The 113,955-nt window shown below is 61.7% G+C and carries 113 protein-coding genes, 4 pseudogenes and 1 riboswitch (1 of these 118 only partly in view); of the genes and pseudogenes, 55 read left to right on the top strand and 62 right to left on the bottom strand.

Annotated elements, in window-relative coordinates; all coding sequences use genetic code 11:
* On the top strand, positions 1–357 hold the 3' portion of the coding sequence (gene rpe, locus N554_RS0112620) for a ribulose-phosphate 3-epimerase (protein WP_029583793.1). It extends 345 nt beyond the left edge of the window; the window shows 357 of its 702 coding nt (coding positions 346–702); its start codon lies off the left edge, out of view; it ends in the stop codon at positions 355–357.
* 316 nt (positions 358–673) lie between these two features.
* Positions 674–1,429 carry an outer membrane protein gene (locus N554_RS0112615; RefSeq protein ID WP_197033564.1) on the top strand — a complete coding sequence of 252 codons (756 nt, stop codon included), beginning with the start codon at positions 674–676 and terminating at the stop codon, positions 1,427–1,429.
* Positions 1,430–1,630: 201 nt separating this feature from the next.
* Here the strand turns inward: N554_RS0112615 and N554_RS0112610 are convergent, their stop codons facing one another.
* The gene (locus tag N554_RS0112610) at positions 1,631–2,371 is read right to left on the bottom strand and encodes a metallophosphoesterase family protein (protein WP_029583791.1); all 741 of its coding nucleotides are present in this window, start codon (positions 2,369–2,371) and stop codon (positions 1,631–1,633) included.
* Between the two features lie 193 nt (positions 2,372–2,564).
* On the bottom strand, positions 2,565–3,161 hold the full coding sequence (locus N554_RS0112605) for a TetR/AcrR family transcriptional regulator (protein ID WP_029583790.1): 597 nt from the start codon (positions 3,159–3,161) through the stop codon (positions 2,565–2,567).
* Between the two features lie 407 nt (positions 3,162–3,568).
* On the opposite strand from N554_RS0112605, the gene purB reads away from it, so the two are divergent.
* The 7 genes from purB (at position 3,569) to N554_RS0112565 (ending at position 10,357) form a co-directional block, all read left to right on the top strand.
* Positions 3,569–4,876, top strand: a complete 1,308-nt coding sequence (gene purB, locus N554_RS0112595) for an adenylosuccinate lyase (protein WP_029583789.1) — start codon at positions 3,569–3,571, stop codon at positions 4,874–4,876.
* A gap of 13 nt (positions 4,877–4,889) precedes the next feature.
* Positions 4,890–5,429 carry an MOSC domain-containing protein gene (locus tag N554_RS0112590; RefSeq protein WP_029583788.1) on the top strand — a complete coding sequence of 180 codons (540 nt, stop codon included), beginning with the start codon at positions 4,890–4,892 and terminating at the stop codon, positions 5,427–5,429.
* A 127-nt stretch (positions 5,430–5,556) separates the two neighbouring features.
* Positions 5,557–6,354, top strand: coding sequence for a glutamate racemase (gene murI / locus N554_RS0112585; protein ID WP_029583787.1), 798 nt, complete (start codon positions 5,557–5,559; stop codon positions 6,352–6,354).
* A 90-nt stretch (positions 6,355–6,444) separates the two neighbouring features.
* Positions 6,445–7,224, top strand: coding sequence for an HpcH/HpaI aldolase family protein (locus N554_RS0112580; RefSeq protein WP_029583786.1), 780 nt, complete (start codon positions 6,445–6,447; stop codon positions 7,222–7,224).
* Positions 7,225–7,419: 195 nt separating this feature from the next.
* Positions 7,420–8,199 carry a hypothetical protein gene (locus N554_RS0112575; RefSeq protein WP_029583785.1) on the top strand — a complete coding sequence of 260 codons (780 nt, stop codon included), beginning with the start codon at positions 7,420–7,422 and terminating at the stop codon, positions 8,197–8,199.
* Between the two features lie 293 nt (positions 8,200–8,492).
* On the top strand, positions 8,493–9,110 hold the full coding sequence (rpsD, locus tag N554_RS0112570; RefSeq protein WP_029583784.1) for a 30S ribosomal protein S4: 618 nt from the start codon (positions 8,493–8,495) through the stop codon (positions 9,108–9,110).
* Positions 9,111–9,289: 179 nt separating this feature from the next.
* Positions 9,290–10,357, top strand: coding sequence for a threonine aldolase family protein (locus tag N554_RS0112565; RefSeq protein WP_029583783.1), 1,068 nt, complete (start codon positions 9,290–9,292; stop codon positions 10,355–10,357).
* A 6-nt stretch (positions 10,358–10,363) separates the two neighbouring features.
* On the opposite strand, the gene N554_RS0112560 is transcribed toward N554_RS0112565, so the two are convergent.
* The 3 genes from N554_RS0112560 to grxD all read right to left on the bottom strand — a co-directional run bounded on the left by N554_RS0112560 (position 10,364) and on the right by grxD (position 12,634).
* The gene (locus tag N554_RS0112560) at positions 10,364–11,665 is read right to left on the bottom strand and encodes a serine hydrolase domain-containing protein (RefSeq protein WP_029583782.1); all 1,302 of its coding nucleotides are present in this window, start codon (positions 11,663–11,665) and stop codon (positions 10,364–10,366) included.
* 79 nt (positions 11,666–11,744) lie between these two features.
* Positions 11,745–12,299 (bottom strand): O-acetyl-ADP-ribose deacetylase, encoded by a 555-nt coding sequence (locus N554_RS0112555; RefSeq protein ID WP_029583781.1) that lies wholly within the window; start codon positions 12,297–12,299, stop codon positions 11,745–11,747.
* Positions 12,296–12,634, bottom strand: coding sequence for a Grx4 family monothiol glutaredoxin (gene grxD, locus N554_RS0112550; protein WP_029583780.1), 339 nt, complete (start codon positions 12,632–12,634; stop codon positions 12,296–12,298). The genes N554_RS0112555 and grxD overlap by 4 nt, the downstream gene beginning before the upstream one ends.
* Positions 12,635–12,902: 268 nt before the next feature.
* On the opposite strand from grxD, the gene egtB reads away from it, so the two are divergent.
* Positions 12,903–14,156 carry an ergothioneine biosynthesis protein EgtB gene (gene egtB, locus N554_RS0112545; RefSeq protein WP_029583779.1) on the top strand — a complete coding sequence of 418 codons (1,254 nt, stop codon included), beginning with the start codon at positions 12,903–12,905 and terminating at the stop codon, positions 14,154–14,156.
* 49 nt (positions 14,157–14,205) lie between these two features.
* A complete protein-coding gene (gene egtD, locus N554_RS0112540; protein WP_029583778.1) occupies positions 14,206–15,177 on the top strand; it encodes an L-histidine N(alpha)-methyltransferase in 972 nt (323 codons plus the stop codon).
* Here egtD and N554_RS0112535 read toward each other — a convergent pair.
* Positions 15,153–16,358, bottom strand: a complete 1,206-nt coding sequence (locus N554_RS0112535; RefSeq protein WP_029583777.1) for a low temperature requirement protein A — start codon at positions 16,356–16,358, stop codon at positions 15,153–15,155. The two genes, egtD and N554_RS0112535, sit on opposite strands and share 25 nt — an antisense overlap.
* Positions 16,359–16,394: 36 nt before the next feature.
* Positions 16,395–16,631, bottom strand: a complete 237-nt coding sequence (locus tag N554_RS0112530) for a BolA family protein (protein ID WP_024518049.1) — start codon at positions 16,629–16,631, stop codon at positions 16,395–16,397.
* Between the two features lie 184 nt (positions 16,632–16,815).
* On the opposite strand from N554_RS0112530, the gene N554_RS0112525 reads away from it, so the two are divergent.
* On the top strand, positions 16,816–17,175 hold the full coding sequence (locus N554_RS0112525) for a DUF427 domain-containing protein (protein ID WP_029583776.1): 360 nt from the start codon (positions 16,816–16,818) through the stop codon (positions 17,173–17,175).
* Positions 17,176–17,304: 129 nt separating this feature from the next.
* Here the strand turns inward: N554_RS0112525 and N554_RS38255 are convergent, their stop codons facing one another.
* Positions 17,305–17,478: a DUF1328 domain-containing protein gene (locus N554_RS38255; RefSeq protein ID WP_029583775.1), complete on the bottom strand. Its 174-nt coding sequence runs from the start codon at positions 17,476–17,478 to the stop codon at positions 17,305–17,307.
* 151 nt (positions 17,479–17,629) lie between these two features.
* On the bottom strand, positions 17,630–17,995 hold the full coding sequence (locus tag N554_RS0112515) for a hypothetical protein (RefSeq protein WP_029583774.1): 366 nt from the start codon (positions 17,993–17,995) through the stop codon (positions 17,630–17,632).
* A 177-nt stretch (positions 17,996–18,172) separates the two neighbouring features.
* Between N554_RS0112515 and N554_RS0112510 the strand changes: the two genes are divergently transcribed.
* Entirely contained in the window at positions 18,173–19,357 is a 1,185-nt protein-coding gene (locus tag N554_RS0112510; protein WP_029583773.1) for an acyltransferase family protein, read from the top strand.
* Positions 19,358–19,469: 112 nt separating this feature from the next.
* On the opposite strand, the gene purL is transcribed toward N554_RS0112510, so the two are convergent.
* Positions 19,470–21,674, bottom strand: a complete 2,205-nt coding sequence (gene purL, locus N554_RS0112505; protein ID WP_029583772.1) for a phosphoribosylformylglycinamidine synthase subunit PurL — start codon at positions 21,672–21,674, stop codon at positions 19,470–19,472.
* 178 nt (positions 21,675–21,852) lie between these two features.
* Here purL and N554_RS38250 point away from each other — a divergent pair, with 178 nt between their 5' ends.
* Entirely contained in the window at positions 21,853–22,014 is a 162-nt protein-coding gene (locus N554_RS38250) for a hypothetical protein (RefSeq protein WP_371259483.1), read from the top strand.
* A 3-nt stretch (positions 22,015–22,017) separates the two neighbouring features.
* Here N554_RS38250 and purQ read toward each other — a convergent pair whose 3' ends face one another.
* The 3 genes from purQ to purC are packed head-to-tail and all read right to left on the bottom strand — an operon-like array spanning position 22,018 to position 23,751.
* Positions 22,018–22,719 (bottom strand): phosphoribosylformylglycinamidine synthase subunit PurQ, encoded by a 702-nt coding sequence (purQ, locus tag N554_RS0112495; RefSeq protein WP_029583771.1) that lies wholly within the window; start codon positions 22,717–22,719, stop codon positions 22,018–22,020.
* Between the two features lie 13 nt (positions 22,720–22,732).
* Complete coding sequence (purS, locus tag N554_RS0112490) at positions 22,733–22,975, bottom strand: phosphoribosylformylglycinamidine synthase subunit PurS (protein ID WP_029583770.1); 243 nt, start codon at positions 22,973–22,975, stop codon at positions 22,733–22,735.
* 8 nt (positions 22,976–22,983) lie between these two features.
* Complete coding sequence (gene purC / locus N554_RS0112485; protein ID WP_011502167.1) at positions 22,984–23,751, bottom strand: phosphoribosylaminoimidazolesuccinocarboxamide synthase; 768 nt, start codon at positions 23,749–23,751, stop codon at positions 22,984–22,986.
* 334 nt (positions 23,752–24,085) lie between these two features.
* Between purC and N554_RS0112480 the strand changes: the two genes are divergently transcribed.
* A complete protein-coding gene (locus N554_RS0112480) occupies positions 24,086–24,409 on the top strand; it encodes a DUF1476 domain-containing protein (protein ID WP_029583768.1) in 324 nt (107 codons plus the stop codon).
* A 40-nt stretch (positions 24,410–24,449) separates the two neighbouring features.
* On the opposite strand, the gene N554_RS41955 is transcribed toward N554_RS0112480, so the two are convergent.
* Both N554_RS41955 and N554_RS41950 read right to left on the bottom strand, forming a co-directional pair.
* Positions 24,450–25,019: a substrate-binding domain-containing protein gene (locus tag N554_RS41955; protein WP_245283585.1), complete on the bottom strand. Its 570-nt coding sequence runs from the start codon at positions 25,017–25,019 to the stop codon at positions 24,450–24,452.
* A complete protein-coding gene (locus N554_RS41950) occupies positions 25,016–25,471 on the bottom strand; it encodes a LysR family transcriptional regulator (RefSeq protein WP_245283584.1) in 456 nt (151 codons plus the stop codon). Before N554_RS41950 ends, N554_RS41955 begins: the two co-directional genes overlap by 4 nt.
* Before the next feature lie 24 nt (positions 25,472–25,495).
* Between N554_RS41950 and N554_RS0112470 the strand changes: the two genes are divergently transcribed.
* Positions 25,496–26,332, top strand: a complete 837-nt coding sequence (locus tag N554_RS0112470) for an isocitrate lyase/PEP mutase family protein (protein ID WP_029583767.1) — start codon at positions 25,496–25,498, stop codon at positions 26,330–26,332.
* Between the two features lie 21 nt (positions 26,333–26,353).
* Here N554_RS0112470 and N554_RS0112465 read toward each other — a convergent pair whose 3' ends face one another.
* From N554_RS0112465 to N554_RS0112435, 6 genes are all read right to left on the bottom strand, one after another.
* Positions 26,354–26,722, bottom strand: coding sequence for a hypothetical protein (locus N554_RS0112465; RefSeq protein WP_029583766.1), 369 nt, complete (start codon positions 26,720–26,722; stop codon positions 26,354–26,356).
* 124 nt (positions 26,723–26,846) lie between these two features.
* On the bottom strand, positions 26,847–27,335 hold the full coding sequence (gene cynS, locus N554_RS0112455; RefSeq protein ID WP_051677467.1) for a cyanase: 489 nt from the start codon (positions 27,333–27,335) through the stop codon (positions 26,847–26,849).
* 21 nt (positions 27,336–27,356) lie between these two features.
* Positions 27,357–28,265, bottom strand: a complete 909-nt coding sequence (locus N554_RS0112450; RefSeq protein ID WP_029583764.1) for an ABC transporter ATP-binding protein — start codon at positions 28,263–28,265, stop codon at positions 27,357–27,359.
* A gap of 98 nt (positions 28,266–28,363) precedes the next feature.
* Positions 28,364–29,203 (bottom strand): nitrate ABC transporter permease, encoded by an 840-nt coding sequence (gene ntrB / locus N554_RS0112445; protein ID WP_029583763.1) that lies wholly within the window; start codon positions 29,201–29,203, stop codon positions 28,364–28,366.
* A 162-nt stretch (positions 29,204–29,365) separates the two neighbouring features.
* Positions 29,366–30,751, bottom strand: coding sequence for a CmpA/NrtA family ABC transporter substrate-binding protein (locus tag N554_RS0112440; protein ID WP_029583762.1), 1,386 nt, complete (start codon positions 30,749–30,751; stop codon positions 29,366–29,368).
* Positions 30,752–30,987: 236 nt separating this feature from the next.
* Positions 30,988–32,190 (bottom strand): TrmJ/YjtD family RNA methyltransferase, encoded by a 1,203-nt coding sequence (locus N554_RS0112435; RefSeq protein ID WP_029583761.1) that lies wholly within the window; start codon positions 32,188–32,190, stop codon positions 30,988–30,990.
* Positions 32,191–32,450: 260 nt separating this feature from the next.
* On the opposite strand from N554_RS0112435, the gene N554_RS0112430 reads away from it, so the two are divergent.
* From N554_RS0112430 to N554_RS0112415, 4 genes are all read left to right on the top strand, one after another.
* Positions 32,451–34,178 carry an alpha/beta hydrolase family protein gene (locus N554_RS0112430; protein WP_029583760.1) on the top strand — a complete coding sequence of 576 codons (1,728 nt, stop codon included), beginning with the start codon at positions 32,451–32,453 and terminating at the stop codon, positions 34,176–34,178.
* 127 nt (positions 34,179–34,305) lie between these two features.
* Positions 34,306–35,517, top strand: coding sequence for an NADP-dependent isocitrate dehydrogenase (locus N554_RS0112425; protein WP_029583759.1), 1,212 nt, complete (start codon positions 34,306–34,308; stop codon positions 35,515–35,517).
* A 141-nt stretch (positions 35,518–35,658) separates the two neighbouring features.
* Complete coding sequence (locus N554_RS0112420) at positions 35,659–36,168, top strand: DUF3455 domain-containing protein (RefSeq protein WP_029583758.1); 510 nt, start codon at positions 35,659–35,661, stop codon at positions 36,166–36,168.
* Positions 36,169–36,432: 264 nt separating this feature from the next.
* Entirely contained in the window at positions 36,433–37,404 is a 972-nt protein-coding gene (locus N554_RS0112415; RefSeq protein ID WP_029583757.1) for a glycerophosphodiester phosphodiesterase family protein, read from the top strand.
* A gap of 27 nt (positions 37,405–37,431) precedes the next feature.
* Here the strand turns inward: N554_RS0112415 and alaS are convergent, their stop codons facing one another.
* Positions 37,432–40,116 carry an alanine--tRNA ligase gene (gene alaS, locus N554_RS0112410; RefSeq protein WP_029583756.1) on the bottom strand — a complete coding sequence of 895 codons (2,685 nt, stop codon included), beginning with the start codon at positions 40,114–40,116 and terminating at the stop codon, positions 37,432–37,434.
* Positions 40,117–40,456: 340 nt separating this feature from the next.
* A riboswitch (glycine riboswitch) is annotated at positions 40,457–40,545 on the top strand.
* 139 nt (positions 40,546–40,684) lie between these two features.
* On the opposite strand from alaS, the gene gcvT reads away from it, so the two are divergent.
* The 3 genes from gcvT (at position 40,685) to gcvP (ending at position 45,234) form a co-directional block, all read left to right on the top strand.
* On the top strand, positions 40,685–41,833 hold the full coding sequence (gene gcvT, locus N554_RS0112405; protein WP_029583755.1) for a glycine cleavage system aminomethyltransferase GcvT: 1,149 nt from the start codon (positions 40,685–40,687) through the stop codon (positions 41,831–41,833).
* Between the two features lie 10 nt (positions 41,834–41,843).
* The gene (gene gcvH, locus N554_RS0112400; RefSeq protein WP_029583754.1) at positions 41,844–42,209 is read left to right on the top strand and encodes a glycine cleavage system protein GcvH; all 366 of its coding nucleotides are present in this window, start codon (positions 41,844–41,846) and stop codon (positions 42,207–42,209) included.
* A 151-nt stretch (positions 42,210–42,360) separates the two neighbouring features.
* Positions 42,361–45,234, top strand: a complete 2,874-nt coding sequence (gene gcvP / locus N554_RS0112395) for an aminomethyl-transferring glycine dehydrogenase (protein ID WP_029583753.1) — start codon at positions 42,361–42,363, stop codon at positions 45,232–45,234.
* 346 nt (positions 45,235–45,580) lie between these two features.
* On the opposite strand, the gene recA is transcribed toward gcvP, so the two are convergent.
* Positions 45,581–46,669, bottom strand: a complete 1,089-nt coding sequence (recA, locus tag N554_RS0112390) for a recombinase RecA (RefSeq protein ID WP_029583752.1) — start codon at positions 46,667–46,669, stop codon at positions 45,581–45,583.
* Positions 46,670–49,461: 2,792 nt separating this feature from the next.
* Between recA and N554_RS0112375 the strand changes: the two genes are divergently transcribed.
* Positions 49,462–49,695, top strand: coding sequence for a PilZ domain-containing protein (locus N554_RS0112375; RefSeq protein ID WP_029583749.1), 234 nt, complete (start codon positions 49,462–49,464; stop codon positions 49,693–49,695).
* A gap of 77 nt (positions 49,696–49,772) precedes the next feature.
* Here the strand turns inward: N554_RS0112375 and N554_RS0112370 are convergent, their stop codons facing one another.
* Positions 49,773–50,003 carry a hypothetical protein gene (locus tag N554_RS0112370; RefSeq protein WP_029583748.1) on the bottom strand — a complete coding sequence of 77 codons (231 nt, stop codon included), beginning with the start codon at positions 50,001–50,003 and terminating at the stop codon, positions 49,773–49,775.
* A 217-nt stretch (positions 50,004–50,220) separates the two neighbouring features.
* Here N554_RS0112370 and N554_RS0112365 point away from each other — a divergent pair, with 217 nt between their 5' ends.
* A complete protein-coding gene (locus N554_RS0112365) occupies positions 50,221–50,979 on the top strand; it encodes a Crp/Fnr family transcriptional regulator (protein ID WP_029583747.1) in 759 nt (252 codons plus the stop codon).
* Positions 50,980–51,183: 204 nt separating this feature from the next.
* A complete protein-coding gene (locus tag N554_RS0112360; protein ID WP_197033563.1) occupies positions 51,184–51,891 on the top strand; it encodes a Crp/Fnr family transcriptional regulator in 708 nt (235 codons plus the stop codon).
* 10 nt (positions 51,892–51,901) lie between these two features.
* Here N554_RS0112360 and N554_RS0112355 read toward each other — a convergent pair whose 3' ends face one another.
* On the bottom strand, positions 51,902–52,183 hold the full coding sequence (locus N554_RS0112355) for a hypothetical protein (RefSeq protein WP_029583745.1): 282 nt from the start codon (positions 52,181–52,183) through the stop codon (positions 51,902–51,904).
* A 344-nt stretch (positions 52,184–52,527) separates the two neighbouring features.
* Here N554_RS0112355 and N554_RS0112345 point away from each other — a divergent pair, with 344 nt between their 5' ends.
* Complete coding sequence (locus N554_RS0112345) at positions 52,528–52,992, top strand: PaaI family thioesterase (protein ID WP_029583743.1); 465 nt, start codon at positions 52,528–52,530, stop codon at positions 52,990–52,992.
* Positions 52,993–53,314: 322 nt separating this feature from the next.
* Entirely contained in the window at positions 53,315–53,809 is a 495-nt protein-coding gene (locus N554_RS0112340; protein ID WP_029583742.1) for a hypothetical protein, read from the top strand.
* Positions 53,810–53,990: 181 nt separating this feature from the next.
* On the opposite strand, the gene glnA is transcribed toward N554_RS0112340, so the two are convergent.
* The 4 genes from glnA to N554_RS0112320 all read right to left on the bottom strand — a co-directional run bounded on the left by glnA (position 53,991) and on the right by N554_RS0112320 (position 58,181).
* Entirely contained in the window at positions 53,991–55,421 is a 1,431-nt protein-coding gene (glnA, locus tag N554_RS0112335; protein WP_029583741.1) for a type I glutamate--ammonia ligase, read from the bottom strand.
* Between the two features lie 179 nt (positions 55,422–55,600).
* On the bottom strand, positions 55,601–55,783 hold the full coding sequence (locus N554_RS38245; protein ID WP_081851249.1) for a hypothetical protein: 183 nt from the start codon (positions 55,781–55,783) through the stop codon (positions 55,601–55,603).
* Positions 55,784–56,019: 236 nt separating this feature from the next.
* Positions 56,020–56,784 (bottom strand): slipin family protein, encoded by a 765-nt coding sequence (locus N554_RS0112325; RefSeq protein WP_029583739.1) that lies wholly within the window; start codon positions 56,782–56,784, stop codon positions 56,020–56,022.
* Positions 56,784–58,181: an NfeD family protein gene (locus tag N554_RS0112320; protein ID WP_029583738.1), complete on the bottom strand. Its 1,398-nt coding sequence runs from the start codon at positions 58,179–58,181 to the stop codon at positions 56,784–56,786. The genes N554_RS0112325 and N554_RS0112320 overlap by 1 nt, the downstream gene beginning before the upstream one ends.
* A 68-nt stretch (positions 58,182–58,249) precedes the next feature.
* Between N554_RS0112320 and N554_RS42990 the strand changes: the two are divergent.
* Positions 58,250–58,354: pseudogene (locus tag N554_RS42990) on the top strand (thioesterase); the annotation flags it as partial.
* A 121-nt stretch (positions 58,355–58,475) separates the two neighbouring features.
* Here the strand turns inward: N554_RS42990 and N554_RS0112310 are convergent.
* The 8 genes and pseudogenes from N554_RS0112310 to N554_RS0112275 form a co-directional block, all read right to left on the bottom strand.
* Positions 58,476–60,020 (bottom strand): SpoVR family protein, encoded by a 1,545-nt coding sequence (locus tag N554_RS0112310; RefSeq protein ID WP_029583737.1) that lies wholly within the window; start codon positions 60,018–60,020, stop codon positions 58,476–58,478.
* The gene (locus N554_RS0112305) at positions 60,017–61,288 is read right to left on the bottom strand and encodes a YeaH/YhbH family protein (protein ID WP_029583736.1); all 1,272 of its coding nucleotides are present in this window, start codon (positions 61,286–61,288) and stop codon (positions 60,017–60,019) included. Before N554_RS0112305 ends, N554_RS0112310 begins: the two co-directional genes overlap by 4 nt.
* Before the next feature lie 19 nt (positions 61,289–61,307).
* Positions 61,308–63,251 carry a PrkA family serine protein kinase gene (locus N554_RS0112300; RefSeq protein WP_029583735.1) on the bottom strand — a complete coding sequence of 648 codons (1,944 nt, stop codon included), beginning with the start codon at positions 63,249–63,251 and terminating at the stop codon, positions 61,308–61,310.
* A 437-nt stretch (positions 63,252–63,688) separates the two neighbouring features.
* Positions 63,689–65,730: pseudogene (locus N554_RS35750) on the bottom strand (pyrroloquinoline quinone-dependent dehydrogenase).
* Between the two features lie 70 nt (positions 65,731–65,800).
* Positions 65,801–67,276, bottom strand: a complete 1,476-nt coding sequence (locus N554_RS0112290; RefSeq protein WP_029583734.1) for a caspase family protein — start codon at positions 67,274–67,276, stop codon at positions 65,801–65,803.
* Between the two features lie 72 nt (positions 67,277–67,348).
* Entirely contained in the window at positions 67,349–67,579 is a 231-nt protein-coding gene (locus tag N554_RS0112285; protein WP_029583733.1) for a hypothetical protein, read from the bottom strand.
* A gap of 177 nt (positions 67,580–67,756) precedes the next feature.
* Complete coding sequence (locus N554_RS0112280) at positions 67,757–68,218, bottom strand: YeeE/YedE family protein (protein ID WP_029583732.1); 462 nt, start codon at positions 68,216–68,218, stop codon at positions 67,757–67,759.
* Positions 68,219–68,223: 5 nt separating this feature from the next.
* The gene (locus N554_RS0112275; protein ID WP_029583731.1) at positions 68,224–68,652 is read right to left on the bottom strand and encodes a YeeE/YedE family protein; all 429 of its coding nucleotides are present in this window, start codon (positions 68,650–68,652) and stop codon (positions 68,224–68,226) included.
* Between the two features lie 226 nt (positions 68,653–68,878).
* Between N554_RS0112275 and N554_RS0112270 the strand changes: the two genes are divergently transcribed.
* Positions 68,879–70,117, top strand: coding sequence for a GNAT family N-acetyltransferase (locus N554_RS0112270; protein ID WP_029583730.1), 1,239 nt, complete (start codon positions 68,879–68,881; stop codon positions 70,115–70,117).
* Positions 70,114–71,058 (top strand): cupin-like domain-containing protein, encoded by a 945-nt coding sequence (locus N554_RS0112265; protein WP_029583729.1) that lies wholly within the window; start codon positions 70,114–70,116, stop codon positions 71,056–71,058. Before N554_RS0112270 ends, N554_RS0112265 begins: the two co-directional genes overlap by 4 nt.
* Before the next feature lie 135 nt (positions 71,059–71,193).
* On the opposite strand, the gene N554_RS0112260 is transcribed toward N554_RS0112265, so the two are convergent.
* Both N554_RS0112260 and N554_RS0112255 read right to left on the bottom strand, forming a co-directional pair.
* Entirely contained in the window at positions 71,194–71,859 is a 666-nt protein-coding gene (locus N554_RS0112260; RefSeq protein ID WP_029583728.1) for a DsbA family oxidoreductase, read from the bottom strand.
* An 84-nt stretch (positions 71,860–71,943) separates the two neighbouring features.
* The gene (locus tag N554_RS0112255) at positions 71,944–72,765 is read right to left on the bottom strand and encodes a helix-turn-helix domain-containing protein (RefSeq protein ID WP_029583727.1); all 822 of its coding nucleotides are present in this window, start codon (positions 72,763–72,765) and stop codon (positions 71,944–71,946) included.
* Positions 72,766–72,909: 144 nt separating this feature from the next.
* On the opposite strand from N554_RS0112255, the gene N554_RS0112250 reads away from it, so the two are divergent.
* Together N554_RS0112250 and N554_RS0112245 are read left to right on the top strand one after the other, a co-directional pair.
* The gene (locus N554_RS0112250; protein WP_371259485.1) at positions 72,910–73,113 is read left to right on the top strand and encodes a hypothetical protein; all 204 of its coding nucleotides are present in this window, start codon (positions 72,910–72,912) and stop codon (positions 73,111–73,113) included.
* 43 nt (positions 73,114–73,156) lie between these two features.
* Positions 73,157–73,552 carry a membrane protein gene (locus tag N554_RS0112245; RefSeq protein WP_029583725.1) on the top strand — a complete coding sequence of 132 codons (396 nt, stop codon included), beginning with the start codon at positions 73,157–73,159 and terminating at the stop codon, positions 73,550–73,552.
* A gap of 72 nt (positions 73,553–73,624) precedes the next feature.
* Here N554_RS0112245 and N554_RS42695 read toward each other — a convergent pair whose 3' ends face one another.
* The 3 genes from N554_RS42695 to N554_RS42980 are packed head-to-tail and all read right to left on the bottom strand — an operon-like array spanning position 73,625 to position 74,302.
* The gene (locus N554_RS42695) at positions 73,625–73,759 is read right to left on the bottom strand and encodes a hypothetical protein (RefSeq protein WP_256378737.1); all 135 of its coding nucleotides are present in this window, start codon (positions 73,757–73,759) and stop codon (positions 73,625–73,627) included.
* The gene (locus N554_RS42985; protein WP_371259482.1) at positions 73,756–74,049 is read right to left on the bottom strand and encodes a group III truncated hemoglobin; all 294 of its coding nucleotides are present in this window, start codon (positions 74,047–74,049) and stop codon (positions 73,756–73,758) included. Before N554_RS42985 ends, N554_RS42695 begins: the two co-directional genes overlap by 4 nt.
* Positions 74,050–74,077: 28 nt before the next feature.
* Positions 74,078–74,302: a hypothetical protein gene (locus N554_RS42980; protein ID WP_371259481.1), complete on the bottom strand. Its 225-nt coding sequence runs from the start codon at positions 74,300–74,302 to the stop codon at positions 74,078–74,080.
* Between N554_RS42980 and N554_RS0112230 the strand changes: the two genes are divergently transcribed.
* From N554_RS0112230 to N554_RS0112220, 3 genes are read left to right on the top strand one after another with little or no spacing between them, the layout of a single operon-like run.
* The gene (locus N554_RS0112230; RefSeq protein WP_029583724.1) at positions 74,301–74,738 is read left to right on the top strand and encodes an RrF2 family transcriptional regulator; all 438 of its coding nucleotides are present in this window, start codon (positions 74,301–74,303) and stop codon (positions 74,736–74,738) included. The two genes, N554_RS42980 and N554_RS0112230, sit on opposite strands and share 2 nt — an antisense overlap.
* Entirely contained in the window at positions 74,735–75,025 is a 291-nt protein-coding gene (locus tag N554_RS0112225) for a DUF6522 family protein (RefSeq protein ID WP_029583723.1), read from the top strand. The genes N554_RS0112230 and N554_RS0112225 overlap by 4 nt, the downstream gene beginning before the upstream one ends.
* Positions 74,979–75,704 carry a class I SAM-dependent methyltransferase gene (locus N554_RS0112220; protein ID WP_371259480.1) on the top strand — a complete coding sequence of 242 codons (726 nt, stop codon included), beginning with the start codon at positions 74,979–74,981 and terminating at the stop codon, positions 75,702–75,704. The genes N554_RS0112225 and N554_RS0112220 overlap by 47 nt, the downstream gene beginning before the upstream one ends.
* Here N554_RS0112220 and N554_RS0112215 read toward each other — a convergent pair.
* Positions 75,688–76,371, bottom strand: coding sequence for an SET domain-containing protein (locus N554_RS0112215; protein WP_029583721.1), 684 nt, complete (start codon positions 76,369–76,371; stop codon positions 75,688–75,690). The genes N554_RS0112220 and N554_RS0112215 overlap by 17 nt on opposite strands.
* Positions 76,372–76,732: 361 nt before the next feature.
* The gene (locus N554_RS0112210) at positions 76,733–77,464 is read right to left on the bottom strand and encodes a TetR/AcrR family transcriptional regulator (protein WP_029583720.1); all 732 of its coding nucleotides are present in this window, start codon (positions 77,462–77,464) and stop codon (positions 76,733–76,735) included.
* Between the two features lie 110 nt (positions 77,465–77,574).
* Between N554_RS0112210 and N554_RS0112205 the strand changes: the two genes are divergently transcribed.
* The 4 genes from N554_RS0112205 to N554_RS0112190 all read left to right on the top strand — a co-directional run bounded on the left by N554_RS0112205 (position 77,575) and on the right by N554_RS0112190 (position 80,764).
* Positions 77,575–78,978, top strand: a complete 1,404-nt coding sequence (locus tag N554_RS0112205; protein WP_029583719.1) for a carotenoid oxygenase family protein — start codon at positions 77,575–77,577, stop codon at positions 78,976–78,978.
* Positions 78,979–79,156: 178 nt separating this feature from the next.
* Positions 79,157–79,729: a DUF3159 domain-containing protein gene (locus N554_RS0112200; RefSeq protein ID WP_029583718.1), complete on the top strand. Its 573-nt coding sequence runs from the start codon at positions 79,157–79,159 to the stop codon at positions 79,727–79,729.
* A 75-nt stretch (positions 79,730–79,804) separates the two neighbouring features.
* On the top strand, positions 79,805–80,356 hold the full coding sequence (locus N554_RS0112195) for an inner membrane-spanning protein YciB (RefSeq protein ID WP_029583717.1): 552 nt from the start codon (positions 79,805–79,807) through the stop codon (positions 80,354–80,356).
* Between the two features lie 111 nt (positions 80,357–80,467).
* A complete protein-coding gene (locus N554_RS0112190) occupies positions 80,468–80,764 on the top strand; it encodes a hypothetical protein (RefSeq protein WP_029583716.1) in 297 nt (98 codons plus the stop codon).
* 62 nt (positions 80,765–80,826) lie between these two features.
* Here the strand turns inward: N554_RS0112190 and N554_RS40965 are convergent.
* Positions 80,827–80,972: pseudogene (locus N554_RS40965) on the bottom strand (fumarate hydratase C-terminal domain-containing protein); the annotation flags it as partial.
* 81 nt (positions 80,973–81,053) lie between these two features.
* Between N554_RS40965 and N554_RS40960 the strand changes: the two are divergent.
* Positions 81,054–81,203: a hypothetical protein gene (locus N554_RS40960; RefSeq protein ID WP_197033562.1), complete on the top strand. Its 150-nt coding sequence runs from the start codon at positions 81,054–81,056 to the stop codon at positions 81,201–81,203.
* Positions 81,200–81,826: a M15 family metallopeptidase domain-containing protein gene (locus tag N554_RS0112175; protein WP_029583714.1), complete on the top strand. Its 627-nt coding sequence runs from the start codon at positions 81,200–81,202 to the stop codon at positions 81,824–81,826. The genes N554_RS40960 and N554_RS0112175 overlap by 4 nt, the downstream gene beginning before the upstream one ends.
* A 46-nt stretch (positions 81,827–81,872) precedes the next feature.
* Here the strand turns inward: N554_RS0112175 and N554_RS0112170 are convergent, their stop codons facing one another.
* On the bottom strand, positions 81,873–83,525 hold the full coding sequence (locus N554_RS0112170) for a fumarate hydratase (RefSeq protein ID WP_029583713.1): 1,653 nt from the start codon (positions 83,523–83,525) through the stop codon (positions 81,873–81,875).
* A 119-nt stretch (positions 83,526–83,644) separates the two neighbouring features.
* On the opposite strand from N554_RS0112170, the gene N554_RS0112165 reads away from it, so the two are divergent.
* The 4 genes from N554_RS0112165 to N554_RS0112150 all read left to right on the top strand — a co-directional run bounded on the left by N554_RS0112165 (position 83,645) and on the right by N554_RS0112150 (position 86,063).
* Complete coding sequence (locus N554_RS0112165; RefSeq protein ID WP_029583712.1) at positions 83,645–84,325, top strand: alpha/beta fold hydrolase; 681 nt, start codon at positions 83,645–83,647, stop codon at positions 84,323–84,325.
* Positions 84,326–84,567: 242 nt separating this feature from the next.
* Positions 84,568–85,044 carry a hypothetical protein gene (locus tag N554_RS0112160; protein ID WP_029583711.1) on the top strand — a complete coding sequence of 159 codons (477 nt, stop codon included), beginning with the start codon at positions 84,568–84,570 and terminating at the stop codon, positions 85,042–85,044.
* Between the two features lie 187 nt (positions 85,045–85,231).
* On the top strand, positions 85,232–85,405 hold the full coding sequence (locus N554_RS39865; protein WP_156041912.1) for a hypothetical protein: 174 nt from the start codon (positions 85,232–85,234) through the stop codon (positions 85,403–85,405).
* 298 nt (positions 85,406–85,703) lie between these two features.
* Positions 85,704–86,063 carry a GFA family protein gene (locus tag N554_RS0112150; RefSeq protein WP_029583710.1) on the top strand — a complete coding sequence of 120 codons (360 nt, stop codon included), beginning with the start codon at positions 85,704–85,706 and terminating at the stop codon, positions 86,061–86,063.
* A 112-nt stretch (positions 86,064–86,175) separates the two neighbouring features.
* On the opposite strand, the gene N554_RS0112145 is transcribed toward N554_RS0112150, so the two are convergent.
* The 10 genes from N554_RS0112145 to flgB all read right to left on the bottom strand — a co-directional run bounded on the left by N554_RS0112145 (position 86,176) and on the right by flgB (position 95,270).
* A complete protein-coding gene (locus N554_RS0112145) occupies positions 86,176–86,883 on the bottom strand; it encodes a glutathione S-transferase (protein ID WP_029583709.1) in 708 nt (235 codons plus the stop codon).
* Between the two features lie 78 nt (positions 86,884–86,961).
* Entirely contained in the window at positions 86,962–87,648 is a 687-nt protein-coding gene (locus N554_RS0112140) for a hypothetical protein (RefSeq protein WP_029583708.1), read from the bottom strand.
* Between the two features lie 208 nt (positions 87,649–87,856).
* Positions 87,857–88,834, bottom strand: coding sequence for a Tim44 domain-containing protein (locus tag N554_RS0112135; protein WP_029583707.1), 978 nt, complete (start codon positions 88,832–88,834; stop codon positions 87,857–87,859).
* Positions 88,835–89,102: 268 nt separating this feature from the next.
* Positions 89,103–91,664, bottom strand: coding sequence for a cell cycle histidine kinase CckA (gene cckA / locus N554_RS0112130; RefSeq protein ID WP_029583706.1), 2,562 nt, complete (start codon positions 91,662–91,664; stop codon positions 89,103–89,105).
* Positions 91,665–91,808: 144 nt separating this feature from the next.
* Positions 91,809–92,888, bottom strand: coding sequence for a flagellar biosynthesis protein FlhB (gene flhB / locus N554_RS0112125; protein WP_029583705.1), 1,080 nt, complete (start codon positions 92,886–92,888; stop codon positions 91,809–91,811).
* A gap of 11 nt (positions 92,889–92,899) precedes the next feature.
* The gene (gene fliR / locus N554_RS0112120; RefSeq protein WP_029583704.1) at positions 92,900–93,670 is read right to left on the bottom strand and encodes a flagellar biosynthetic protein FliR; all 771 of its coding nucleotides are present in this window, start codon (positions 93,668–93,670) and stop codon (positions 92,900–92,902) included.
* Between the two features lie 17 nt (positions 93,671–93,687).
* Entirely contained in the window at positions 93,688–93,951 is a 264-nt protein-coding gene (gene fliQ, locus N554_RS0112115; RefSeq protein WP_029583703.1) for a flagellar biosynthesis protein FliQ, read from the bottom strand.
* Between the two features lie 127 nt (positions 93,952–94,078).
* Positions 94,079–94,387, bottom strand: a complete 309-nt coding sequence (gene fliE / locus N554_RS0112105) for a flagellar hook-basal body complex protein FliE (protein ID WP_029583702.1) — start codon at positions 94,385–94,387, stop codon at positions 94,079–94,081.
* Between the two features lie 17 nt (positions 94,388–94,404).
* Positions 94,405–94,830 carry a flagellar basal body rod protein FlgC gene (gene flgC, locus N554_RS0112100; protein WP_029583701.1) on the bottom strand — a complete coding sequence of 142 codons (426 nt, stop codon included), beginning with the start codon at positions 94,828–94,830 and terminating at the stop codon, positions 94,405–94,407.
* Between the two features lie 29 nt (positions 94,831–94,859).
* A complete protein-coding gene (gene flgB, locus N554_RS0112095; protein WP_029583700.1) occupies positions 94,860–95,270 on the bottom strand; it encodes a flagellar basal body rod protein FlgB in 411 nt (136 codons plus the stop codon).
* Positions 95,271–95,645: 375 nt separating this feature from the next.
* On the opposite strand from flgB, the gene N554_RS0112090 reads away from it, so the two are divergent.
* Entirely contained in the window at positions 95,646–96,566 is a 921-nt protein-coding gene (locus N554_RS0112090; RefSeq protein ID WP_029583699.1) for a flagellar biosynthetic protein FliO, read from the top strand.
* A complete protein-coding gene (gene fliP / locus N554_RS0112085; protein WP_029583698.1) occupies positions 96,563–97,315 on the top strand; it encodes a flagellar type III secretion system pore protein FliP in 753 nt (250 codons plus the stop codon). The genes N554_RS0112090 and fliP overlap by 4 nt, the downstream gene beginning before the upstream one ends.
* A gap of 69 nt (positions 97,316–97,384) precedes the next feature.
* Here the strand turns inward: fliP and N554_RS0112080 are convergent, their stop codons facing one another.
* From N554_RS0112080 to N554_RS41480, 4 genes are all read right to left on the bottom strand, one after another.
* The gene (locus N554_RS0112080) at positions 97,385–97,702 is read right to left on the bottom strand and encodes a hypothetical protein (protein ID WP_029583697.1); all 318 of its coding nucleotides are present in this window, start codon (positions 97,700–97,702) and stop codon (positions 97,385–97,387) included.
* On the bottom strand, positions 97,702–98,520 hold the full coding sequence (locus N554_RS0112075) for a YiiX/YebB-like N1pC/P60 family cysteine hydrolase (RefSeq protein ID WP_051677466.1): 819 nt from the start codon (positions 98,518–98,520) through the stop codon (positions 97,702–97,704). Before N554_RS0112075 ends, N554_RS0112080 begins: the two co-directional genes overlap by 1 nt.
* Positions 98,521–98,939: 419 nt before the next feature.
* Positions 98,940–104,432, bottom strand: coding sequence for a trifunctional serine/threonine-protein kinase/ATP-binding protein/sensor histidine kinase (locus tag N554_RS0112070; protein WP_029583695.1), 5,493 nt, complete (start codon positions 104,430–104,432; stop codon positions 98,940–98,942).
* A gap of 115 nt (positions 104,433–104,547) precedes the next feature.
* Positions 104,548–104,730, bottom strand: coding sequence for a hypothetical protein (locus tag N554_RS41480; protein WP_210165375.1), 183 nt, complete (start codon positions 104,728–104,730; stop codon positions 104,548–104,550).
* A 56-nt stretch (positions 104,731–104,786) separates the two neighbouring features.
* On the opposite strand from N554_RS41480, the pseudogene N554_RS40955 reads away from it, so the two are divergent.
* From N554_RS40955 to N554_RS0112030, 6 genes and pseudogenes are all read left to right on the top strand, one after another.
* Positions 104,787–104,927 (top strand): annotated as a pseudogene (locus tag N554_RS40955) (ABC transporter ATP-binding protein); the annotation flags it as partial.
* A 466-nt stretch (positions 104,928–105,393) separates the two neighbouring features.
* The gene (locus N554_RS0112055; protein ID WP_197033560.1) at positions 105,394–106,422 is read left to right on the top strand and encodes a TRAP transporter substrate-binding protein; all 1,029 of its coding nucleotides are present in this window, start codon (positions 105,394–105,396) and stop codon (positions 106,420–106,422) included.
* 89 nt (positions 106,423–106,511) lie between these two features.
* Entirely contained in the window at positions 106,512–107,138 is a 627-nt protein-coding gene (locus tag N554_RS0112050; RefSeq protein WP_051677465.1) for a TRAP transporter small permease subunit, read from the top strand.
* Between the two features lie 20 nt (positions 107,139–107,158).
* Complete coding sequence (locus N554_RS0112045; RefSeq protein WP_197033558.1) at positions 107,159–108,541, top strand: TRAP transporter large permease; 1,383 nt, start codon at positions 107,159–107,161, stop codon at positions 108,539–108,541.
* A gap of 279 nt (positions 108,542–108,820) precedes the next feature.
* Positions 108,821–109,483 (top strand): L,D-transpeptidase, encoded by a 663-nt coding sequence (locus N554_RS0112040; RefSeq protein ID WP_029583690.1) that lies wholly within the window; start codon positions 108,821–108,823, stop codon positions 109,481–109,483.
* A gap of 437 nt (positions 109,484–109,920) precedes the next feature.
* The gene (locus N554_RS0112030; protein WP_029583689.1) at positions 109,921–110,487 is read left to right on the top strand and encodes a hypothetical protein; all 567 of its coding nucleotides are present in this window, start codon (positions 109,921–109,923) and stop codon (positions 110,485–110,487) included.
* A 165-nt stretch (positions 110,488–110,652) separates the two neighbouring features.
* Here N554_RS0112030 and N554_RS0112025 read toward each other — a convergent pair whose 3' ends face one another.
* The gene (locus N554_RS0112025; RefSeq protein WP_051677464.1) at positions 110,653–112,647 is read right to left on the bottom strand and encodes a methyl-accepting chemotaxis protein; all 1,995 of its coding nucleotides are present in this window, start codon (positions 112,645–112,647) and stop codon (positions 110,653–110,655) included.
* 466 nt (positions 112,648–113,113) lie between these two features.
* Here N554_RS0112025 and N554_RS41935 point away from each other — a divergent pair, with 466 nt between their 5' ends.
* A complete protein-coding gene (locus N554_RS41935; RefSeq protein WP_081851246.1) occupies positions 113,114–113,548 on the top strand; it encodes a hypothetical protein in 435 nt (144 codons plus the stop codon).
* A gap of 77 nt (positions 113,549–113,625) precedes the next feature.
* Here the strand turns inward: N554_RS41935 and N554_RS0112020 are convergent.
* Positions 113,626–113,955, bottom strand: a 330-nt coding sequence (locus tag N554_RS0112020) for a response regulator (RefSeq protein ID WP_029583687.1), incomplete at its 5' end; no start/stop codon positions are given.

The following is a 113,955-nucleotide window of genomic DNA, read 5'->3' as shown; positions in this document are numbered from 1 at the left end:
AAGAAGGCCGGCGTCTCGCTCAATCCCGCCACGCCGATCACGGCCATCGAATATGTCATCGACATGATCGATCTGGTGCTGGTGATGTCGGTCAACCCCGGCTTCGGTGGCCAGGCTTTTATTCCGTCCGCGCTTGGCAAGATCCAAGACCTGCGCGCCATGACCGCCGGACGCCCGATCGATATCGAGGTCGACGGCGGCGTCGGTCCGGATGTTTCCGGCCCCCTGGCCGCCGCCGGCGCCAATGCCTTTGTCGCGGGCTCCGCCGTGTTCAAGGGTGGCACCATGGAATCGTACAAGGCCAATATCTCCGCGATCCGTGGTGCGGCGGCGATGGCGCGGGGCGAAGCGATCTAGTGTGGCGGTTTCGACGATTCTCTTCGTCACTGCAGCGAGCCCACTAAGAGAAGCTTGATCAGCGAAATCACCTTAGCGATCTTGCGGATGAGTTCGTCAGTTTGCTAGTGCAATGCCATATTCGCTGTCGGTCCATATGCAATCAGGTTTGCGCACATTGAGCCCGAGCGGACGCCTAAAGCCGCCTGAAATCTATGACTTTTCGACTGTTGCGGAATCATTACACAGGCTGGGATTCTGTCACAAATTGCCGATTTGATGCGAGGAAAGTAGTCCTGCGGTGTAAGGGGTACTGCATTTCAAAGCTGCAAGCTTATTGGCTGTTTCATTAAGCCTTGGTGTTGTGTCGGGCGCTTCGGCCGCCGACCTGCCGGCGAAGAGCCGTCCTTACGTCGAAGCGCAGGTATTCTCATGGTCCGGTTTCTATTTGGGTCTGCATGCGGGTTATGGCTGGGGCTCAAACAACTGGAACTTGGTCGGGGTTCTTGAAAGTCCAACAATTATTGGCAACCCGCTAAAGCCTAAGACCGATGGCGTCCTAGGCGGCGTCCAAGCGGGCGCCAACTACCAGCTCGCAAGCTGGGTCTTCGGCATCGAGGCGGACCTGGCAGTCATGCACGGCAAAGGCAGCAGCGACGGCACGTTGTTACAGGCTGGTGGTGCACCAATCGGGATCACCTCAACGGCAACCTCTCAAATTGAGTGGCTCGCCCTGTTCACCGGCCGGGCGGGCTATGCTTTCGACCGCACACTGTTTTACGCCAAGGGCGGCGTCGCTGCGGCTGAGACCAAAGACAGCTTCAACCTGTTGCAAATGGCGCCGACACCCCAATTCATTGACTTCGGGTCGAAAAATAACACCCAGGTCGGCTGGACCATCGGCGGGGGTATCGAACATGCCTTCGCGCCCAACTGGTCGGCCAAGATCGAGTACAACTATATCGACCTCGGAACATCGTCAGAAAATTTCAACGTCCTCATTGCCGGTGCTCCCAGTACAACCCTCACGTTTCGGCAGGATATCGAACACACACTTCAGATCGTGAAGGTCGGCGCGAACTACCGGTTCTAAGTATCTCTGATACTTGTCACTTTCTGCCCGCCGCCGTGAGGCCGCGGGCAGATGGGCCGCGATCGGAACAACAACAGCGGCGCCGTGATGCCGGGATGGGTCACGCTCCACAGCGTCGCCATGCCGGCGCTATGGATACGCTCCCCGATCGTGAATCCAGCTGATGACCGCGCCGGGCTGAACCGAAGGCTTGGCCATCGCTCACCTCCCGGTCCGCAGGCGATCGGCTAACCAGAGCGGCAGGCCATTTTCGCGAATCCGCTTCGCCGCCGCTTCGACGTCGTAGGGCACGCGGCAATAACTGATTTCCCGGGAGCGGGTATCGAACATCGCAAACGAGGCCGCCGGATCGCCATCGCGCGGCTGCCCCACCGAGCCGAGCACGGCGACCCAGCGTCGATCGCGCAACAATTTCACTGGGACACCTGACGTCGGGACAAGGCTCGTCATCTTGGCGGCTGAAGACATTGAATAGAGCGCCGGCCTGTGGATGTGACCGCAGAATGTGATGTGCGCGGGTGTCGCAACGATGCTGCGCGCCGCGTCCGAGGTATCCTGGACATAGCGCCATCTCGCAGGTTGGCTGGCTTCGGAATGAACGTAGAGGCGATCGTCCTCCTGCAGCGTAAGCGGCAGCTCCGCCAGAAAACGCCGCTGTGTCGCGCTGAGCCTGTCGCGCGTCCATTCGATTGCGATCTGAGCCTCGACATTCATTGAATCCGTCGTGGTGGCGACGGCGTTGTCGTGGTTGCCGCGCACGGCCACGGCTCCGCGATCGACGAGCCCCATTACCGCTTCGACCGTCCATTCCGGATCGCCGCCATATCCGACGTAATCGCCGAGGCAAATGATCCGTTCCGCGCCGCGCGCCCGCGCGGCATCGAGACACGCACCAAAAGCCTGGCGGTTGGCATGGATATCCGCGAAGACGGCCAGCAGCACGCTTTCCTCCGCAGCAATCTTATCGGTTAGGCTTGGGCCGAATTTGACGGATATCAAACAACACGGCACCGCAGGGCGCGCAACTGGGCTGAAGATAGGGATAGGGATCGCGCAGAGGAGTTCGAACAGATCCGCGATCGCGCGGTTACGACGGCAACGGGGTTACGGCGGCACCTGCGCGCGGAGAGAGGAACTAGCGCTTACGCGGCGCTTCCAGACCTCTGAGCAGGAGCGCCAGCAAGGCGTCGATGCGGGCAGCGAGCGCCGGGTCGCTCCAATCCTCGGAATGAGCCGGATGATGAAAGCGGATGGTGGCGTCGAACAGCGCGCGCGCCGAGGTTTTGACGTCGGCGACCTGGAACGCGCCCTGCTTCACGCCATCGGACAAGATGTGCGCGATCTGATCGACGAGACCGTCCTTGTGCGCCTTCACCACTTTACAGGCCTCGTGCGCCAGCGCCAGATAGGTCGCGAACATCTCGGGATCGTCGCAAACCTTCTTGTGCTTGATCGCAAACATCGTGCGCAACCAGCGCTCCAGCCGAGCGGACGCCGGCCCCGAACCTTCCGCAATCTTCGCCAGGGGCGCATTGACACGCTCGAGCCAGCGCTTTGCCACCGCTTCGCGCAGCGAGACCTTGCTTGGAAAATGCCGGTAGACGCTGCCGTGGCTGACGTCGAGCGCGCGCGCCACATCCACCACGGTCGCCTTCGCCAGCCCGAAGCGGCGCAGCACGTCCTCGGCGACCTCGAGAATTCGCTCCGGGGTCAGAACTACTGTTTCGTTCATGCGCGCGCCATCCGCTGGTCGCTGTCCAGATCTACTTAACGGGTTAATTTTGCTGCCTGCGCCGCAAGGTGGCGGGCCACGCGTTCGTTTAGCCAGCGCTGGATTTCGGCGGAAAAATAAAAGATTTCGATAGCCATGGGGTAGTCCTCTGCACGTCCGGGGCTCGCGACCGATCGGCCAACGAGCCAAGGTGACGCCTTAAGCAACAGCGCCAAATTGTATATAGCGCATCTTGCTGACAGATTTCAATATCTGTCATTCAATGTTTCGTGAGTTGAGAACGGGCGCGGGCGGCCTGGCCGTCAGATGCCCCCCGCTGGCGCAAGGCGGGTGTTTCCGGCGGGCGTTTGTCTCACCGGGGCTGCTCTGCTAAAGCGCGGGCGTACCCCTAACAGTCAGAGTCGTCGATGCTATCGCGCTACGCCCGTCCCGAAATGACCGCCATTTGGGAGGCCCAAACCCGCTTCAGGATCTGGTTTGAGATCGAGGCGCATGCTGCGGATGCGCTTGCAGAACTTGGCGTGGTTCCGAAAGAGGCCGCGAAGGCGGTCTGGGACAAGGCGCGCGACGTCATTTTCGACGTTGCGCGGATCGACGAGATCGAACGCGAAACCAAGCACGACGTCATCGCCTTCCTGACGCATCTGGCGGAAATCGTCGGCCCGGAGGCGCGTTTCGTTCACCAGGGCATGACCTCGTCCGACGTGCTCGACACCTGCCTCAATGTGCAGCTGACCCGCGCCGCGGACCTGCTTGTCGACGACATCGACAAGGTTCTGGCGGCGCTGAAGAAGCGCGCCTTCGAGCACAAGATGACGCCGACCATTGGCCGCTCCCATGGCATTCACGCCGAACCGGTGACCTTCGGGCTGAAGCTCGCCTACGCTTACGCTGAATTCAGCCGCGCCCGCGCCCGCCTCGTGACTGCCCGCACGGAGGTCGCCACCTGCGCGATTTCGGGCGCCGTCGGCACCTTCGCGCAAATCGATCCGCGCGTCGAAGCCCATGTCGCAAAAGCAATGGGGCTGGTACCGGAACCGATCTCGACCCAAGTGATTCCGCGCGACCGCCACGCGATGTATTTTGCGACGCTTGGCGTGATCGCATCATCCGTCGAGCGGCTTGCCACCGAAATCCGGCATTTGCAGCGCACGGAAGTACTGGAGGCGGAGGAATTTTTCTCCGAGGGCCAGAAGGGCTCGTCTGCGATGCCGCACAAGCGCAATCCGGTGCTGTCGGAAAATCTTGGCGGCCTTTCCCGCATGGTGCGCGCCTATGTGACCCCGGCCATGGAGAATGTCGTGCTCTGGCATGAGCGCGATATCTCGCACTCTTCGGCCGAGCGCATGATCGCCCCCGATGCGACGGTGACGCTGGATTTTGCGCTCAACCGGCTGGCGGGCCTGATCGACAAGCTGCTGATCTACCCCGAGAACATGCAGAAGAATCTCGACCGCCTCGGCGGCCTCGTTCACTCGCAGCGGATTCTGATCGCGCTGACGCAAAAAGGCGCCAGCCGCGAGGACGCCTACAAACTCGTGCAGCGCAATGCGATGTCGGTGTGGCGCGGCCAAGGCGACTTCCAGACGCTCTTGAAGAAGGACGCCGACGTGAAAAAATATCTCAGCGACGCCGAGATATCCGAGCAGTTCGATCTCGGCTACCATTTCAAGCACGTCGATACGATTTTCAAGCGGGTGTTCGGCGCAAGCTGATCGAAGCGGGACCATGGGCAGCGTTGTCGCCGTCAGCCTTCGTGCCGGCCATCACTTCAGCAAGACGCCAAGCCTGAGCATTCGCCTGCTCCAGGGATTGGGTGTCGCCGGCGACGCCCATATGGGCGAGACGGTCAAGCATCGCTCCCGCGTCCGTAAGGACCCGACGCAGCCCAATCTGCGTCAGGTGCATCTTATTCATGTCGAGCTGTTCAGCGAACTGCGCGCCAGGGGTTTTACGATAGAGCCGGGCGACCTTGGCGAGAACATCACCACGTCAGGGATCGACCTGCTGGCCTTGCCGACCGGCGCACGGCTGCATCTTGGCGCAGGCGCCTTGGTCGAGATCACCGGCCTGCGCAATCCCTGCATCCAGATCGACAAATTCCGGAAAGGCTTGATGGCCGCAACGCTGGACAGGGATTCGGACGGCAGTCTGATCCGCAAGGCCGGCATCATGGGCATCGTGATCGCCGATGGCGACGTCCGGCCCGGAGATGCCATTCGCGTTGAAGTACCGACAGCGCCGCACCGGCCGCTGCAGCCGGTCTGATCCATCAGCGCGGCGAGGTTTTTTCCAATGTGACCTCGGCGGTTCCGTGGTTATTCCACCGATAGAACGAGCCGTCCGGCACGCATTAACAACTGAATGGTAACCCCGGATCGGCTAAGATCGCACCGTGGCATCACCTCCGACGATTCTCGTATTCGATTCCGGCCTCGGCGGGCTCACGGTGCTGCGTGAGGTCGTCAGGGGGCGGCCTGACGCGCACTATGTTTATGTCGCGGACGATGCGTTCTTTCCCTACGGCCACCATAGCGAGGACCAGATCATCGCGCGGGTGGTGCCGCTGATCGGCGAATTGATCGCCGCGCATGCGCCCGATCTTGTCGTGATCGCCTGCAACACCGCTTCGACACTGGTGATGTCGCATCTGCGCAGCGAATACCAAGTGCCCTTTGTCGGGACGGTGCCGGCCATCAAGCCGGCCTGCGCGAATTCGAAAACAAAACGCGTGTCGGTGCTCGGCACCAAGGGCACCGTCAAACGCGAATACACCAAGGCGTTGATCCGCGATTTCGCGCAAGGCTGCGAAGTGACGCTGGTGGGTTCGCCGGAACTGGCCTCGCTCGCCGAAGCGGCATTGAGCGGCATCGAGGTGAGCGATCGGGATATATCGGCCGAAGTCGCACCGTGTTTTGTCGGGGATGGCGAAGCCGATTTGGCACGCACCGACACCGTCGTGCTCGCCTGTACCCATTACCCGCTGCTGATGGAGCGGCTGGTCAGGCTCGCACCATGGCCAGTGGACTGGATCGATCCGGCGCCGGCGATTGCCAGGCGGGTTGCGGATCTGCTTAGGCCGCCCGGCAGCGAAGTCGATCATGCCGGCGCCGAAATGATCTTCACTTCCAGGCGGCCGCACACGCTGAGCGGGGCGTTGATGCCGTTTTTCGGCGGCCGCGTCCCGGCATAAGTGCATGTTGATCTTCTCGATATCTTGCCGCGCTGCTAGCGTTTCAAACAACCGCCGTTCCCGATAGCCTGCCCAAAGGGAGCTTCCGATTTGACGTCCGCGACGCCTGCACCCCTCAATCGTCTTCGCAAACTGTGGCGAGAGGGGCGTCCCACGTTTGGAGCGATTGCCACAATCCCGAGCATTCAGACGGTCCAGATCATGGCCCGCTCAGGGTTCGACTGGATCATCGTCGACCTCGAGCACGGCCCGATTGATCTTGGCTCCGCGCACGCGATGATCGTGGCGACATCGGGCACGCCCTGCGTTCCGCTGGCGCGGATTGCCGCCAACGAGCCCTGGCTCGCCAAGGCGCCGATGGATATCGGCGCACTTGGAATCAATTTTCCGATGATCTGCAGCCGTGAGGATGCCGAAAAGGCCGTGCGCAGCGTGCGCTATCCGCCGCGCGGCGACCGGCTCTGGGGACCGTTCCATGCCCCGTTTCGCTGGGGCGTCTCGATGCCCGACTATATGGCGACCGCGGACGATGACATGATCTGCATGGTGACCATCGAGCATATCGAGGCGGTCGATCGTATCGACGAGATCATGGCAACGCCCGGCATCGACATCGCGGTGATCGGACCTGGCGACCTCGCCACCAGCATCAACAAGCGCGGCCGCCCCGACGATCCCGAAGTGCTCGCGCTGCTGGCGCGCGCCGAGGCCGGCATCCTCAAGAGCGGCGTCCCGATCGGCGGCGTGGCGCGCACACCCGAACAAGCCAATCAGATGATCGAGCGCGGCTATGTCGGGCTCGCACTGGGCTTCGACTGGTCGCTGTTTCAGCGCGGCATCGCCGCGAGTTTCGACGGGATCAAGCGCTGAAACCGCTCGTTCCCTCGAAGCAAGTTATTGAAAATATTTGAGATTCAGGTAGCGGCGATGACCAGGCCGCCTGCCCCGCCTGCGCCATCAACCAGAACCATCTGGCGTCCGGTCCGCCAGTTCGTGCTAGATCAGGGCTGGCGGGCGGGGCCATCCTGTTCCCCGGTGGCTATTTGCTGGAACCCGAGTGGAACGATGCGCGGTACGGTTCGAAAAATCTCGTTGCCGCGCCGGCTCGTCGCTGACCTCATGCATGCATCGGCCGGCGTGCCCTTTGTTTCGCTCACGCGATCTCTCAACGTCCGTCATCTGTTGGAGGCCCGCGCGCTTGCCGCGCAGCCGCCTGGCTGGGCTGCGATCTTCGTCAAGGCGTTCTCCCTGGTGGCGAGAGACCAGCCTGTGTTGCGCACGCTGTACACCAAGTGGCCATTGCCAAGTTTCTATGAACTGCCGCGCAGCGTCGCAATGGTTGCGATCGCGCGCGTCGAGGACGGCCAGGATTCCGTCCTGCCGCAAAAAATCACCGCGGCGGATACGTTGCCCGTGACCGAGGTCGACGCGCTAATCCGGCATGCCAAGCACGCACCGATTGACGAGGTGCCGGCTTTTAGGAAAATCCTTCGGGCGACGCGGCTGCCGTTGCCACTGCGCCGCCTGATCTGGCTGATTGGGCTCAATTTCGGCCGCCAGCGCGCCAATTATTTCGGCAGTTTTGGAGTGACCTCGGTCGCCGCTTACGGGGCCGGCGAGCTTCATGCGCTGAGCCCCGGGCCGTTTATCCTCAGTTACGGCGTGCTGGCGCCGGATGAGACCATCGACGTCGTGATCCGCTGGGATCATCGGATTACCGACGCGGCCTTGATCGCAAAGACCCTGATCCGGCTGGAACAGGTACTGAACACCGAAATCGCGGCCGAATTGCGTGGCCAAAGGCAGCAGGCGGAGCCCAAGCCGGTTCGGGCGGTCGCGACCTGATCGACGGGCCGGAACCGGCTTCTCAGCCGTCATTCCGGGACGATGCGAAGCATCGAACCCGGAATGATTATGTTAGGTCGATTTTGGCCGCCAAATCGGCGCCTTTTGTTTGACAGAACGGCAGTTTCTCCCTAGAAACCGCCTGCTCGCGGGCCGGTTTCGGCCCGCGATGCGTTTCGCGACCCGTGGTCGGTCCCTTCAAGCTTAAGGGGTTGGCCTGTCGGCTCCGGGAAATTCCCGGCGCACAGGAGGGCGCGTTTCCTCAAAACTCAAACCTTAGAAACGAGGACGCGATGACAAAGCGCAGTGAGGCGAAATACAAGATCGATCGCCGCATGGGCCAGAATATCTGGGGCCGCCCGAAGAGCCCCGTGAACCGCAGAGAATACGGCCCCGGCCAGCACGGCCAGCGCCGCAAGGGTAAGCTCTCCGACTTCGGCGTGCAGCTGCGCGCCAAGCAGAAGCTCAAGGGTTATTACGCCAACATTTCCGAGCGCCAGTTTCACGGCATCTACGTCGAAGCCGGCCGGATGAAGGGCGATACCGGTGAAAACCTGATCGGCCTGCTCGAGCGCCGGCTCGACACCGTGGTCTATCGCGCCAAGTTCGTGGCCACCATGTTCGCCGCGCGCCAGTTCATCAATCACGGCCATGTCAAGGTGAACGGCCGCCGCGTCAACATCTCGAGCTTCAAGGTGAAGGTCGGCGACGTGGTCGAGGTCAAGGAATCCTCAAAGCAGCTCATCCCGGTACTGGAAGCGGTCCAGCTCGCCGAGCGCGACGTGCCCGACTTCCTCGAAGTCGATCATTCCAAAATGACGGCGAAGTTCGCCCGCATTCCTGCTCTCTCCGACGTGCCGTTCGCGGTGCAGATGGAGCCGCATCTGATCGTCGAATTCTATTCGCGCTGATCGCTGATCATTGGCGTTCTTCGAGATCGAAGGCCCCGGTTTTGCCGGGGCCTTTTTTCTTTCGTCATGCCCGGCCTTGTGCCGGGCATCCACGTCTTTATGGTCGCAAATCAGCACCCAACACGTGGACGGCCGGGACGAGCCCGGCCATGACGTGGCTAGCGAAAAGAGAACTCGCCATGACCTACACCCCTGCCCCGCGCGATCCGAAACAGCTGCCGGTCCGCATCAACTTGTTGTCGGATACCCAAACCCGCCCCACCCCGGCCATGCGCGAGGCGATCGCGCGCGCTGAAGTGGGCGACGAACAGATCGGCGACGATCCGACCGTCAATCTGCTGTGCGAGCGCGTGGCCGATCTGCTTGGCAAGGAAGCCGCCGTGTTCATGCCCTCCGGCACCATGTGCAACGTCGCGGCGACGCTGGTCCATTGCCGGCCCGGCGACGAGATTCTGGCACATGAGACCGCGCATATCATCGCCCGTGAAGGCGGCGCCCACGCCGCGCTCGGCGGATTCCAGATCACGCCGCTGCCGGGCGCCGACGGACAATTTTCGCCCGCCACTTTTCGGGCAGCACTTCACCCGCGCAGCCGCTACCAGCCGCCGCAGACGGTCGTCAGCGTCGAGCAAACCGCCAACATCGGTGGCGGCACGATCTGGAAGAAAGCCGCTCTCGATGAGATCGTGCAAATCGCAAACTCCAACGGTCTCGCCACCCACATGGACGGCGCGCGGCTCATGAACGCCTGCGTCGCCACCGGCATCGGCGCACGCGAGATGGCGAAGGGGTGGGATTCGGCCTGGATCGATTTCTCAAAAGGGCTGGGCGCACCGGTCGGTGCTGCGATTGCCGGCTCGCGCGAATTCATCGACGAGGTCTGGCGCTGGAAGCAACGCCTTGGCGGCTCGATGCGTCAAGCCGGCATTTGCGCCGCGGCTTGCGTCCATGCGCTCGACCACCACGTCGACCGGCTGGCGGAGGATCACGCCAATGCCCGCGCGCTGGCGCGGGGGTTATCGCAAATCAGGGGTATCGAGGTGCAGCAGCCCGAAACCAACCTTGTCTTCTTCAGTCCCGACGGCGCCGGTGTGACCGGCGATGACATGGTCGCGCGCCTGCGTCAGCACGGCGTGCTGCTTGCCATGATGGACGGCCGTATCAGAGCCTGCACGCATCTGGATGTCACCGCTGCGATGATCGAGGAGACCGTCGGACTGGTGCGGGAAATTGCGCGGAGCGCGTAGAAGAGACTATCTGCCGAGCGCCTCATAGATCAGCGTCTTTAACTCCAGTTGAATCCGTCCGCGCTGCGACGGCGTCTGCGCCATGAAGACCGCGAACATGTCGTCCTTGGGATCGATAAAGAAGAAGGTGCCGGCGACGCCGTCCCAGCGATATTCGCCCAGCGGCCAGGAGGTCTTGGCCGGCTGCGCGGTGCGCACCGCAAAGCCGAGACCGAACCCGCTGGTATCGCCGGGAAAATAGAACTGGTCGCGCGCGATCTTTGTCTCCGGCCCGATATGGTCCGACGTCATCAAGGCGATCGTCTCAGGTTTGAGGTAACGCCTGCCGTCCAGTGTACCGCCGTTCAGCAGCATCTGCGCGAAGCGCGCGTAGTCGCCGATCGTGCCGATCATGCCCGCCCCGCCGGATTCCCAAGCCCGCGCCAGCATCGGGTCTCTGATTCCAGCCACCGGAGTGACAAAGCGATCATCAGGCATCGGCTCGGCGATGCGCGGCCGCTTCGCAGGATCCGCCACATAGAAGGCGGTTTCGGTCATGCCAAGCGGATCGAGCAGCCGCTGCTTCTCGAACTGAAATAGCGACAGTCCCGACACCACCTCGATGACGCGGCCGAGCACGTCGGTCGAATGGCCGTAGTCCCAGCGCGTCGCCGGCTGTTCAGCGAGCGGCAGCTTGGCGATGCGCGCAGCGAACTCGGCGTTGTCGAAATCGCCCTCGAACAAGCCGGAGTTCGCATAGAGTCTTCTCACGGCGCTGTCGCCATAGAATCCGTAAGTGAGACCCGAGGTGTGGCGCAGCAGGTCTTCGATCGTGATCGGCCGTTGGAGCGGCTCGAGCGCAAGTGCCGGTTTTCCGTTTTGATCGCGCGTCTCGACGCCGACTTTTACCTCACTGAAGGCCGGGATGTATTTTGAGACGGGGTCGTCCAGCCTGAGCTTGCCGTCCTCGACCAGCATCATGGCGGCGACGCTGGTAATCGGCTTCGACATCGAGTACAGGCGAAAGATCGTGTCCGCGGTCATCGGACGCTTGCTGTCGACGTCACGCACGCCGAAATTCTCGAAATAGACGGGATGACCGTGCTGCTGGATCAGAATGATGGCGCCGGGGATCTTGCCGGTCGCAATCTCGTTGCGGATATAGTCGCCGACGCGCTGCAATTTCGCGCGCGAGAAACTGCCGGCGGTGATAAGTGGCGAATCTGCACAGCCGGCGCTCGGTCGTCCGACAGCGATCGCGGCAATCAGGAGTGCTAGCGCCGCGACGCTGCGGCGGCGCGTGACGCCGTCAATTCTCCATCGCTTCATAGATCAACTTCTTCACCGCCGGCCGCATACGCTGGCGCTCCGAAGGCCAAATTCCTGGCTGGAGAATGTAACGGGCGGCTCAATCGGTACAAGGGCTGCCTAACTGAGCCATCGACTGTGCATGCAGCCGCGCACTCTCGTTCGAAAAGCAGCAGAAGATTACTCGACTGACCGCCGGCGCCGCGGGCAACACCCCGACGACCGTCGAGACCGCGATCCGTGCCGCACGATCGGCGGGGAACCGATAGACGCCGGTGGAAATGGCGGGAAAAGCAACCGAAGCAAGGCCATGGGTCCGGCACAGTTCGATCGCGCGGCGATAGCACGATGCCAGCACTTCATCTTCGCCCTGGCTTCCGCCATGCCACACCGGGCCGACGGCATGAATCACGTGCCGTGCAAGCAGCCGATGTCCTTTGGTGATTTTGGCATCGCCGGTGGCGCAGCCCTGAAGCTTGCGACATTCGGCCAGAAGCTCAGGTCCTGCCCCGCGGTGGATTGCACCATCCACGCCGCCGCCGCCGAGCAGCGATGTATTCGCGGCGTTGACGATGGCGTCAACGCTCAAGCTCGTGATGTCGGCGACGATGACTTCGAGCCGCGCAGAGCCGATCCGGCGCGCGGCCAGGCTCAGGCGGAGGCCGCCGCCGCGACGGTGACGCCCTTGTCGGCCAAGAGCTGCTGCAGCTCGCCGGCCTGGAACATCTCGCGGATGATGTCGCAGCCGCCGACGAACTCGCCCTTGACGTAAAGCTGCGGAATGGTCGGCCAGTTGGAATAGGTCTTGATGCCGTCACGTAGTTCGGCCGATTCCAGGACATTGAGGCCTTTATAGCCGACACCGATGTGATCGAGAATCTGCACTACCTGCCCGGAAAACCCGCACTGCGGAAATTGCGGCGTGCCCTTCATGAACAGCACGACGTCGTTCGATTTCACCTCGTTGTCGATAAATTGTTCGATGCTCATATTTGCGTCCTTTTGCGGCACAGCCCTTGGAGCGGCCGTCAGCCCCGTTTACCCTATACTGATCATATATGTATCCCAAACAGTTGTGCATCCAAAGTAAAATGGCGGGGAGCCGCGATGTGAAGGGGCCAGCCATAGCCGGCGAGCGCCGGCATCACGGCCCGGGGAGAGGCTTTTTTCCCGCATCGGAGCCCCTATCTAGGACAGGCTATTCCCGGGGAACCCATCTGCCAAAGCAACGTTTCTCTCCCCCTGACCGGAGATCATCGTGACGAAACCAGCATCCGCTGTGGCCACGCTTGCCGCCCCTTGCCCGTCATTATTCTCCGAGTCCGGCGACCTCGCCCAGGATTTGGTGGAAGCCTTCATCGCGGTCCGAAACGAGACCGAGCGGCGGGCCGCCCCGCTGACACCGGAGGATCAGCTGATCCAGTCGATGCCGGACGCCAGCCCGGCGAAATGGCACCGCGCCCATACCACCTGGTTCTTCGAGCAATTCCTGCTCGGCGAACACTGCGTGGGATACAAGGCGTTTCATCCCGATTATGCGTTTCTGTTCAATTCCTACTACGTCAGCGCCGGACCGCGGCATGCCCGTCATCAGCGCGGCCACCTGACCCGTCCCGGCGCCGACGAAATCACCGCCTATCGTCGACATGTCGATGCCGCCGTGGTGAAGTTCTTTCATGAGGCGGGGGAAGACACGCTGGCGGCGATCGCGCCGCTGGTGGAAGTCGGTCTCAATCACGAACAGCAGCATCAGGAATTGATGCTGACCGACATCCTGCACGCCTTTGCGCAAAACCCGATACCGCCGGCTTACGACCCTGCGTGGAAGTTTCCCGCTTCAACACATGCCGGCGACGATTGGCTCACGCTCAACGAGGGCATCCACAGCATCGGGCATGCGGGGGAAACTTTCCATTTCGACAATGAGAAGCCCGCGCATCGCGCGCTGGTCGGCCCGGTCAAGCTAGCGCGCAATCTCGTCACCAATGCCGAGTGGCTCGCTTTCATGAAAGACGGCGGCTACTCCACGCCGACGCTCTGGCTGATGGACGGCTTCGCGGTCGTGAGCAATGAGCAATGGCAGGCGCCGGGCTACTGGCGCGAGATCGACGGCGAATGGCAGGTCATGACGCTCGGCGGCTTGAAGCCGGTCGATCCGGCCGCGCCGGTCTGTCACGTCAGCTATTACGAGGCGGAGGCGTTCGCGCGCTGGAGCGGCAAACATTTGCCGACCGAAATGGAGTGGGAGGTCGCCGGGCGGGCCGGCCATCTTAATGACGCGTTCGGGATCGTGTGGCAATGGACCCGCAGCGCCTACGCCCCCTATCCCGGTTACCGGGCCATCGAGGGCGCGCTCGGCGAATACAACGGCAAGTTCATGGTCAACCAGCTGGTGCTGCGCGGCTCTTCGCTTGCAACCCCTGCCGGACATAGCCGTATCACCTATCGCAACTTCTTTTATCCCTATCATCGCTGGCAATTCACGGGACTGCGCCTGGCCAACTACGCCTGATTTCCATCCGATGACGGCGCGCCGGAAAGCGTGCTTTGGAGAGTATCATATGAACGTGCATGCCACCGCTTTGGCCGACGCGCATCTTCCTGATGAACAGACCTCGGCATTCGCCCGCGATGCGATCGACGACCTGTCGCAGCATCCCAAGCGCCTGTCGCCGAAGTATTTTTATGACGCGACGGGCTCGGAATTGTTCGAAGCCATCACACGGCTACCGGAATATTACCCGACGCGCACCGAACTCTCGATCCTGCGCGACCGGGGCACCGAGATCGCTTCGATCATCGCGAAGGGCGCGGCGCTGGTGGAGTTCGGCGCCGGCGCGACCACCAAGGTCCGCTTGTTGTTGAAGAACTGCGATTTCGGCGCGTATGTGCCCGTGGATATTTCCGGCGATTTCCTCAATGCCCAGGCCGATGGCCTGGGCAAGGATTTCCCTTCGCTCCACATCTATCCGGTAGCGGCGGACTTCACCGCGCCGTTCGCTTTGCCGGGCGCCATCGCCGATATGCCGAAGGTCGGGTTCTTCCCGGGCTCGACGCTCGGCAATTTCGAACCGCATGAGGCTTGCGCCTTCCTGCGCAGCGCCCGCAGCATTCTGGGCCGCGGCGCACAGATGATCATTGGCGTCGATCTGGAGAAGGATGAGCGCGTGCTGCACGACGCCTATAACGACTCAGCGGGCGTTACCGCGCGCTTCAATCTCAATGTGCTGGCGCGAATCAATCGCGAACTCGGCGGCAATTTCGAGCTCTCCGCCTTCACGCATCGCGCGATCTATAACCGCGAGCGCCATCGCATCGAAATGCACCTGATCAGCAAGAAGACGCAGACCGTGCGCATGCTGGGCACGAGCTTCTCATTCCGCGCCGGCGAAACCATCCACACCGAGAACAGCTACAAATACAGCCTCGAGCGTTTTGCGGCGCTGGCGCGCGTCTCGGGCTGGAAGCCGCGCACGTCGTGGACCGATCCAGCCGGTATGTTCTCGGTTCATGCGCTGGTGACCTCGGGTTGAGTGCGGCCAGCACCCGTCTTCAGCGAGATCGATTCCCAGGCTGCGACAATGATCATGATCGCATTGGTCAGGATCGAGAGCATCAACGGCGATAGCCCGCCGGCGAACCAGGCCAATATGCCGAGTGCGACGATGCCGGTTAGGTGCGAAAGTTGAAGCCAGCCGCGAATGATGTGCTTGAAGAGGATCGTTCCGAGCAGGAACAGCAAGGGTCCGCCAATCGCGCTCAGCACCGTCTTCAGGTCGGAATGGCCTGTCGGATGTTTCAGCACGAGTTCATCGGCGACCGCCGAGAGAATGATGCCCGCTACGATCGGCAGATGCAGATAGGTATAGGCCAGCCTCGCTAATCGCCCCGGCTCGCTCGATCTTGAAATCTGTTCGGAGCCCGCTTCCGCGCCGACATGGAAATAGATCCACCACATCACAAGGCTGCCGATAAAGACCGACACAAAGGCGCTCACGGTTTCTCCGGTCCAGACCAGATCCGAAAATGTCGCACCTGTCACGACAATGGATTCGCCGAGTGCGATGATGACGAACAGCGCAGCGCGTTCCGCCATATGACCGCCTTCGACGGTCCAGTCCTCGATCGAGGACGCGCCGTATTTCGGGATCCAGAACCGCACCGCCGCCGACAGGTATTCAATTCCCAGCGCCACAGCCCACAGCAGCAACCGCGACTGTCCTTCCGCAAAGCCCCCCAAGATCCAGAACACCGCCGATACGGACAGCCATGCCAGGGTACGGATCGCATTCATACGGGTCGAAGGCCGCGTGCGCGGAACCGATGCCAGGAGGAAGGCCGTCCGGCCGACCTGCATCGCGGCGTAGGCAAGGGCGAACCAAAGCCCCCTCGTTTCGAAGGCTTTTGGAATCGAGGTAGAGAGCACGAGCCCGCCGAGCATCAGCAGAAACAGCAGAACCCGGACCGGCGTCAGCTCGGGATTGAGCCAGTTGGTAATCCAGGAGGTGTAAACCCACACCCACCAGACCGCCAGGAACAGCAGCGTGGTCTGCAACGCGCCGAGCGGGGTAAAGTTGTGGAGCAGCGTGTGCGATATCTGCGTGACCGCGAAAACGAACACCAGATCGAAGAACAGTTCGGCGTAGGTGACGCGGCTTTGCTGATGCGGCCCAAATTGACGAAACAGTGCGCCGCGTTTTTTGTCGCCCGCCATGGCGCCCTACCCCGCTGAAACCTGGCTAAAACCTGGCTAGCCCTCCGGCACCCCGGTTTGCAGCGCCAGCGCGTGCAGCACGCCGCCCATTTGGCCTCGCAGCGATTGATAGACGATCTGGTGCTGCTGGACGCGGGACTTGCCGCGGAACGACTCCGAGATCACGGTCGCCGCATAGTGGTCGCCGTCGCCGGCCAGATCGCGGATCGTCACCTCCGCGTCGGGTATAGCCGCCTTGATCATCGACTCGATATCGCGGGCGTCCATCGGCATCCCAGCATTTCTCCCATTCCGGCGTCTCGAATCGCGGCCGGGGACGGCCGCGGGTACACCCGAACCTAGCGTGGAGACCCTTCTACGTCACGTCTTTCGCACTATATTCTCCATCCGATCCTTGCCAAGCCGCTGGGGTCGCGTCGCGCGATCACAACGGCCTGACCGAAAGAGGCTGACGACCATGAAACTCCCCGGTCCCGACCACCCGATCACCATTACCGCGAACCCGAAGCGCGTCCGCGTCTCCGCTGGCGGCGTCGTCATCGCCGACACCACAGATGCTCTGACGCTAAAGGAAGCGACCTATCCGGCCGTGCAATACGTGCCGCGCAAGGACGCCAATATGGCGCTGCTGGCGCGCACCGACCGGGTGACGCATTGCCCCTACAAGGGAGACGCGAGTTATTTCAGTATCGTTGCCGATGGCAAAACCATCGAAAATTCGATCTGGACCTATGAGACGCCGTTCCCGGCGATGACGGAAATCACCGGCTATCTGGCATTCTACCCGGACCAGGTCACCATCGAGCAGGTGGCTTAAGAGTTTGACGCGGACCTACTCATTTAGCCATTTAGAACGTCATGCGGGCCCAACCGACGCAATCCGGAGCCACAAAGCAAGGCTGGGTTGCTCGTCGCTGCGCAATGACGAAAAGGCCTGTTTACCGCCTCACGCTCTAAAGATGGTGAGACCGAGGATCAGCAGGACCAAAAAGATCACGACAAAGACGTAGAACAGGAAGCGGGCGACGTCCGCCGATGCGGCCGAGATGTCGGTGAAGCCAAGGACGCCGGCGACGATCGATACCAGAAAGAAGACCAGCGCCCATTTCAGAATTGTCATCGCCCGCTCCTCAAAGCTTCAACTCATAAGCTTTGGGCCGCGGAATCCGCGGCCCGTGCGAAATCGCTGATCTAACTTCAAGCGTTGGCACTAGTTCCCGTAACCGTTCAGAGACAACGGTGTATCGCCCGTACATATCGCGTGAGTTGGACTACTGCCCGACTTTGCCCGGGAAATCCGGATGCGCCGGATCGTCGCCCGGCAGGCCGCTTGGAGAGGCCCCGGTGCCGGTTATATCCGGCGTAGAAGTCTTGGGAACGCCCGGCTGATTGACGCCGGTGTTCAGGTTCGTGCTCGTACCTGTGCCCATGCCGGTGGTGGTGGTCGATGGACCGCCGGGAGCGGACGATATGCCGGCCGAGCCGGGATTTGTCGGAGTGGCGCCGACCGGAGGCATGCCGCCGGTGCCGGGTACGGTCCCGACTGGCGCACCCGTGGTACCTTGCGCGAATACGGATGTGGTTGCGCCGATCAAGGAGATCGCAACGAGCGCCGAAAGATGCAGTTTGTGTCGCATAGTAGAACTCCGGTTTCTGGAAGCGTCCCGTCAACGATCCCCGACTCCCGCCGTTCCCGCGGTGCACCGCGGGCCCGGATCACATTGATGTTTCATCGCGTGAGATTGGTCCTTGCTGAATCGGGTTCCCGGCGGCAACATCGGACAGAAAAATGACTACCCTGCCGGGGCGCGCTCATGACGACGATTTCCACCACATTGACGTCGGCCGAGACGAGAGCGGCACCAAAGGCCAAGACGCGCAATCCTTCGCTCGACCGCGCCCGCACCTTCCTGACGCTGGTGGTGCTGCTGCACCACGCCGTCATCCCCTATACATATTACGGTCACACCGATCCGACGTCATTCTTCGGCTTCGACATGATCGTGCTGGCCACCGACAGTTTCTTCATGGCGATGTTCTTTTTCCTGTCGGGCCTGTTCGTCTGGCCGGGCATCGCCCGGAAGGGGCCGCTCAACTATTTGTCGGACCGCCTGCTTCGGCTTGGCCTGCCATTCGTGATCTGCGCGTTCACGGTCATTCCGCTCGCCTATTACGCCATCTCCCTGCGGCACCATCCCGAGATCGGCTTTTCGGAATACTGGTGGAAAACCATCACTGTCGGGCCCTGGCCGAGCGGACCGATCTGGTTCCTTTGGGTCTTGCTCGCCTTCGATATGGTTGCCTGCCTGCTGTATCGGCTGTCACCCAACATGCTCGATCCGATCAATCGCCTCTCGCTGTACGGTCGCCGTCGGCCGGCAGTGTTCTTCGCGGTCATGCTTGCCGTCACCGCTGCGTTCTACATTCCCGGGCGGATTCACTTCGGAGCCGGCAGTTGGTTCGAGTTCGGGCCGTTCTCGGTCCAGCACGGGCGCGTGATGCTCTACGCCACCTACTTCTTTTTCGGCGCCGGTATTGGCGTCCAGTATCTGGATCGCGGGCTGTTGGCGGCGGACGGCCGGATGGCGAAGGTCAGCTGGGATTGGTTGGTGCTGGCGCTCGTTCCGTATTACCTCATGTGGGTGCTGATCTCGATCAAGCGCGAAATACTGGGCAATCCGGCGGACTTGCCGGATTGGTATGAGGGGCTCTACGCCGTCTGCTTCACGGTCTTCAGCGTGGCCGTCATGTTTCTGATCCTGGCCTACTTCCTGCGGTTCGCCTACTCAGGCAGGAGTGTACTCGATCCGATGCAGGCTGATGCCTACGGCATGTTCTTGGTGCACTACCCAATCGCGCTGTGGCTGCAGTACTGGCTGTTCGACTTCAATCTGCCGGCGACCGTGAAAGCACCCATCGTATTCGTGCTGACGGTCGCGTTCAGCTGGGGGCTGACGCGCGCGCTGCGGCAGATTCCGGGGGCGAAGCGGGTGCTGTGAGAGGACAGAGGTAGCTCTCTCATCGTCATTGCGAGCGAAGCGAAGCAATCCAGCTTCCTTGTGCAAAGAAAGCTGGATTGCTTCGCCGCAAGCGCTCCTCGCAATGACGTTGTTAGACCTTGGCGTTCATGTAGGCCGGAAACCAGCTTTCGAAGCCGCTCTTGAGCGAGGCAACCGAAACCGGCGTCTCGCTCGCGATGGCGATGGAGTCACTGCCGGTGGTGCCGATGCGGACACATGGGACACCGGCGCCCTTCATTTTCGCCAACACGCGACCGGCCTGCTCCGCAGGCACCGTGACGATGTAGCGCGCCTGATCTTCGCCGAACCAATAGGCGTGCGGCACAATCGATGCCGGAGCCGCCAATAGCTGTGTGCCGATCCCGCCGGCCATTGCCATCTCCGCCAACGCAATCAACAGACCGCCGTCGGACACATCATGCGCCGCAGTCGCCGTGCCGGCGTGGATCATGCCGCGAACCACGCAGCCGTTGCGCTTTTCGGCCGCGAGATCGACCGGCGGCGGCGCGCCCTCTTCGCGGCCGCAGATGTCGCGCAAGTAAACGGACTGTCCGAGCCAGCCATGGGTTTCGCCGATCAGCAGGATCGCCTCGCCCTCGGCCTTGAACGCCAGCGTCGCCGATTTGGTGAAATCATCCAGGAGTCCGACGCCGCCGATCGAGGGCGTCGGCAGGATGCCGCGGCCGTTGGTCTCGTTGTAGAGCGAGACGTTGCCGGACACGACGGGGAAGTCGAGCACGCGGCAGGCCTCCGCGATGCCCTTCAGGCAGCCGACGAACTGGCCCATGATCTCAGGCCGCTCCGGATTGCCGAAATTGAGGTTGTCGGTGATGGCGAGCGGCCGCCCGCCGACTGCCGTGATATTGCGCCAGGCTTCCGCCACCGCCTGCTTGCCACCCTCGAACGGGTCGGCCTCGCAGTAGCGCGGCGTCACATCGACGGTGAGCGCGAGCCCCTTCGGTCCGTCCTGCACCCGCACCACGGCCGCGTCGCCGCCGGGACGCTGCACGGTATTTCCCAAAATGACGTGATCGTATTGCTCCCATACCCAACGCTTCGAGCACAGCTCCGGCGTCGCGATCAGCCTTTCCAGCGCCGGCATGATTCCGATCGGCGGCTCCACGTCGCGCGCATGGATCACCGGGAGCGATGGCGACGGCACATGCGGCCGGTCGTACAGCGGCGCCTCGTCGCCCAATTCCTTGATCGGCAGGTCGGCCATGACGTCGCCGCCATGCTTCACCACGAAGCGCTTGCTCGGCGTGGTGTAACCGACGACGGCGAAATCGAGCCCCCATTTGCGGAAGATCGCCTCGGCCTGTTTTTCTTTCTCAGGTTTCAGCACCATGAGCATGCGCTCCTGGCTTTCCGACAGCATCATCTCGTAGGCGCTCATGCCGGTTTCGCGCGTCGGCACCGCATCGAGATCGAGATCGACCCCGAGATCGCCCTTGGCGCCCATCTCGACCGCCGAGCAGGTCAGACCCGCCGCGCCCATATCCTGGATCGCGATCACGCAATCGGCTTCCATGATTTCCAGGCAGGCTTCCAGCAGCAGTTTTTCGGCGAAGGGATCGCCGACCTGCACGGTCGGGCGCTTCTCGGCCGAATCGTCGTCGAATTCGGCCGACGCCATCGAGGCGCCGTGAATGCCGTCGCGCCCGGTTTTGGAGCCGAGATAGACGATCGGCATGTTCACGCCGGAGGCCGCCGCGTAGAAAATCTTGTCGGTGTCGGCGAGGCCGACCGCCATCGCATTGACCAGAATGTTGCCGTCATAGCGGGTATGGAAACGCACCTGTCCGCCGACGGTCGGCACGCCAAACGAATTGCCGTAGCCGCCGACGCCGGCGACGACGCCCGAAACCAGATGCCGCGTCTTGGGGTGCTCCGGTGCGCCGAAGCTCAGCGCATTGAGGCAGGCGATCGGCCGCGCGCCCATCGTAAAAACGTCGCGCAGAATGCCGCCGACGCCGGTGGTCGCGCCCTGGTAAGGCTCGATGTAGCTCGGATGGTTGTGGCTCTCCATCTTGAACACCACCGCCTGCCCGTCGCCGATGTCGATGACGCCGGCGTTCTCGCCCGGGCCTTGAATGACCCACGGCGCCTTGGTCGGCAACCCCCGCAGATGCAGCCGCGAGGATTTGTACGAGCAGTGCTCGTTCCACATTGCCGAGAAGATCCCAAGCTCCGTGAAACTCGGCACCCGGCCGATCAGCTTGAGAATGCGCTCGTATTCGTCCGGCTTCAGGCCATGGCTGGCGACGAGTTCGGGGGTGATTTGCGGCTGGTTCATGAGGCTCTTGCGCGATTAAGGTCCCTTATTAAGGAGATCGAGAGAGGCGGAAAAGGCCTTTTATGGCGCAATTTCCGGCTGTCCATAGCTTTGCGGGTGCCCGATGCGTCTCGGGGGTTTGCACATCGGGCATGGATCGAATTTAAGGGCTGAAACTCTCAAACCAAGGCCATAGCGCGTGCACGACCTGACCACAGGCGAAATCATGCGGGCGGGAGGCTCGATGATCTTTTTGCGCGGCGTGCTGAAATCCGAAGGCCGTGCGCAGTTCACTTTTTCGACCACGATCAGGCGGGTGAAGCGGCGAACGCTGCCGGTCGCGAGCAACGACGCCGGATAGCGCTTACGCCGCGCGTTCCAGATGCGCCACGAGCCCTGCGAACAGGCCGCGGCCGTCGGTGCAGCCCATGATGTCTTCGACGTGGTTTTCCGGATGCGGCATCATGCCGAGCACGTTGCCACGCTCATTGACGATGCCGGCGATCGATTGCGCCGCGCCGTTGATGTTGGAATTCTCGTCGATGATGCCCTCGGCGGAGCAATAGCGATAGAGCACCCGCCCCTCGCCCTCCAGCCGCTTCAGGGTTTCTTCGTCAGCCTCGTAATTGCCCTCGCCATGGGCGACCGGCACGCGAATGATTTGTCCGGCATTGTAGCCGCGCGTGAACGGCGTATCCGATCGTTCGACCCGCAGATGCACGTCGCGGCAGATGAATTTCAGCCGCGCGTTGCGCATGAGAACGCCGGGCAACAGGCCGGCCTCGCACAGAATTTGAAAACCGTTGCAGACGCCGAGCACAAGGCCGCCATCGCTGGCAAAGCCGCGCACCGCATCCATCACCGGCGAGCGCGCGGCGATGGCGCCGCAGCGCAGATAATCGCCGTAGGAAAATCCGCCGGGCACCACCACGAGGTCAGTGCCCTTGGGTAGCGAGGTCTCGGCATGCCACACCATCGCGGGCGCATGACCAGACGCCAGCTTGAGCGCGCGCGCCATGTCGCGTTCGCGATTGATTCCGGGAAAGACGAGAACGGCGGATTTCATCAGCGGGCGGTGCCTATCCCAGAACCTCAACCCGGTAATTCTCGATCACGGTGTTCGCCAGCAGCTTGTCGGCCGCGTCTTTCAGCGCCGTCTCGGCCTTGGCCGTGTCGGAGCCGGCGATTTCGATATCGAACACCTTGCCCTGGCGTACGCTGGCGATGCCATCGACGCCAAGCGATTTCAGGGCCCCTTCGATGGCCTTGCCCTGCGGATCGAGAATGCCGGATTTGAGAGTGACGGTAACGCGCGCTTTCACGGATAACCTCAGCCCTTCACCAGCACAGGGCCCGAGCCGACGGGCCGCTCGTTCTCCATCAGGATACCCAATCGCTTGGCGACTTCGGTGTAGGCCTCCAGCAGGCCGCCGAGATCCCTGCGAAAACGGTCCTTGTCGAGCTTCTCGTTCGACTTGATATCCCACAGCCGACACGAATCAGGGGAGATCTCGTCGGCGACGATGATTCGCATCATCTCGTTTTCGAACAGGCGGCCGCATTCCATCTTGAAATCGACCAGACGGATGCCGATGCCCAGGAACAGCCCGGTCAGGAAGTCGTTGACGCGTATCGCCAACGCCATGATGTCGTCGATTTCCTGCGGCGTCGCCCAACCGAACGCCGTGATGTGCTCCTCGGAGACCATGGGGTCGTTGAGCTGGTCGTTCTTGTAGTAAAATTCGATGATCGAGCGCGGCAGCTGCGTACCTTCCTCGATGCCGAGGCGCTGCGACAGCGATCCCGCCGCCACATTACGCACCACCACCTCGAGCGGCACGATCTCGACCTCGCGAATCAGTTGCTCGCGCATGTTGAGGCGGCGGATGAAATGGGTCGGCACCCCGATGTCGTTGAGGTGCTGAAACAGGTACTCCGAAATCCGGTTGTTGAGGACGCCTTTGCCCTCGATCACCTGGTGTTTCTTGGCATTGAAGGCGGTCGCGTCGTCTTTGAAGTGCTGGATCAGGGTTCCCGGTTCCGGTCCTTCGTAAAGAACCTTGGCCTTGCCTTCATAAATGCGGCGTCGACGGCTCATTGGGATGTACCGTGTGTTGTTGAAATCCATGAATTTGGTGTGCTCCGGATGACAAGGATTAGGACCCACGACGGAGCTGCCGTGAAGGCCAGGAACGGGAAACAGAACGAGAACCGGGCCTGTTGACAACCTATCCGATTGGGCTGGCAAGCACAATCGATCCGGCTCCTTCGGGCCTAGTTATACCGGGCTCGATTCAAGGCCCGATTCCGCCTATTTAGCTGCGGCTTAAAGGCTCGTTGTTCTGCCGGAATCGCCCGCTTATGTAGGCGCGCGACCGGGCTGCCGCAACGAGGGCCGCCTTCACCGATTGGCAGGATTGGAACCCCACGACATGACGCAATTCGACAAGCGCGAGCAAGGCTTCGAGAAGAAGTTCGCCCTCGACGAGGAGCAGAAATTCAAGGCCGAAGTCCGCCGCAACCGGCTGCTGGGCCAGTGGGCCGCTGAGCAACTGGGCATTACCGGCGATGCGGCCACCGCCTATGCCAAGGAAGTAGTCTCGGCCGATTTTGAGGAAGCCGGCGACAGCGACGTGCTGCGCAAAGTTTTTGGCGATCTGACCGCCAAGGGTGTTGCGATCACCGAGGCCCAGATCCGCGCCAAGATGGACGAGCTGATGGCGACGGCGGCTATACAGGTGAAGGCTGGGATGTAAGCGTGCGAATAGGGAGTGGCGAATAGCGAATTGGGAATTTCTATTCGCCATTCGCCATTCGCCGTGCCGTCCCGCGGAAACGCGCGCGAAAAATATCCAGCAGACGGCGCGAGGCTGCGCTCAAAAACCCGCCGCGCCGCGTCACCGCCACGACATCCTGGCTCGCGGTGAGATCGCCGACAGCGATGGTTTGCAGCGCGGCGGATTTTAGTTCATCCGCGGCGTTGCTTTGTGACAGCAACGCAATGCCGAGACCGGCCTCGACCAAGCGTTTTTGCGCGGTCAGACTGTCGACCGGGGTCCAGGCGACCTCGCCAAATCCATGCGTCTGGAACAGCGCGAACACATGCGAAGCGGTGATCTCCGGCCTGCCCGGCACCAGGGGAAAGGCGATCCAGCGCTCGCCGCGCAGGTCGGCCAGTCTCTTGACGCGGCGGCCGGCACGCCGGTGATCCGGCGCGCACACCACCTGAAGCCGTTCGGAAAACAGCAGCTCGCAATCCAGATCAGGCGACGGGTCGCGGTGATAACGCAATCCGATCGTCGCCTCGCCGCGCCGGATCAGCTCGCTGACCTCGGCGCTGGTCGCCGTGCGCAGCGTCACGTTCACGTTCGGATGCTCCCTCGCAAACGCTTGATGATGCGTGCGAGTTGGCTACCCGCGAGCGTGCCGACCACCGCGAGCGCCACCGGCCCTGAATCCGGCCGCGCCAGCGCCTTCACCGCATTCTCAGCATCCTGCGTCGCCGCCACCGCGCGCTCGGCGTAGGGCACCATCACCCGCCCCGCATCGCTCAGCACAGTGCGGCCGGCGACCCGCTCGAACAGGGGCATGCCGAGCTCCTGCTCCAGGAGGGCAATGCGCCGCGAGATCGCCGGCTGCGTCCGATGCAGCGCCTTTGCCGCGTTCGAGATGCCGCCGCGCTGAAAAACCATCAGGAACGTGTTGAGGGCATCGCTGTCCATTTTCATCCCATGCAAAAAACTGATGGATGAGGAAGAAATAACAAATTTGGCGGATGACTGGAAGAGCAGTAGCTGTACGTGCGACGAGGATTTCACGTTCACTTGCCAGCAGGAGCCGACATGCGCAGCCAGATGGAAAAAGCAAAACTGTTCCGCGAACTGCATGAGCGGCCGGGAGCCTTCATCATCCCCAATCCCTGGGACGCCGGCACCGCAAAGCTGCTCGCCGCGATGGGATTTGAAGCGCTGGCAACGACGAGCCTTGGGCTCGCCAATACGCTGGGCAGCGCGACGGTGAGCCGCGACGCCATCATAGAGAATTGCAGGACGATTTCAGCTGCAACCGACCTGCCGGTAAACGCCGATCTCGAGAATTGCGGCGCTGATGATCCGAAGCAGGCGGCGCAGACGATCAGGCTCGCCGCCGAGGCCGGCGCCGTTGGCGGATCGATCGAGGATTTCACGGGCGACCCGCGCAAGCCAATTTACGATTTCGCGCTTGCGGTGGAGCGCGTGCAGGCGGCGGTCGAGGTCGCCCGCTCCCTGCCCTTCCCGTTCATGCTGACGGCGCGCGCGGAAAATCTGCTGCATGGCCGCAACGATCTCGACGACACCATCAAGCGGCTGCAGGCCTTCGAGGCCGCCGGCGCCGACGTTCTCTATTCGCCCGGCGTGCACGACCTCGCCACGATCAAGATGGTGGTCGCTTCGGTCAAGAAACCCTTCAACCTGGTGATGGGTTTTGCCGACCCGACGCTGACGCTCGATCGGCTCTCAGCAGCCGGCGTGAAACGCATCAGCGTCGGCGGCGCGATGGCGCGCGTGGCGTTGGCGGCCTTCCTGCGCTGCGCGCGCGAGATGAAGGACAATGGCGCCTTCACCTATGTCCGCGACATGGCGCCGGTCAAGGAAGTGCGGCAGGCGTTTGCGGCCCCCGCGAACAGGACCGCCACGTAGACGCTTCGTTCCGACAGGCCCTTATTTGAGGAAGACCTGCAAGTTCATCGAGCCGTTGACGGTATAGCCTTCCGGTTGGTGCGATCCGTAGGATTGGCGGCCGATGTTGATGTTCACCGTCTCCATTCGGCATTCCCTGGCGATGATCTCACGGACGAGGTCGCATTCGCGGGCAGCCATTTCGTAGACGGCGCGACGGGCCTTGTCGCGGAGCCGCTGGGCCTCCTCGCCGTCGCCGCTCGGACCGGGCACAAAGAAACTGATCGAGCTCTGGAACCGCACCGGAGCGTCCTGACGCAATGCATTGGCCTGGCCGGCGGTTTGCGCTGACGCCGGCGCCGACAGCAGCACGAGCACACCAACGGCAAATGCAAATCTTGACGATGTCATGAAAAACGCTCCGGGATTGATGGGCTGGCTGCTCCTATCAATCCCGGATTGCAAATTGACGAACGGTCGCTCGGAGAAGCGCGTGTTTCGCTAAACATCCCGTTAACCGAGAAAGGCCGCGTTTTCACTCCTCCTTGAAGCCATATTCCGGCACGTTGCCGATGGCGCCGTAATATTTGTAAGGCAGGAACTTGCCCGACATCGTGATCTTGACCCGGTCGCCCCTGGGATTGGCGATGCGCTCCATGGCCATGTCGAAATCGATCGCCGACATGATGCCGTCGCCGAACTCTTCCTCGATCAGCGCCTTCCACGCCGGACCGTTGACCATCACCATTTCGTAGAACCGGTAGATCAGGGGATCGGTCGGCGGCATCGGCGTGCCGTCGCCGCGCATCGGCACCTCGTTCAGCATCGCGGTTTCGGATTTTGAAAGTCCGAACAGTTCGCCGGCGTTCGCGGCCTGCGGTTTTGTCAGCTTCATCTGGCCGAGAATGGCGCCGACGATCAGGACTTCGGAATAGCCGCCGATCTTTTCGCAGATGTGTTTCCAGCTCCAGCCGTTCTCGCGCTTGATGTCGAGCAGCTTTTCGGTGAGGTCGGATCGCTTCATTGCAGTCTCCCCTTGTTGAGATCAGCGCGCGATGGCTTGCGCGGAGTTGTCGACCGCCTTGGGCAGCGGGACGATGGTGGGCTCGCCAAGACCCGGGCGCGCCACCAGCACGTTGCGCGGATCGTGACCGGGATTCTCGGCGGTAAAGGTCTTGCTGCGGCTGACCAGGAAATCGACGATGTGGTTGCGCAGCGCGTAGTAATAGGGATGGCGGTGCAGATCGATGCGGCCGCGATCCTTGGGCAGCGGATTTTCGACGATCTCGGCCAGCACGGCACCCGGGCCGTTGGTCATCAGGAAAATTTTGTCGGCCAGATAGATCGCCTCATCCACGTCGTGGGTAATCATGAACGCGGTTTGCCCGGTCTCCAGACAGATGCGGCGCACTTCGTCCTGCAGCGTGCCGCGCGTCAGCGCGTCGAGCGCCGAGAACGGCTCATCCATCAGCATGATCTTCGGCGTGATGCTGAGCGCGCGGGCAATGCCGACGCGCTGCTTCATGCCGCCGGAAAGTTCCGATGGACGCTTGTGTTCGGCGCCGGTCAAGCCCACCAGATCGATGAAGGTTTGCGCGTGCGCCTTGACCTTGGCGCGGTCCCAGTCCCGCCATTTCGAGGTCACGGCATAGGCGACGTTGCCGAGCACCGTGCGCCACGGCAATAGCGCGTGGCTCTGGAAGATCACCGCGCGGTCGAGGCTGGTGCCTTCAATGGCTTGTCCGTCGACGATCACGGCGCCCTCGCTGGGCTGATCGAGGCCTGCGAGAATGTTCAGCACCGTGGTCTTGCCGCAGCCCGAATGGCCGATCACGCAGCCGAATTCACCCCGCGCCATCGACAGCCACAGATTTTCGAATACCGCAATCTCGCCGCCATTGGCGCCTGGATAGCGCTTGGCAATAGCTTCGATGGAAATGAATTTTTCGATCATCGCTATTGCCCCAACGAAGGAAGCGCGCCCCCTCGCCCCGCCGGCTCCCCGCAAGCGGGGCGAGGTGAAACAATGGTTTTCGGGCAAGCCATCTCGCATCACTCCGGAAACGTGACCATGCGCGCGAAGCGCGCGAGAATCTGATCGAGCAGCATGCCGACCACTCCGATCAGCAGAATGGCGATGATGACGTTGGTGATCGAGAGGTTGTTCCACTCGTTCCAGACGAAGTAACCAATGCCGGTGCCGCCGACCAGCATCTCGGCGGCGACGATCACGAGCCACGCGATGCCGATCGAGATCCGCATTCCGGTGAGGATCGTCGGCGCCGCCGCGGGCAGGATCACCGTGAAGGCGCGCCTGACGGTGCCGACCTCTAGCGTGCGCGCGACGTTGATCCATTCCTTGCGCACGGCGGCGACCCCGAACGCGGTATTGAGCAGCATCGGCCATACCGAACAGATGAAGATCACGAAGATCGCCGACAGCCCGGAATCCTTGATGGTGTAGAGCGCGAGCGGCATCCAGGCGAGCGGCGAGATCGGTTTAAGGATTTGAATGAACGGGTCGAGCGCCTTGTTTATCAGCGGCGACATCCCGATCAGGAAGCCGAGCGGGATCGCGACGATCACCGCGAGAAAGTAGCCGAGCCCGACGCGCGCGATCGAATGGCCGAGCTGGATACCAAGGCCCTTGTCGTTCGGACCGTTATCGTAAAACGGACGCTTGAGATGCTCCCACAATTTCGAGCCGACATCGAGCGGCCCCGGCATTGCCGACTTTCCTTGCGTCGCGGTCAGGCCCATCAGCTTGGCGTATTCCGGCGACATGCTGGCAACAGCGCCGGTGCCACGCGTCGCGATATGCCAGGTGCCGACAAAGGCAAGGAACAGTGCGATCGACACGATCGCCGCTCGAAAACGAAGCGAGGAGGTCATGCGGTGTGGCCTCTCACCACGTCGTCCCGGCGAACGCCGTGACCCATAACCCCCGGTGTTGCACTTTGCAGAAGGTCTCTAACCCAATGCCGCAACGAGAGGCCGCGGCGTATGGGTCCCGGCGTTCGCCGGGACGACAAGCGGAATATTCGCGCATCACCCTCACGACGCCTTCCTGATCTTGAAGCCGCTGAGATAGTCCTCGGGCTTGCCGGGATCGAAGGTTTTGCCCATCACCGCAAAACTCTTGGTGGTCGTGGTCGGCGGCGTCAGCCCGGCCTCTTTCATCAGCCTGGTGGCGTCGGTAGCGAGATAGACTTGCGAAGCAATGCCGGCATAATCGATGTCACCCTTGATCTGACCCCAGCGCTTCATCTGCGTCATGATCCAGATCGCAAACGACTGCCACGGAAACGGATCGAAATCGACGCGCTTCGGCTGCGTAACGATATTGCCCAAGCCATCCGCAAACGTGCCGGTGAGAATCTGCTCGAGCACGATCTGCGGCTGGTTCAGGTAATTCGCCGGCGCGATCGCTTCCGCGATCTGCTTGCGGTTCTCAGCCTTGTGCGCAAACGCGGTGGCCTCGATGATCGACTTGAGCAGCGCGCCGTAGGTGTTCGGCATTGTCGTGACGAATTCCCTGGATGCCGCAAACGCGCAACACGGATGCCCTTCCCAGATATCCTTGGTCAGGATGTGGATGAAGCCGACGCCGTCGTAGACCGCGCGCTGGTTCATCGGATCGGGGCCCAAGAAGCCGTCGATATTGTCGGCGCGCAGATTAGCGACCATTTCCGGCGGCGGCACCGCGCGGATCTGCACATCGACATCTGGGTCGAGGCCGTGCTCGGCGAGATAATAGCGCAGCAGATAATTATGCATCGAGTAGTCAAAGGGCACAGCGAACTTGAAGCCCTTCCAGTCCTTCGGGTTGCGCTTGTCCTTGTGCTTGACCGCGAGCGTGATTGCCTGCCCGTTGATGTTCTCGACCGCCGGCATGGTGTAGGGCAGCGGATTGGAGCCGGCGCCCATGGTGATGGCGAGCGGCATCGGCGCCAGCATGTGGGCCGCGTCGTATTCCTTGTTGATGGTCTTGTCGCGAATGACCGCCCAGCCCGCGGTCTTGATGATTTCGACGTTCAATCCGTTCTTGGCGTAAAAGCCCATCGGCGCGGCCATGATGATCGGCGTTGCGCAGGTGATCGGGATGAAGCCGACCTTGAGGTCCTTTTTCTCCAGCGGACCGCCTTCGGCAAATGCTTCGGTGGCGGTCTTCAGCGGGAAGAATTGCGAGAGCGCTGCGGCCGCGGTTGCCGCCCCCACCGATTTCAGGAACGCGCGGCGCGCGACATCGCGCGGAAACATCGCCCGCATTACGGCGGAAGCGACCACGCCCTCGTAGCGCTTCTGCTCGCTCTCGACCGAAGCCTGAGGCTGCAGTCGCATGGCCGCCTGATGCTCGGCTTCGCTGACATGCAGGCCGCAGTTGCAGCCGCTCGAACGAAGTCTGCGGTCGGGATCGAACGGGTTGTCGAATGTGGACATCAATTGCTCCCTGTCGGCGCCTACCGCCAAAGTGCAATCGCTGTGCCATGACGCACGGCATTGACAGAAAGTCGCACGGCTTGTTGCGGTTGCACCCGAGTCCCGCGAAAACCGCTGGTCGGCCGCGCTGCGCTGAGGCGCCAATCAGCCGAAATCCCTCAATGCAGGTCGGAGAATGTATAAAGAGGGCCTACAAAGTAGCAGGACTGCCGTAGTTTTAGGCAAACAACCGGCTTCTAACGGCGATCGAGCAGGCCGGACTCAAGGCGATCGAGTTCGTTGGCGAGGTCGCCCTCAATGTCCGCGACGGCCATATTGATGACCCGATAGCCACGCGCCTCCAGCCACGCCTGCCGCGCGGCGCGCTCATTCGCGATGACCTCTGACTCCTCGGGGTTGATGAGTTCGATCGCCACCCGATGCACGAACGAGACAAAGTCCGGAATGTGCCGACCGACCGGCGTCTGGCGCTTGAATTTTCCGGCGAAGCGGCGATCGGTGGTCAAGGCCTGCCAGAGCATGCGCTCGGCATCGGTCGGATTTCGCCGCAGCAGTCGCGCGAGCCCCCGCACGGTGCCGCTTTCCGATGGCGAGGCGCCCTGCCCGTGCTCGGCGAGCAATGCGCGCAGCCGCGTGGCCTGCTCGCCATCGAGCACGCCGCCCTTGGCCGGGCCCTTGCGTCCCTCGGCGATCGCCATCACCACGCCGTGCAGGGTGTGCATGTCCTGCTTGGTCGGCTCCATGCGGCTGAAGATGTTGCGCAAATTGACCAGCATGGTCTCACGCTTCTCCTTCGGGCGCAGGAATTCGACCTTGTCGAGCTCGCGCACCAGATTATCGAAGAACGCCTGCATCTGATGCTGCGAGGCGCGCTCGGAGCGTTCGGGCATCGCGAACGGCAATGCGCCCTCGGTCGAAAGCTTGAACCATTCGTACCCGATCAGCAGCACCGCCTGCGCCAAGTTGAGCGAGGCGAAGCCGGGGTTGACCGGAAAGGTGACGATGCGGTTCGCCAGCGCGACCTCCTCGTTCTGCAGGCCGTAACGCTCGCGGCCGAAGAGGATGCCGACGGTACCGCCGCCGATGATCTCGGTTGCGATCTCGCGCGCGGCGGCTTCCGGCGGCACCACCGGCTTGGCCTGGTCGTGCGCGCGGGCGGTGGTGGCGAACAGCAGGCTGCAATCGGCAACCGCCTGCTGGACCGTGTCGAACAGCTCGACATGTTCGAGAATATGGTCGGCGCCGGCGGCGGCGCGTTGCGCACTGATATTCGGCCAGCCGTCGCGGGGCTTGACGATACGCAGCCGTGAGAGCGCGAAATTGCCCATGGCGCGCGCTGCCATGCCGATGTTCTCGCCGAGCTGCGGCTCGACGAGGATGACAACGGGTCCGGTGAGGTCGATGCCTGGTTTGGTCTTGTCGGTGCCCGAGCCGGACATCTCACTTCACTTTCTGATTCAGCGTCTGAAGATCTTGAATCAAGTTCCGAAGAAACTGATTCAACACTTCACCGGCGAATCTTTTCGATGGCCCGTCCGGCACAATTTCTCAAGCAAATTAATTGGGTTAGCAACATTTTCGAACTTTCGAGCAAAGCTTCAACCCAAACTTGACGATCCGCAACTTTGCCCGCGTTCGCCTCCCGGATAAAGGAACCTGAAAGCCGGTTCAACGGCGAAGAGGACAAGGGGAAGCTTCCATGCGCCGCAGATGGTCGTTGGCGATTGCGGGACTGATTCTCATCCTGGTCGGCGGATGGATCGCCCATCGGACGCAAACCGCCGGCGGCATCCGCATTGAGGATTGGCGTTTTGCCGGCTCCACGGGCAACACCATGAGTGCCCTAGTCTACATCCCGCCGAATGCGACGCCCGACACACCCGCGCCCGGCATTCTCGTGGTTCACGGCTATATCAATTCGCGGGAAACTCAGAGTGGTTTTGCGATCGAGTTCGCCCGCCGCGGTTATGTGGTCGTCGCCATCGACCAGACCGGCCACGGCTACAGCGATCCGCCGGCCTTCGCGAACGACTTCGGCGGCGCTTCCGGACTGGCGACTCTCCGCAGCCTCCCCTTCGTCGACAAAAACAATATCGGGCTCGAGGGCCACTCGATGGGCGGGTGGGCCGTTCTCGGCGCCGCGAACGGGGCGCCTGATGACTACAAGTCGATGGTGCTGGAGGGCTCTTCCACGGGCCAGCCGTTTGCGGCCGACGGCACCCCCAGCTGGCCACGCAATGTCGCCCTGGTATTCGCGCAATACGAGGAATTCTCCAATCTGATGTGGGGGGTCGAGCGGGCGCGCGACGTCACCCAGAGCCCGAAACTGTGGACCCTGTTCGGCAGCCAGGGGCCGGTCGAACCCGGCAAGGTCTATGGCGACATCGCGCAAGGCACCGCGAGGGTGCTCTACACCCCCGCAATCACCCATCCAGCCGAGCATATTTCGCATCAGGCGATCGGCTACAGCCTCGACTGGTTCGCCAGGACGTTGCAGGGCGGCACGCCGCGCCCGTCCAATGATCAAATCTGGTTCTGGAAGGAGATCGGCACGCTGATCGCGCTGATCGGCTTCGTCGCGCTGCTGGTTGGCGCATTCGATGCCCTGCTCGATGCGCGCTTGTTTTCGCGTCTGAGGCTGCGGGATATTGCCGACGGCACGAAGCCGGCGCACATCGCGGCCGACGGCCGCCGCTGGACCGCGGCCTTTGTGCTCACCGCCTTCATTCCCGCGCTGACATATTATCCGGCGTTCGCATTGGCCGGCACTTTTGTAAAACCGTCCGCATTTCTGCCCCAGGGCGTCACCAATCAGATCCTGGTGTGGGCCGCCATCAACGCGCTGATTGCGCTGGCGCTGATACCGTTCGCGCCCAAACGCGCCAGCCGGACGGGCCTTATCGGGCCGTCGATCCTGATCGCCGTCGCGACCATAATCGTCGGCTATGCCGCGCTATGGCTGGCGGATCGTCTGTTCAAGATCGATTTCCGGTTCTGGATCGTCGCGCTGAAGCTGATGAGCGCAAAACAATTCCTGATCTTCCTGATCTATCTCGTCCCGCTCACGGCGTTCTTCGTGATCACGCTGGATATGCTGCACCGGAATTTTTCTATCATGGGCACAGGCCGCGCCGCGCTTTATCTCACCAACTTCTTTGCGCTGACGCTCGGCTTCATCGTGCTGTTGGCCCTGCAATACGGCACGCTTTGGCTCACCGGAACGCTGTTCAATCCGTTGCCCGATCCCGGCTTCGTGCCGCTTTCCACCATCATCGCCATCCAGTTCGTGCCGCTGCTTGGGATATGCGCCGTCATCGCCACCTTCACCTGGCGGCGCACCGGCTCCAGCCTGCCGGGGGCGCTGATCTGCGGGATCTTGGTGACCTGGTACGTGGTGGCCGGCACCGCCACGCAGGCGGCGTTCTGAACCAAAAGATGGGCTGAAAGTGCCTGCCGCCTTGGCTTTCGTCAGCGCGTTTGCAGTGCTATAGCGCGGATGCAATCTCACCACCCCGCCCGAAACGTGCGATTTCCAAAAAAAGGCCCGACCTGTCATGGCAAAAATCAAGGTGACCAACCCCGTCGTCGAACTCGATGGCGACGAGATGACCCGGATCATCTGGCAATACATCAAGGACAAGCTGATCAACCCCTTCCTCGATATCAACCTGATGTATTTCGACCTCGGGATGGAATACCGCGACAAGACCAACGATCAGGTCACTGTCGACGCCGCCAACGCCATCAAGAAGGTCGGCGTCGGCGTCAAATGCGCCACCATCACCCCCGACGAAGCCCGGGTGAAGGAATTCGGGCTGAAGGAAATGTGGAAATCGCCGAACGGCACCATCCGCAATATCCTCGGCGGCGTGGTCTTCCGCGAACCCATCATCTGCAAGAACGTGCCGCGGCTGGTGCCTGGCTGGACCAAGCCGATCATCATCGGCCGTCATGCGTTCGGCGATCAGTACCGCGCCACCGACTTCAAATTTCCGGGCAAGGGCACGCTGACGATGAAGTTCGTCGGCGACGACGGCAAGGTGATCGAGCGGGAGGTCTACAAGTCCCCGAGCGCCGGCGTGGCGCTGGCGATGTACAATCTCGACGATTCCATCGCCGATTTCGCCCGCGCCTCGTTCAACCAGGGACTGTCGAAGGGCTATTCGGTCTATCTCTCGACCAAGAACACCATCCTCAAGACCTATGACGGACGGTTCAAGGACATCTTTCAGGACATTTTCGATCAGGAGTTCAAGTCGAAATTCGACGAGAAGAAGATTACCTACGAACATCGCCTGATCGACGACATGGTCGCCGCCGCGATGAAGTGGTCGGGCGGCTACGTCTGGGCCTGCAAAAACTACGACGGCGACGTGCAGTCCGACACCATCGCGCAGGGCTACGGCTCGCTCGGCCTGATGACCTCGGTGCTGATGACCCCGGACGGCAAGACGGTCGAAGCCGAAGCCGCCCACGGCACGGTGACGCGGCATTACCGCGAGCACCAGAAGGGCAAGGAGACTTCGACCAATTCGATCGCCTCGATCTTTGCCTGGACCCGCGGCCTGTCGCATCGCGCCAAGCTCGACAACAACGAGGCGCTGGCGAAATTTGCGCTGACCCTGGAGAAGGTCTGCGTCGACACCGTCGAAGCCGGCTTTATGACCAAGGACCTCGCTTTGTTGGTGGGCGCCGACCAGCGCTGGCTCTCGACCACCGGTTTCCTCGACAAGGTTGCGGACAACTTGACCAAGGCGACGGCGTAACTACGCCCTCGCCGTTACGCAGACCCATCAACGTCATTGCGAGCGAAAGCGAAGCAATCCAGAGCCCGGACAATACGACCAGTTACTGGATTGCTTCGTCGCTACGCTCCTCGCAATGACGGCAATTTCAGAGGTGCGACCATGCCGCTCTTTGAAAGAATCACGCTCGCATCGTTGATTTTATTGGGCTCGCTGGCGAGCGCTGCCGCCGCCGAGACCGTTCTTCCCGACGCCATCGCGGCGCCGGGAGAGACCATCGTGCTTTCCGTGCATGCCGAAGGTGCGCAGGTGTACGACTGCAAAGCCGGCACCGACGGCAAGCTGACCTGGGTATTCCGCGAACCGATCGCCACACTTCTGGCCGACGGCAAAACCGTCGGCCGTCACTATGCCGGACCGAGCTGGGAACACAGCGACGGCAGCGCCGTGATCGGGAAGGCCGCCGCGAGCGTCCCGGGCGCGACAGCAAACGATATTCCCTGGCTGAAGCTTGACGTCACTTCCCGGCGCGGCAGTGGCATTCTCAGCGGGGTCACGACCGTGCAGCGGATCAACACCCGGGGCGGAATGCTCGAGGGGCCGTGCGAGAAGGCGGGTGCCTATCGCAGCGTCCCCTACTTCGCGGATTATGTGTTCCTGCGCAAGGGTTGAGCGCGCGACGCCGATCTAATCGAAATTCAGCCGCGCTGGTCAAATCTGACCGCCGCGATCGAGGCCGGCAGCAGCGACGAAGGCGCGCCCGGGCCGCGTCCGGCCTACGGCCCGAACTGGTACGCCGCCTATTTGCGTGATCCCACGGCAACAAGCTCGCAATCGTGTGCGGGAAGCCGGGATAACGCGGCCGTTGGTTCGACGCGCCGCGCTTTCGCCCCAAACGATGTGCGTGCTCCGCCGCGCGAATCCCGGGGAGCGCGAATGCGGCGGATTGTTCGGTTTGGACTGCCTTTTATCATTGTCGTCGCCGGTGCGATCTGGCTCAACAACACCTCGCTCTGGAGTTCGCAGCGCGCCGGGCTGACACGGCTCGCCCATCGCGGTCTGGCCCAGACCTATCCTGCTTCGAGCCTGACCGCGACGACATGCACGGCCGCTCGTATTTTTCCGCCCGAGCATTCCTTCGTCGAGAACACCCTGCCCTCGATGCGCGCGGCATTCGCCGCCGGAGCCGACATCGTCGAACTCGACGTCCATCCGACCTCCGACGGCCAGTTCGCGGTGTTCCACGACTGGACGCTCGACTGCCGCACCGATGGCCACGGTGTCACGCGCGAACACAGCCTTGCCGAGCTGAAGAAGCTCGACGTCGGCTATGGCTATACGTCCGACGGCGGCAAGACTTTTCCGCTGCGTGGCACCGGCACAGGCTTGCTGCCTTCCCTGGATGAGGTGCTCGCCACGTTTCCAGACAAGCGCTTTCTCATCCATATCAAGAGCAACGACCCCGAAGAAGGCCGGCAACTGGCCGGCCGCCTGAAGTCGTTGCCCGAAAGCCAGTTGCAGCGGCTGATGATTTATGGCGGCGCACTGCCGGTGACCGCCGTTCGGCAGTCGCTCGACGTCGCGACGATGTCCGGTACCACGCTGAAACGCTGCCTAATGCGCTATTTCCTGCTCGGATGGTCCGGCTATGTGCCCTCCGATTGCGAACGCAGCGTCATACTGGTGCCGGTCAATTATGCCCCCTGGTTGTGGGGATGGCCGAACCGCTTGCTGAACCGCATGAACGAGCATCATTCCGAGGTCTTCGTCGTTGGACGCTACGACGGCGAGGATTTTTCCAGCGGTATCGATCGGCCTGACGATCTCAGGCTGTTGCCGGCTGGTTTTGCCGGCGGCATCTGGACCAACCGCATCGACCGCATCGCGCCGTTGCTACAGGACCGCTAGAAGCTTCGCGTCGTCGACAGGCCAGCGCTATGCGCCAGCCATCGCTTTTTCGATCGCCGAGAGCGCCGCACCGGCCTTGGCACCATCGGGCCCGCCGGCCTGCGCCATGTCGGGCCGGCCGCCGCCGCCCTTGCCGCCGAGCGCTTCGGAGGCGACGCGCACCAGGTCGACCGCATTGTAGCGGGAGGTGAGATCGCTGGTGACACCGACGACAACGCCGGCCTTGCCGTCGCCGGTGACGCCGACGATGGCGACCACGCCGGAGCCGAGCTGCTTCTTGCCGTCATCGGCGAGGCTCTTGAGATCCTTCATCTCGATGCCTTCGACCGAACGCGCCAGCAGTTTGACATTGCCGACGTCGCGCACGCCCGCGGCACTCGCGCCCGACCCGTTGCCAGCCGACGCGCCGCCGCCCATCGCCAGCTTCTTGCGCGCATCCGACAGGTCGCGCTCCAGCTTCTTGCGCTCTTCCATCAGCGAGGCAATGCGCGCCGGCATCTCCTCCAGCGAGGTGCGCAGCTCCATCGCCGCGGCCTTGGCCAGCGCAATGCTATCGTTGGCATGCTTTCGGGCATGGCGTCCGGTCAGTGCCTCGATGCGGCGAACGCCCGAGGACACCGCACTCTCGCCGGTGACGGAAATCAGCCCGATATCGCCGGTGCGGCGCACATGGGTGCCGCCGCACAGCTCCACCGACCAGCCGAGCGCGTTGCTGCCGCGCTCCCGATCGCTCCTGCCCATCGAAACCACGCGGACTTCGTCGCCGTATTTTTCGCCGAACAGCGCGCGGGCACCGGCTTCGCGCGCATCCTCGAGCGCCATCAGCCGCGTGGTGACTTCTTCATTCTCCAGCACCACGTCGTTGGCGATATCCTCGATGCGGCTCAACTCATCCGGCGTGATTGGCTTGGGATGAGCGAAGTCGAAGCGCAAGCGATCCGGCGCGACCAGTGAGCCGCGCTGCGCGATATGGTCGCCGAGCACCTGCCGCAATGCTTCATGCAAAAGATGCGTCGCGGAGTGATGGGCGCGGATCGACGTGCGCCTGGCGTGATCGACTTCGAGCAACAGCGCCGTACCCGGTTTCAGCGTGCCCTGCTCTACTTTGCCGAGATGCACGTAGAGATCGCCGGCCTTCTTCTGGGTGTCGGTGACGCGAAACCGCAGACCGTCGCCGGTCATCAGGCCGGTGTCGCCGACCTGGCCGCCTGATTCGGCATAAAACGGCGTCTGGTTCAGGACGATAGCGCCGGACTCGCCCGTCTTGAGGCTGTCGACTTCCTTGCCGTCTTTCACCAGCGCACCCACCACGCCTTCGGCGGTCTCGGTTTCGTAGCCGAGGAACTCGGTGGCGCCGAGTTTTTCGCGCAGCGGAAACCACACGGTCTCGCTGGCGGTATCGCCGGAGCCGGCCCATGCCGCGCGCGCTTTCGCGCGCTGACGGTCCATCGCGTCGGTGAAGGATGCAATGTCGACGCTGATGCCGCGGTTGCGCAGGGCGTCCTGTGTCAAATCGAGCGGAAAGCCATAGGTGTCGTACAGCGTGAAAGCCGTGTCGCCGTCGAACATATCGCCTTGTTTCAAGGCGGCGCTCTTTTCGTCCAGGATCGACAGCCCGCGTTCCAGGGTTTTGCGGAAGCGCGTCTCTTCCAGCCGCAGCGTTTCCTCGATCAGGTTTTCGGCGCGCACCAGTTCCGGAAAGGCCTGTCCCATCTCGCGCACCAGCGCCCACACCAGACGGTGCATCAGCGGGTCCTTGGCGCCGAGCAGCTGCGAATGGCGCATCGCGCGGCGCATGATCCGGCGCAGCACATAGCCTCGGCCCTCGTTCGACGGCAGTACGCCGTCGGCGATCAAAAACGATGACGCCCGCAAATGATCGGCGATGACGCGCAGCGACGCCTTCTGCTCGCCCTTCGGATCGGCGCCGGTCAGCTCGGAAATCGCGCGGATCAGGGCGACGAACAGATCGATGTCGTAATTGTCGTGCTTGCCCTGCAGAACGGCGGCAACACGCTCCAGCCCCGCGCCGGTATCGATCGAGGGCTTCGGCAGCGGATTGCGGACGCCGCCCTCGAGCTGCTCGAACTGCATGAACACGAGATTCCAGATCTCGATGAAGCGGTCGCCGTCCTGCTCCGGAGAACCCGGAGGTCCGCCCCAGATCTTGTCGCCGTGATCGTAGAAGATTTCGGAGCAAGGCCCGCAGGGACCGGTGTCGCCCATCTGCCAGAAATTGTCCGAGCCTGCGATGCGGATGATGCGGGACTCAGGGAGCCCCGCGATCTTCTTCCAGAGATTGAACGCCTCGTCGTCGTCGATATAGACGGTGGCCGTCAGCTTGTCCTTGGGCAGGCCGAATTCCTTGGTGACGAGGTTCCACGCAAGCTCGATGGCGCGATCCTTGAAGTAATCGCCGAAGGAGAAATTGCCGAGCATCTCGAAAAACGTGTGGTGCCGGGCGGTGTAGCCGACATTGTCGAGATCGTTGTGCTTGCCGCCGGCGCGCACGCATTTCTGCGACGTGGTCGCGCGCTGATACGGACGCTTCTCGACGCCGGTGAAGACGTTCTTGAATTGCACCATGCCGGCATTGGTGAACATCAGCGTCGGGTCGTTGCGCGGCACCAGCGGCGACGACGGCACGATCTCGTGGCCGTTCTTGGCAAAATGATTCAGAAATGCCGACCTGATTTCGTTAACGCCGCTCATGTCAGTCCAATCGCAAAACCCGTCCGGGATCAGCCCGTAAACGGGGCATTTCAGCACATGCTCCGCCAAAGTGTGAAACGCTTGGCGATAAGGATCACGCGCCCATTTCAACAATTTAGAGCGCGGTCGGGCGCAAAACCGGATTGAACCCCGGATCAAGTCCGAGGACATGCTTTGCTGACCGCGCTCTGGCGCACCGCTTTTAGACAAGGGGGATGGCGGTGTCCAGAAAGTGTGCAGCGGATCAGGGGCTTGCTGCACCAGCACGGAGACCCGTTGATACCTCGCCGCAGCTGCGTTGACAGCCTTGGCACAGCCATGTTCTTCTCCCATCTAGGAGATAGTCACGTCGGGAGAGATCGGCAAAGGCGCCGGCGCCGAAGGAGCAACCGCCCCGGAAACTCTCAGGCAAACGGACCGCGTGACTTGCTAGCATCTGGAAAGAGACGCCGAAGGGCTTAGTGCCCGGACGTGTCCGCCGACGGGATAATACTCTCAGGCAAAGCGACAGATGGGGCTTCGACAGGTTTTTCGAGGAATCATCCTCGGGAACCGCGAGGGCCCTGTAATGCTTGCGTACGAACCCGAAACATCGCTGAAACACACCCCTCTGCACGCCTTGCACATGGCCAGCGGCGGCAAGATGGTGCCGTTTGCCGGCTATGACCTGCCGGTGCAATACGCCGCCGGCGTGCTCAGGGAACACCTCCATACCCGCGAGGCCGCCGGCTTGTTCGACGTTTCGCATATGGGCCAGATCGCGCTCCGTGCGAAATCCGGCAAGGTCGAGGACGCGGCCCTGGCCCTGGAACGGCTGGTGCCGCAGGATATCCTTGGCGTCCCGGCCGGCCGGCAGCGCTACGCGCAGTTCACCAATGGCGCGGGGGGCATTCTCGATGACCTGATGGTGGCCAATTTCGGCAGCCACCTGTACCTGGTGGTCAACGCCGCCTGCAAGACCGAGGACGAGGCGCATCTGCGCGCCAATCTGTCGGACGCTTGCATGATCGAGCCGCTGGCCGATCGCGCGCTGATCGCGCTGCAGGGGCCGAAAGCCGAATCGGTGCTGGCAAAATTTTGCGCGGACGCGCCCGCGATGCGATTCATGGATGCCGGCCCCCGACGCGTCGATGGCATCGATTGCTTCGTCTCGCGCTCCGGCTACACCGGCGAGGACGGCTTTGAGATTTCGGTTCCGGCCGAACATGCCGAGGCACTCGCAAAGGCGCTGCTGGGGAGCGGCGACGTGCTGCCGATCGGGTTAGGCGCGCGCGACAGCCTGCGGCTCGAGGCCGGGCTTTGCCTGCATGGCCACGACATCGACGCCACCACGACCCCGATCGAGGGCGCGCTGGAATGGTCGATCCAGAAGAGCCGCCGCCATGGCGGCGCGCGCGCGGGCGGCTTCCCCGGCGCGGACAGGATACTGCTCCAGCTCGAGAACGGCGCACCGCGCCGCCGCGTCGGCCTGAAACCGGAAGGCCGCGCCCCGGTGCGCGAAGGCGCGCCGCTGTTTGCCGATGCGGCTTCTTCCGAACAGATCGGCGCGGTGACCTCGGGCGGATTCGGCCCCAGCATCAATGCGCCGGTCGCGATGGGTTATCTGCCGGCTTCGCACGCCGCCTCCGGCGGCCTGGTGTTTACCGAATTGCGCGGACAGCGCCTGCCGCTGCGCGTTTCGCCCATGCCTTTCGTTCCCAAACCCTACAAACGCTGAAGGATTAGCCATGACCACGCTGTTCACCCCCGACCACGAATGGCTCCGCATCGAGGGCGATGTCGCTACTATCGGCGTCACAGATTATGCGCAGTCGCAGCTCGGCGACGTGGTGTTTGTCGAACTGCCGAAGGTCGGCCGCAGCCTGAAGAAGTCGGAAGTCGCCGCCGTGGTCGAATCCGTCAAGGCGGCGTCCGACGTCTACGCGCCGATTTCGGGCGAAGTGCTGGAAGTCAACGACGCGCTATCAGCCGACCCGGCGCTAATCAATGCCGACGCCGCCGGCAAGGCGTGGTTTTTCAAGATCAAGATATCGGACAAGAGCGAACTCGACGGTTTGATGGGTGAGGCCGGTTACAAGGCGCATACGGCGTGAAGACGAAGCAAGTCTCGATAGCAATAACCCCGTCATCGTCCGCGAAAGCGGACGATCCACTACGCCGTGACGCTTCCGTTCAATTGCTGCTGTCAGTGAATATTGGATGCCCCGCGTTCGCGGGGCATGACGAGAGAGCGAGGACAAACCCATGACCACGCACCGCAAACTCACCAACGAGGCCGCGACCAGCTTCGTGCGCCGCCACGTCGGACCCTCGCCCCGCGATATCGCGGCGATGCTGGAAACCGTCGGCGCAAACAGCCTGGGCGCGCTGATGGCGGAAACCCTGCCGTCGTCGATCCGGCAAAAAGCGCCGCTCGATCTCGGCACGCCCTTGAGCGAGACCGAGGCGCTGGCGCATATGCGCGAGCTGGCGTCACAGAACGCAGTCTTCACCTCGCTGATCGGACAAGGCTATTCGGGAACGATTTTGCCGGCGGTGATCCAGCGCAACATCCTCGAAAATCCAGCCTGGTACACGGCCTATACGCCGTATCAGCCGGAGATCAGCCAGGGCCGCCTCGAAGCGCTGTTCAACTTCCAGACCATGATCTGCGATTTGACCGGCCTCGATGTCGCCAACGCCTCGCTGCTGGATGAAGCCACCGCGGCGGCGGAGGCGATGGCGCTGGCGGAGCGCGCCGCCCAGGCGAGAGCCAAATCGTTCTTTGTCGACCACGAGGTGCATCCGCAGACGCTTGCGGTGTTGCGCACCCGCGCCGAACCGTTGGGCTGGAATTTGATCGTCGGCGATCCGCTTGTCGATCTCGAGAAGGCCGAGGTGTTCGGCGGATTGCTGCAATATCCGGCCAGTTCGGGCGCGGTGCGCGACCTGCGGCCGGCGATCGCGAGGCTGCGCGCCAAAGGTGCGCTGGCGATTCTGGCCGCCGATCTGCTGGCGCTGACGCTTCTGGCCTCACCCGGCGAACTCGGCGCCGACATCGCCATCGGATCGGCGCAACGCTTCGGCGTGCCGATGGGATACGGCGGACCGCATGCGGCCTATATGGCGGTGCGCGATGCGCTGAAGCGCTCACTGCCGGGGCGCCTTGTCGGGCTGTCGGTCGATTCGCGCGGGCAACCGGCCTATCGCCTGGCGCTGCAGACCCGCGAGCAGCATATCCGCCGCGAAAAGGCGACCTCGAACATCTGCACCGCGCAGGTGCTGCTGGCGGTGATCGCCTCGATGTATGCGGTCTATCATGGCCCGGAGGGACTGACCTATATCGCCCGCACCGTGCATCGCCGCGCTGCCGTGCTGGCGGCGGGATTGCGCAAGCTCGGCTTCGCGCCGCAGTCTGAGGCGTTCTTCGATACGGTGACGGTGGATGCCGGCAAAAAGCAGAACGAAATCATCGCCCGCGCTTTGGCCGAGAAGATCAACCTGCGGATCGGCGAGCGCACGCTCGGCATCGCGCTGGACGAGACCACGACGCCTGCCGTGGTCGAGGCGGTGTGGCGCGCGTTCGGCGGCAATCTGGTTTACGCGGAGGTCGAGGCGAGCGCGCGGGATGCCCTGCCCTCCGAACTGAAGCGCGGCACGCCGTTTCTTACCCATCCGGTATTCCACGCCCATCGCTCCGAGACCGAGTTGTTGCGCTACATGCGCAAGCTCTCAGATCGCGATCTCGCGCTCGACCGCGCGATGATCCCGCTGGGCTCCTGCACCATGAAGCTCAATGCGACGTCAGAGATGATCCCGCTGACCTGGCCGGAATTCGGCTCGTTGCATCCGTTCGCGCCGCGCGCGCAGGCGGAAGGCTATCGCGCGCTGTTCACACGCCTGGAGAAATGGCTGTGCGACATCACCGGCTATGACGCGATCTCACTGCAGCCGAATTCCGGCGCGCAGGGCGAATACGCAGGCTTGTTGGCGATCCGCGGCTATCATGCCGCGCGCCATGAGCCGCATCGCAAGGTGTGCCTGATCCCTTCCTCCGCCCACGGCACCAATCCGGCCTCCGCCAGCATGGCCGGCATGGAGGTCGTGGTGGTCGCCTGCGACGCGCGCGGCGACGTCGACGTCAACGATCTGCGTGCCAAGGCGGCGCGGCACGCCAACGATCTCGCCGCGATCATGATCACCTATCCCTCCACCCACGGCGTGTTCGAGGAGCACATAAGCGAGATCTGCGAGATCGTGCACGGCCATGGCGGACAGGTCTATCTCGACGGCGCCAACATGAACGCGCAGGTGGGGCTGTCGCGGCCGGGCGATTACGGCGCCGATGTCAGCCATCTCAACCTGCACAAGACGTTCTGCATTCCGCACGGCGGCGGTGGCCCCGGCATGGGCCCGATCGGCGTCAAGGCGCACCTTGCGCCATTCCTGCCGGGGCATCCCGCGAGCGGCGGCGCAAGCCCGCCGGCGGTCGGGCCGGTTTCGGCAGCGCCTTACGGCTCGGCGTCGATCCTGACGATTTCCTACATCTACATTTTGATGATGGGCGGCGAAGGCCTGACCCGCGCCACCGAAATCGCAATTCTCAATGCCAACTACATCGCGAGCAGACTCGAGCCGCATTTTCCGGTGCTGTACCGCAACGCCAAGGGCCGCGTCGCCCATGAATGCATCGTCGATCCGCGCCCGTTGAAGACATCAAGCGGCGTCACCGTCGATGATATTGCCAAGCGGCTGATCGACTATGGTTTTCATGCGCCGACCATGAGCTTCCCGGTGCCGGGGACGCTGATGATCGAGCCAACCGAATCCGAATCGAAGGCCGAGCTTGATCGCTTCTGCGAAGCCATGATCGCGATCCGGCGCGAGATCGCCGAGATCGAGTCCGGCCGCTGGAAGGTCGAGGCCTCGCCGCTGCGCCACGCGCCGCACACGGTGCACGACATCGCCGACGACGCCTGGTCGCGGCCCTATGGCCGAGCCGAGGGCTGCTTTCCCGCGGGCACCTCGCGATCGGACAAATACTGGTGTCCGGTCGGACGCATCGACAATGTCTATGGCGACCGCAATCTCGTCTGCTCGTGTCCGCCGGTTACTGACTACGCACAGGCGGCGGAGTGACGCGCGCTCGTCATGCGCAGGCTTGACCCGCGCATCCATTTAAAAAAAGTGTTTTGCGACGAAGATGGATTGCCGGCTCAAGCCCGGCAATGACGGACAAATGCAAGGCATAGGCGGCGTCACGAGGTCACGCTTATGGCGGCGCTCTGAACCAGCGAATCAAAAACCTCCGGTCAAGGCCCCAAGCGTCTCTGAAATCTCGGATTTCCAGATCGGCCGCGCGTGCGGGATGGCGGCAAAGGAATCCATTCGAAAGCAAAAACGGGCACCTTGACGTCGGCAACTCAACGTCTTCGGCGCCCGCTCAAGTCGAACTCTAAGTCATCAGACTAAAGCCCGAAAAACCTCACTCCTCCGCCGGCTCGTCGCCTTCGGCATCGCGCTCGGGGGAGCCGGCCAGGATCTGTTCGGCGATCAGGCCGGAATTCTGGCGGATCGCGGCTTCGATCTTCGCGGTCATGTCGGGATTGGCCTTGAGAAACGCCTTCGAATTCTCGCGGCCCTGGCCAAGCCTCTGGCTGTCGTAGGAGAACCAGGCGCCGGATTTCTCGACGATGCCGGCTTTGACCCCGAGATCGAGAATTTCACCCATCTTGGAGACGCCCTCGCCATACATGATGTCGAATTCGACCTGCTTGAACGGCGGCGCCAGCTTGTTCTTCACCACCTTAACGCGGGTCTGGTTGCCGACCACCTCGTCGCGCTCCTTGATCGCGCCGATGCGGCGAATGTCGAGGCGGACGGAGGCGTAGAATTTCAGCGCGTTGCCGCCGGTGGTGGTTTCCGGCGAGCCGTACATCACGCCGATCTTCATCCGGATCTGGTTGATGAAAATCACCATGGTGTTGGATTTGTTGATCGAGGCGGTGAGCTTGCGCAGCGCCTGGCTCATCAGCCGTGCCTGCAGGCCGGGCAGCGCGTCGCCCATCTCGCCCTCGAGCTCGGCGCGCGGCACCAAGGCCGCCACCGAATCCACCACCAGCACGTCGACCGCGCCGGAACGCACCAGCGTGTCGCAGATTTCCAGCGCCTGCTCGCCGGTGTCGGGCTGCGAGATCAGGAGTTCGTCGATATTGACGCCGAGCTTTCGGGCATAGACCGGATCGAGCGCGTGTTCGGCATCGATGAAGGCACAGATGCCACCCTTCTTCTGGCCTTCGGCCACCGTGTGCAGCGCCAGCGTAGTCTTGCCCGATGATTCCGGGCCGTAAATTTCCACCACCCGCCCCTTCGGCAAGCCGCCGACGCCGAGCGCGATATCAAGCCCGAGCGAGCCCGAGGAAATGGTCTCGACGTCCATCGAGCGGTCGTTCTTGCCCAGTTTCATCACCGAGCCCTTGCCGAACTGACGCTCGATCTGGGAGAGCGCGGCGGACAGGGCTTTTGTCTTGTCCATGGAGGATCCTTCGACGATACGCAGGGCAGTGGCGGACATGGGTCGTGCTCCTTATGGCGGGGATTCGCTAGCGGGACAAACGGGTGATGGTCGGCAACGAGCGGGTAGCTGATGGAAATAATGTACCCCATTTGTTCCAGGTTCGCAATATGTTCTTTTGGCTATCGGGGTACTGGCCTGTTTTAAGCCTCAGTGGCCTACTTTGAATTTCGCAGTGGCCTAATTTGATTTTGAGAACGAAACGCCATCTTTCGTTCTGTGGATAAGTCCCAAATTTGCCGCCGTCCGTTCCAGAAAGGCCGCCTCAGTTGGCGGGTACTGGCCTGTTCTGACCCCCTAGTGGTCTAATTTGATTTGTGCCCCACTGGGGGAACTGACACCCGGTCGAGGGCATATTAGGATCGGCGTTACAAAAATGAACCGTACGGTTAGGACCCGTAAGCGTGAGGTCGTGTCATGCAGCGTCGCCGTTTCAAGAACATACTGACTTTTCCTGATCGGCTGGCAAAGGAAGCCGAGCGATTTCGACAGGAAGCGGAGACCAAGCCGCCGGGCCAGGAACGAGACGACCTTCTAAGAAAGGCCCGTCAGGCTGAGACCGCCGCTCACATAGACCAATGGATTAACTCGCCGGGGTTGAAGCCGCCGGAGTAAGGCCGCCTCACTTGGCGACCTCTTTCATTTCGGGTGCTGGCCTGTTTCGACCCTCAGTGGCCCAATCTGAGAACAGCAGTGGCCTGCTTTGAATTTGCCTGGTGGCGAACCGCGATTCCCGTGGTTGTATGCGGCGTTGACAAAAACCCAGGGGAGAAGATCAGCGGGTAGATAAGTTAACCTTGCGTATTCGTGATGCACGTCCGCCGGTACTGGCCTGTTTCCATAATTAGTGGCCGGTTATGAAAACCGCAGCGGCCCAGGTTGAAAAATCCCGATTGCCTATTTTTGTGCTTAAGGTTGTACTGAGATTGTTTCACACTTTAATTTGGAGGACGCAATGCGAACCGTCACCTTTGCCGTTTTCAGCCTGTTTATTCTTGTTGGCTCGGCCGACGCAGCAATACTTCAATCCAAGCTTATTTGCGGGAAGCCTCAACCAATCAACTACAGTTCCTGGAAGGTGGCTCAGGCCGCGTGTGCTAAGGTTGCTGGAACTGCCTCTGCCCCGGTCTGCGGTGGGACATGCACAGGCGGCAATCTTTGCGATATTTCGATCGATTCGAACGGCAAGTCATCCTGCGCTTGCTCATAAGGACTGGCGAGGCTGTCTTAATTCGCGGCCTCTCCGCGTAGTTCTTCGGACAAGAACAGAGTTCGAGGCCGCCTCAGTTGGCGGCCTCTTTCTTTTGGACTTCAATTTCAGCATCCACGCCGTAGGCGACTTGAAATCCACAATCATCGACAGGACCTGGTTGCAGACCGCGACCTGCACGATCGACATCGCTCGATTTTCGAACCAAACGTTAGTGGCCTGGTTAGCGAGAAATTAAAGATAGCCCAGCCGAGAACCCAGTATAACTACGGAGATTCAAATCCCGTCATTTGAACTTTGGCACACGTCGTGCAGACAAAACCTTGCTGGGGGATTTGAGGGCCCAGTACGTAAACCAACACCGCCGGGCGAGCATATTCCGCTCAGGCGGTGTTGTGCGTTACGGCCGCCAACTGAGGCGGCTCGCCCTCCACAACCGCTTTCAGTTCGGTGCGCGCGTCCCCGTGCCGGCAGGTCCCGGGGCTCTAAACGGCGGCGGCGTGTCCAAAATTCCGCCGCTTGGCGGCTTGCTCTGCGAGGGAAATCTCAGCGGCTCCGGTGGGACGTTATCGAGCTTCTGATCGCTCGTGCAATTCGGGTGGCATTTCACACATGTGTCATGCTTCCCCCTGCATCGTGACTCGCAGCCGGGCCTGAGAGTACCGCCGGTTGTACGCCTGCATTTGTCGTAACAGCTGTCGAGCTTCTTGATGCATGTGTCGTCAACCGCGTGAGCAGGGTCGGAAACGCAGATAAGCGCGACGAACCCCAAGCTCAGGATGATGCGAAATAGCCAGCTAACGTCGGGCTTCATTCCGAGTCTCCAAAATATGAAGACCCCGCGTAGCTCGTTGGGATGATGCTGCAGTCAACCTAACGAATGATTTCGGCCATAAACGACTTTGGCCTGTTTTTCAAATCCCCAGTGACCTAGTCGCCAGTACCTTTCAGCGGTGTTGTGCGTCAAAGGAACGGCCTCAGCTTCGGAGGAAGCTGAGGCCGTGGGGGTTGTGCCGAACCGGCGAGGAATCGGCACGCTCGATAAGCTGCTAGCCTCAATACGGTTCCAAGCAGAGTGTCCTGATATCGAGGTTCTTGACCTTGGAACACGCGGGCATCTGCTCTCAAAGTTCGCTTTGGCACTTTTCTACGGAACGAATCCGCGACTTCCGCATGTACCTAGGCTGTGGGGTGGTATCGCGTGGGGAACATCGTGATCGGCAGGCAATATTTCACGCGTCAGGCGACGACGCTTCTCAAATTCGCCAAATCAACCAGAAACCCTGAACTTGCAGCCGTCCTGATCGAGAAGGCGGCCGATCTGAAATCCCAAGTCGATGAGACTGGGACCCGGCCGGATTCGAGTCCGCTCCCGCCGGATGTGGAACCAGCTGGCTAGCCTTGTGCTCCCGACGCCGGTCGCGGCATTTTTCCTCGGCATTTTCTTGGCGCGATGCGCTGGAACCTCGTCGTCCGTCGCAGACACATTTGTGGCTGGGGGAACGCCGTTTTTCCCCCTGAAGCGTCCGGTGGTCTGCCGCGCTTTATCGATTTCTTAATATTTTTAGCATTCTACAGCGCCATGGACGACCAGCGCACTTTCCCACGTCATCGCGTCTTGAAGAGCGGAACGATCGAGTTCAACGGCGGCGCGATCGATTGCACAGTCCGCAATCGATCGAACGCCGGTGCCGCTTTGGACGTAACTAGTCCGATCGGAATCCCGGAGCAGTTCGTGCTGGTCGCTGACGGTTCGCAGCTGCCCTGCCACGTCGTTTGGCGCAAAGAAACACGCATCGGCGTCGCCTTCGATTGACGGCCAATAAGTCTTGAATTTCGCTGCGGTCGCGTCCGGGCAGACACCTCGTCAAGGCCGGCGCCACCTGACCGGCGCTAGTCGGCGCTGGGCAGCCGCCGCATGGTGAATTCGATCTCGCCGCCAGGCAATTCGCGCCAGCTTTCGACCCCGCTCATATAGGCGGCCTTGGGATAGCGGGTGAGGAAATCGCGCGCCTTGCTCCGCGCCTCGTGGCGCGGCAGGGTGAAGGTCTCCCGCAGGTAGCCGTCATCCGGCTTACGCCGGCCCGCCATCCGATCGGCCAGATCGCGCGGGCGAGAGGCCATGTCGCAACTCCGAACACCATAATGACCGGCTCAATATAGCGCCCGCAGGAGCCAATCCGAGTCCTTTTCCCATCGCAATGGGCAGGAATTGAGTCGCATATGCGACATAAAATTGTTACAAATGGAACAAGTTGTTTCGAATGGAACCCGAAGGTTACAGGCCTTCGCTTGCAGCCTCGGCGCGCTAGGAGCCACCAAACATAGGAAATAACGGGCCATGCCCGACCACGATCGACGGACCAACCGGCTGCTCTCGCTGTTGTCGGATGACAACTACGAGAGGTTGCGCCCGCATTTGTCGCTCGTGGTGTTCGAATATAGAAAAAGCCTCTACGAGGCATCGCGCCCGATCGATCATGTGTATTTCCCCATCGACGGAGTCGCTTCGCTCGTCGTCACGACGGCCGATGGCGCCAGCGCTGAGGTCGGCACGATCGGCAACGAGGGAATGGTGGGATTGCCGATTTGCCTCGGCGATCGCGACGCACCCTCATCGGTGTATGTACAGGTTCCGGGGACGGCTCTCGCCATCGACGCCCGAATTTTCCGCGGCGAACTTGAACGAAGTCCGACGCTGAAGCTGATCATGCTCCGCTATGCCCATGCCTTCTTCAACCAAATCGCGCAATCGGTAGCCTGCGCGCATTTGCATAAAGTCGAACAGCGCTGTTGCCGCTGGCTGCTAATGACGCGCGACCGGATGCCTTCAGGCGATTTCCTGCTCACCCACGAATTTTTGGGAATGATGTTAGGCGTGCGACGAACGACCGTCACCGACGTGATGGGCACCCTGCAAAAAGCGGGGCTGATCCGCTATCGGCGGGGCCACGTCACGATCCTCGATCAAGACGCGCTGCGGCAGCGAGCCTGCGAATGCTACGACATTTCGAAACGGGAGTTCGATCGGCTGCTTGGCGATACACCGGCCGCACCAAGGACCGACAAGAAGCGTCGATTGATCAGCGAAGTCGGATAGACCGGAGCGGAAACATGTCGGTCGAAAGCGCTTTATCCAGGGACCACCGTATTCAACTTAAAGGTGAATCATTGCTATGACGGGTACCGTACCGACAACGCCTCTTCATTTTTCCTATACACAAGCTTCCGCGGAATCGCCCTCTCGGAGCGCCCTCCCCACCCCCGCGGTAAATCGGCCCGACCGACCGGGCGGGATATGATATTGGTAGCATCAAAGAACGGCATGGCCTTGGACAACAAGCTGCTTGCCTCCCTGCCACGCGACCATTTCGATCGGCTGCTTCCGTATCTGTCGATCGTCTCCCTGCACCAGGGCGAGGTCCTGGTTGAAGCCGGCGACGAGGTCGACCAGGTCTACTTCCCGCACGACGGCATGCTCTCACTGCTCGCCGTGCTGCGCGACGGCAAGGCGATCGAAACCGCGACTGTCGGTCGCGAGGGCGTGGTCGGCGCGATGGCCGGGCTTGGCCTGTACAAATCGCTGGTGCGCGTCGTCGTGCAGATGCCGATGGCCTGTACCAAAATCGCCGCCACCCATTTCAGGACGGCAGTCGCCGGTAGCGACCCCCTGCGCAATCTCTGCATCCGTTATAACGAGGTACTGCTGTCGCAGGCGCGGGTAACCGCCGCCTGCAACGCACTGCACTCGATCGAGCCGCGATTTTGCCGCTGGCTGCTCCAATCCGCGGATCGGGCTTCAAGCGACACCGTCGCTTTAACCCAGGAATTTCTCGCCGAAATGTTGGGGGTGAGGCGGACCTCGGTGACGGAAGTCGCCAGCAAGGTGCAAAGCGCGGGCGTCATCACCTATTCGCGCGGCGTGATCAGGATCCTGGACCGGCCGGCGCTCTTGCGGATGTCCTGCGAGTGCTACGAAACCCTGCTGGATCAATCGGCAGTCCTGGCCTGACGGTTCGATTTCAGTTTGCGGTGCTGCCGGTCTTGGTCCGCGGCTTTGCCGGAGCTGAGGCCTTGGGTGCATCGGCGCTGCGCACAGTGCCCCACGGGTCGGAGGAGACCTTGGCGTCCGGTATTTTCTTCAGCGATTCTTTATAGGCTTTGTCCCTTGCCGCCTCAGCTTCCTTCTCCTCGGGAGATTTGGATTGCAGCTCCGGGATCAAATTGACGTTGGGTGTCGACATCTGTGCGTAAGCCGGCGCTGTCAACAATGCGATGGCAGCCGCCAAGCGGAAAACTCTCATAGAATGCTCCCTGCATTTGGCCGCAATATACCACCGGGTGGATCGCGACGCCAAGCGTGCCCAGTTGCGCGGCTCAAAACCGGTCCGACTTGCAGGATTTCGGCGATTGCATCCAATCGTCCCAGATCGGACCGCATTTGGTGCAGCCATTGAGGGCGAGCCCCATAGTGACCACGCTGAAAATCAGTGCCAATCGCCTGAACATGACCGGACCTACTCCCCGCAGTGTATCATAGAGCTTCGAGCCAGGCATTTTCAAGCCACGCCGGGCGTGTGTCCATTTTCCGCCAGTTGCGCTCTAGTTTATGCGCTGGCACCAATGCCAGGGCGAGGAGCATCCGTTCATGCAACCGGAAACGCGGGCGGCCGAATTCGATATCGAGGAAGCCAAGCGCGTGCTTGGCGATGTATTTGCGCCGTGGGTGCAGGATCTCGGGCTGTCGATCGAGCGCATCGAATGCGCTGCTCCGTCAGGTGCCGCGGCCGACTGGCAGCCGGGTGCGATCCTGCGCATGGCCTTCTCCGAGCGCTTATGCCGGAACGGCGGCATCGTCTGCGGTCAAGCGCTGATGGCGCTCGCTGACACCTCCATGGTGATTGCGATACTTGCCGCCAACCGCGGCTACCGGCCGATGACGACGGTGGATCAAACCACGCATTTCATGCGCGCCGCCACCTCGTCGGACGTGCTGGCGGATGCGCGCGTGGTTCGCCTCGGTCGCACCATGAGCTTCGGCCGTGTCACCTTGTCGAGTGCCTCCGACAACAAGCCGGTGGCCATGGTATCGAGCGCATTTGCGATGCTGTGAGAGCAGCCAGCTCGCGGCAGTGGATCTAGGTCAACTCGAGTACGCACGCTCTCCGTGTTGTGATTGGACAGGCCGCAGATTTCGGCTGGACAACCAGATGTGTGACAAGGTGTTGGCGACCCCCGGAGTTGGGGATGTTGCGAAGCCAGCGATCGATAAGCTTCGTGGAAAACTCCATAGGCTCTCGCGCGCTTGATCTCCAGATGCCGTTTGCGCGGTCTGCTCGAGGCAGGCCGCGCGGCGGCAGTACCTGCTAGAGCCGAAGGCATGCGCGCTCTGCCGCTTCGATCTGTAGCAATTCGAATGCATCAGGAGGAAATCAATGGCCGACAAGACCAGCTTCACAAAGGATGAATGGACGCTGCTTCTGAAAAGCCCAATGATCGCGGGAATGGCTGTTACCGCGGCCGACCCAAGCGGGCTTTGGGGTCTTTTGAAGGAATCGTTTGCTGGCGGCACCGCGCTAACGAAAGTCGCAACCGACTCCAACGCTAACAGCCTGGTAAAGGCGGTGGTTGCTGATTTCTCAACAAGCGAGGGGCGAAGCGCCGCGCGCGATGGCCTCAAGGCGGAATTCGCCGGTGGCAAGCCCGCAGACATCAAGACCAAATCCGTCGAGTCGTTGCGCCAGGTTTCAGCATTGCTGAGCGCAAAAGCCCCCGGCGACGCCGCTGCGTTCAAAACTTGGCTGCAGCAGATCAGTCAAAGCACCGCTGAAGCAGCCTCAGAGGGCGGCAGTTTATTCGGCGGCGGAGTTCAGGTGAGCGACGCCGAAAAGGCGACGCTCGGTGAGATATCTAGCGCGCTCGGCGTTTGATGGGTCTTTCTAAGCAGCAGGCAAAAGCGGCCCAGATGGATGCCAATGGATCGCGTCACGAAACTCAGCGACACGCCATAGAAGCCCGGCTCAACATGCTCGCGCGCGGCGCACGGTCGAACCGACAAGCGAACCTGTCTGTTTTGGGTCTTGGTCGTGCAAAAAAAGCGCCGGCCCTAGTCTAGATATCGTAATAGAGATGGAACTCGTGAGGATGAGGGCGCAGCCGGATGGCATCGACCTCCCTTTTTCGCTTGTAGTCGAGCCAGGTTTCGATCACATCCCCAGTGAATACGTCGCCGCGCAGCAGGAACGCGTGATCGCGTTCGAGCGCGTCAAGCGCCTGGTCCAACGATCCGGGGGTCGATTTCACATCCTTCGCCTCGGCAGGCGGGAGGTCATAAAGATTCTTGTCGATCGGCCTGCCCGGGTCGATGCGGTTGTTGATGCCGTCAAGGCCGGCCATCAGCATCGCGGAGAAGGCTAGGTAGGGATTGCAGGAGGGATCCGGCGAACGGAACTCGACGCGCTTTGCCCGCGGGTTCGGCGAATACATCGGAATCCGGCAGCAGGCCGAGCGATTGCGTTGGGAATAGACCAGGTTGATCGGAGCTTCGTAACCCGGCACCAGACGCCGATAGGAGTTTGTGGTCGGGGCGCATAGCGCGCATAATGCCCAGGCGTGCGTCAATAGCCCGCCGATGTAGTAGCGGCCAAGCTCGCTCAGCTCCGCGTAGTCACCCTTGTCGTAGAACAGGTTGGTCTCGCCCTTCCATAAACTCTGATGAACGTGCATTCCCGAAGCGTTGTCCTCGAACAGCGGTTTTGGCATGAACGTCGCGGTCATGCCGTGCTGGCGAGCGGTGTTCTTAACCACGTATTTGTAGATCATCAGGTTGTCGGCCATGCGGGTGAGCGTGGTGAAACGCATGTCTATTTCGTTTTGGCCGCCGGTCGCGACTTCGTGGTGATGGGCTTCGATCTGGATTCCGAGCGACTCCATCGTCAGCACCATTTCCGTGCGGAGAGCCTGCATACTGTCGGTCGGAGGAACCGGAAAATATCCCTCTTTCGGGCGCGGCTTGTGGCCCAAATTCGGCGCTTCCCTCTTGCCGGTGTTCCAGCTGCCCTCGCTGGAATCGATTCTGTGGAATGCGTAGTTGATGCCCTGTCCGTAGCGCACGTCGTTGAATACGAAGAACTCAGCCTCCGGGCCGAAATAGCTCGTATCGGCGCGGCCGATGCCCTTCAGATAAGTCTCGGCCTTCTGGGCGATGTAGCGAGCATCGCGGCTATAGGGTTGACCGGTGATCGGGTCTCTGATGTCGCAGATCAGGGCCAGCGTCGTAGCGGGGGAAAACGGGTCGAGGAAGGCCGTCGTCGGATCCGGGACGACCAGCATGTCGCTTTCCTGGATCTCCTGGAAGCCGCGGATCGACGAACCGTCGAAGCCGATGCCTTCATTGAGAGTATCGATATTCACTGCGCTCGGCGGAACGGAAAAGTGTTGCCACACCCCCGGCAAGTCGGTGAACCGCAGATCGATCATCTGGACCTTCTCGTCCTTGATCGCCTTCAGAAGATCTTCGGCTGTCGCACAATTCGGAACCATGGCTTCACTCCTTGATCGAGAGCGGCGCCTTGAAGATCGTGTTGCCGTTCAGCCGCGGCCAAGCGGCCTGGGGCGGATTCGGTCCACGTTCCACCTCCCGCGCCGCCCCCGCACCGGCCTCGATCCGGCATGGCGGCGCTCGCGTTCGGGCACGTCTTGTCACCCGCGAGCCCGCGGTTTCAGCTTTGGTGCGGCCCACGCATGAGCTTCAAGGCGTCTTCGATATGCCGCCAGGTTCGGGCCAGTTCCACCTCGCCCTTTGCTTCAAGGTCGATAGCGTTCTGGGCAGCTTCCGCAATGGCCCGGGGGCCATGTGCTTCCAGCAACTGTCGCGCATAAGCATGAATTTCGATTTCTCGCATGGCGTCATGCTCCTCTCGTTCTGCGCGCAACCGTGAACACCAGTCGGGCAGCGGAACCGTAGACGTTGACACCTCTCAAGCCGAGCCAGTCTGCCTCCTGGCGCGGGACGTTTGCAAGAGCCCGCTCGAGGTCATGGGCCGCCAAACCGGACACCGGCGACCATTCCGGCGGGCTTACCGTAATTCTTCTGCTCTAGATCGGTAGCAGCGGCGGCAGAACGTCATGGATGGTCAAGTCACCTCGCCACGCCCGGTTGTGGAATGAGATGGGTGAGCAGATCCGTCGGCAGCGGAAAGACAATGGTTGAGGACCGCTCGCTCGCGGTGTCGTGCAGGGCTGCGAAATAGCGTAGCTGCATCGCCTGTGGTTCCCGGGCCAGAAGCCGGCCAGCCTCGACGAGCTTCTCGGCGGCCTGCTGCTCGCCTTCGGCATTGATCACCTTTGCACGCCGCAACCGCTCGGCCTCGGCCTGTTTGGCGATCGCGCGGATCATGTTTTCGTTGAGATCGACATGTTTGATCTCGACGTTGGTCACCTTGATGCCCCAGGCGTCGGTCTGCTGATCGAGGATCTCCTGAATGTCAGCGTTGAGCCGATCCCGTTCCGCCAGCAGTTCGTCGAGCTCGTGTTTGCCGAGGACGGAGCGCAGCGTGGTTTGCGCCAGCTGGCTGGTCGCGGCCATAAAGTCCGCGACCTTGATGACCGCTCGCTCCGGGTCGACGATGCGGAAGTAGAGGACGGCATTGACCTTGACCGTGACATTGTCGCGCGTGATCACGTCCTGGGGCGGCACGTCCTGCACCACGACCCGCAGATCGACCTTGACCATCTGCTGCGCGAACGGAATGAGGATGAAGAGACCGGGGCCCTTCACCCCGGTGAAGCGACCCAGCGTGAAGACGATGCCGCGCTCATATTCTCTCAAGATACGGATCGCCGCCGCGAGAAACATGATCACGACGACTACGAGAACAAGATAGCTCAGATAGTCTAACATCATCACACACCTCCTTCGCTGACGGTTCTTTCGGATCGCCGCCGCACCACAAGCGTCAGGTCCTTGATGCCGGCCACCTCGACCACCTCTCCGGGTGTAAGGGCTTCCGCTCCGTGGGCCTGCCAGCGCTCACCATGAGTGAAGACGTGACCTTCGCTGCCGGACCAGTCGAGAACTTCGGCGGGCAGCCCGCGCATGGCCTGTCCCCCGACCCGGGCCGGGTTTCTGCGAGCGCGCCAGAGCGAGCCGAGCACGACGACGGTCATGCTGACGATCATCGCCATCGCGATGATGACGACCGTCCATGACAGCTGGTATCCAGGTGCTTGGATCTTGAACAGCATGGCGGCCCCGAGAAGAAACGCGGCAATGCCGCCAAGGCCGAGAACCACGGTTGGGTTGAAGGTTTCGACGGCTAGAAAGGCGATCCCCAGCAGCATAAGGGCCAGGCCGGCGTAATTGATCGGCAGCATGTTGAGGGCATAGAGGCCGAGCAGCAGACTGATCGTCCCGACCACGCCGGGCGCTATGGCGCCCGGAGTGGAAAACTCGAAGATCAAACCGTAGATGCCGACGATCAGCAGGATGAAAGCGACGTTGGGATCGGTGATAACGGACAGAAATCGGATCAGCCAGCCGGGATCGAGTCGCTCAATTGTCAGGCCCTTTGTCGCCAGCTGTCGGATATCGCCACCTGCGACCTCGACCGTGCGGCCGGTGATCTGCTCGAGCAGTTCGGCCGGACTGCGTGCGATGAGATCGATAACATTCGCCTGCAAGGCGCTGCTGGCGGAAAGACTGGCGGCGTCGCGGACAGCCTTCTCGGCCCAATCGGCATTGCGCCCGCGCAGCTCGGCCAAACTGCGGATCAACGCGACTGCGTCGTTCGTCGCCTTCGCCGTCATGGCGTCCTTCGGCGCAGGCTGCTTCGCATCGTCCTTTTTGTCCTTGCCGTCCTTGTCTGGAGTGCTGTCTGGCAGACCCGGCAGCGGGCCGCCGATCTGCACCGGCGTTGCAGCGCCGAGATTGGTGCCCGGCGCCATGGCCGCGATATGCGTTGCATAGAGAATATAGGTTCCCGCGCTCGCGGCATGGGCACCGGCAGGAGCAACGTAGCCAATGACGGGAACAGAGGACCCAAGCACATCGGCAATAATCTCGCGCATGCTGGTGGCGAGGCCGCCCGGCGTGTTCAGGCGCAGGACGACGACCTCAGCCCGTCGTTCGCCCGCCGTCGTCAGCGCTTCCTTCACATATCTGGCGGTTGCCGGACCGATCGCTCCGTCGATCTCGATCATCAACGCGGGTCTGCCGCCCTCCTCGGCCGACAGAGGCGTAAGAGGAGCAAATTGAACAGCGGCGGCAATCGCCGCAACAAGGGCCGCCTGCGCCATCTTCACGGCAAGACTCCCTACCAAGGCGATATATGGGGGTAGTCTTCCCGTACCTCAATATGATCTATCCGGCGGACCGGCAGCCGAGCGCGGTCCTGCGCATGGCGTTGTCCGAGCGCCTGTGCCGGAACCGCGGCATCGTCTGCGGTCAGGCGCTGATGGCGCTCGCCGACACCTCCAATGCACCCGATGATAAACGCGCGTGCCCACCGAGCTAGACTTGCAATGACGGCGCGCAAAGCGCCTCGCCTACCCTGCGATCGGCTGATCGGCCTCCATCACCAGTACGCCGCCAATCATTTACGCTACCGCGGCGAACCCACGCGGGCTCACTACGTACTCTCTAAAGATTGTGTCTGTCGCGTCGGCTTCGACGAGCGACACGTCATAGCTCCAGAGATCGGCGAGATGCTGCAGCACCCGCCTCGTGTCGCCTTCGTTCAGTTGAGCTCCTTTGACTACGGCATGGCGCAACATCAAGCGACGATCGCCCGCCAGGTCAACATCGACCACTTCGATGTTGGGATCGATGAACCCAATGTCGTGCTGCCGCGCCAATTCACGACGAACACGACGATAGCCGCGTTCATCATGGATAGCATCGACCCTGACGCCGGCGCTTTCCGCCGGATCGTCATGCAGATGGAACATTCGCAAGTGCCTCATCAGTCGTGGACTGAGGAACTGGCTGATGAAACTTTCATCGCGGTAGTTGGCCCAGACGTCGCGCAATACCGCCATCACGTCACCGGTCCCGGCAATGTCCGGAAACCACTCACGATCCTCGTCGTCAGGATTGGAGACGATGCGTTCGATGTCCTGCATCATCGCGAAGCCGAGCGCATAGGGATTGAAGCCCGAAAAACGCGGATCGTCGAAGTCGGGCTGAAACACCACATTGGTATGCGACTGCAGGAATTCGAGGAAATTTCCGTCGGAAATCAGGCCCTGTTCGTGCAGCCGGGTGATGATGCGGTAGTGCACATACGTCGCGGCGCCCTCGTTCATGACTTTGGTCTGACTCTGCGGATAAAAATACTGCGCGATGTTCCGCACAATCCGAAGCAACTCGCGCTGCCAAGGATGCAGGCGCGGCGCCGTCTTCTCCAGGAAGTACAACAGATTTTCCTGTGGCAACCCAAGCAGCTTGCGGCGCCGTTCGGCGTTCAGCAATTTCGGGCTCTTGATCGGCCCGGTCGGAACGGTTCGCCACAGGTCATTGAAGGCGCTCTCCTCGTGCAAGCGGCGCTCTTCAGCGCGCTTTTCTTCGGTGCGAAGATCGAGCGTCTTCTTGCCGGGATAACGATCGATGCCATGCGACATCAAGGCGTGCGCGGCATCGAGCGTATGCTCGACCGCCAACCGGCCGTGGCGCTCGTCGCATTGCGCCACGTAATTCTTCGCAAAATCGAGATAGTCGAGGATCCCCTCGGCGTCCGTCCATTGTTTAAAGAGATAATTGTTCTTGAAGAAATGGTTGTGGCCGAACGCCGCGTGGGCGATCACCAGCGTCTGCATGGTCGCGGTATTTTCCTCCATCAAATAGGAAATACACGGTGAACTGTTGATAACGATCTCATACGCGAGGCCCATAAGCCCTTTGCGGTAGAACGCCTCGTGATGGGCGAAATGCTTGCCGAACGACCAATGTTTATAGAACAGCGGCATGCCGACCGAGGAGTATGCATCCAGCATCTGCTCGGCGGTGATGACCTCGATCTGGTTCGGGTAGATGTCAAGCCCCAGTTCAGATCGCGCAATCTTTTCGCAGGCGTCGTGGATACGTTGCAGCTTTGGGAAGTCCCAGTCCGCTCCCTCGAACAGGCGCTCCGCTGTTGCGGTCATGGCGCGGCTTTCTCCTGTTTTCGACGACGTTGAAACAGATCGTGAAACACCGGAAAGATCTCGCTGCGGTCGCTGACCTTGCGCATCGACAGCTGTGCGCCATCGGCGCGCAAGCGCTCATACAGCCTCCAAAGCGATGAATCCGGCATATCGAACGTGCCGCCGCCGGCCTCACCGACTTCCAGATAGGCAAAGAACTGGCTGACCGGCAGTATCTTCTCCGTCAGCAGCCGCCGCACGACATCACTGTCGGAGGTGGAATTATCTCCGTCGGAGGCCTGGGCGGCGTAGATATTCCAGTCGGCCGGGCGAAACCGCGACCTGACGATTTCGTGCATCACCTCCAGCGCGCTCGACACCAAGGTGCCGCCCGATGCCGGTCCGTGAAAGAAAGTATCTTCGTCAACCTCCTCGGCCCGGTCGGTATGGCGAATGAAGATGATCTCGACATGCCGATAGCGCCGCGTCAGAAACACATAGAGCAGCATGTAGAAGCGCTTGGCGAGATCCTTCATATGCTCGGACATTGAGCCTGACACGTCCATCAGACAAAACATGACGGCCTGGGCAACCGGCTTCGGCACGTTTTCGAAGCGACGGTATCGGATGTCGATGGGATCGATGAACGGAATGCGGCGAACTTTTGCCTTCAATGCTTCGATCTCGGCCAGCAGCTCGCTGCGGCGCGCCTCGTCGCAGTCTGCGAGCTCGGCTTCAAGTTGCGCGATCGTCTCCGGCCGCGGTCGACGCAACGCGACCCGCCGCGCGAGCGCGAGCCGCACCGTGCGGCTTACCGAGAGGTTCGCGGCCGAGCCCGAGGTCGTATAGCCGGCCCGCTGACGCCCCTCGCTCTCCGCTTCAGCGAGCTTCCGCTTGGCGAGGTCCGGCAATTCGAGATCGTCGAGGAACAGGTCGACAAACTCATCGCGGCTCAGGACGAACCGGAACGCATCTTCGCTGTCGCCCTCGCCTGGCGCGGAGGCCTTTCCGCGACCTTCACCCGAACGCGGAAGCATGTCGCCTTCGACGAATTTCTTGTTACCGGGAAGCACCATGTCGCGGATGCCGCCTTCGCGGCGAAAGCGAGGCTCGTGCATTCCATCGAGTGGAATGCTGACCTCGCCGCCCTCCAGGACATCCTTGATGTCGCGGTCCTGTGAAGATTTCTTGACGGCGCCCTGAACCAGCGCCTTGGCACGACGCAAGAAACGCTGGCGGTTCTCAAGGCTCTTGCCGCCCGGATTCAGGCGCCTGTCAATGATGTGCATGGCCACTGTCGCATCCGCCTCAGCCGGCTTGCTTCACGCGCATGTACCATTCGACGAGCCGACGAACCTGACGCTCAGTATAGCCGCGCCCTACCATCCGCGCGACAAACTCGCCGTGCTTCTTTTCGGTATCGCCATCCTTTTTCGTGCCAAACGAGATAACGGGAAGAAGGTCTTCGACCTGCGAAAATATCCGCTTCTCGATGACCTCCCGGATCTTTTCATAGCTGGTCCAGGACGGATTCTTTCCGCTGTTCTGAGCCCGCGACCGCAGCGAGAACTTGACGACTTCGTTGCGGAAGTCCTTGGGGTTGGCGATGCCCGCCGGCTTCTCGATCTTGCTCAGTTCCTGGTTGAGAAGCTCGCGATTGAGCATCTGGCCGGTGTCGGGATCCTTGAAGTCCTGATCTTCGATCCAGGCATCGGCGTAATCTACGTAGCGGTCGAACAGGTTTTGACCGTAATCCCCATAGGATTCGAGATAGGCTTTCTGGATCTCGTGGCCGATGAATTCCGCATAGCGTGGCACCAGCTCAGCCTTGATGAATTCGAGGTAGCGCTTTTCGACATCGTCGGGGAGCTGCTCGCGGCGGATCGCCTGTTCAAGCGTATACATCAGATGCACGGGATCGGCGCCAAGCTCTGCGGTGTCGTGATTGTATGTTGCGGCCAGAACCTTGAACGCGAAGCGCGTCGAGGCGCCGTCCATGCCTTCGTCGACGCCGGCGGCATCCTTGTATTCCTGGACGCTGCGAGCCTTGGGATCGGATTCCTTGAGGCTTTCACCGTCATAGACCCGCATCTTCGCGAACAGCGTCGAGTTCTCGTGCCTGCGCAAGCGTGACACGACCGAAAAGCGCGCAAGCGTCTCCAGGGTCGCGGGTGCACACGGCGCGGACGCGAGTTCGGATCCCTGAATGAGCTTCTCATAGATCTTCTGCTCTTCGGTCACCCGCAGGCAGTACGGCACCTTGATGACGCAGATGCGATCGATGAAGGCTTCGTTATTCTTGTTGGCCTTGAAGCTTTGCCATTCAGCTTCGTTCGAATGCGCGAGAACGATGCCGATAAAGGGGATCGCACCGATATTTTCGGTGCCGATGTAGTTGCCCTCCTGAGTCGCCGTCAACAGCGGGTGCAGCATCTTGATCGGCGCCTTGAACATCTCGACGAATTCGAGAATGCCCTGGTTGGCGCGGTTCAAGCCGCCGGAATAGCTATAGGCATCGGGATCATTCTGAGCAAAAGTCTCCAGCTTGCGAATGTCGACCTTGCCGACAAGGGACGAGATGTCCTGATTGTTCTCATCACCGGGCTCCGTCTTGGTGATCGCGATCTGCCGCAAGCGCGAGGGCTGGATTTTGGCGACGCGGAATCGGGAAATATCGCCACCGAAAGCCTGGAGCCGCTTGTAGCACCAGGGGCTCATCAGCCCGTTCAGGCGGCGCCGTGGAATCCCGTACTTTTCCTCGATCATCGGACCCAGCGATTCCGGATCGAACAGACTGAGCGGGCTCTCGAACACAGGACTGAGTTCGTCGCCGGCTTTCAGCACATAGATCGGATGAACCTCCATCAACAACTTCAGCCGCTCCGCGAGCGATGATTTGCCACCGCCCACCGGCCCGAGCAGATAGAGAATCTGCTTGCGCTCTTCCAGACCTTGCGCCGCGTGCCGAAAGAACCCGACGATGCGCTCGATCGTTTCTTCCATGCCATAGAATCCAGCGAAAGCTGGATAGACGCGCATTGTCCTATTCAAAAAAATGCGACCAAGGCGGGGGTCCTTGGCCGTGTCGATCATTTGAGGCTCACCAATCGCCGCTAGCAGCCGCTCGGCCGCATTAGCATATCGCATCGGATCCCCTCGACACGATTCCAAATATTCCGCCATCGACATATCGGTTTCGCTTCGGGCTTCGTAGGACCTAGCGAAAGCATTGAACAGAGAATCGTTGTACATGATCTCTCTCCTCATATGATCAACTGCTGGACGCGCTGCTTGGTTCCACGAGCCAGAGCGCTCCCGCATCTGCTCGAATCAGCCTTGGCACATAGGTCCATTGGACACGCGACCCTCTCCCCTACGCAATGCAATAGTTGTTCTGGCGGCGCCGTCATTACCTGCATATGATGTGATTTCGGTGTGATGTAGCCGGCCCGCAACATCCGGGCAAATACTGGCGCCAAGGCTGCGGATTTACCGTGCATTGCTTGAGACTACGGAAGCCAAGCCGAGACAACAAGTTACCATGGGTTTAGGTTGCTTATACGTTGGTTCCTGGTCCGTGTCGGTGCGATGGCCCGTTCCGAGCCCCATTAGCGGCTCCGAATGAGACTCGGCTGAGGCCCGCTTCGGGTCGATTTGCGTCGATTTCGTGCCACCCGGTACTACGTCGATTACCGACTAAGGTCGAAGATGCCGGTTCGGCGCAGTCTTGCGCGTCGGCGCCAGCGCCACAGCGCAGCCGCCGTCAGCACAATCGCGAACACAATAGCGATTGCCTTGCTCCAGAACCGTCCGCCGGGCCGATCGACGGTGCGGGACCACAGCGAAGGCGCTTCGCCCTGCCGCGCCAGACGAAAGGCCACGACGCTGTCACCGATCGTGGTGCCGGCTTCTGAATGACCGCCGGCGCCGACTGCGACATATTGTTCGCCCTTCCAGAGATAAGTCATGGGATTGGCGACGCCGGGGACCGGCAAGCGGCCCTGCCACAGTTCTTTGCCGGATTTGGCGTCGAAGGCCCGCAAATAAGCGTCCATCGCGCCGGTGAAGACCAGTCCGCCTGCCGTGATCACCACGCCGTTGACCAGCGGCGTACCCCAGTTGAAAGCGATCCCAAGCGGCGCACGATCTTCCGTCGTGCCGACAGTCGAACGCCAGAGAATTTTGCCCGCCAGGTCGACCGCGAGCATCTCGCCCCATGGCGGCCTGTTGCACAACAGGCCCAATGGCGACATTGCGACCACGCGCGTCATCGCAAAGGGCGCGCCCTGCTGCGGTCCGAAATCATGACCGGGCGGAGGCTTGAAGACTTCCGCCTCGGTTCTCGGAAGCAGTTTGATGATGTTCACGGCGCGGCTGACGTTGACGTAAAGCATCTGGCTCACGGGATCGAATGCCGCACCACCCCAATTCACGCCGCCTCCGGTCATCGGAAACACCAGCGTGCCTTGCGTCGAGGGCGGCGTGTAGAGTCCCTCATTGCGCGCGCTTTCGAGTTTTTCCCTGCAGGCGGAGCGGCCGAACGTCAAAAACGGCTCCAGCGCATCGACGGTGGAAAACCGTTGCGGCATCAGCGCCGGCACATGGGTGGGAAACGGCTGCGTCGGCGAGAGGTGCTCGCCTTCCGCACCGCCTTCCGGTACCGGCCGTTCCTCGACCGGCCAGATCGGTTTGCCGGTCTCAAGGTCGAGCACGAAGACAAGACCCTGCTTGGTCGGCTGGATCACGGCGTCACGCATTCCAGCGCCGGTGTCGATACGCGCTAGCGTCGGCTGCGCCGGCAGATCGTAGTCCCAGACGTCGTGATGCACGGTTTGGAATGACCACACCAGTTCGCCGGTCTCGGCCCGCAGCGCGACGACGGAATTCGCGTGCTCGTTGTTGCCGGGCCGCTTGCCGCCCCAGAAGTCAGGGCTCGGCGAAGATGTCGGCATGAATACCAAACCGCGGTCTTCGTCTACCGACATCGGCGCCCAGACATTGGCATGCCTGCGACAATGCCGCTGTGAATCAGCGGATCCCAACTCCAGCGTAAACCGCCGGTCCGCGCATCAAAGGCGCGCACCGTTCCAAGCGGCGCGTCGACGCGGCGATTGTCGGATATCGCGGAGCCGACAATGACGACACCTCGGCTCACCACCGGCGCTGACGTGATCTGGAATTCGCCCGGCCACTCCAACTGCCTGCCGATTTCGAGCTTGATCTCGCCATTCGCGCCAAAATCGGCACAGGGGATGCCGGTCGTGGCGTCGAGCGCAATCACACGCACGTCGTTGGTGCCCATGAAAATCCGCGCGCGGCAGACTGCGCGCTCGGGTGCCTGGTCGTCGACCCAGTAGGCGACGCCGCGGCAGACGTAGCGGTTTCCGGGACGCTGATTGGTGTTGATCTTCGGATCGTATCGCCACTTCTGCGCGCCGCTGCCGGGGTCGAGCGCGATGACCTCGTTGAACGGCGAACAGAAGATGATGCTGTCCTCGACAAACAGCGGGGTCGCCTGAAATTTCGTGCGCGCCATCACCGCCGCCGCGCGCCTATCGAGATCGCCGGTGCGAAATTCCCAGGCGCGCACGAGATTGCCGACATTGGCGGGCGTGATCCGGGCGAGCGGCGAAAACCGCGTTCCTCCGCGATCCCCTCCCCAATGCTCCCAGCCAAGCGCCGGCGCTACGGCCAACACGGTGACGGCGAACAGGCCGAGTAGGCATCGCACCGTCCTTCGCGGCGATAGGATGATCGCATTTCGGCTACATTTTCGACAGGCCGACTGCGCCGGTCCGGCGTCAGTATCCGCCCCTCGATCTGCCCTGGTAGCCGCCACGACCGCCACCGAAACCCCCGATGCCAATCCCAATGCCGATCGAAGGCCCGGGAGATGGCTCATAATAGTCGCGTTGCAGCGGACGGCGATAGAGCACGACATCCTCGTCCACTTCACGCAGGCGGCGCGGCGGCGTACTGGCGCGCTTTGGCGGATCGGGATCGGCACGCTTTTTGGGCGGCAGATCGACTTTCTTCAACGGCGAGGACGGCGCGCCGCAGGGACATGTCGGAGCGGCGAGCGAGGCAATGGTCGGCTGATTGGGTCCGCCCGCGGGAGCTGCGCCTGAAGCCGCGTTCGGCGAAGCGCCAGCGGTGGCAGTGACGGCCGTTGCGATGCTCGGCCGGTTGCGCAAACGCTCTTCGAGCTTGCGCGCAGTCGCGGAGAGATCGCTGTCAGCATATTGGGCAAGAAAAGCGCGATATCCCGCCGCAGTGTTGATGATCACGGCATGGTTCCATGCCACCATTCTGCGATGGCGATCGAGCCACTCGCGGGCCTGCGGGCCAAATGGCGATTGCGCGTACAGCCCGACGAACGCCTCGTAGGCTTCGTCCGTGCCGTCAGCCACAATCATTTCGTTGGCCACGTCGGCCGGCTTGCCCTGCAGTTCGCGGCGCCACTCAGCGACGGTGCGCTTTGTCACAGGTGGCTTCGAGGCGACGGTGGCTTGACCGGGAAAGAATCTGAAGTCGTCGGTCAGCGAGGAACTGTCCCAGGGGGTCTGACGCCCCTCGGTCGCCTTGTTGACGGAAACGCGCACGCGCTTGAAGGTATCTTCGATCGAAAGCCCCGGCTCCTTGGCGGCCGTGAGCAGCGCCAGCGTATAGGGACTGTCGGCGCCGTTGCCGTCCTCCGCCTCCGCACCCGGCGATGTCGAAAAAGACACAAAGGTGCCGGGAGCGGCGGTCTTGGCATCGACGATGGCCAGCCCGTGCCCGGAACTCTTGTTGATGGCGGGGAACGGATTGTTACGGCAGGCATCGAGCAGCAAGATGCGCATCTTGCTCGGCACCGAGGTCAAGGTGTTCAGGATGTCATTGAGACGGACCGCTTGCAGCGGAATGTCGGCTTCCCGCTTCGGGTCGACGTCGATAGGCACCAGAAAATTCTCGCCATCGATTTGCAGGCCATGACCCGCATAGAACACGAGTGCGATAGTATCGGGGCCTTTCGCCGCCACTTTGGCGGCGAAGTCGCCGATCTTTTCGCGCATCTCGTTTTGCGAGAGATCCCCCGCCGTCAGCACTTCGAAGCCGGCGTCGCCCAGCAATTGGGATACGGCCTTGGCGTCGTTGGCCGGATTGGGCAATGGGACCACGGCACGATAGTTTGACTGGCCGATGACCAGCGCCACACGATTCTCGGCAAGCGCCGCCTGCGAACCCAGTAACATTCCCGCGGCCAGAAGCGCATTGCGAAGGACAGGACGAGACATGCGGACACCCCAGGCTAACGAATAGGTCGGTTGCGTTCGTCGGAAAGTTCAAGCCCCGAATGTCGCACCCGCCTATTTCGGTTTCTTGGCGGGCTCCGCGGGCCGTGCGACGCCCCACGGGTCATACTTCTCCTTGGGATCCGGAATCCGCTCTAGCGCGGCCTTGTAGGCTTTTTCATCCACTTCCGGCTTCTTCTGCTCGGCCTTCTTTTCGTCGCCCTGATGCCGCTTGGCATTTAGCTGGGCGTGAGCGGGCGTCGCGACCAACGCCAGCATCACCGCCGCAACCGTGTAGGTTTTCATCGCCTCTGTCTCCCTGCCATCCCCATTCCCAACTTACTCTGCGTCCAGATAACGGCAAAGCTCGGACCGGCGCATCGAGGCCGCGGATACTTGTGCATCCGAGATGCTGCGAGCCGATCTAGGCCCCGCGATCAATTTTAAGAGCGCTTTCGAAGCGGGGATGGACAATCCCGCGGATCAGGTTTGATCCGCCGGCGTGGCGATGCGCGATAGCGAGGGGCGATCGGCGAGCCAGCGGGCCAGCATCATGCCAGCCGCCATTGCAGCGACAAAGATGACCGCTGCGGATGAACCGAAGCCGAGCGCTGTCACGGCAGGACCGGGGCAAAAGCCCGCCAGACCCCAGCCGACGCCAAAAATAGCGGGACCTGAAATGATCCGGAGATCCAGCTCTTGCTTGGTCGGCAGATGGAATTTTTCTCCAAAGACCGGCCGCGGCTGCTTTTGAATCCGATTGTAGCCGACAAAGGTTACGGCCACGGCCCCGGCCATGACAAAGGCGAGGCTTGGATCCCAGGTGCCCGAACCAATGCCGGCGAGATCGAGAAAGTTGAGGACCTTCGCCGGATCGGACATGCCGGATATCACAAGTCCAAGACCAAAGATCAGACCAATTGCAAACTGAGAGACAATCGCCATGACGTTCACCCCCAATGTCGCGCTACAAACACCGTTACGATGGCTGCGGCCATGAACACTATCGTGGCAACAGCCGAGCGCATCGAGAGCCGCGACAGCCCGCATACACCGTGACCGGACGTGCAGCCGTTGCCCCATACCGCGCCGAAACCAACAAGGAATCCGGCGAGCGTGAGAACGAAAGCACTTGCCTGAATAGTCTGGACGGGCATTGTTCCGGTCACGACAAGCACAACAACCGGCGCCACAACGAGTCCGGCGACAAAAGCAAGCCGGCCGGCGAATTCATTGTCGGTGTAAGGCGGCAGCAGGCGAGCCGCGATGCCGCTGACGCCGGCAATTCTCCCGGTTAGCGCCATCAGCATGACCGCGGACAGGCCGATGAGCGCGCCCCCGATGAGGGAGGCAATTGGCGTAAAGGCGGTGGTGACCATCGAGCTCAGTCCTGCCTGGTTACAAATTCATACGGAAGTACGGCTAGCTAGCTTGAATGCAACAGCCTCCAGCTTCCGAACGATGAAGAGCCGGTTAACATTACCACTCAAATTGAAGCGCAGCACCAACGGTATTTTCCAATCTTTCCGCTAGCATTTTCCCGATAACGCGGTGGAAGGAGCGGCGCTACTCCGCTCCGCAACCCGCGCGCACGGGGAACGGGACGTGGTCGAGTTGGCGAATTCAGCGGGGGCCCGTCGCGCATCTGCGAAGGATGCGCCCGGCAACCGCGCGCAGCCGGCAGCAGCTTCGGCTGATTGCGGCGCATTCGCGCCACTCACGACGATCGCCGCGAGCCAATGGCGCGCACTGGCCGAACGCGCCGTCGAGCCGAACGGCTATTATCTGCCCGACTGGGCACTGGCGGTGAACGCCTCCGCGCGGGGCCGCACCGGCGTGTCGGCGCTGAGCGCGTGGAGCGACGCCTCGTCAGCGCAGGACGGCGCGGCACGGCTGATCGGCCTCGCGCCAGTCATTTCGATGTGGCGCGCTTACAAGGTGCCCCTGCCCGTTCTGGTGAGCGCCGATCCCTATGGCACGCTTTGCACACCAGTGCTCGATCGCGACATGGCGAACGACGCCGTTGCTGGATTGATGCGTGAGGCGCGGAAAGCCGGCGCACATGCGCTGATTCTGCGCGACGTTTCGCTCGATGGCGCAGCCATGAAAGCCTTCACGGAAACCTTGCGGCAAGGCGGCATGCGTCCGCGCTTGCTGCAGTCTCACGTCCGCGCCTGTCTCGACGCCACGAGCGATGCCGATGAGTTACTGCGCGAGGCGCTGGGCACCAAGAAGCAGAAAGAACTGCGCCGCCAGCGCAATCGCCTGGCCGAGCATGGCGCCATCCATTTCGACGTGGCGCGAACGCGTGAAGAGGTCGCACCGGCGCTCGAGATATTCCTGCGGCTGGAAGCCAGGGGCTGGAAGGCCAAACGCGGTACCGCGCTGATGCAAGATAATGGCGATGTCGACTTTGCCCGCCGCGCCGCTATCGCGCTTGCCGAAATGGGCCAGTGCGAGGTCGTGACGCTACGCGCCGGCGACATCCCGGTCGCGGCTGCGGTCGTGCTCCGGCATCAGGACCGCGCATTTTATTTCAAGCTCGGCGTCGATGAGCGCTTCGCGAAATTTTCCCCCGGCGTGCAATTGACGCTCGAACTGACGCGGCATCTCTGCGCCGATCCTGCCATCGCGCTGGCCGATTCCACCGCGAGTGCCGATCACCCGATGATCAATCCGATCTGGCGTGGGCGCCTTGCGATCGGCGATGTGCTGATTCCGCTGCGGCCGAGCGATCCGGTGGTGCCCCTTATTCATGCGGCGGTGACCTTGCGAAAGCTGGTCCGCGAGCCGGCGCGCCGCGCCGTTCATTTCACAAGGAAACACCGGGAGAGATCGTCATGACCGCCCTCATCGAAACAGCGCCGGTGATTACGGCCGCAAATGGCGCGCTGAGACGCGACTTTCCCTTGAAGCCGTTCGCGATCCGCCACAAGCTGGCAGGCCATCCGCTACTGACGCTGCCGCGCATCGCGCAATTGGCCTCCGAGCTCCCGCGCGACCTGATCGAGTACAATTCGGGCAAGGTCGCCATCAGCCAGGATCCGGACGCGATGCCTCGCGTTGATCTCAACCCGGTCGAAGTGGTGCGGAGCATCGAAACGGCCGGGGCGTGGATGGTGCTGAAGCGCGTGGAAAATTCGCCGGAGTATCGGCGGCTACTGGAAGACACGCTGCTGTCGGTGGCGCGGGCGCGCGGCTTCAACAGCCTGCGCGACGCCGACTTCGAACAGGTGGAGGGTTTTCTGTTCGTGTCCTCGCCGAATTCGACCACGCCGTTCCATCTCGACAGCGAAGACAATTTTTTCGTGCACATCCACGGCGAAAAGCTCTTCACGATATTCGACAACGCTGACCGCGCGGTCGTCTGCGACGAGGAGATCGAACGCTCGATGACCAAGCATCGCAACCTGAAATATGACGAGCGCTTCGCGCCGCGCGGCACGGAGTTTCACCTGTTCGCGGGGGACGGCTGCTATGTGCCGTATCAGTGGCCGCATTGGGTGCGTGCCGCGAATTCCTACTCGATCTCGATGGCGATCACCTGGAAGACGCGCGAAGTCCGCCGCCTCAATGATCTGCATTTCTTCAATTCGATGCTGCGCGGCATCGGTCTGCCGCAGAAGCCGCCGGGCGCGCAGCCCATGCGAGACACGCTGAAACTTGCCTTCTATCGCACCGTGACCACAGCGATCCGGCCGCTACGCGCTTCGCTGGCGATGCGCCGCGCACTTCGTCGCATCGCGCTCGGCAAACGCGCGAATTACTATTTGAAGGATGCGTGAAGACGAGAGGCGGCTCGTCATCCCGAGTGCGACCTCGTGCGAGCCTCGAAGGATGACAGACAGCTGCCGTAGCCCATCCTTCGAGATGCCGCGCAACAGCGCAACTCCTCAGGGATGACGTGGTGTTTGTAGCAACTACTCCGCCGCCTGCGCATTCACTTCCGCCGACACCTGGCGGATCGCGCGGGCGAGCTGTTCGGCGGGCTGCGCGCCGGACACCGCGTATTTCTGCGCGAACACGAAAGTAGGCACGCCGGAGATGCCCTTGTCGGAGGCCTCCTTGGCCTGCCCCGAGATCAGCTCCACGTCTTCATCGGTTGCCAAACGCCGGCGCACGTCGTCGGCATCGAGCCCGCAATCGGCGGCCGCCTGCACCAGCACGTTGGTGTCGGTGAGATCGCCGCCGTCCCGGAAATACAATTCCATCAGCCGCTGCTTCATTTCGGCGGATTTTCCCTGCGCGTCGGCCCAGTGAATCAGCCGGTGGCAATCGATCGTGTTGGGTTGCCGCCTAACCAGGTCGGGCCGGTACACCAAACCCTCTTCATTGGCTGCGGCGACGACGCGCCCCGCGATGCCCTTGTAGGCCTCCACCGAACCGAATTTGGCGGTGAGGTATTCGTCGCGGCCGATGCCCTCGCGCGGCACCCAGGAATTGAGGAAAAATGGCCGCCAGTGAATTTCCACCGGCACATCCGGCGTCAGCGCCAGCGCACTCTCGATGCGGCGCTTGCCGATGTAGCACCACGGGCACACCACGTCGGAGACGATGTCGATCTGAAGCGGTTTTAGGGTGCTCATGGCGGTCTCCTCGCTTGCGGAAGTCCCAGAGATAAGCGGCATTCCGAGCGCGGGCAAGGGAGCCAGAAGCGAGCCACAAGCGAGCTATTTGAGATTGGCCGCCATCGCCCGCATCCGCTGGGCGGTGAGATCGTCGGCCGGAAAGAACGTTTCAACCGCCAGTTCCGACAACGTGATGTCGACCGGCGTACCGAAGATCATCGTCGTGGAGAAAAAGCTCAGGACGTCGCCACCGAACCGCAGCTTGAAGGGTATCGCGACGTTGTCGGGCGACAACGGCCCGGAGCGCGCCGGAATCGGATACGCTTTGAGCTCGTTATAGAGTTTTATCAGCTCGGAATCGGCCGTTGCCTCACACTGCCGATGCAGCCTCTCCAGGAGATGCCCGCACCATTCGGCGAGATTGACGGTGCGCGCCGCCAGCGCTTCCGGGTGAAAGCTAAGCCGCAGCACGTTGAGCGGCTGGCCGAGCAGACGCTCCGGGACGCCCTCGAGCAGCGGCATCACCATCCGGTTCGCCGAGACCAGATTCCAGTGCCGGTCGACCGCCAGTGCCGGATTGGGTTCATGGGCTCTCAGCACGAGATCGATTGCCTGCCGCGCCGATTTCAGCGCGGGATCGTCGAGCGATCGCTGCGGAAACGCTGGCGCATAGCCGGCCGCCGCCAGCAGCACATTGCGCTCGCGTAACGGCACGTCCAGCCGCTCGGCGAGTTTCAGCACCATGTCGCGCGAGGGGGTTGCGCGGCCGGTTTCCACAAACGAGAGATGGCGCGCGGAAATTTCGGCGTCGACCGCGAGATCGAGCTGGCTGAGATGGCGGCGCTGCCGCCATTCGCGCAGGTGATCGCCGATATGGACGGGCTGGGTTCGTTCGGCTCGCGCCGTGGCGGTGAGTGCGTTCATGGTACCAAAACCTACCATGCGAATTTCACGCGTTCCATTACCTCTGACGTAATCGAAATCGCTATCCAGCCCGGTCATCTTTGCCATCACAGGAGATGACCCATGAAGACGCTTTTTCGACCCAGCACCTTCTCACCTGCCGGCATGATCGCCTGGCTGCTCAATCTGGTAACCCGGCTTCTGGCGCGCACCCTCAACATGCCCGAACCGCTGGTGCACACCACCGGCGTCTTCGTGTTCGCGCAGGTGCAGGCGGCCGAGAGCCGCGTCGGCAAGACGCTCTGTCCGATCCGCCTGCTGCGTCAGCTCCAAAAAATCAGAGGCTGGTTCCGCCAGTCCGCGCGCTGATCCCATGACCCGTCCCCACCCCCCAAGGCAAAGGAGAACTGCCATGATCAATCCATCCGTGTTTCTGCGTCGCGCCATCCAGGCTGACGCCGTCTTCAGCGGCGTCAGTGCCCTGTTGCTGGTATCAGCCGCCGGGATGCTGGCGCCGTTCTTGAATCTTCCCGAAGCGCTGTTGCGCGAGACCGGCCTGTTTCTGATTGCCTACACTGCGCTGGTCGGCTGGCTCGGCACGCGCCAATCCATGCCAAAGGCCCTGGTGGTGATCGTGATCGCCGGCAACGCGGCATGGACCCTCGGCAGCATCGCTCTCTTCAGCGGCGCGGTGACGCCGAACCTGCTCGGCGAAACCTTCGTCGCAGTCCAGGCGATTGCGACAGGCGCGTTTGCCGAATTGCAATATATCGGCTTGCGCAAGAGCGGCGGCGCGGTGACTGCCTGAGCGGCCGCCTGATTGTTGCGCGTGGCGGCCGTCGCGAAAGCCCGAGGCTTCGCGGCGGCCGATTATTTGTCCTCAGCTCAACATCACCGCGGCGACCATCCCCACCAGGGTCAGAGCTAATCCTGCCGCAAGCATGGGTACCAGACTACTGCCGGAAAACAGATTCGCCTGCTCCTTGTCCGTCACGACCTGCATCCTGCGCGTCATCGGAGTTCTCCCGCTTCGTCACGACGAAATCGTTCCCCGATTCCGAGCAGGACGCCCTGCCCGCCCGCGATCCCGAGTTCAAGACTCGCGGCAATCCGTCGTGCGCGTTCGACGAAATGCGCTTCGGCCGCCGGAGGACAGATTTCCCGGGCGGTTGTCTCAAACAGCGCCAACCAACAGTCGAAATGAACAGCATCGATGGGCAGCGGCAGGTGTTTGACCATCGGGCTGCCGTGATAGCGGCCCGACATTAGCGCAACCGAGGACCAGAAGGCGCACATCTGCTGCAAATGCGGCTCCCAATCTCCGATTCTGGCTTCAAATACCGGTGCTAGCACCGCGTCGGTTCGGACTTTTTGCGTAGAAGGCGCGCACCAGACGTTCAATCATGGTTTCCGTGATGCCGGTCCTTGCGGTGATCTCGGCTGAGATCTTTTCGCGCCGTTCTGCCCCTGTCATGCGGGTCTCCTTAAATAGGTATTTCAAATGCTTATTTAGACCGCTATAGGTTATTTGCAAAGGCTCATTTGCGAGGTCTTCCATGCGTCTGACAGCGTTCACGGATTTTGCGTTGCGCGCGCTGATGCGGCTGGCGGGCGAGCCGACGCGGTCGTTCGCAACCCACGAAATCGCGTCTGAGTTCGGCATTTCGCGCAATCATCTGGCGAAAGTGGTGCGCGACCTCGCCGATGTCGGATTCATCAGCACCCAGCGTGGCGCGGGCGGCGGTTTCACTCTGGCTCGGCCGCCGCACTTGATCACACTGGGCGACGTCGTGCGTACGCTCGAAGCCCGGCATGCGCTGGTCGAATGCTTTCGTGACGATGGCGGGAGTTGCGTGCTTACACCGCGCTGCCGTCTGAAGGTGCGGTTGGCAGCCGCACGTGAAGCCTTCATGCGAGAGCTCGACGCCACCACGCTTGCCGAATGCGCTTATCCGCCGCGATCCAAACGAAATCCGGCGCGAGGTGCCCCATGAAGCCGATTGAATTCCGGGACGGTGCCGTCCAGGTCGACGCATCATTGATCGCCGAGGGCCTTGGCATCGCGCTGCCGCTTCTGAGGAAGCAGATGCAGGCGGGCGAGATCACAAGCCTTTCCGAGCGGGGGATCGACGCGGACGGCGGCCGGCATCGCCTGACGTTCTTCTCCGGACACCGGCGATTTCGTCTTGTCGTCGACGAAAGCGGAGCCATCATTCAGCGCTCAGCGCTCGATTTTGGAAATTCGCCGCTTCCGAAATCTGTGCGGAAGCCTGGTGGTTGAAGCCTTGGGAAGCAATGAGAGGCGTCGGGTGAAGTCAGCGCAAGTAAGCGGCACGGAAGGATACGCCGAGGAGGCCGAAGAGCTTTTTGAGCTCTACGAGAGCATTTCTGCCGCCGACTCGCACCGCGCGGTGCTGCATCTGATCCCCACCGCTCCGGGGCTTATCCTCGACATCGGTTCTGGAACCGGGCGCGACGCGGCGTGGTTCGCGGCGATGGGGCACCGCGTCGTCGCCGTCGAGCCGACCGACGCGTTCCGCCTGCCGGCAATGGCGCTACATCCATCACCGCGGATCGAATGGCTCGACGACAGCCTGCCGGATCTGGCCTTGTTGCTGGCACGCGGCGAGAGGTTCGACGTCGTCATGCTAACCGCGGTCTGGATGCATCTCGATGCGCAGCAGCGCCGCCGCGCCATGCCGAACGTCGCCTCTCTGGTACGAGAAGGCGGCGCCGTGATCATGGAGATCCGGCACGGGCCGGTCCCGGCGGGACGGCGGATGTTCGAGGTCTCGCCTGAGGAGACGATTGAGCTTGCGCAGACGCAAGGTTTGCACCCGGTTTTGAATCTGCGCACGGAATCCAGTCAGGACCAAAATCGCGTCGCCGGCGTCACCTGGACAAGTCTGGCGTTCGTGAAGGGGAAGAATGAGCGTCCGCCGCCTAAGCGGAAACGCTGACTTCCCGACCCGATCTGCCCTTGGACTTAGCGGGAACACCGGATTTCACTGCAATTGCTTTAACCCCGGCGGACTTTCCGCCGTGGCCATTGAAGTGCTTGCCATTCAACTTCACGCCGTTCGACTTGCCATTCAGCTCTTGCTTCAGCTTTTTCTCGGCCTTCGCGGCCTGCTTTTCGGCCTTTTTCAAAGCCTTCTTCTCCGCCTTGGCTTTCAGGCGCAGTTTTTCGGCCCTCGCCTCGGCGCGCTTCTTCTTGCGTTTCTTTTCGCAGGCGTCGCATTTACAGCCGATCGGCTTCAGATAGGCCTTGAAGTAATCGGTACCGTAATCGTAGTTGATCTCTTCGCCGGGCTCGATGTTCTTGATTGCGCGGATCACGACCTTGCGCTTGCGCGGACTGACGTCGGACTCCGCGTTGGGCTTGCAAGCGTGATTGATATAACGCGCGACGTTCTCGCGCACCGAACCGTCGATGGTCCAGCGGCCGTTGAGCTCGAACAGATACTTGTTTTCGATGGCCTCGTGCTTCTTCTTGCGCGAATCCAGCAGTGGCCCAAAATAGCGGACTATTTTGATGCCCTTCTTGATCGGTTTGGTGGCGAAGAGGCCAAGCCCGGTGCGGGAACGGCCGATGCGATAAGGTTTTTTCGACGAAATGGCAGGCATGATCGACTAGAACTGACACACTATTGAAGGCAGGGTCGATGTTCTAAAACGATTCCGGACCAATGTCAGGTAATTCCCGCATCGGGCCTGAACCTTCCCCAGATTGCGAACGTCGAAGTTGCCTGCAGGTTCCGCAACCAAAGGCGGCCGGATGAGGCGCGGCCCTCGCTTTGGCATCGCAACTGCCGCAGCCGCACTGTTCTGTGCCAGTTCCGGGCTGATTCCACCGGCAAACGCACAAACATTCGGCAGCACCTATAATGCATCGACGGCTCCAAAAGATTGCCGTGTCTCCAGCTGAAAGTGATCGGCAACATCGGCCGCGCCGTGGAGTTGGCGACGCGGCGCTGATTCGCGCTGATTACTGTCCCGACGGCCGGCCGACGCTGGACCTCAGCATGGCGTCCAGCAAGGTTTCAGCGTCCGTGCTTTTGGGGAGCCGCCGCAGAACGTCGGCGAGCCGGCCGTCGAGCAGCAGCATGGTGAAGCCGTGGACCAGTGACCACGCGCGAGCGATGGCCGCGGCCTGTTCGAGCGAGAGTGCCTGTTCGGAAATTTGCTCGTGGCGGCTGGCGCCGATTGCGCCGGCGAGCCCCGCGAACGCCGCACTGGCCGCCTCATGCAGCGAGGGTCGTGTCATATCGAGACGCTCGGTGCGGAACATCAGCCCGTACATGCCGGGATGCGCCTGCGCGTAGGCCACATACGCCTTGGCTCGAGCCATCGCCTTCTCGAGTCCCGAACCGCCCGTCGATCCAGCAGCGGCCATCGCCGCGTTGAATTGCCGGAAGCCGATCGCCGCGAGTTCGCTGACGAGGCCGGTGAGGTCGCCGAAATGATGGGTCGGCGCGGCATGCGACACGCCGGCCTCACGCGCCACCGCGCGCAACGTCAATCCCGCCAATCCTTCGCGTTCGAGCACCCGCTCCGCCGCCTCGAGCAACGCGTCGTGCAACGCACCGTGATGGTACGGGGCATTTTCGCGCGCGCCGGCGCTCCGCGGCGCGCTTTTTTTACGTACCGCCCGCGACGGCCCGATGTTGGGTGCAGCACGACGGACCGGGGCCCGCACAGTATTGGGTTTTCTCGCCATTCGCTTCTTATAGATCACGATTTTGACACTGTAAAGATTTCGCTTGACCGCCGACGCCGGCCTCAATATTCTATCTTTACGATGTAAAGATAGATCAAAGGGAGCAAACGATGCAGCAGGAAACAGCGATCAAGGCGGCCCGGACCAATCTGGCGCCGATTCCGATGGAATGCGATGCGCCGTTCCTGAAGGTGCAGGGCGAACTGCCGCGCGAACTCAACGGCACGCTCTATCGCAATGGGCCCAATCCGCAGTTCGAGTCGCCGGGTGCGCACTGGTTCGTCGGCGACGGCATGCTGCACGCCTTCCACCTCGAGAACGGCCGCGCCAGCTACCGCAACCGCTGGGTCCGCACGCCGAAATGGCAGGCCGAGCATGACGCCGGCCGCGCATTGTTCGGCGGCTTCGGCCGCAAGCTTCCCGATTCGCCGGCTTCAATCACGCAAGATGGCGGCGTCGCCAATACCAACATCATCTTTCACGCCGGACGGCTGCTGGCGCTGGAGGAAGGCCACCTGCCGACCGAGATCGAGCGTGGCACCCTCAATCGACTTGGCTACTGCGACTACAATGGCGGCATCGCCGGGCCCTTCACCGCGCACCCCAAGATCGATCCCGTCACCGGCGAGATGGTGTTCTTCGGCTACAATGCCGCTGGACCGCTGACCCCTGCCCTCTCCTTCGGATCCGTCAATGCTTCCGGCGTGGTGACGCGGTTTGATCGTTTCGAGGCGCCTTACGCCAGCATGGTGCACGACTTCATCGTTACCGAAAACCATCTGCTGTTTCCGGTCCTCCCGATCACCGGCAGCATGGAACGCGCGATGCGTGGGCGGCCGCCTTACGCCTGGGAGCCGGACAAGGGCGCCTATGTCGGCGTCATGAAGCGCAATGGCGCGGCCAGCGATATCGTCTGGTTCCGCGCCGAGAGCTGCTACGTGTTTCACGTCATGAATGCCTGGGAAGAAAGCGACCGCATTGTCGCCGATGTCATGCAATTCGAGGAAGCGCCGCTGTTCAGCCATCCCGATGGCTCGCCGACCGATCCGAAAAAATCACGCGCACGGCTGTGCCGCTGGACCTTCGATCTCGCCGGAAATACCGACCGCTTCACGCAAATCTATCTCGACGACATCACCGGCGAATTCCCGCGCATCGACGACCGCCGCGCCGGGTTCGCCAATACCCACGGCTGGTACGCCTGCGCCAATCCGGACTTGCCGATGTTCGGCGCGCTCTCCGGCATTGTGCATGTCGGCGGCAAGGGATCGCGGCTTGGCCAGTACCTGCTGCCCGCCGGCGACACCATTTCCGAACCGGTGTTCGTCGCCCGCGGCGACGATGCCGCCGAGGGCGATGGCTGGCTGCTGGCAGCGGTCTGGCGAGCGCAGGAAAACCGCAGCGATCTCGCGGTATTCAACGCCACCGACGTCGGGTCCGGCCCCGTGGCGCTGGTGCAACTGGGCCATCGGGTTCCCGATGGCCTTCACGGCAATTGGGTCAATGCGGGCTGAGCGGACCGACAAAAGGAGTCGGCGCGACCGCGCGTCGATTCTTTAAGCCATTGAAAATATTAGAACTTAATTACCATTCTCACACTATTTTGACACTGTAAAGATTTCGATTGACGGTTTCGCTTTCCGCCTCTAGTCTCATCTTTACGATGTAAAGATAACCTCAATGAGGTTTGCCATGACGATCTTTCTCGTTCTTGCCCCGTTCGGTTCTTTCTCCCTGCTGATGCTGGTCACCTCGGCGACCATCAGCCTGTTCGCGGCCGCCGCGATCTGCCTCGCCGTCATCGCCTATGACCTCGTTCGCGGCCGCTCGATCAAGATGCTCGGCGCGGGCTCCGTGGTCCTGTTCGGCGCGCTCGGCTGCTATATCACCCTGGTCGATCCCAGCTTGAGCAGCTCCGCCGTGAAGCTCACCGTCGATGCCGGCGTATTCGCGATCGCGCTGTTGTCGATCGCATTCCGCTTCCCGTTCACGCTGCAATACGCCCGCGAGATGGTCGACCCCGAGACCGCGAAGCAGCCCGGCTTCATGGCCGCAAACTACATCATCTCCTGGGCGTGGGCCGGTGCGTTCCTGGCGATGATGGCGGCCAACATTCTGATGATCTATGCCCCAAGCCTGCCGCTGTGGACGGGAATCGCGATCGTGTTCGCCGCCCGCAATAGTGCTGCCTATTTCACCAAATGGTATCCGCAGTACCGGAAAGCCAGGTACGCAAGCCCCGCCGCGACCATCGGCGCGGCATAGACTTTCATTGCGGGCAATCCAGGGGCTGATACACGCTTTTGCTCCTCTCAAAAAGAGCACAAGGAGAGAAAGCCGATGAAGGACGTATTTGCCAAACTCGCCACCGACTTTTTCTCCACCATCGTGTTCCTCGTGCTGTATCTCGCCACCGACAACGTGGCGCTGGCGACGTCTGTCGCAATCGCGGGCGCGGTGGCCCAGGTGATCTACGCGCGCATCAAAGGACAGCCACTCAGCTTCATGACCTATGCCAGCGTGGGGCTCGTGATCGTCCTCGGCAGCGCGACGCTTCTGACCCACGATCCGCGTTTCGTGCTGGCCAAGCCCTCTATCGCGCATTTCGCGATCGGCGCAATCATGCTGAAACGCGGCTGGATGCTGCGCTACTCGCCGCCGATCGTGATCGAAACCATTCCGGAATACGTCACCATCGCGGGCTACGCCTGGGCCGCGCTGATGTTCGCGCTCGGCGCCGGCACCATTGCGGTGGCCTCGACCGGCGATATCAAGCTGTGGGCGTTCTATGTGTCGGTGGTTTTGATCGGGGCCAAGGTCGTAGCCTTCGCCGTGCAATATGTCGCGTTTCGCGTCCTCGTCACCAGCCGGCTTCGCGCCGCCCGCGCCTGATCGCCGCGGCTCACCCATTGGGCTTGCGCTGCGAGATGCGCTATACCGCGGATCGAGCCCGCCAGATCCCAGAACCATTCCGGTTTTGCGAACAAATCCGAGGAGACACTGATGGCCGTGGACGGAAACTGGAATATCACCATGAGCACGCCGATGGGCGAGCGCAATGCGACGCTTTCCCTGAAGAATTCAGGCGGCACGCTGACGGGGACGCAAGCAGCGGACGGCAATTCGACCGAAATCTTCGACGGCACGGCCAACGGCGATGACGTGGCCTGGAAAGTCTCGATCACCAACCCGGTGCCGCTGACCCTGGCATTCACCGGCAAGGTCTCGGGTGACAGCATATCAGGCGAAATGGGCATCGGCCCGATGGGCAGTTTTCCGTTCACCGGAACGCGGGCGTAGTCGCTCGTTAGTCGTCCCGGCGAACGCCGGGACGACGATACGTGGGGGTGCGCGAACCTCCCTCACCCCAGATTCAATTCCTTGAAGAAGTCATTGCCTTATCGTCGATGATGATGAAGGCCGGAAAATCCACGACCTCGATGCGCCAGATCGCTTCCATGCCGAGCTCGGGATATTCCACCACCTCGACCTTCTTGATGCAGTGCTCGCGATCGCAGGCATACTCCCCAAGATTGTGTGGATATATAGCCACAATCTGCGCCCACCTGCAGAAACTCAGGAGGTAGCGATGTTCACACCGCTTATTCCGATCGACATCGACTCCATCTATGACGGAAAGCCACTTCCGAAGCGGATGGCGCTTTGCACGCCGGATATGTACGCGGCGATCTTTGCAACAAAGACTGACCTCAAGGCGATAGAAATGATCTCGTATTGAGCGATCTGTTCAGGTCGTATGACATGCAGCTTCAGGCCCACCTGGATTACACATCTGGAAAGAAAACTGCCTTTAGCCCGCCGCCTGGCGGCAGCATGCATGAAGCCGGACGCGCCTTCGATCTCGATCTGGACAAAATCAAGAAGTTGACGCTGCCGAAATTCTGGCCGCTGGCCAGGAGGCATGGCCTGGAACCGATCATCGAGGTCCCGAACCCCAGGCTGAGCGAAGCGTGGCATTTCGATTGCCGCGGCAGCCACGACCTCGTCTACCAATATTACTCCGCGAAGAATGGCGACAATTTCAAGAGCCCGTACACCGCGATGGCGGCGAGCGCGATCATATCGATCGGGCTAAAAGTCGACGCTTTGGGCGACGACGTGCGTCCCGCGTACATTCAATCAGGTCTTATCCGCCTCGGACAAAACATCGGCGATCTCGACGGCCAGCTCGGGCCGAAGTCACGGCAAGCTCTTGGACAACTGAACATCGACGACACGCTGGGCCTCGATGCAGTCGCCGACATCATCGACCGCAAGCTGCAGCAGAAATTTCCGACGGAATTTTTTGTGCCGGGTCCCGTTATCGATACCGGACCGGCGCCGAACCATCTCATTAGCTGATTTGGCGAGCTGGAGCTCTCCTCGCAAGCGGGATGAGGTTAAGGGGTCACCCCAGATTCAATTCCTTGAAGAAGTCGTTGCCTTTATCGTCGATGATGATGAAGGCCGGAAAATCCACGACCTCGATGCGCCAGATCGCTTCCATGCCGAGCTCAGGATATTCCACCACCTCGACCTTCTTGATGCAGTGCTCGGCGAGGTTTGCCGCGGCACCGCCGATCGAGCCCAGATAAAATCCACCGTGCTTCTTGCAGGCCTCGCGCACCGCGACCGCGCGATTGCCCTTCGCCACCATCACCATCGATCCGCCCGCCGCCTGGAACTGGTCGACAAAGGAATCCATCCGTCCCGCCGTGGTCGGGCCGAACGCGCCGGAGGCGTAACCATCCGGCGTCTTGGCCGGCCCCGCGTAATAGATCGGATGGTTCTTGAAATAGTCCGGCAGCGGCTCGCCCTTCTCCAGCCGCTCGCGCAATTTGGCATGCGCCGAATCGCGCGCCACGATCATGGTGCCGGTCAGCGACAGCCGCGTCTTGATCGGATGCCTTGAAAGCGTTGCGAGAATTTCCTTCATCGGCTGGTCGAGATCGATTTTTACCACGTCGCCGCCGAGCGCTTGCTCGACGGCGGGCAGGTATTGCGCCGGATTGTGCTCGAGCTCTTCGAGGTAGACGCCGTCTTTTGTAATTTTGCCGAGCACCTGGCGGTCCGCCGAGCAGGATACACCGAGCCCGATCGGCAAGGATGCGCCATGACGCGGCAGCCGGATCACCCGCACATCATGACAAAAATATTTGCCGCCGAACTGCGCGCCGACGCCGAGCGACTGCGTCATGGCAAGAATCTGCTGCTCCATTTCCAGATCGCGGAAGGCGTTGCCGTCGGCCGACCCCTGCGTGGGCAGCGCGTCGAGATAACGCGCCGAGGCAAGCTTCACGGTCTTCATGCAGAGTTCGGCCGAAGTGCCGCCGATCACGATCGCCAGATGATAGGGCGGGCACGCCGCCGTGCCCAAGGTCAGCACCTTCTCCTTCAGGAACGCCAGCATGCGATCCCTGGTCAGCACCGAGGGCGTCGCCTGGAACAGAAAGCTCTTGTTGGCGCTGCCGCCGCCCTTGGCCATGAACATGAACTTGTAGGCGTCATCGCCCTCGGCATAGATCTCGCACTGCGCCGGCATGTTGTTGGCGGTGTTTTTCTCCTCATACATCGACAGCGGCGCCACTTGCGAATAGCGCAGGTTGCGGCGGAGGTAAGCGTCGCGCGCACCCTCGGAGAGCGCCGCCTCGTCGTCGCCGTCGGTGAGAACGCGCGCGCCCTTCTTGCCCATGATGATCGCGGTGCCGGTGTCCTGACACATCGGCAGCACCCCGCCGGCGGCGATGTTGGCGTTCTTCAGGAAATCGAAGGCGACGAACTTGTCGTTGTCGCTGGCCTCCTTGTCGTCGAGGATGCTGCGCAACTGCTTCAGGTGCCCCGGCCGCAAATAATGATTGATGTCGCCGAACGCGGCTTCGCTAAGCGCGCGCAGCGCCTCGCGCGATACCACCAGCATGTCCTTGCCCAAGACCTTCTCGACCCGCACGCCCTCGGTCGTGATCTTCCGGTACGGCGTGGTGTCCTCGCCAAGCGGAAACAGCGGCGTGTGCTTGTAGGGCGGAACCGGCTTTGGCTCGGGAAAAGCGGTGGGGGCGTTCATTGGGGGGCTCCGCGGGTCTTGGCACAACGACACAACAAAATGATCTCGACCGGCTTGATAGACTACCATCTTCGACCGGCGCAACACATCTCTCGGCATGGCAATCGCGGAGGATTGCGGTGGCTACCTTCGTTTTGATCCCGGGCGGCTGGCATGGCGGCTGGGCCTTTGCCGATTTCGTCGCGCGGCTGCGACGATCCGGGCACGAAGCCTATGCGCCGACGCTGACCGGCCTCGATGCGGCGCCCGCCGTCGCGGCCGGGCGCGTCAACCTCGACACCCACATTGACGACGTGCTCGGCCTGCTGGCAGTCGAAGACCTCTCGGAGGTCATTTTGTGTGCGCACAGCTACGGCGGGATGGTCGCGACGGGCGTCGCCGACCGCGCGCCGGAACGCATCGCCGCGTTGGTCTATCTCGACGCCTTCGTGCCGCAAGACGGCCAGTCGTGGTGGGATCTGGCGGGCGACGACTACCGCAAGATCGCGATCGAACGCGCACGCCGCGACGGGTTTAGCGTGGCACCACCCGACAATCTTGATTCCCGTTGCACACCACATCCACTGGCGTCGTTTGTGCAGGCACTGCGGCTAAAAGGACACCCAAGCAAGATCGCGCGACGCGTCTTCGTCTACGCCAGCGGCTGGAGTGCGACGCCGTTCACCGCCCAGTATCAGCGTCTACGCGACGATCCGGCCTGGACCGTCCACACCCTCGACTGCGGCCACGACGTCATCAACGCCGCGCCCGATGCAGTGATGGAAATTCTGACCGGAGTGATCCGCGATCTGTCGTCGTAGCTCACTGGACCGCGACGGAAATCGTTTATGTCCGTCATGTCCGCGCTTGTCGCGGGCATCCACGTCCTTGTAAGAAGTCCTTGTAAGAAATGGAGCGAAGAAAAGACGTGGATCGCCGGGTCATCTAGCGAAGTCGCACTTCGCGCTTTTGGGCCGGGCATGACGAGTCAAAGATTAACAACAAAGGCCGCCCTTGCGCTATCCGTTTGCGGACGCTTCAATGGCGTAAAGGGGCATCCAGAATGACATCGAGAGCAGAATTTCGCCGATCGGCCATCCTTGCCGCCGCGCTCGTGCTGCTGGCCGCATTCAACACTTCGCCCGCGCGTGCCGACCGCTGCGACGATATCGCGGCTCAACTCAAGAGCCATATCGATGGTCTCAAGGTCGGCATAACCGCCGCCAACGTCATCTATCTGTCGCACCCGCAGGCGAAGGAGCTATCGCTCGGCTGCCGGGGCCGCAATTACTCCAACGAGCTCTATGCCAAGGCGGAGCGGAAACCGAAACCGGAATTTTTCGAGCTGGTCGCCAACGCGGGCGCCATTGTCTTCACCATTCCGAAGCCCGACGTGCTCAGAGGCGCCACGCGCTGCATCAAGCGGATGGGGCTGTTACGCGGCGACAATGTCAAGATGCGCTTCCGCCGCCTCGACATGGAATGCACTCGGACCAAGACCGATGCGGCGATCGCGATTTCGCGCGGCAGGGATGAGTAAGGAAGCGCAGGCTTCCTGACGGCACTACGGCCATTCCAGGCAAGACCGAACATTTTTAACGAAGATCGCGCCGTCCCATTCACCATGTCGCGGCATGGGTCCCGTTGGCGCGCAATTGAGGGTTCGGATTCATAAAGCGTTGGTCTCCGCCCCGTCACAGTCGGGCAACCACGCAAGGATGCCTTCAATGAATATTTCGAGTGTTACGGCGTTGCCTCCGGTCAAAGCGCCTGAGGCCAGCGAGCCCAAAGTGCCGGACGTAAAGAATGACAAGGATGCCAGCAGCTCGCGCGCGGCTCAGCCGACGCTTCTGGCGGCGCTTCCGCCGGGACAGGGAACGCGGGTCGATCAGCTGGCCTGAGGACGGCTGAAGCCGGCGCGCCACGCTCAGCGACAGCCAACCGCCGCAAGTTTGCCGAAAACGGCGCGATCATGCTTGAGCATGAGAGTGGGAAACCCGCGTGATCGCAAAACTATTGCCGCACAACCTGGGCTGGCGCGCCGTGATGGGCGCGCTGCGCCCGCGGGTACGCTGCACCGGCAGGCGGCATGGGTGTTCCTAAGCACGATCGCGATCCTCGGCCGGGTGCGCTATCGTCTGGTGCCCGGACTTGGTAAGGGCCTATACTGCGGACGATAGCTATCCCCGGGGCGGAGCGATGCCCGAAACCAGGACCTACACCGGCGGCTGCCACTGCGGCATGGTGCGCTTCGAATGCACCACCGATCTTGCCATGGTGATCGCCTGCAACTGCTCGATCTGCACCAAAAAGGGCCTGCATTTCGCGTTCCTGGCGCCGACCAGCTTTCAGCTGCGCGCCGGCGAGGAAAATCTGAAGGAATATCTGTTCAACAAGCACGCGATCCGGCATCAGCTCTGCATCGACTGCGGCGTCGACGTGTTCGCGCGCGGCAGCAAGCCCGACGGCACCGAAGTGGTGGCGCTGAACGTCAGCTGCATCGACGGGATCGACTTGGCAAAGCTCACGATGACGCCGGTCGACGGGCGGAAACTCTGACACCTTGGCCAGACGATGGGCGCGCCACGGGTTCAGTTTCATCTCTCTCCCTTAGGGAGAGGTGCGCACTTGCTGTTGTTGCGACATCAATGTGAATCCAACCAAGTGCATGTCAGATATCCAGCTCCTTATAGTGCCGGAAGATGCCCTCCTCGTTGAAGGGGATGCGGCGGTCGCTTGAGAGATAGGCCTTGATGTTCGGTCGCGCGGCGACGCGGTCGTGCAGATCGACAAGGCCAGGTATCTCGGGCTCGAAGGCTTCCATGCGCTTCGGAGTTGCGTAGCGCAGCCCCTCGACGATCTGGAACAGCGAGAGGTCGGCGTAACTGACCCTGCGGCCGGTGAGATAGGTGCCGCCATTGCTCGTCAACACGCCCGCGAAATAGCCAAGATATTTCGGCACCCGTTCGTTCCAGAATTCCTCGGTTCGTTTTTTCGCAGGCTGACGCTGGCCCTCGTAATACAGCGACGGACCGAGCGGATGATGGGTGTCGTGAATTTCCAGCACGAAATCCGCCACCGTAAGCTGCAGCTGATGCACCCACAGCCGCCCGGCTTCGCTCTTCGGCGCCAGACCGTGATGCGATCCGAGGTAGAGCAGGATGTTGGCGGTTTGCCCGATCACGAGCCGGCCGGCTTTCAGAAACGGCGGCGCGAACGGCGGCGTGCCGCTGCGCGCCTCCATCATCTTCATCATCGCGGACATGCCGCGGTCACTGCGCGCCACGTCGACATAGTCGGCGCCCGCCTCTTCCAGCGCGAGGCGGACATATTCGCCGCGACCTTGAATGTCCGGCCAGTAATATAGTTCATAACGCATGGAAGGTCCCCGGATGCGACGCGGACATAGCTCCGCCGCCACGGAGCTATGTCCTTTCGCTAACTCGCCAATACGAGCTTAGTTCGCCGCGAAGCAATACAGCAGGCCGTCGCCGCCGGTGCTGATCAGGTCTTTCTGGCTGCAACCGCCATCGGGCCCTCGTGAGGGATGCGCCGCATTCCAGGATTTGACCGTCGGATTGGTGGCGGGTCCGCTGATGTCGGAGTGACCGACCATCGCTGCACCCTGCGTACTGCTTGTCCAGTTCTTGCAAGTGCGATCATCGGCTCCGGCGAATGCCGTGCCATCCGACTGCGATCCCGTGAGAATGTCGTGCCTGTTCGGCTGGTCTCCGTAACCATTGACGGTCTCGCCCCTTTCGGTCAGCGCCGTCTCCTTGTTGATATTGTTGTTGCCATGCAGTTCAGCGACATCCTTGGCGACCACCACGCCCTTGGAGTTCTTCCAGGGTCCGTTGCCGATGCGGGCGCGTGCATTTACGGCCGGCGCCCCGTCGGCGGCTTGCGTCGAAAGATAAGCGCGCCAGGTTTTCGCGCCGGCGCCGGCGGCCTGCGCCAGCGTCTGACAGTGATTGTCGGCGCCTGCGAGACCGCCGAGATTGGCGCCATTGCCGATACCCTTGCTGGTGACGAAGAAGCTGGTGTCGGCCGACTGCGCCTGCACGCCCTCGGCCGCAACCACGACGAATGAGGCAGCGGCCAAACCGAAGCACGCACGCCAAGTAATGGCAGTGAGATTGACCATCGAATCCTCCGGGTTGTTTTTACCTGCCGGCCCATCGGGGCCGGCCTACCGGACACCAACACGCAGCAACAAAAATTATTCCTGCTTCGCCACGCCGAAGTGAAGACCGCCAGGAAATGAAAAGGGCGCTAAATGAAAAAGGGCGCAAAACGAAAAAGGCGCTGCGGAATGAACCGCAGCGCCCTGGTCGTCAACGCTTTTCCAACGATCAGTTGGTCTGCTGGATCGCCGACAGTTCCCAGTCGGAGCCACGCCGCCGCGCGAAGGTCCACACCTCCGTCGCCTCGATCGGCTGTTCGCTGCCTGCGACCAACCGGCCGGTGCCGCGCTCCAGGGTCTTGTCGACCAGCGAGAACCGCATCGCCACGCTGGCGTAGTCGGTCTCGCCCTCACGCCAGGCTTCCGCGAGGTCGCCCTGCAGCAGCTTGACGTCGGACACCTTGTTGATGTCGTTGCGGGCCTTGTTCTCCTCGAGGTCCTTGGTGAAGTAGGACACCATTTCAGGCGTGGCCAGCGTGTGAAGCTTAGCGACATCCTCGTTCGACCACGCGTCCTGGATCTCACCGAGCAACCGTTCGAAGGTCTCGTAATCGGCCGGCGCAATCTCAAGCGGTGCGCTGCCCGATCCCAGCCCGAAACCGCTTCCGGTGCGCAGGCTGTTCAATGGGCCGGGGCCGACAGCCGGTGCGGGCGTCGGAGCGGCATAGGCCGAAGCCGTTGCGTTGCGACGCTGCCACCACGACATCGCAAGCCGAACCACGATGATGATCAGGCCGATCTGGAGGATCAGGCCGATGATCGAAGACAGTCCGCCGAGTCCGCCGAACAGTCCGCCGCCAAACAACATGCCCAACAGGCCGGCACCAAGGAAGCCCGCGGCGAGGCCGCCGAGCATGCCCATGCCGGGCCGGTTGAAGAAGCCTCCCTTGGCCGCGCCTGCGGCAGCGGGTGCTCCCATTCCGGGGCTGCCCGGCTGGGTGATGGTACGGTTGAATGGCTGCGCTGCATTCGGCGCTGTCGATGTGCTCGGCGGAGCGGAGAACGTTCGTCCCCCTCGGGAACCCGAGCTGCCGCCGCCGCCGACACGGGCATCGGCCGCGGAGATCGCGAGCATCAACGGGAGTGCCAACGATAAAACGACGGCGATTGCCTGGACGATGCCGCGCGTGCGCTGCGTGAATTTCATATCGCTTTTCCTCAATCCCCGGCAGGGGGAAGCGCCACTAACATGGGCAGCGCCGCTTAAAATGGAAGCCACTATCGGGAACCACGGCTGCGGCCCTCGGTCGCGGCCATGCGGCGATATCGCTCATTTGCAGACATTTTTCGGGCGTCGCACAGCATGTAGCCCGCATGGAGCGCAGCGTAATCCGGGAACTCTAATCGCGGCCCCGGATTTCGCTGCGCTCCATGCGGGCTACGTTCACCTGCACCGCGTCTGGGACATGCGAGCTCTAAGACGGCGTCATGGTCTCCTTCACCGCGGCAACCAGCTGGCTGAGCGTAAAGGGCTTCGGCAGGAAGGCGAATTGCTGGTTTTCCGGCAGGCTCTTCTCGAACGCATCTTCCGCGTAACCCGACACGAAGATGATCTTGAGGTCCGGATTGCGGCTGCGCATCGTCTTGAGAAGTGTCGGACCATCCATCTCCGGCATCACCACGTCGGACACGACGAGGTCGACGCCGCCGTTCCTTTGTTCCAGCGCTTCCATCGCCTCGATGCCGTTCGAAGCCTCGATCACGCTGTAGCCGCGCGAGCGCAAGCCCCGCGCGTTCAGCGAGCGCAGGCCTTCCTCGTCTTCGACCAGCAGGATCGTGCCCTGCCCCGTGAGATCGGTGCGGGGCTTCGCCTCCGGCGCCTGCTCCTTGGCCGCGCCGTTCGCGGCCACAGCGTCGGGCTGGACCTCCTGTTCAGGATGATGCCGGGGCACAAAGATGTGGAATGAGGTGCCCTTGTCGGCCAGCGAGTCCACATAGACAAAGCCGCCGGTTTGTTTGACGATGCCGTACACCGTCGACAGGCCGAGGCCGGTGCCCTTGCCGACTTCCTTGGTCGAGAAAAACGGCTCGAAGATCTTGTCGATGATGTCGGCGGGAATACCGGTGCCGGTGTCGACAATGTCGATGCGCACATAATCCGCCGCCGGCATACCCTTGTAGGTGAGACGCCCGGACTCCTCTGATGTCACGTTGGCGGTGCGCACTGTCAGCGTGCCGCCGTTGGGCATCGCATCGCGGGCGTTGACGGCCAGATTGACGATCACCTGCTCGAATTGCGAGACGTCGACCTTCACCGGCCAGAGATCGCGGCCATGCACCAGGTCGAGCTTGACCTTCTCGCCGATCAGGCGGCGCAGCAGCATGGTGAGGTCCGATAGCGCGTCGCCGAGATCGAGCACCTGCGGCCGCAGCGTTTGTCGCCGCGAGAACGCCAATAGCTGGCGCACCAGCGTCGCTGCGCGGGTCGCATTCTGTTTGATCTGCATGATGTCCTGGAACGACGGATCGGTCGGCTTGTGCGCGTTCAGCAGGAAGTCGTTCGCCATCATGATGGCGGAGAGCACATTGTTGAAATCGTGGGCGATGCCGCCGGCGAGCTGGCCGACCATGTCCATCTTCTGCGACTGGTTGATCTGGTTTTCGAGCGTCCGGCGCTCCGTGGTTTCCAGCATGTAGACGATGGCGGCTTCGGTCTCGCGTTCGTCTTCCTCGACCGCGGTCACGAAGAACTGCCCCCATCGCTCCTTGGCGCCTTCGAGCATCGCCTCGACCGGTGCGATATCGCCCTGCCCCTCGGCCGCCTGGTTGATGGCTGCGATCAGCAGGCTGCGGTCGCGGGCGTTGACCGCCCTGAAAATCGACTTGCTGGCCGCGCCGTCGGGGCTGAGGCTTTGCGCCAGCTTGGCGAAGCGGGCATTGGCGCGCACCACCGCGCCTTCCCGGTCCACGGTCGCAATCGCCATCGGAGTGTGGTCGAAGAAGCGCATGAAGCGCACTTCGGCGGCGCGTTGCGGATCGGAACGCTCGTCACGGGCGCGGCTGATCACCAAGGTGCGCGATGCGCCGGGCGCGCCGTCCGCCCCGAATGCCAGTTTGTGGTAGAGACGCACCGGCACGGTTTTGCCGCCGCGCATGCGCAGGTCGATGTCGAACACCTCGGTTTTGACTTCGCCGGGCACCGGCATGATCGAGGTCAGCAGCGCAGCGCCATCGCCCGACACGATGTCGGTCAGCTTCAGGCCGCCCGACCCGATCTCCGCGAGATCGTGATCCAGCCAGTTCGCCAGCGTGGCGTTGACATAGACGATTTCTCCGGCTGGATTGACCGAGAAGAAGCCGCAAGGCGCGTGATCGAGATATTCGATCGCGTGCTGCAGTTCCTGAAACACGTCCTCCTGCCGCTGGCGGTCGCGGGTGATATCTGCAATCGACCAAACCGCGTATTTCGCCTCGCGCTTGCTTTGGCCAAGCGGCCGGACCCGCATCCGCAGCCAGCGGCCATGCGCGCCATCGGAACCGGCGATGCGGACTTCTTCCTGCTGCCGCTTGCCTTCCCGGGCCGCCTTGAGCAGGCGAAACACCGCCTCCGACACATCGGGATTGCCGATGAAGACCCGCTCCACGGGTCGTGCATCCTGTGCGGTCGCGGCACCCGTGAGCGCGAGATAGGCGGCGTTGCAATAGACCACATGGCCGCGGGAGTCGGTGACCGCCAGTCCGTCATGGGCCTGGTCGGCGATGCGACCTTTGACGGGATCGTCGGTCGCACGATCGGCGAAACGAATGATTCCCGCGGCAAAAGCGAACAGGTTGAACAGCCCAACCATCGCCAGCAGCGAAAGCAGCCCGAGGATATAGGGCTGCGCCTCCGCACGGCCGATGGTCATAAGCGCGATGGCGATTGCGACGATGCCGCCGGCCACCAGCAGAACCAGCACGATGCTACCGCTCCGCCGCGCCGGTTCGTGGGCGATCGTCTGCTCTCGTCGCGGGTTATAGTCAGTATCGGCGGTCATACGAGGGACGCAGCCTGTCGACATGGAGGTGACGCGCCTTTTGTGCGCCATCTCCTGAGTGCCTGAATCGGCCCCGCAAGCGCAAGTCCGTCAAGGCGCTTTTTCGTTCATTGCACGCATTTCCGGCCCCTCCCTCTTACCGGTTCACGCCCGCCAGCCGGAAAGCCCGCGCTTGAGACCCATCACGTAGCCGATAATTTCGGCGACCGCATGATAATGTTCCACCGGGATCTCGTCGTCGATCTCCACGGTCGCGTACAAAGCGCGCGCCAGCGCTACGTTCTCGACGATCGGGATATCGTGCTGCCCTGCGATTTCCCGGATCTTGAACGCAACCGTATCCACGCCCTTGGCGACACAGACCGGCGCCGGCATGCCACGCTCGTACGAAAGCGCGACCGCGTAATGGGTCGGGTTGGTGATGATAACGGAGGCCTTGGGAACCGCGGCCATCATCCGCTTCTTCATGCGGGCCTGGCGCAACTGCCTGATCCGGCCCTTGACGTGCGGGTCGCCTTCGGATTGCTTGAACTCCTCCTTCATTTCCTGCAGCGACATCTTCTGGCGTTCGAACCATTGCCGGTATTGGAAGAAATAGTCCGCAATCGCGACAACCGCGAGCATCGCCACGACGGCGACCAGCAGATGCACCGTCAGCTCGGTGGTGACGCCTAAAATCGCCGCCGGATCGAACCGCACCATCGCTTCCAGGCGATGACGCTCCGGCCACAGGACCGCGGTCATGACGGTTCCCAGCGCGACGACTTTGAAAACGCCCTTGCCGAAGTTCGCCGCCGCCTGCTTGCCGAAGATCCGCTTGGCTCCCGCCATAGGCGAGACTTTGCTGAACTTCGGTTTCAGGGAATCGCCCGACCACACCAGCCGGTGCTGAATCATATTGCCGGCAATCGCAGCGAGCGTCAGCATCAACAGCGGCACGCCTAGCGTTGCGATCAGCACATACTCGAGGCTATGCGCCAGCGCCATCAGGCCGGGCCCGTCGGCGTGGATCATCCAGGAATTGGCGATCAGATTGCGCATCGGCATCAAAATCCCGCCGCCGATCGATCCGGAAAATGCCGACAGCACCAACGTCGCGCCGGCGATCATGAACCAGGTAGTGATTTCCTGGCTTTTGACGACGTCGCCGCGGTCGTGGGCGTCATCCAGACGCTTTTGCGTGGGGTCTTCTGTTTTATCGGCTGTGTCGCTTTCGTCGGCCATGGCTCAGGCTTTCATTTCCGCGGCGTCAGCTCATGCATGACGCCGATGAAATAATCGAGGAACGTTCCCATCATCGCGGCGATGACGAGGGCGAGGATCAGGAAGCCGGCGAGAATCGAGAGCGGCACGCCGACGAAATAGACCTGCATCTGCGGCATCAGCCGCGCCAGCACGCCAAGCCCGATGTTGAAAACCAGGCCGAATACCAGAAACGGGGCCGAAAGTTGCATGCCGATCTTGAAGGCGGCAGCGAAGGCACGGGTCGCGAGTGCCGCGACGTCGCCGCTCGGCACCAGGTCTCCCGGCGAAAAAATCGAATAGCTCTCGTTGAGCGCGGCGATGACGAGATGATGGGTATCGGTCGCAAACAACAGCGTCACGCCAAGCAGGGTGAGGAAGTTTCCGACCAGCACGCCCTGCTGACCCTGGGTCGGATCGACAGCGGTGACGAAGCCGAGGCCGAGTTGCTGGGCGATCACCGACCCCGCGACCTGCAACGCCGCGAGCGTCACCCGCGCGGTGGCGCCGAGCACAATGCCGATGATGATCTCATGGACCATCAACACCAGCAGCGGCGTGATCGACTGCGTGTCGATGTTATAGGCGGCGCGGTGCAGCGGCAACATGACCAGCGTCAGCAGCAGTGCGATCGCGAGCTTGATGCGAACCGGAATATTGGATTCACCCAACCCCGGCAACAGCATCACCATCGCGCCGACGCGGGCGAACACCAGCATGAAGGTGGCGGCGAGCGCGGGCAGCAGTGAAATATCGATGCGCATGATCTACGCACAGTGCATCAGCCGCCTATGATTCGCGACGATATCCGCATCATGTAGCCATGCATCGAGTCCGCCATGAACGGCAGCGCGAGCAGCAGCGTGACCACCATCGCCAGGATTTTCGGCACGAACACCAGCGTCTGTTCCTGGATCTGTGTCAGCGCCTGAAACAGCGACACCACGACGCCGACGACGAGACCGACGACCATCAGCGGCGACGACACCACCACGATGGTCCAGATCGCATCGCGCGCCACGTCGAGGGTTTCAGCACCGGTCACTTCGACTTCCCTTCTTCTCCCCTCATGGTGAGGAGCGCGCCCTTGCGCGCGTCTCGAACCATGAGGCCAAAGCGCCTCTTCATCCTTCGAGACGCCGGCCGCGCCGGCTCCTCGGGATGAGGTCTCATCAGATCGGCATCCTCATGATATCTTCGTAGGACTGGATGACCCGGTCGCGCACCGACACCAGCGTCGAGACCGCGACGTCGGTTTCCGCCACCGCCGTCACCACGTCCATCACGTTCGCTTTGCCCGAGGCCATCGCGACCGCCTGCGCATCGGATTTTTTCCCGGCGTCCATGACGCTTCCGATCGCCTCCTTGAGCACCGCACCGAACGAGGGGCCGCCCGTTTCGGAACCTTTGCCGGCGCCGCCGGTATCCAGAATGCGGGCGAGATTGGCGTAGGCGCTTGCAGCGACTGTGGGTGAAGCCATGGCTTGAGGTTTCCTGTTCAGGCCTTGAGGATGTCGAGCGTGCGTTGGATCATCCGGCGCGTGGCGCTGATGATGTTGAGGTTCGCCTCGTAGGATCGCTGCGCGTCGCGCATGTCGGTCATTTCGATCAGCGAATTGACGTTGGGATATTTGACGTTGCCGGCTGGGTCCGCCGCCGGATTGCTGGGCTCGTGCTTGATGCGAAACGCCGACGTGTCGGGCCGGACCTTGCCGAGCGCAACCACCCGTGCATCCAGCGTGCGATCGAGTTCGGAGGTGAATGTCGGGACCTTGCGGCGATAGGGATCGCCGCCGGCAGTCGGCGCGGTGGAATCCGCGTTGGCGATATTTTCCGAGATCAACCGCATCCGCCCCGCCTGCGCGCGCAGCCCCGAGGTCGCGATGCTCATCGACCTCGCGAAATCCCCTCCATCGTTGGCCATGATGTCGTCCCCTGGTCCTTGGTCCTGCCTCAGCGCTTGCCGATCGCGGTCTTCAGAAGCTGCAGGCTCTTGCTGTAGAGCGAGCTCGCCGCCGCATAGTCCATCTGGTTCGCCGAGACCTTGAGCATCTGATCTTCGAGATTGACGGCGTTGCCGGCGGGCCTGGTCTGGAACACCCCCTTGCGGTCCTGCGCAAAGCTTTGTCCGCCACCCGACGGGGCAATATGACTGGTCGCGGTGCGCATCATCGCCAGCGATCCCATCGATCCGGCGCTGACGCTGGCGCCGGCGCCGTCGAATTTCGGTTCGATCAGGTCGCGCGGCTTGAAATTCGGCGTATCGGAGTTGGAGATGTTCTCGGAGAGCACGCGCTGGCGTTCCTGATGCCACTGCATCTTGGTGCGCAGCGCCGACAAGTCCGGAAGATCTTTGATGGACATCGCTACCGCCCCCCCTCGCCTCCCGGCACCACGCCCTGAGGTAGGCAGAATTTGCCGCGTGTATGGTTAACAGCGGGTTAAGATGCGCCGCGGCCGATGAAACGAACATCCAGAAGCGGATTTCACGCCGATGACCATTTTGCGCGCATTTTCGCCACGAATGCTGCGTTAACCAGCCAAGTCGTTGGAGTCTGAAGCGCAAGAAGTCGTTTTGGTCCAGCCGATTCCTGGGTTATTAAGGTAGCGGGCAGCAGTTTCTGCTGTGGGCAATCAAGAGATTAGGGCCGATCTCAGGCTGCGGTCGCGGTTTATTGTGTCGTTTTCGATCCGCGTTCGACGAAACCTGAAGAAAAGGCTATTTGCCGGGGACAAATCATGCAGGCACTGACATTTTTCTTCGCATTCCTGGCCGTTCTGGCGCTGATCGGCGTCGCCGCATGGCTGGTTCGCCGATTCGCGACCAATCGCGTCGGTGCCAACACCAATCGCGGGCGGATGCCGCGGCTGGCGGTGATCGATGCCGCAGCCGTCGATGGTCGCCGGCGGCTGGTGCTGGTGCGGCGTGACAACGTCGAGCATCTGCTGATGATCGGCGGTCCGACCGATATGGTCGTGGAATCCAACATCGTGCGCGCGACGTCGGCACGGGATCAGATGCGATCCGCCCTCGGCGCCGAACCAGCGCCCCGGATTGCACCGCTGCCCGATGCCGGCTGGACCGATGGCGAAGGCTCCCGGTCCGACGCGTTCGATCACGCCGAACCGCACATTCCCGAACCATCGCCCCGCCCGGTTCGGCCCTCTTTTGCCGACGAAATACGTCGCCCGGCGCTGTCGGAACGGCGCAGCGATCCCTTGGCAGGCTTCACGCCGGAGCCGCTCGGCCGTCTGGAGCCCCGCCCCGAACTGCGCGGCGAGCCGATGCCCTCGCGCGTCACCTCGCGCAACGAGCCGCTGATACCCCGGCCGCCGCGCCAGAGCGAACCGCCGAAGGCACCGCCGATTCGCGCTCCCGAGCGCGCCACCGCACCGCCGCCGCCTCCGCCCCCTTCGGCTGAGTCGAGCGCGGACCAAAATCTCGCCGAGATGGCGCAACGTCTGGAGGCAGCCCTTCGCCGGCCATCCGGTGAAGCGAGCGAACCGCGGGTCGGTGCCCCGCCGGTGGCGCCCGAGCCGCCAAACCGTGCGGCACCGCGCAACGAGCCATCGCCGCCTGCTGCGCCTTCAAAGAGCGGTTTTGAGAATCTCGAAGACGAGATGGCATCGCTGCTGGGCCGGCCAAAGAATCCTTCGTGAGGCCAGCGCCATTTCCGCGTAGAGTTTTACTTTTTTCAACTCTGATAGCCGCCGGATCGCTGATCGATCCGGCGTTCGCGCAAGATATCAGCATCAGTCTCGGGCAGGGCAATGGCGGCGTCACCGAGCGCGCGATCCAGCTGATCGCGCTTCTGACGGTGCTGTCGATCGCGCCGTCGATCCTGATCATGATGACGTCGTTCACCCGGATCGTCGTCGTGCTGTCGCTGTTGCGCACTGCGCTCGGCACCGCGACCGCGCCGCCGAACTCAGTCATCATTGCACTCGCAATGTTCCTGACCGCGTTCGTGATGGCCCCGGTGCTGCAGAGATCCTACGACGACGGCATCAAGCCGTTGGTCGCCAACCAGATCGGCGTCGAGGACGCGCTGCAGCGCGCTTCGATGCCACTGCGCAGCTTCATGCAGAAGAACGTGCGCGAAAAGGATCTGAAACTGTTCATGGACATGTCGGGCGAAGCGCCGCCGGCAACGCCGGAAGAGATGTCGCTGCGGATTCTGGTGCCGGCGTTCATGATCTCCGAACTGAAACGGGCCTTCGAGATCGGCTTCCTGTTGTTTCTGCCGTTTCTGATCATCGATCTCGTGGTTGCATCCGTGCTGATGTCGATGGGCATGATGATGCTGCCGCCGGTGGTGGTGTCGCTGCCGTTCAAGCTGATCTTCTTCGTGCTGGTCGACGGCTGGTCGCTGGTGGCGGGCAGCCTGGTGCAAAGTTACGGGGGATAGAGCGTTCTCAAGCGAAGTGGAGACCGGCTCGCCTCGAGAAAACGCGTTAAGTCGAGAATCTCGGTCAACCTAGCCGGCGTTTTCAGGAGCGGTCCAATTGTAGGCCTCAAGAACTGTTTTACTCGCCTGCAAGAAGGCAAGGTAATTTCCAAAAAAATTAAAAAGACCAAGATCGAACAATTCAAGCGCGGCTTCCCCTGAGTTCTCTCTCGGCACGGATCGCGCGCGCGCGCCCCCGTGAATAACCAAAGGTTGGAAGCTGCGGCCGTGCCGCCGGTGGTTTGCTTTCGGTCGGATGTCGTTCGAGCAATGAACCAATTGCAGGCGGGGCTTTGACATATCAATCTCCAGATTTGTGGTCGATGAGACGGCGATCGGGCTCGCCATCAAGAAAATCCGGCGTAGGCTATCTCCGCGCTCGCGCCTTCGATTTCTGGAGCGAGCGCGAGCTGTGCGGTGTGAACCTGGGGAAGATCGGCCCAATGCATGTCTTTATAATTGAAGCCGCGCGCGAGCGTGGGCTTCACCACCATGAAGTAGGGCGAAATATCGAAGTCACGCGGCGCATAGAGTGACGGGTGACGGATCTCGGCGATTTCGCGCCGCGCTGCCTGGCTCTCGACGCGCGTGATCGTGGGCAGGATCGGGTAACGCACGGCGTCGAATGCTTGCGCAATCAGCGAAGAACAGATGATGCGGCTGGCATCTCCGGAGCCGAGCGCGATCGTTCGGCGGCGCCAACGCTGCGTCACCGGCCATGGCAATAGATAGCGCATCAGGTCGATGACGTTCTTGAAATCGTAGCCGAGACCGATGCGTTCGGAGGCGTAGCGGCAGACCTTTTCGCAGTCCGCTTCGCTCAGGCCGACCGGCCGGCAGATGCGGGTTTGACAATGCAGATATTTTGACAACGGCGCCGACACGACACCTTCGTCGATATTGGCTTCGATCAGGACGTGGGGCTCGCCGTCGGTTGCGGCGCCCGGTATCGGTCCGACGTACAACGCCGAATGCGACCAGGTCGATTGAGTGAGATATTTGATGCCGCCGGAAATACGACCTTTGCCCTCGACCAGCAAAACATCACCGGGTCGAAGGGTATCCTGTAAGGCCGTCGAATCGTTCGGATTGAACGGCTCACGGTGAGTGGCCGGCTTCTGCAACCGCGCAATCAAACGTCCGACAATGTCGAACATCCAGCCCATGCCTTGTCCTTGCCTTTCGTTTTCCCGTCTGGCAGTTCCAGATAGCTCTCCTGCCGTTCGGCAACCCAGGTTACACCCAAGCCTAATCACAAAGAGAAGGGCCGGACCATTGCACGGAGGTTGATCCGCACGTTACATTTGGTTGAGAAGGGCATACCTAGGTTTAGCAGCGGCCACCGCGGCCTGCTCACGATCACAAAGTACGCAAACTGGAGTGATGCACCATTGCATCGGGGTTCTAAAATCTAAATTTGAATTTAGGAGCGACCTCGCGCGGCGGTGAAGCGACGTGACGATATGTTTCTTCTATCGGTCTGATCGCGTCACCATTTGCATAGGAGAGCCAGACGCTGTTGGCTTTTCATATCAAATGGAGAAATTGAATGACTTGGCTTAAGGGACGGCTTACGGGCGCAACCTCACGACGCAGTGTCTGCACTCACCGGCAGGGTGAACTGAAACATGGCGCCGTGGGGTACGTTGGCCGTAACCCATAGTCGTCCCCCATGAGCCTCCACGATCGAACGGCAGATGGAAAGTCCCATGCCCATGCCGCTGGGTTTGGTGGTGAAGAAGGCGTCGAACAGCCGGGCCGCGTTCTCGGTGGGGATCCCGTTTCCGCAATCAATCACACTTACCAGCACTTGTGTCTCGTCCTGGCCTGATCGGATCCCCAGTTCGCGCGGCCGATCCGTGACCGATTGCATCGCTTCAATGCCATTCATCACCAGGTTGATGATCACCTGCTGCAGTTGAACCCGATCACCCAGGATCATGGGTAGAGCCGGTGTTAAGTCCATTCCCAACAATACCTGATGGCTGATCAACTCACGCTGCACCAACGGGATGGTCTCCCTCACGACGTCATTGACGTCGAGCGGCACCTTCTCTTGGCTGGTCTTGTTGGCGAGCGCCCGGACGCGCCGGATCACCTCACCCGCGCGATTGCCGTCGTCGATAATCCATTCCACCGAGCGGCACGCTGCGTCCACGTCGGGAGTTCCTCGGCGGAGCCAGCGCAGACCGGCCTCGGCGTTGGCGACGACGGCGGCGAGCGGCTGGTTCACTTCATGGGCGATCGAGGCCGCCAGTTCGCCCAGGGTTGTTATGCGCGTTACGTGTGCGAGCTCCATTTGGGCATCGAGGAAGCGCTGTTCGCTGGCGCGCAGCCTCTCTTCCGCTCGCTTGCGGTCGGTCATGTCGATGACAAAGGAGACCCCTTCGTCTGGTTTCCACTCGAAAAGCGCACGGGCGACCAGAACCGGCACGCGGCTGCCGTCTTTGCGAAAGTACTCTTTCTCACGCGGCTGGAGGGTTCCAACCTCTTTTAGCTCTGCAATGATTTGTTGATCGGCGTCGCGCCATTCGGCCGGCGTCAGTTCCGTCCATCGCAGCCGACCGGAGACGAGATCTTCCCGGCCATGTCCGACCATGTCGAGAAAAGCTTGGTTGGCATCGATGATCCGGCCCTGAACATCCCAGATCACGACCCCGATGATGTTCGAGTCGACTAGGCGGCGGATCCTGGCTTCCCGCTCCTGCAGGTCGTTGTACAGACGGGCGTTCTCTAGCGAGATCGCCGCTTGAGATGCCAGCAATTCCAGCACCGAGATCCGGGCGGGCGTGAACACGTGCGATGCCAGCTTGTTCTCGAGATAGAGCACCCCGATCAGCTTCGCCTGCTTCACCAGGGGCAGGCAGAGTACCGACCGGGCGTGCCTATGGCCGATGTACTCATCTGCCGAGAACGGATTCTGCGCCAAGGCGTCATCAAGGATCACGCTTTCCCGCGTGCGGATCACGGTGTGGAGCACGGATTCGGGAAGCTCGGCCGGTGACACGGCCGTTTGGCGCAGCGTGACTTCAACCTGGCCGCGGCCGGTCGTCGCTTCCGCCGCGATCCGTGGCTCATCACCTTCGAACAGGATGAGCAGGCCGCGCTCGGCGCCGGCATGTTCGACCGCGATCCGCAGCAGCGTCTCGATGAGCTTGCCGAGGACGATCTCGCCGGACACCGTCTCCGCGGCCTTGAGTACCGTCCCGACATCCAACTGCTCGACAGGCGCGCCAATGGTAGCGGTGGGAGATGCCGGGACTGGTGCGTCGCGGAGATGCGGATGAAGCTGTTCGAGTTGTCGCACCTTGCCGGCCGCGCCCCAGCGAAGATAGCAGCGCCGCGCCTCCCGCAGACAGGTGTGGGCGATCGTATCGAAGCCGCGCGCCGTGAAGAACCGCGCGGCCGTCTCATAGGCCAGGCCCTCGTGTTGAACGAAGCCGTGTTCGCGCGCCGACTGAATGGCCTGCTCGTACAGACGCATCGCGTCGGCGTCTCGTCCTTCGAGGCGGGCAATTTCGGCCGACACCAGCGCGTATTTGTCGCCGAAAGTCGGTGGATAGTTGTCAGCCCACTCGCGCAATCGTTCTCGGTGTACCGTCAGGAGGTCGCGCCACGCGCTCTGCTCGTCGGCAGAGCCATTCTCATAGAGCACCGCCACCGTCAGCGCGGTGTAGTAAAAGTAGTCGAGCAACTGGATATGAGCGGGCGAAGCCCAAAGGACCGTCTTCGCCTTATCGACTGCCGCGAGCGCCTCGGCGTATTCGCCTGCCAGGAATCGTGCCTTAAGTTTCAGGATCCAGTACCAGGCGATCATCAAGCTCATCCGCCCCGCTGTAAGCTGCGCCTCGAACGTCGCCTCGTCGAACTGCGCGTCGCTGAAGGTGGAGAAGCTCCTGGTCCGGCCCAGCATCGTGGCGATGAAGCGTTGCTGGCTCACCATGAGGTCTTCGGCGCGACGGAACTTGGCTTTCCGGGCGAAGTCCAGGCTCTTCTCCGACTCGCGCCACACGGCATCGAGCGGATCGTTGCGGAGCAGAAGACCCGTGAAGGATTGGAACATGCTTAAGCAGGCGTAGGACAGATCTCCTGTCTCGCTCGCGGCGCGAAAGGCCGCCCGATTGAAATCGATCGCCGTCGCGATCGGCTGCGTCCAGAGGGCAACCCATCCCATCGCGTGGTGAACCTTTGCCTGGTAAGCGATGAAGCGGTGTTTTTCGACAAGGTCGCATGCGAGCTTTGCGAAACGATAACCCTCCCCATAACGGTGAAACGCGGGGCCGAGGATCGTCCCAAGCCGGCCATAGGCGTGCGCCGAAGCGCCGGTCGTCCCGTGCTGCATGCTGACGTTCACCATGCGACACACGAGCAAGCAATAAAATTTGAAGTCGGTAAAGTAAGCGGGAGTGATCAGGACCGAGAGCATATCCATCGCGGCCCGCAGTTCCGGATCGGTTCCCAGCGGCAGATCGATCAAGTGCTCGATCTGGCGCGCCCCAAGATTGCGCCCGACCGTCTCGTATTCGGCCTGGACCTGCTCCCAGGCCGGGTGTGCCGGGAGGTCAATGCCGAACAGGCGCAGGCACGTGAGCCCGGCGACCACAGCTTCCTGGTGTTCGGACTTCAGGAGGTGCAACTGGACCTTCAGGTGGTAGACCGCCGCTTGGTCGACTTTCGACGCGCCGCGCTGCAGCAACTCCGCAATCAGTTGCTCGGCCTTTTCGAAGTTGCCGCTCAGAAACTCGCACTCCGCGCGTTCGAGCCACAGGCTGAACGTCAACTCGTAATGGGTGTCCCACTCCCGCTGGTCCAACAGAGCCATGCCGGCCGCCAAGTACGCGCACGCCGACGCATGAGCCGACGACGCCTTGGCCTTTCGCCCGGCACGCAGATTGATCGTCGCCACCTGCGCTTTCTCGTCCCGGTCGATCAGCCGTGCGGCACCCCGATTGAGCTGGTTTGCGACATCGAACAGATGCTCGGCGAGATCGTCCTGCGTCATGTTCGCGAGCAGCACGCGGCCGATGCGCAGATGGATGTCGGCACGGTCCTCGTCGGGAATCAGTGAATAGGCCGCCTGCTGGATCCGGTCGTGCAGAAATTTGTAGGCGCCGTCCTCGCGAAAAACGAGCCCAGCGTGGACGACTTCCCGGAACGACGTGTGCATCGCCTCCTCTGTTGTCCCGTGAACCAGAGCCAGGGTGGCGATCTCGGCGACATTGCCCAGGCAGGCGAGTTGTTTCAGGGCTTCCTGGGTGGTGGAAGACAACCGCTTCAGCTTCCCGGCCATAAGATCCACTACGTTATCGGTGTAGCTCTTGCCGCGGATGCGTTGCATGTTCCATTGCCAGGCTGACGCGACTGCGTCGAATGCGAGCAGCCCCTCGTCGGCCAACGCGATAAAGAACTGGATCGCGAAGAACGGATTGCCGCCGGTCTTCTGCTGGACTAGCTCCGCCAATGGTCGCGCGCGCTCCGGCTCGCAGTGGAGCGCGTCGGCGACGAGCCGGCCAACATCGTCGAGATCGAGGGGCGCCAGCACGATCTCCTGCACCCTCGCATCGACGGCGCGAATCGCCTCCAGCGTTCGCAGAAGCGGGTGCGCGGGACCGACCTCGTTATCCCGGTAAGCCCCGACCAGCAGCAGGTGCCGCACTTCCGGGTGCGTGACCAGATGCTCGAGGAGGTCGAGGGTTGCTGCATCAAGCCATTGCAAATCGTCGACGAACAGCGCGAGCGGGTGCTCCTTGCTCGCGAACACCCCGAGGAAGCGCCGGAACACCATCTGAAAGCGGTTCTGCGCGTCCTGCGGCGGCAGGTCCGGAACCGGCGGCTGCTTTCCGATCACGAGTTCCAGTTCGGGAACGAGGTTGACGATGAGCTGACCATTCGGGCCCAGCGCCTCGAGCAAGGAGTCCCGCCACCGCCCGAGCGCCGCCTCGCTCTGGGTGAGGAGCGAGCGGACGAGGCTCTGGAAGGCCTGGCCCAGGGTGGCGTACGGGATGTCACGCTTGTACTGGTCGAACTTGCCGGACGCGAACAAGCCACGCGACGGGACCAGCACCTTGTGCAGTTCGTTCACCACCGAGGACTTGCCGATGCCGGAATATCCGGACACGAGCACGAGCTCGGGCGTGCCCGTGGCCACGACACGGTCAAAGGAAGCGAGCAGGTTGTCGATCTCGCGCTCCCGGCCGTAAAGCTTCTCCGGAATCAGCAGCCGGTCCGAAACGTCGTGCGTGCCCAGCGGAAATGGCCCGATACGGCCATGCGACTCCCATTCCGCCAGGCCGCGCCGCAGATCGGCTTCGACACCCGCGGCGGTCTGGTAGCGCGCCTCGGGGGTCTTGGCGAGGAGCTTCATCACGATTGCCGAGAGCGGCTCCGGGATGCCGGCGACTCGCTCGTCGGGCGCCATCGCTTGCCGCGCGATATGACAGTGCACCCACTCCATCGGATCGGCGGCGGCGAAGGGAAGCGTCCCCGTCAACATTTCGTAGAAGGTGACACCGAGTGCATAAAGATCGCTGCGGGAGTCCACCGAGCGGTTCATCCGGCCAGTTTGTTCCGGCGCCATGTAGGCAAGCGTCCCGGCGATCACCTCCGGCGGCGCGGGGACCTGGTGCTCGCGCGGCAGACGCGAGGCAATGCCGAACCCCGTCAGCCACACGCCGCCGCTTGCCGTGTCGACCAGGATGTTTGCCGGCTTGATGTCCTTATGGATCAGGCCTCGCTCATGGAATCGGCGGAGCGCGCCCGCGAGCGGGATCGCGATGCGCAGGAAATCCGATACGTCCAGGGGTCGGCCAAGCAGTCGATCGACCGGCACACCGCCGGGATCCTCAAGCACCAGCGTCATGCGGTCGTCGTAGCGGGTAAGCTCGACGGGTCGCGCCGCCCAGTCAGCGTCAAGTTCGGCTTTGAGCGCATATTCGTGTTGAAGCCGCTCGACGCAACTGAGCGAGGTTTCTTCCGCGGCAACAAGCAGGACCGGAGGCAGGCCGTTGCCGGAGCCCCGGTAGAGAGCGATGTCTCCCTCTCTCAGCGGCGAGAATGCGTAGCCCGAGAGCTCGTTCACGACGGCCTCCTGCCAGGAGGACTGCTTAGTACATTGATCAGGTTACGTTTGCTCTGGCTCCCGTCAATCCAAAAACAGACGCTAAAAAAGCGAACGTATGACGATCGGTGCTATATTATGGCTGTAAGAAGATAACGAGAGCCGCGCTGGCCTTTTGCTCATGGCGCTCGTCTACCTGCCGCTCGTCTGGGTGGGCGATCATTACCTCAGCTATGCACAAGGCCTTGCCGCCGGATTCTGCATGGCGTGTCCCGAGCGCGGTGAGACGGTCGAGCAGGATTTGCGCGAGATCGGCCAACCTTCCAATTCACTCCGCCGCGCGTTTTCGAATCCATGCTGACGCGAGTGTTGATCCGCGTGGTGATAGACCGCGAGGCGCGGGCGCTCGCCGAAAAAGAGGACGTCAAGGAATTCTACCTCGGTATCGCCGGCGAAAAGCGAAAATCATTCCGCGATGTGAAGCACTACAAACGGCGCAAACGTTGGTTCGTTTAGGCGATGACGCCGAGTAATCGGCCCCGGCCAATATGAGGCCTTTTGGATAAGCGTGGGATCGTGTAGTCTTCTTTAGAGCAGCCCTTCGAGACGGGACGTGCCGACGTCTCCGTTCGAGGCGAATGGGCAGCCGGGAATGCCGTCGGCGGGCATCGCACTCTCAGTAGAACCGACAATCCTTTTGTGCCGGTCTCCCACCGAGCACTCGCCGTGCGCCCCCGCACGCGAAAATGCTTACTTTGACCGCAACGAGCGAGCGGTACGAGGTGAACATGGGGAACGTCATTGCAAAGTGCTTGGCTCGAGCCGGCCATCAACCCGCTCTGCGCAACCACGTCAACAAACTTACCGTCGAGCAACCATTGCGGCCGTGTGAGCTGCGGGCTTCGGCATTACGAGCAACCAAGGAAGGAGCTGCAAGATGATGAAATCCACACTGTTAATGGGATTCGTGGGGCTATCCGCCTTGGCGCTCACGGCGGTGACCACAGTTGCGAACGCGCAGGACAAAGTCCGCTGGAAGATGCAGAGCGCGTGGGGCAGCCAGCTGCCACACCTCGGCACCTCGGGCGTGCGCTTCTCAAAGAATGTCGAGCGGTTGTCGGGCGGCAAATTGGAGATCAAGTTCTACGAGCCCGGCGCGTTGATCCCGCCGCTGGAGTGCTTCGACGCGGTGTCCAAGGGCTCGATCGAATCGTGCTGGACGACGCCAGGCTACCACACGGGCAAGTACCCCGCGCTCGCCTTCTTCACCACCGTGCCGTTCGGCCCGCCCATCGGCGAGTTCCTCGGCTGGAAGTGGTTCGGCGGCGGCAACGAGTTGCGCAATGAGATTTACGCCAAGCACGGCTTGATTGCGATCGATGCCGGCGCCATCGCGCCCGAGACCTCCGGCTGGTTCCGCAACGAGATCAAGTCGGTCGAGGAACTGAAGGGGGTGAAGATGCGGTTCTTCGGCCTTGGCGCACAGGTGATGCAGAAGCTCGGCGTCTCCACCCAGCTGCTGGCGGCGGCTGACATCTATCCTGCGCTGGAGCGCGGCGTGATCGAGGCGACCGAGTTCTCGATGCCGACGATGGACACCAAATTGGGCTTCCATCAGATCGCCAAGTTCAACTATTTCCCAGGCTGGCATCAGCAGACCTCGGTGGGCGAGCTTCTGATCAACAAGACGGCGTGGGAGGCGCTGTCGGATCAGAACAAGGCGATTATCGAGATCGCCCTCGGCGAATCCATCATGCACATGTACGTCGAGAGCGACCACTCCCAGTTCGCGGCGATGGCCGAGATGCGCGACAAGCACAAGGTTCAGATCAAGCGCTGGAGCGACCAAGATCTGGCCACGCTGGAGAAGGCTTGGCTGGAAGTGCTGGCAGAGGAATCGGCCAAGGACCCGCTGTTCAAGAAGGTCGCCGACCACTACCTGGACTACCGCAAGAAGTTCTCGGTTTGGGGCGTGTCGCAGACGATGAAAGCCACCTACCAGAAGGATTGAGCGGAGGCAGCCGGTGCAGCGAGCGGCTGCGCCGGTTCCTGCCCCGGAGGTCGTCTCGCCGGCCGGTGAGGGATCAGCCGAACAGCCCGATGACGGATCAACCGCTCGTGCATCTCAATTCCGATGCGGCGTGCGGGCGAGAGGACTTTGTCGCGATGAATGCGTTGCTGAAGCTGGCCGAGAATATGCGGCGGGTGCTCGAGGTTGTTGCCCTGGCGTCCGGTTGGCTGCTCGTCATCATGGCGTGCGTGACCACGTTCGATGTCGTCGCGCGCAAGTTCGGCATGCAGCTGCCGTACACCAGGCTGCAAGAGCTGGAATGGCACTTCCACGCCGCGATCTTCTCGCTTTGGATGGGCTACTGCTACACGATCAACGCGCATCCGCGCGTCGATACGTTCACCGAGAGGATGTCGTATCGCCGCAGGGCATGGATCGAACTCGCCGGCTGCCTCGTGCTGGCGCTGCCATACAGCGCGCTGGTCGCCTACTACAGCCTGGATTTCGTTGCGCAGTCCTATCGGCTCGGCGAGCAGTCCGACAGCACGGTGGGGCTGACCCACCGCTGGATCATCAAGGGCGTCTACGCTGCCGGCCTGTGGATGGTGGTGCTCGGCATCCTCAGCGTACTGCTCCGCGTGATCGTCTTCCTGTTTGGTGAAAAGTCGGAGCGGGAAGTCAATCTGCAAATCGGACATGTGATTACGGACGTTTAGCCCAACCGGGGGACTCTGACGTGCTCGACTGGCTGGCCGACAATCTCGCTCTGATCATGTTCGTGTCGATGTTCTTCTGCATTTTCATCGGCTACCCGGTCGCCTTCATCATGGGCGGGCTAGCGCTCGTCTTTGCGGTCGCGGGCGCTTGGCTCGGCACTTTCCACCTGATCGGCCTGTCCGATATCGTACTGCGCATGTGGGGTGGGGTCGCCAACGATCCGGTGCTGGCGTCGATCCCCATGTTCATCTTCATGGGCGCGATCCTGGAGCGATCGGGCTCCGCCAAGGACATGCTGGACGCAACCGAGGTCCTGCTCAAGTGGTGCCCGGGCGCGCTGGCGGTCTCCGTGATGGTGATGGGCACGATCCTGGCGGCGCCGATCGGCGTGGTCGGCGCGGCGGTGATCACGCTGTCGGTGATCGCCCTGCCCCAGATGCTGGCCGCGGGCTACGACAAGCGGCTTGCCATCGGCACCATCGCCTCGGCCGGAACGCTCGGCATCCTGATTCCGCCGGCCATCATGCTGGTGGTGATGGCGGAGATGTTGGCGACCTCGGCAGGCAACCTGTTTCTCGCCGCCATCATGCCGGGCTTCCTGCTCTCCGGCCTCTACCTCGTCTATATCGTGCTCGTCGCCATCTTCAGGCCGGGTGCCGCGCCCCGGTTGCCGCCCGGCTACGGGCCGCAGACCCGCCGCGCGTTCTGGTACGCCGTCTGGCGGGGCCTGTTCCCCATGACGGCGCTGTTGGTGATCGTGCTCGGCTCGATCTTCGCCGGCTGGGCCACGCCCACCGAGAGCGGTGCTGTCGGCGTGCTCGGCTCCATGTTCATCGCCGCGCTGAACAGGCGCATGACCTTTAAGATGATGAACGAGGCGATCTATTCCTCCTGCCGCGCCAACGGCCTGGTGTTCCTGATCTTCCTCGGCGCGACCGGCTTCTCCTACGTGTTCCGCGTGCTCGGCGGCGACGAGCTGATGATCTCGACGCTCACCTCTTTCGGCATCGACACCAAATGGGAAATGCTCACCTTCATTATGGTTCTGATCTTCCTGCTCGGCTTCCCGTTCGAGTGGATCGAGATCTGCCTGATCGTCCTGCCGGTGTTCGGGCCGATCCTGTTGAAGTACGACTTCTCCGACCACATCGGCAGCAACGCTGCGCTGATGACCTGGTTCGGCACGCTGGTCGCGGTCAATCTGCAGACCGCGTTCATGACGCCGCCGTTCGGGGCGACGCTGTTCTACATGAAGGGCACGGCGCCGCCGGGCGTCACCATGAGCGACGTGTTCACGGCCATGTATCCGTTCGTTGCGCTGCAGGTGCTCGGCTTGATGCTGTGCATTTATTTCCCAAGCATCAGTCTGTGGCTGCCGAGACTGGCCGGCTTCGTCGAATAGCCACCCAGCAATTTGGAGGGGACGTGCGGCGTCTAGTGGCAGCTTCAATCGTCATCGCTCTGGCTGGTACGTACGTGGGCTTCGCGTACCGCTATTTCGCGATGATCCGTTCGAAGCAACGCTCGGAAAAACGTCGAGTGCACGCAGGTCGGCGAACCAAGCGCGGTGCTCGATGGACAGGCGCCGACCCCATTATTGCGGGTTGCCTCCCATCATGCCTTGATTTCTGCACTATTTGAGAAACAAATAGAGCAGCGTAACGCTTTGGGGAGGCAGGCGGTGCCGAGATCCGGGCTCGCGTTGTTGCTCGTGGGGCTGTTCGGGCTCGCGCTCGGCGGTTGTATGCAATCGACACTCGCGCCGTCGTCGGGTGCCAATTTGACCCCAAGGGACCGGCAGTTGCTGGCTCATGCGCCTTATGCGCAGGCGACCATTCCAGAGACCTACCGCCGGCATATCGTCGACTATTCGCGCAAAGAGGGGCCGGGCACGATCCTGGTCGATACTGACGCGCGTTATCTCTTTTACGTACTGCCGGGAGGCAAGGCGATCCGCTACGGCGTGGCGGTGGGAGAGGAAGCGTTGGCCTTCGCCGGCGTCGCGACGGTCGGCCGTATGGCTGAATGGCCTGATTGGATCCCGACACAGGAGATTCAGGCGCGGCTCGGCCCCTACCCGTCACGCATTCGAGGAGGTCCGGCCAATCCGCTGGGCGCGCGGGCGCTCTACCTTTACGAGGGCAACAAGGACACCCTGTACCGCATCCACGGCACCAACCAGCCGGAATATATTGGCCAAGCCATATCGTCTGGCTGCATCCGCATGATCAACGAGGATGTCATCGATCTCTTTGATCGAGTGAAGTTAGGCGCGGCCGTCGTCGTGCTGGCGCCAGGTCAGAGTACATGGATGGGGCGGCCCTTCGCAGGTTCCCGCAGCTGATAAGCTCTCTGGAGGGCCCGCCCTATAATTCCAAGATAGCGTCCTGAGCGAATCCCGGGTCGTCGACCCTGACTTGGCAGCGCGAACGCTTCCGCCGCCAGCATCGCACTCACCGCATCTCGCGCTTTTGCTGGCAGCGTGGATAGGGTATATTGATTGAAGTCCCTGACAGCTATCGGACGTGGATCAAGGCCTCGGCGGGTGCTTTCAACACCTCCCGAGACACCTTCGCGCTCCAATCGATTTCGCCGATGAATCGCGAAGTCGCGGCAACGTTTCTGCCGCATCCGGCCTTGGGAATTCAGTAATATTTTTCGGGGAACCCCGATAGCTCGAAGCGCGACGCCAGAGGCGTATCACGCAGAAGCAGGTCGTCTCTGAGTCCGCGGCAGTTCTTAGCACAGGCCTGAAGCCGCCGCTCGATCGAGGAGGAACCAATGAAGCCCATCAACCTCAGCATAATCGCGGCACCCGCCGCCGCGATGACACTTGTCAAAACTGCGCTTTTTTCCGGGGCACTCGTGGCCTTTGCCCCCGCGGTTGTCCTAGGACAGCCGATTGAAAAGAAGGGGACCACGCCCTACGTGACGCACTTCGTTTTCCGGCCATTGATGAGCATTGACATCGCCGGACTCGGTACGGCCACCACGCTGGAGGCGGTCGGGACTACCCAAAACATGAAGGGAGAGAAGATGCTCGACAAGATGTCAGCACATTGCGCAGCGTTGAACGTTGCATCCGCCGACAAGAAATACATTGACGGCGCCTGCGTGTTAGCCGACAGCGACGGCGACAAGATTTTCTCGACCTTTGATACTCGCGACCTCGATAAGTCACAGCCGAAAATGGATTGTGGCACCCATATCATCACCGGCGGCACCGGGAAGTATAAGGGGATCACGGGGCGTGAGCCATTTGCTTGTATAACAATGCCTGCACTGGCTGGCCCCGGCGGCTATTTTGCGATGGACATCCCGCATAACACGACGTGGGAGATCAAATGATAAGAACCTCGATGGTCCCAAAACCCGGCTACCGACACCGGGCGCCAACCACTGAATGAGAGCCCGGCCCGCCAGCCGGGCTTTCTTTTCGCTGGTTTCATCCGCAGGGATCAACGGTCCATGAACGCCAAGGCTTGGCACAAGAGCTTTTGGGGTTCGGTATCCTCAAGGCGCGCGAACGGAATTAAGGAATGTCGCGACCTCAGCCTTGAGACGGTAACTTTCCCCAGAAAGGGACTGCGCTGCGGAGAACACTTTATCGGAAGCCAATCCCGTCTCCTTGGTGCCGCGCTGCACATCCACAATGCTGGAACTCACCTGCAAGGTGCCTTGCGCCGCCCGCTGTACGTTGTGGGAAATCGCCTGGGTCGCGGCGCCCTGCTCTTCAACCGCCGAGGCGATAGTCGAGGCGATTTCGGACATCCGCCCAATGGTGCTGCCGATCGCCTCGATCGCAATTACCGACTCACGCGTTGCATTCTGGATGCCACTAACCTGTTGGCTGATCTCGCCCGTGGCCTTTGCAGTCTGCTCGGCAAGCGCTTTGACCTCGGACGCCACGACAGCGAAACCGCGGCCGGCAGCGCCGGCTCGCGCAGCCTCGATGGTCGCGTTGAGGGCGAGAAGGTTGGTCTGCCCAGCAATCGTGTTGATCAGGTTGACCACATCACCGATTCGGCTTGCTGCCTTCGACAATTCGCTGACGCGATTGTTGGTCATTTGGGCTTGCTCCACCGCTTCGCCGGCGATCCTGGCAGAGTCCTGCACCTGGCGACTGATTTCATTCACCGAGGACGACATCTGTTCGGTTGCCGAAGCAACCGACTGCACGTTTGCCGAGGCATCTTCAGATGCTGCAGCAACAACATTCGTAAGCTGCTGAGACCGTTCAGCCGTTGCCGTTAGAGTGCTGGCCGCAGTTTCCAGTTCCATCGATGCGGCGGACACCGTGTCGATGATTCGACCAACGGCGCCTTCGAATTCATCGGCCAGTTTGCCCATGTCGGCTTTCCGGGCCGCCGCCACGATCAGATCCTGCCTCACCTTGGCGTCAGCCTCATCTCTGGCCCTCTGCTTCGCCTTAGTTTTGAAGGTCTCGACGGCTTGGGCCATCTCACCCACTTCATCGCGTCGTCCCAATCCCGGCAGGACGACACCAAAATCACCCGACGCGAGCCTCTGCATTGCGTGCGTCATTCTGGCGATCGAATTGGCAATACGCTGGCCGAAATATATTGCAAGGAGGCCAACACAGAGGGTTGCTCCTACGATCGTCCAACGGAGTGATTGCCGCAGTTCGGTGGCACGGGCCTCTGATAACTGGTATCGGGCATCCGCCGCGTTGACTAAGGCATCTAATGTCGGCCGACTTCGCTGGAATACCGTGGCAAAGTCGTCCACTTCGTCGTTAAGAGAACTCTGAGTGACCATAAAGGACACGAAACTGTCGTTGTAGGATTTCATGAGTGAAAAAAGCTCACTCTGAACTCCCGCGGCCAAGCCCGCCGCTACCAACGCGTCGCCAAATTCAGATCGCCGCTTGCCGAAGTCATCACCGTATTTCTCGTCCCCTCGCAGGATGAAATCCTTTTCATGGCGGCGCATCATCAGCATCAAGATGGACAAGCGAGGCTGATTGAGCTCCGCCAGCTTGCTTTCAATTTGGTGAACCGCCGAACCAAGCTTGCCCCGAAGTCCTTGATTCTCGTTCAGCCCGAGCACGCGGCGCATCGACGACAAATTATGAAAGCGAGTCTGATAAAGGTTCAGTCCAGAGCGCAGCGCGCTGATTTGCTTCAGGGGATCGCCATCCTGGAGCTTTTCAACTCGATTTTCGATCTCGGACAAGTGTCCAAGGGCACTCTCCATAACGCCGGCATGCTTGCCGATTAGTCTTTCATCCTGCTTTCTCAAAAATTCAGTCGCGATCTGGTACGCCTCCAGATAATTGGCCGACAGCCCGAGAACATGCAGGCGCAAATCTATGCTTTGGTCAGACTCCAGTTGATTCCTGGCGGCGAGGCCAAGTCCGACCAGGCAAATTGTCCCGGTAAGCAGGACGCCAAGGATTCCCAACAGTGCAATTTGGATTTTTAGGCCAATCCGGACTCGCGGAAAAAACCTGCGATGCTTGCGAATGGGGGCCGCAAATCCAAACATGTGAGGCGCAAATTTTGATTGAGTTGAACTTGAATCGGTCTTTAGTGCAGTGCACCTAACAAATGGATAACCGGTATACTCTTGGCCGAGTCTATCTCGCTATCGGCACCGACGCTCTCGACATGCGACTTTGGAAGGCAGCTCAGTTGGTGGCCTCTCGACGCGCAATGTCGCTTATTGGCTACTTTTCGAATGGCCAGCGCCCCGAACTCGGCCTCAACGGGAAACCCTGCTGGCGGTGACGCTGCTTCTCGGCGTGATCACCTTGGGCACCGGCCGGACCACGGTGCCTCTTCTTTATCCAGTGCGGACACCTCTCGCGATAGTCACGATGCCGGCGTTTTGAACAATGGTCTCTATTAATTTTACACGTTAACTAATAATTAATTATGCGTTTGCGGGCACCAAAGGCCGGGCCTAGCGTGCCCTGGAGTGCGGCTCTGTAACCGACGAAGTGGTACGTGCCATGACGTATAGAATGTATGGGGCGTTGATCGCGTCTCTCAGCGTAGTAGCGCTTATGCTTGCCGCGAACGAGACGTTCGCCAGGTCGGAAGGGGTGCGTAGTGGAGGGTCTGTATCGAGGCATTCGATTTCCCGCCCGCACCTGGTTCCATCGTTCCGGCACCACCGGAGAAACAGAAACCCCGTAGGGCTGTTCTGGCCGGCACTGGAAGACTTCCCATCGAATGGCGGACCCACGGTGGGTGTTGCGCCGCCAATATCAAACGATATTCGTTACACCTATACCTATGATGTTCCCTGGGACTGGGCACATCGATATCCGCCGTCTGTCGTACCTTCTGACCGACCGTATGTGTCGAGTTGCCCCACCGAGACTGTAACGGTTCCTGGGCGGGACGGCAGCGAGCAAACCGTAAACGTCATGCGGTGCAACTAATAAGGGCCGAAGACGAGATTGAACGCCGGTTGAAACGAGCGAAGCCGTCTCAGTTGACGGCCTCTCTCATTTCAAACTTACGCTTCGTGCAGGATTGACCGCAGGCGCCGCGCCAGATCTGTCAGGCGGAACGGTTTGTCGATAATCGGAAACTCGTCCACCGCTCGATATCGTTCCAGCACATCCCCCGCGTAGCCCGAGGTGAGCAGGACTTTGATATCTTTGTTCCGCTGTCTGGCTTCGCGGGCAAGCTCTACGCCATTCATTCCGTTTGGTAGCACGACATCGCTGAACAAGAGTTCAATTTCCTGGCCACTCTCGAGGATCTGGATGGCCTCCGCACCATTCCGGGCGCCAAGAACCTGATAGCCGAACGTGGTCAGCATTTCGGACGTGGCTTCCAGGAC

This window comes from Bradyrhizobium sp. URHD0069 (genome assembly GCF_000701345.1).
Lineage (GTDB): Bacteria > Pseudomonadota > Alphaproteobacteria > Rhizobiales > Xanthobacteraceae > Bradyrhizobium.
This window is presented reverse-complemented; position numbering and strand designations above follow the sequence as displayed.

Coding starts and splice junctions, on each gene's coding strand:
- N554_RS0112605 (WP_029583790.1), bottom strand. CDS start 3,161: ATGAACGAAACAGTAGTTCTGACCCCGGAGCGAATTCTCGAGGTCGCC.
- purB (WP_029583789.1), top strand. CDS start 3,569: ATGCTATCGCGCTACGCCCGTCCCGAAATGACCGCCATTTGGGAGGCC.
- N554_RS0112590 (WP_029583788.1), top strand. CDS start 4,890: ATGGGCAGCGTTGTCGCCGTCAGCCTTCGTGCCGGCCATCACTTCAGC.
- N554_RS0112575 (WP_029583785.1), top strand. CDS start 7,420: ATGCGCGGTACGGTTCGAAAAATCTCGTTGCCGCGCCGGCTCGTCGCT.
- rpsD (WP_029583784.1), top strand. CDS start 8,493: ATGACAAAGCGCAGTGAGGCGAAATACAAGATCGATCGCCGCATGGGC.
- N554_RS0112565 (WP_029583783.1), top strand. CDS start 9,290: ATGACCTACACCCCTGCCCCGCGCGATCCGAAACAGCTGCCGGTCCGC.
- N554_RS0112560 (WP_029583782.1), bottom strand. CDS start 11,665: ATGAAGCGATGGAGAATTGACGGCGTCACGCGCCGCCGCAGCGTCGCG.
- grxD (WP_029583780.1), bottom strand. CDS start 12,634: ATGAGCATCGAACAATTTATCGACAACGAGGTGAAATCGAACGACGTC.
- egtD (WP_029583778.1), top strand. CDS start 14,206: ATGAACGTGCATGCCACCGCTTTGGCCGACGCGCATCTTCCTGATGAA.
- N554_RS0112535 (WP_029583777.1), bottom strand. CDS start 16,358: ATGGCGGGCGACAAAAAACGCGGCGCACTGTTTCGTCAATTTGGGCCG.
- N554_RS0112530 (WP_024518049.1), bottom strand. CDS start 16,631: ATGCCGATGGACGCCCGCGATATCGAGTCGATGATCAAGGCGGCTATA.
- N554_RS0112525 (WP_029583776.1), top strand. CDS start 16,816: ATGAAACTCCCCGGTCCCGACCACCCGATCACCATTACCGCGAACCCG.
- N554_RS38255 (WP_029583775.1), bottom strand. CDS start 17,478: ATGACAATTCTGAAATGGGCGCTGGTCTTCTTTCTGGTATCGATCGTC.
- N554_RS0112515 (WP_029583774.1), bottom strand. CDS start 17,995: ATGCGACACAAACTGCATCTTTCGGCGCTCGTTGCGATCTCCTTGATC.
- N554_RS0112510 (WP_029583773.1), top strand. CDS start 18,173: ATGACGACGATTTCCACCACATTGACGTCGGCCGAGACGAGAGCGGCA.
- purL (WP_029583772.1), bottom strand. CDS start 21,674: ATGAACCAGCCGCAAATCACCCCCGAACTCGTCGCCAGCCATGGCCTG.
- purQ (WP_029583771.1), bottom strand. CDS start 22,719: ATGAAATCCGCCGTTCTCGTCTTTCCCGGAATCAATCGCGAACGCGAC.
- purC (WP_011502167.1), bottom strand. CDS start 23,751: ATGAGCCGTCGACGCCGCATTTATGAAGGCAAGGCCAAGGTTCTTTAC.
- N554_RS0112480 (WP_029583768.1), top strand. CDS start 24,086: ATGACGCAATTCGACAAGCGCGAGCAAGGCTTCGAGAAGAAGTTCGCC.
- N554_RS0112470 (WP_029583767.1), top strand. CDS start 25,496: ATGCGCAGCCAGATGGAAAAAGCAAAACTGTTCCGCGAACTGCATGAG.
- N554_RS0112465 (WP_029583766.1), bottom strand. CDS start 26,722: ATGACATCGTCAAGATTTGCATTTGCCGTTGGTGTGCTCGTGCTGCTG.
- cynS (WP_051677467.1), bottom strand. CDS start 27,335: ATGAAGCGATCCGACCTCACCGAAAAGCTGCTCGACATCAAGCGCGAG.
- N554_RS0112450 (WP_029583764.1), bottom strand. CDS start 28,265: ATGATCGAAAAATTCATTTCCATCGAAGCTATTGCCAAGCGCTATCCA.
- ntrB (WP_029583763.1), bottom strand. CDS start 29,203: ATGACCTCCTCGCTTCGTTTTCGAGCGGCGATCGTGTCGATCGCACTG.
- N554_RS0112440 (WP_029583762.1), bottom strand. CDS start 30,751: ATGTCCACATTCGACAACCCGTTCGATCCCGACCGCAGACTTCGTTCG.
- N554_RS0112435 (WP_029583761.1), bottom strand. CDS start 32,190: ATGTCCGGCTCGGGCACCGACAAGACCAAACCAGGCATCGACCTCACC.
- N554_RS0112430 (WP_029583760.1), top strand. CDS start 32,451: ATGCGCCGCAGATGGTCGTTGGCGATTGCGGGACTGATTCTCATCCTG.
- N554_RS0112425 (WP_029583759.1), top strand. CDS start 34,306: ATGGCAAAAATCAAGGTGACCAACCCCGTCGTCGAACTCGATGGCGAC.
- N554_RS0112420 (WP_029583758.1), top strand. CDS start 35,659: ATGCCGCTCTTTGAAAGAATCACGCTCGCATCGTTGATTTTATTGGGC.
- N554_RS0112415 (WP_029583757.1), top strand. CDS start 36,433: ATGCGGCGGATTGTTCGGTTTGGACTGCCTTTTATCATTGTCGTCGCC.
- alaS (WP_029583756.1), bottom strand. CDS start 40,116: ATGAGCGGCGTTAACGAAATCAGGTCGGCATTTCTGAATCATTTTGCC.
- gcvT (WP_029583755.1), top strand. CDS start 40,685: ATGCTTGCGTACGAACCCGAAACATCGCTGAAACACACCCCTCTGCAC.
- gcvH (WP_029583754.1), top strand. CDS start 41,844: ATGACCACGCTGTTCACCCCCGACCACGAATGGCTCCGCATCGAGGGC.
- gcvP (WP_029583753.1), top strand. CDS start 42,361: ATGACCACGCACCGCAAACTCACCAACGAGGCCGCGACCAGCTTCGTG.
- recA (WP_029583752.1), bottom strand. CDS start 46,669: ATGTCCGCCACTGCCCTGCGTATCGTCGAAGGATCCTCCATGGACAAG.
- N554_RS0112375 (WP_029583749.1), top strand. CDS start 49,462: ATGGACGACCAGCGCACTTTCCCACGTCATCGCGTCTTGAAGAGCGGA.
- N554_RS0112370 (WP_029583748.1), bottom strand. CDS start 50,003: ATGGCCTCTCGCCCGCGCGATCTGGCCGATCGGATGGCGGGCCGGCGT.
- N554_RS0112365 (WP_029583747.1), top strand. CDS start 50,221: ATGCCCGACCACGATCGACGGACCAACCGGCTGCTCTCGCTGTTGTCG.
- N554_RS0112355 (WP_029583745.1), bottom strand. CDS start 52,183: ATGAGAGTTTTCCGCTTGGCGGCTGCCATCGCATTGTTGACAGCGCCG.
- N554_RS0112345 (WP_029583743.1), top strand. CDS start 52,528: ATGCAACCGGAAACGCGGGCGGCCGAATTCGATATCGAGGAAGCCAAG.
- N554_RS0112340 (WP_029583742.1), top strand. CDS start 53,315: ATGGCCGACAAGACCAGCTTCACAAAGGATGAATGGACGCTGCTTCTG.
- glnA (WP_029583741.1), bottom strand. CDS start 55,421: ATGGTTCCGAATTGTGCGACAGCCGAAGATCTTCTGAAGGCGATCAAG.
- N554_RS38245 (WP_081851249.1), bottom strand. CDS start 55,783: ATGCGAGAAATCGAAATTCATGCTTATGCGCGACAGTTGCTGGAAGCA.
- N554_RS0112325 (WP_029583739.1), bottom strand. CDS start 56,784: ATGATGTTAGACTATCTGAGCTATCTTGTTCTCGTAGTCGTCGTGATC.
- N554_RS0112310 (WP_029583737.1), bottom strand. CDS start 60,020: ATGACCGCAACAGCGGAGCGCCTGTTCGAGGGAGCGGACTGGGACTTC.
- N554_RS0112305 (WP_029583736.1), bottom strand. CDS start 61,288: ATGCACATCATTGACAGGCGCCTGAATCCGGGCGGCAAGAGCCTTGAG.
- N554_RS0112300 (WP_029583735.1), bottom strand. CDS start 63,251: ATGTACAACGATTCTCTGTTCAATGCTTTCGCTAGGTCCTACGAAGCC.
- N554_RS0112290 (WP_029583734.1), bottom strand. CDS start 67,276: ATGTCTCGTCCTGTCCTTCGCAATGCGCTTCTGGCCGCGGGAATGTTA.
- N554_RS0112285 (WP_029583733.1), bottom strand. CDS start 67,579: ATGAAAACCTACACGGTTGCGGCGGTGATGCTGGCGTTGGTCGCGACG.
- N554_RS0112280 (WP_029583732.1), bottom strand. CDS start 68,218: ATGGCGATTGTCTCTCAGTTTGCAATTGGTCTGATCTTTGGTCTTGGA.
- N554_RS0112275 (WP_029583731.1), bottom strand. CDS start 68,652: ATGGTCACCACCGCCTTTACGCCAATTGCCTCCCTCATCGGGGGCGCG.
- N554_RS0112265 (WP_029583729.1), top strand. CDS start 70,114: ATGACCGCCCTCATCGAAACAGCGCCGGTGATTACGGCCGCAAATGGC.
- N554_RS0112260 (WP_029583728.1), bottom strand. CDS start 71,859: ATGAGCACCCTAAAACCGCTTCAGATCGACATCGTCTCCGACGTGGTG.
- N554_RS0112255 (WP_029583727.1), bottom strand. CDS start 72,765: ATGAACGCACTCACCGCCACGGCGCGAGCCGAACGAACCCAGCCCGTC.
- N554_RS0112250 (WP_371259485.1), top strand. CDS start 72,910: ATGATCGCCTGGCTGCTCAATCTGGTAACCCGGCTTCTGGCGCGCACC.
- N554_RS0112245 (WP_029583725.1), top strand. CDS start 73,157: ATGATCAATCCATCCGTGTTTCTGCGTCGCGCCATCCAGGCTGACGCC.
- N554_RS42695 (WP_256378737.1), bottom strand. CDS start 73,759: ATGACGCGCAGGATGCAGGTCGTGACGGACAAGGAGCAGGCGAATCTG.
- N554_RS0112230 (WP_029583724.1), top strand. CDS start 74,301: ATGCGTCTGACAGCGTTCACGGATTTTGCGTTGCGCGCGCTGATGCGG.
- N554_RS42980 (WP_371259481.1), bottom strand. CDS start 74,302: ATGGAAGACCTCGCAAATGAGCCTTTGCAAATAACCTATAGCGGTCTA.
- N554_RS0112225 (WP_029583723.1), top strand. CDS start 74,735: ATGAAGCCGATTGAATTCCGGGACGGTGCCGTCCAGGTCGACGCATCA.
- N554_RS0112215 (WP_029583721.1), bottom strand. CDS start 76,371: ATGCCTGCCATTTCGTCGAAAAAACCTTATCGCATCGGCCGTTCCCGC.
- N554_RS0112210 (WP_029583720.1), bottom strand. CDS start 77,464: ATGGCGAGAAAACCCAATACTGTGCGGGCCCCGGTCCGTCGTGCTGCA.
- N554_RS0112205 (WP_029583719.1), top strand. CDS start 77,575: ATGCAGCAGGAAACAGCGATCAAGGCGGCCCGGACCAATCTGGCGCCG.
- N554_RS0112200 (WP_029583718.1), top strand. CDS start 79,157: ATGACGATCTTTCTCGTTCTTGCCCCGTTCGGTTCTTTCTCCCTGCTG.
- N554_RS0112195 (WP_029583717.1), top strand. CDS start 79,805: ATGAAGGACGTATTTGCCAAACTCGCCACCGACTTTTTCTCCACCATC.
- N554_RS0112190 (WP_029583716.1), top strand. CDS start 80,468: ATGGCCGTGGACGGAAACTGGAATATCACCATGAGCACGCCGATGGGC.
- N554_RS40960 (WP_197033562.1), top strand. CDS start 81,054: ATGTTCACACCGCTTATTCCGATCGACATCGACTCCATCTATGACGGA.
- N554_RS0112170 (WP_029583713.1), bottom strand. CDS start 83,525: ATGAACGCCCCCACCGCTTTTCCCGAGCCAAAGCCGGTTCCGCCCTAC.
- N554_RS0112160 (WP_029583711.1), top strand. CDS start 84,568: ATGACATCGAGAGCAGAATTTCGCCGATCGGCCATCCTTGCCGCCGCG.
- N554_RS39865 (WP_156041912.1), top strand. CDS start 85,232: ATGAATATTTCGAGTGTTACGGCGTTGCCTCCGGTCAAAGCGCCTGAG.
- N554_RS0112150 (WP_029583710.1), top strand. CDS start 85,704: ATGCCCGAAACCAGGACCTACACCGGCGGCTGCCACTGCGGCATGGTG.
- N554_RS0112145 (WP_029583709.1), bottom strand. CDS start 86,883: ATGCGTTATGAACTATATTACTGGCCGGACATTCAAGGTCGCGGCGAA.
- N554_RS0112140 (WP_029583708.1), bottom strand. CDS start 87,648: ATGGTCAATCTCACTGCCATTACTTGGCGTGCGTGCTTCGGTTTGGCC.
- N554_RS0112135 (WP_029583707.1), bottom strand. CDS start 88,834: ATGAAATTCACGCAGCGCACGCGCGGCATCGTCCAGGCAATCGCCGTC.
- cckA (WP_029583706.1), bottom strand. CDS start 91,664: ATGACCGCCGATACTGACTATAACCCGCGACGAGAGCAGACGATCGCC.
- flhB (WP_029583705.1), bottom strand. CDS start 92,888: ATGGCCGACGAAAGCGACACAGCCGATAAAACAGAAGACCCCACGCAA.
- fliR (WP_029583704.1), bottom strand. CDS start 93,670: ATGCGCATCGATATTTCACTGCTGCCCGCGCTCGCCGCCACCTTCATG.
- fliE (WP_029583702.1), bottom strand. CDS start 94,387: ATGGCTTCACCCACAGTCGCTGCAAGCGCCTACGCCAATCTCGCCCGC.
- flgC (WP_029583701.1), bottom strand. CDS start 94,830: ATGGCCAACGATGGAGGGGATTTCGCGAGGTCGATGAGCATCGCGACC.
- flgB (WP_029583700.1), bottom strand. CDS start 95,270: ATGTCCATCAAAGATCTTCCGGACTTGTCGGCGCTGCGCACCAAGATG.
- N554_RS0112090 (WP_029583699.1), top strand. CDS start 95,646: ATGCAGGCACTGACATTTTTCTTCGCATTCCTGGCCGTTCTGGCGCTG.
- N554_RS0112080 (WP_029583697.1), bottom strand. CDS start 97,702: ATGGCGAGCCCGATCGCCGTCTCATCGACCACAAATCTGGAGATTGAT.
- N554_RS0112075 (WP_051677466.1), bottom strand. CDS start 98,520: ATGGGCTGGATGTTCGACATTGTCGGACGTTTGATTGCGCGGTTGCAG.
- N554_RS0112050 (WP_051677465.1), top strand. CDS start 106,512: ATGACGGATCAACCGCTCGTGCATCTCAATTCCGATGCGGCGTGCGGG.
- N554_RS0112030 (WP_029583689.1), top strand. CDS start 109,921: ATGAAGCCCATCAACCTCAGCATAATCGCGGCACCCGCCGCCGCGATG.
- N554_RS0112025 (WP_051677464.1), bottom strand. CDS start 112,647: ATGTTTGGATTTGCGGCCCCCATTCGCAAGCATCGCAGGTTTTTTCCG.
- N554_RS41935 (WP_081851246.1), top strand. CDS start 113,114: ATGACGTATAGAATGTATGGGGCGTTGATCGCGTCTCTCAGCGTAGTA.